Annotated in this window: 79 protein-coding genes, 8 tRNA genes and 2 pseudogenes (1 of these 89 only partly in view); 47 read left to right on the top strand and 42 right to left on the bottom strand. The window is 41.7% G+C overall.

All coding sequences use genetic code 11. The features are described from left to right. Positions 1–75: 75 nt before the first annotated feature. Positions 76–273 (bottom strand): annotated as a pseudogene (locus tag CQ839_RS25615) (ISKra4 family transposase); the annotation flags it as partial. A gap of 233 nt (positions 274–506) precedes the next feature. Between CQ839_RS25615 and CQ839_RS25940 the strand changes: the two are divergent. From CQ839_RS25940 to CQ839_RS03880, 4 genes are all read left to right on the top strand, one after another. After that, complete coding sequence (locus CQ839_RS25940) at positions 507–887, top strand: transposase (protein WP_103666955.1); 381 nt, start codon at positions 507–509, stop codon at positions 885–887. Between the two features lie 228 nt (positions 888–1,115). Next, positions 1,116–1,691: a LexA family transcriptional regulator gene (locus tag CQ839_RS03890; protein ID WP_103666954.1), complete on the top strand. Its 576-nt coding sequence runs from the start codon at positions 1,116–1,118 to the stop codon at positions 1,689–1,691. A 147-nt stretch (positions 1,692–1,838) separates the two neighbouring features. Beyond that, positions 1,839–2,366: a hypothetical protein gene (locus CQ839_RS03885; protein ID WP_146048691.1), complete on the top strand. Its 528-nt coding sequence runs from the start codon at positions 1,839–1,841 to the stop codon at positions 2,364–2,366. A gap of 293 nt (positions 2,367–2,659) precedes the next feature. Further along, positions 2,660–4,405, top strand: a complete 1,746-nt coding sequence (locus CQ839_RS03880) for a ShlB/FhaC/HecB family hemolysin secretion/activation protein (RefSeq protein ID WP_103666952.1) — start codon at positions 2,660–2,662, stop codon at positions 4,403–4,405. 294 nt (positions 4,406–4,699) lie between these two features. Here the strand turns inward: CQ839_RS03880 and CQ839_RS03875 are convergent, their stop codons facing one another. Both CQ839_RS03875 and CQ839_RS03870 read right to left on the bottom strand, forming a co-directional pair. Further along, positions 4,700–6,958: an ABC transporter substrate-binding protein gene (locus tag CQ839_RS03875; RefSeq protein WP_103666951.1), complete on the bottom strand. Its 2,259-nt coding sequence runs from the start codon at positions 6,956–6,958 to the stop codon at positions 4,700–4,702. A gap of 145 nt (positions 6,959–7,103) precedes the next feature. Beyond that, a tRNA-His gene (locus tag CQ839_RS03870) sits at positions 7,104–7,176 on the bottom strand. A gap of 364 nt (positions 7,177–7,540) precedes the next feature. Between CQ839_RS03870 and CQ839_RS03865 the strand changes: the two genes are divergently transcribed. The 6 genes from CQ839_RS03865 (at position 7,541) to CQ839_RS03840 (ending at position 13,827) form a co-directional block, all read left to right on the top strand. After that, positions 7,541–8,851 carry a formylglycine-generating enzyme family protein gene (locus CQ839_RS03865; protein ID WP_103666950.1) on the top strand — a complete coding sequence of 437 codons (1,311 nt, stop codon included), beginning with the start codon at positions 7,541–7,543 and terminating at the stop codon, positions 8,849–8,851. Between the two features lie 79 nt (positions 8,852–8,930). Continuing rightward, positions 8,931–9,716: an ABC transporter ATP-binding protein gene (locus CQ839_RS03860; protein WP_103666949.1), complete on the top strand. Its 786-nt coding sequence runs from the start codon at positions 8,931–8,933 to the stop codon at positions 9,714–9,716. A 136-nt stretch (positions 9,717–9,852) separates the two neighbouring features. Continuing rightward, on the top strand, positions 9,853–11,367 hold the full coding sequence (locus CQ839_RS03855) for a peptidoglycan-binding protein (RefSeq protein ID WP_103666948.1): 1,515 nt from the start codon (positions 9,853–9,855) through the stop codon (positions 11,365–11,367). Between the two features lie 60 nt (positions 11,368–11,427). Continuing rightward, entirely contained in the window at positions 11,428–12,240 is an 813-nt protein-coding gene (locus CQ839_RS03850; RefSeq protein ID WP_103666947.1) for a hypothetical protein, read from the top strand. Then, positions 12,230–13,162 (top strand): alpha/beta fold hydrolase, encoded by a 933-nt coding sequence (locus CQ839_RS03845; protein WP_258040618.1) that lies wholly within the window; start codon positions 12,230–12,232, stop codon positions 13,160–13,162. Before CQ839_RS03850 ends, CQ839_RS03845 begins: the two co-directional genes overlap by 11 nt. Positions 13,163–13,164: 2 nt before the next feature. Then, a complete protein-coding gene (locus CQ839_RS03840) occupies positions 13,165–13,827 on the top strand; it encodes a molybdenum cofactor guanylyltransferase (RefSeq protein ID WP_103666946.1) in 663 nt (220 codons plus the stop codon). Between the two features lie 28 nt (positions 13,828–13,855). Here CQ839_RS03840 and CQ839_RS03835 read toward each other — a convergent pair whose 3' ends face one another. The 3 genes from CQ839_RS03835 to CQ839_RS03825 all read right to left on the bottom strand — a co-directional run bounded on the left by CQ839_RS03835 (position 13,856) and on the right by CQ839_RS03825 (position 16,860). Continuing rightward, entirely contained in the window at positions 13,856–15,490 is a 1,635-nt protein-coding gene (locus tag CQ839_RS03835; RefSeq protein WP_103666945.1) for an alpha-D-glucose phosphate-specific phosphoglucomutase, read from the bottom strand. Positions 15,491–15,686: 196 nt separating this feature from the next. Then, a complete protein-coding gene (locus tag CQ839_RS03830; protein WP_103666944.1) occupies positions 15,687–16,181 on the bottom strand; it encodes an anti-sigma factor in 495 nt (164 codons plus the stop codon). 19 nt (positions 16,182–16,200) lie between these two features. Beyond that, positions 16,201–16,860 carry a sigma-70 family RNA polymerase sigma factor gene (locus CQ839_RS03825; RefSeq protein ID WP_103666943.1) on the bottom strand — a complete coding sequence of 220 codons (660 nt, stop codon included), beginning with the start codon at positions 16,858–16,860 and terminating at the stop codon, positions 16,201–16,203. A gap of 379 nt (positions 16,861–17,239) precedes the next feature. Here CQ839_RS03825 and CQ839_RS25020 point away from each other — a divergent pair, with 379 nt between their 5' ends. Both CQ839_RS25020 and CQ839_RS03820 read left to right on the top strand, forming a co-directional pair. Next, positions 17,240–17,401, top strand: a complete 162-nt coding sequence (locus CQ839_RS25020) for a hypothetical protein (protein ID WP_181016088.1) — start codon at positions 17,240–17,242, stop codon at positions 17,399–17,401. A 57-nt stretch (positions 17,402–17,458) separates the two neighbouring features. After that, a complete protein-coding gene (locus tag CQ839_RS03820) occupies positions 17,459–17,902 on the top strand; it encodes an Rrf2 family transcriptional regulator (protein WP_103666942.1) in 444 nt (147 codons plus the stop codon). Positions 17,903–17,916: 14 nt separating this feature from the next. On the opposite strand, the gene ribH is transcribed toward CQ839_RS03820, so the two are convergent. The 3 genes from ribH to CQ839_RS03805 form a co-directional block, all read right to left on the bottom strand. Then, positions 17,917–18,405, bottom strand: a complete 489-nt coding sequence (gene ribH, locus CQ839_RS03815; RefSeq protein ID WP_103666941.1) for a 6,7-dimethyl-8-ribityllumazine synthase — start codon at positions 18,403–18,405, stop codon at positions 17,917–17,919. A 105-nt stretch (positions 18,406–18,510) separates the two neighbouring features. Further along, positions 18,511–18,699, bottom strand: a complete 189-nt coding sequence (gene psbZ / locus CQ839_RS03810) for a photosystem II reaction center protein PsbZ (RefSeq protein WP_072143510.1) — start codon at positions 18,697–18,699, stop codon at positions 18,511–18,513. Between the two features lie 189 nt (positions 18,700–18,888). After that, entirely contained in the window at positions 18,889–20,235 is a 1,347-nt protein-coding gene (locus CQ839_RS03805; protein ID WP_103666975.1) for a histidine phosphatase family protein, read from the bottom strand. A 737-nt stretch (positions 20,236–20,972) separates the two neighbouring features. Here CQ839_RS03805 and CQ839_RS03800 point away from each other — a divergent pair. Then, positions 20,973–23,243, top strand: coding sequence for an Rne/Rng family ribonuclease (locus CQ839_RS03800; RefSeq protein WP_103666940.1), 2,271 nt, complete (start codon positions 20,973–20,975; stop codon positions 23,241–23,243). Positions 23,244–23,276: 33 nt separating this feature from the next. Here CQ839_RS03800 and CQ839_RS03795 read toward each other — a convergent pair whose 3' ends face one another. Beyond that, entirely contained in the window at positions 23,277–25,016 is a 1,740-nt protein-coding gene (locus CQ839_RS03795) for a serine/threonine-protein kinase (protein WP_103666939.1), read from the bottom strand. A 243-nt stretch (positions 25,017–25,259) separates the two neighbouring features. On the opposite strand from CQ839_RS03795, the gene petC reads away from it, so the two are divergent. Then, complete coding sequence (gene petC / locus CQ839_RS03790) at positions 25,260–25,799, top strand: cytochrome b6-f complex iron-sulfur subunit (protein ID WP_103666974.1); 540 nt, start codon at positions 25,260–25,262, stop codon at positions 25,797–25,799. Positions 25,800–25,886: 87 nt separating this feature from the next. Then, the gene (locus CQ839_RS03785) at positions 25,887–26,870 is read left to right on the top strand and encodes an apocytochrome f (protein WP_103666938.1); all 984 of its coding nucleotides are present in this window, start codon (positions 25,887–25,889) and stop codon (positions 26,868–26,870) included. Between the two features lie 56 nt (positions 26,871–26,926). Here CQ839_RS03785 and frr read toward each other — a convergent pair whose 3' ends face one another. From frr to CQ839_RS03765, 4 genes are all read right to left on the bottom strand, one after another. Further along, complete coding sequence (frr, locus tag CQ839_RS03780; RefSeq protein ID WP_181016087.1) at positions 26,927–27,475, bottom strand: ribosome recycling factor; 549 nt, start codon at positions 27,473–27,475, stop codon at positions 26,927–26,929. Then, complete coding sequence (pyrH, locus tag CQ839_RS03775; RefSeq protein WP_103666936.1) at positions 27,462–28,244, bottom strand: UMP kinase; 783 nt, start codon at positions 28,242–28,244, stop codon at positions 27,462–27,464. Before pyrH ends, frr begins: the two co-directional genes overlap by 14 nt. A gap of 323 nt (positions 28,245–28,567) precedes the next feature. Further along, positions 28,568–29,464, bottom strand: coding sequence for a pentapeptide repeat-containing protein (locus tag CQ839_RS03770; protein WP_103666935.1), 897 nt, complete (start codon positions 29,462–29,464; stop codon positions 28,568–28,570). A 64-nt stretch (positions 29,465–29,528) separates the two neighbouring features. Further along, positions 29,529–30,731 carry a pentapeptide repeat-containing protein gene (locus CQ839_RS03765; RefSeq protein ID WP_103666934.1) on the bottom strand — a complete coding sequence of 401 codons (1,203 nt, stop codon included), beginning with the start codon at positions 30,729–30,731 and terminating at the stop codon, positions 29,529–29,531. A gap of 327 nt (positions 30,732–31,058) precedes the next feature. Between CQ839_RS03765 and cobA the strand changes: the two genes are divergently transcribed. Together cobA and CQ839_RS03755 are read left to right on the top strand one after the other, a co-directional pair. Beyond that, positions 31,059–31,835, top strand: coding sequence for a uroporphyrinogen-III C-methyltransferase (cobA, locus tag CQ839_RS03760; RefSeq protein WP_103666933.1), 777 nt, complete (start codon positions 31,059–31,061; stop codon positions 31,833–31,835). A 53-nt stretch (positions 31,836–31,888) separates the two neighbouring features. Continuing rightward, a complete protein-coding gene (locus tag CQ839_RS03755) occupies positions 31,889–32,275 on the top strand; it encodes a DUF86 domain-containing protein (RefSeq protein WP_103666932.1) in 387 nt (128 codons plus the stop codon). 156 nt (positions 32,276–32,431) lie between these two features. On the opposite strand, the gene CQ839_RS03750 is transcribed toward CQ839_RS03755, so the two are convergent. Next, a complete protein-coding gene (locus CQ839_RS03750) occupies positions 32,432–33,067 on the bottom strand; it encodes a hypothetical protein (RefSeq protein ID WP_103666931.1) in 636 nt (211 codons plus the stop codon). Between the two features lie 189 nt (positions 33,068–33,256). On the opposite strand from CQ839_RS03750, the gene CQ839_RS03745 reads away from it, so the two are divergent. The 4 genes from CQ839_RS03745 (at position 33,257) to CQ839_RS03730 (ending at position 39,574) form a co-directional block, all read left to right on the top strand. After that, positions 33,257–35,347 carry a M3 family metallopeptidase gene (locus CQ839_RS03745; protein ID WP_103666930.1) on the top strand — a complete coding sequence of 697 codons (2,091 nt, stop codon included), beginning with the start codon at positions 33,257–33,259 and terminating at the stop codon, positions 35,345–35,347. Positions 35,348–35,596: 249 nt separating this feature from the next. Next, complete coding sequence (locus CQ839_RS03740) at positions 35,597–35,968, top strand: DUF4259 domain-containing protein (protein WP_258040616.1); 372 nt, start codon at positions 35,597–35,599, stop codon at positions 35,966–35,968. Positions 35,969–36,868: 900 nt separating this feature from the next. Further along, positions 36,869–38,128, top strand: a complete 1,260-nt coding sequence (locus tag CQ839_RS03735) for an ABC exporter membrane fusion protein (RefSeq protein WP_103666929.1) — start codon at positions 36,869–36,871, stop codon at positions 38,126–38,128. Between the two features lie 60 nt (positions 38,129–38,188). Next, entirely contained in the window at positions 38,189–39,574 is a 1,386-nt protein-coding gene (locus CQ839_RS03730) for an FtsX-like permease family protein (RefSeq protein ID WP_103666928.1), read from the top strand. 249 nt (positions 39,575–39,823) lie between these two features. Here the strand turns inward: CQ839_RS03730 and CQ839_RS25015 are convergent, their stop codons facing one another. Next, on the bottom strand, positions 39,824–40,105 hold the full coding sequence (locus CQ839_RS25015; RefSeq protein ID WP_181016086.1) for a hypothetical protein: 282 nt from the start codon (positions 40,103–40,105) through the stop codon (positions 39,824–39,826). 52 nt (positions 40,106–40,157) lie between these two features. Here CQ839_RS25015 and CQ839_RS25010 point away from each other — a divergent pair, with 52 nt between their 5' ends. Beyond that, complete coding sequence (locus CQ839_RS25010; protein ID WP_181016085.1) at positions 40,158–40,370, top strand: hypothetical protein; 213 nt, start codon at positions 40,158–40,160, stop codon at positions 40,368–40,370. Positions 40,371–40,588: 218 nt separating this feature from the next. Here CQ839_RS25010 and CQ839_RS03720 read toward each other — a convergent pair whose 3' ends face one another. The 12 genes from CQ839_RS03720 to CQ839_RS03660 all read right to left on the bottom strand — a co-directional run bounded on the left by CQ839_RS03720 (position 40,589) and on the right by CQ839_RS03660 (position 45,338). Beyond that, positions 40,589–41,809, bottom strand: coding sequence for a DUF4336 domain-containing protein (locus CQ839_RS03720; RefSeq protein WP_103666926.1), 1,221 nt, complete (start codon positions 41,807–41,809; stop codon positions 40,589–40,591). Between the two features lie 194 nt (positions 41,810–42,003). After that, positions 42,004–42,075 (bottom strand) — tRNA-Arg (locus CQ839_RS03715). Positions 42,076–42,114: 39 nt separating this feature from the next. Further along, a complete protein-coding gene (locus tag CQ839_RS03710; protein WP_103666925.1) occupies positions 42,115–42,585 on the bottom strand; it encodes a hypothetical protein in 471 nt (156 codons plus the stop codon). A gap of 149 nt (positions 42,586–42,734) precedes the next feature. Further along, positions 42,735–42,807 (bottom strand) — tRNA-Thr (locus CQ839_RS03705). A 51-nt stretch (positions 42,808–42,858) separates the two neighbouring features. Continuing rightward, positions 42,859–42,935 (bottom strand) — tRNA-Met (locus tag CQ839_RS03700). A gap of 70 nt (positions 42,936–43,005) precedes the next feature. Continuing rightward, positions 43,006–43,077: transfer RNA gene (locus tag CQ839_RS03695), tRNA-Pro, on the bottom strand. A gap of 141 nt (positions 43,078–43,218) precedes the next feature. Then, positions 43,219–43,291 (bottom strand) — tRNA-Leu (locus CQ839_RS03690). 8 nt (positions 43,292–43,299) lie between these two features. Next, positions 43,300–43,372: transfer RNA gene (locus CQ839_RS03685), tRNA-Asn, on the bottom strand. Between the two features lie 74 nt (positions 43,373–43,446). Then, positions 43,447–43,520: transfer RNA gene (locus CQ839_RS03680), tRNA-Phe, on the bottom strand. 331 nt (positions 43,521–43,851) lie between these two features. Beyond that, positions 43,852–44,238 (bottom strand): alr0857 family protein, encoded by a 387-nt coding sequence (locus CQ839_RS03670; protein WP_103666923.1) that lies wholly within the window; start codon positions 44,236–44,238, stop codon positions 43,852–43,854. 81 nt (positions 44,239–44,319) lie between these two features. Continuing rightward, a complete protein-coding gene (locus CQ839_RS03665; protein WP_103666972.1) occupies positions 44,320–44,853 on the bottom strand; it encodes an HNH endonuclease in 534 nt (177 codons plus the stop codon). A 185-nt stretch (positions 44,854–45,038) separates the two neighbouring features. Next, positions 45,039–45,338, bottom strand: coding sequence for a hypothetical protein (locus tag CQ839_RS03660; protein WP_103666922.1), 300 nt, complete (start codon positions 45,336–45,338; stop codon positions 45,039–45,041). A gap of 92 nt (positions 45,339–45,430) precedes the next feature. Between CQ839_RS03660 and CQ839_RS03655 the strand changes: the two genes are divergently transcribed. Next, positions 45,431–45,766 carry a hypothetical protein gene (locus CQ839_RS03655; RefSeq protein ID WP_103666921.1) on the top strand — a complete coding sequence of 112 codons (336 nt, stop codon included), beginning with the start codon at positions 45,431–45,433 and terminating at the stop codon, positions 45,764–45,766. Positions 45,767–46,126: 360 nt separating this feature from the next. On the opposite strand, the gene CQ839_RS03650 is transcribed toward CQ839_RS03655, so the two are convergent. Beyond that, a complete protein-coding gene (locus CQ839_RS03650) occupies positions 46,127–46,330 on the bottom strand; it encodes a hypothetical protein (protein WP_103666920.1) in 204 nt (67 codons plus the stop codon). Positions 46,331–46,727: 397 nt separating this feature from the next. Between CQ839_RS03650 and CQ839_RS03645 the strand changes: the two genes are divergently transcribed. Genes CQ839_RS03645 through CQ839_RS03630 form a run of 4 tightly spaced genes read left to right on the top strand, consistent with a single transcriptional unit; the run spans position 46,728 to position 53,055 of the window. After that, positions 46,728–48,248 carry a sigma-70 family RNA polymerase sigma factor gene (locus CQ839_RS03645; protein ID WP_146048688.1) on the top strand — a complete coding sequence of 507 codons (1,521 nt, stop codon included), beginning with the start codon at positions 46,728–46,730 and terminating at the stop codon, positions 48,246–48,248. 47 nt (positions 48,249–48,295) lie between these two features. After that, complete coding sequence (locus CQ839_RS03640; protein WP_181016084.1) at positions 48,296–49,777, top strand: DUF1822 family protein; 1,482 nt, start codon at positions 48,296–48,298, stop codon at positions 49,775–49,777. Positions 49,778–49,813: 36 nt separating this feature from the next. Then, positions 49,814–52,267, top strand: a complete 2,454-nt coding sequence (locus CQ839_RS03635; RefSeq protein ID WP_181016083.1) for a CHASE2 domain-containing protein — start codon at positions 49,814–49,816, stop codon at positions 52,265–52,267. Positions 52,268–52,314: 47 nt separating this feature from the next. Beyond that, a complete protein-coding gene (locus CQ839_RS03630) occupies positions 52,315–53,055 on the top strand; it encodes a DUF928 domain-containing protein (protein WP_103666916.1) in 741 nt (246 codons plus the stop codon). Position 53,056: 1 nt separating this feature from the next. Here CQ839_RS03630 and CQ839_RS03625 read toward each other — a convergent pair whose 3' ends face one another. After that, positions 53,057–58,954, bottom strand: a complete 5,898-nt coding sequence (locus CQ839_RS03625) for a CHAT domain-containing protein (RefSeq protein ID WP_181016082.1) — start codon at positions 58,952–58,954, stop codon at positions 53,057–53,059. 294 nt (positions 58,955–59,248) lie between these two features. Here CQ839_RS03625 and CQ839_RS03620 point away from each other — a divergent pair, with 294 nt between their 5' ends. Then, positions 59,249–60,862, top strand: a complete 1,614-nt coding sequence (locus tag CQ839_RS03620) for a ShlB/FhaC/HecB family hemolysin secretion/activation protein (RefSeq protein WP_181016081.1) — start codon at positions 59,249–59,251, stop codon at positions 60,860–60,862. A 39-nt stretch (positions 60,863–60,901) separates the two neighbouring features. Here the strand turns inward: CQ839_RS03620 and CQ839_RS03615 are convergent, their stop codons facing one another. The 4 genes from CQ839_RS03615 to apcB all read right to left on the bottom strand — a co-directional run bounded on the left by CQ839_RS03615 (position 60,902) and on the right by apcB (position 64,075). After that, positions 60,902–61,348, bottom strand: coding sequence for an HD domain-containing protein (locus CQ839_RS03615; protein ID WP_103666913.1), 447 nt, complete (start codon positions 61,346–61,348; stop codon positions 60,902–60,904). After that, positions 61,335–62,264: a response regulator gene (locus CQ839_RS03610; protein ID WP_103666912.1), complete on the bottom strand. Its 930-nt coding sequence runs from the start codon at positions 62,262–62,264 to the stop codon at positions 61,335–61,337. The genes CQ839_RS03615 and CQ839_RS03610 overlap by 14 nt, the downstream gene beginning before the upstream one ends. Before the next feature lie 123 nt (positions 62,265–62,387). Further along, entirely contained in the window at positions 62,388–63,467 is a 1,080-nt protein-coding gene (fba, locus tag CQ839_RS03605; RefSeq protein WP_103666911.1) for a class II fructose-bisphosphate aldolase, read from the bottom strand. 110 nt (positions 63,468–63,577) lie between these two features. Continuing rightward, complete coding sequence (apcB, locus tag CQ839_RS03600) at positions 63,578–64,075, bottom strand: allophycocyanin subunit beta (protein ID WP_103666910.1); 498 nt, start codon at positions 64,073–64,075, stop codon at positions 63,578–63,580. Between the two features lie 659 nt (positions 64,076–64,734). Here apcB and CQ839_RS03595 point away from each other — a divergent pair. Beyond that, positions 64,735–65,946 (top strand): FIST N-terminal domain-containing protein, encoded by a 1,212-nt coding sequence (locus CQ839_RS03595; protein ID WP_103666909.1) that lies wholly within the window; start codon positions 64,735–64,737, stop codon positions 65,944–65,946. A 98-nt stretch (positions 65,947–66,044) separates the two neighbouring features. Here the strand turns inward: CQ839_RS03595 and dxs are convergent, their stop codons facing one another. Then, the gene (gene dxs / locus CQ839_RS03590; protein ID WP_103666908.1) at positions 66,045–67,964 is read right to left on the bottom strand and encodes a 1-deoxy-D-xylulose-5-phosphate synthase; all 1,920 of its coding nucleotides are present in this window, start codon (positions 67,962–67,964) and stop codon (positions 66,045–66,047) included. 164 nt (positions 67,965–68,128) lie between these two features. Then, positions 68,129–68,425 carry a hypothetical protein gene (locus CQ839_RS03585; protein WP_103666907.1) on the bottom strand — a complete coding sequence of 99 codons (297 nt, stop codon included), beginning with the start codon at positions 68,423–68,425 and terminating at the stop codon, positions 68,129–68,131. 201 nt (positions 68,426–68,626) lie between these two features. Here CQ839_RS03585 and CQ839_RS03580 point away from each other — a divergent pair, with 201 nt between their 5' ends. Further along, positions 68,627–69,754, top strand: coding sequence for a cell wall metabolism sensor histidine kinase WalK (locus CQ839_RS03580; protein WP_103666906.1), 1,128 nt, complete (start codon positions 68,627–68,629; stop codon positions 69,752–69,754). 38 nt (positions 69,755–69,792) lie between these two features. On the opposite strand, the gene CQ839_RS03575 is transcribed toward CQ839_RS03580, so the two are convergent. Next, positions 69,793–70,344 (bottom strand): hypothetical protein, encoded by a 552-nt coding sequence (locus CQ839_RS03575; RefSeq protein WP_146048687.1) that lies wholly within the window; start codon positions 70,342–70,344, stop codon positions 69,793–69,795. A 278-nt stretch (positions 70,345–70,622) separates the two neighbouring features. Between CQ839_RS03575 and CQ839_RS03570 the strand changes: the two genes are divergently transcribed. Both CQ839_RS03570 and CQ839_RS03565 read left to right on the top strand, forming a co-directional pair. Beyond that, complete coding sequence (locus CQ839_RS03570) at positions 70,623–72,908, top strand: FdhF/YdeP family oxidoreductase (protein WP_103666904.1); 2,286 nt, start codon at positions 70,623–70,625, stop codon at positions 72,906–72,908. 102 nt (positions 72,909–73,010) lie between these two features. Further along, positions 73,011–73,934, top strand: coding sequence for an energy-coupling factor transporter transmembrane protein EcfT (locus CQ839_RS03565; protein WP_103666903.1), 924 nt, complete (start codon positions 73,011–73,013; stop codon positions 73,932–73,934). 31 nt (positions 73,935–73,965) lie between these two features. Here the strand turns inward: CQ839_RS03565 and era are convergent, their stop codons facing one another. Then, positions 73,966–74,874 (bottom strand): GTPase Era, encoded by a 909-nt coding sequence (gene era, locus CQ839_RS03560; protein ID WP_181016080.1) that lies wholly within the window; start codon positions 74,872–74,874, stop codon positions 73,966–73,968. A 410-nt stretch (positions 74,875–75,284) separates the two neighbouring features. Here era and CQ839_RS03555 point away from each other — a divergent pair, with 410 nt between their 5' ends. The 9 genes from CQ839_RS03555 (at position 75,285) to CQ839_RS03520 (ending at position 84,633) form a co-directional block, all read left to right on the top strand. After that, the gene (locus tag CQ839_RS03555) at positions 75,285–76,313 is read left to right on the top strand and encodes an ABC transporter permease (protein WP_103666901.1); all 1,029 of its coding nucleotides are present in this window, start codon (positions 75,285–75,287) and stop codon (positions 76,311–76,313) included. Positions 76,314–77,075: 762 nt separating this feature from the next. After that, on the top strand, positions 77,076–78,461 hold the full coding sequence (locus CQ839_RS03550; protein ID WP_103666971.1) for a DNA phosphorothioation system restriction enzyme: 1,386 nt from the start codon (positions 77,076–77,078) through the stop codon (positions 78,459–78,461). Positions 78,462–78,527: 66 nt separating this feature from the next. Continuing rightward, complete coding sequence (locus CQ839_RS25005) at positions 78,528–78,701, top strand: hypothetical protein (protein ID WP_181016079.1); 174 nt, start codon at positions 78,528–78,530, stop codon at positions 78,699–78,701. Continuing rightward, entirely contained in the window at positions 78,698–80,773 is a 2,076-nt protein-coding gene (locus CQ839_RS03545; RefSeq protein WP_103666900.1) for an AAA family ATPase, read from the top strand. Before CQ839_RS25005 ends, CQ839_RS03545 begins: the two co-directional genes overlap by 4 nt. After that, complete coding sequence (locus CQ839_RS03540) at positions 80,766–81,422, top strand: Uma2 family endonuclease (RefSeq protein ID WP_103666899.1); 657 nt, start codon at positions 80,766–80,768, stop codon at positions 81,420–81,422. The genes CQ839_RS03545 and CQ839_RS03540 overlap by 8 nt, the downstream gene beginning before the upstream one ends. Before the next feature lie 160 nt (positions 81,423–81,582). After that, complete coding sequence (locus CQ839_RS03535; RefSeq protein WP_146048686.1) at positions 81,583–81,954, top strand: nucleotidyltransferase family protein; 372 nt, start codon at positions 81,583–81,585, stop codon at positions 81,952–81,954. 175 nt (positions 81,955–82,129) lie between these two features. Further along, positions 82,130–82,600 (top strand): DNA phosphorothioation-associated protein 4, encoded by a 471-nt coding sequence (locus CQ839_RS03530; RefSeq protein WP_103666897.1) that lies wholly within the window; start codon positions 82,130–82,132, stop codon positions 82,598–82,600. Positions 82,601–82,659: 59 nt separating this feature from the next. Further along, a complete protein-coding gene (locus CQ839_RS03525; protein WP_103666896.1) occupies positions 82,660–83,637 on the top strand; it encodes a DGQHR domain-containing protein in 978 nt (325 codons plus the stop codon). A 21-nt stretch (positions 83,638–83,658) separates the two neighbouring features. Further along, positions 83,659–84,633 (top strand): hypothetical protein, encoded by a 975-nt coding sequence (locus tag CQ839_RS03520; RefSeq protein WP_103666895.1) that lies wholly within the window; start codon positions 83,659–83,661, stop codon positions 84,631–84,633. Positions 84,634–84,669: 36 nt separating this feature from the next. On the opposite strand, the pseudogene CQ839_RS03515 reads toward CQ839_RS03520, so the two are convergent. After that, a pseudogene (locus tag CQ839_RS03515) lies at positions 84,670–85,006 on the bottom strand (XisI protein). A gap of 102 nt (positions 85,007–85,108) precedes the next feature. Between CQ839_RS03515 and CQ839_RS03510 the strand changes: the two are divergent. From CQ839_RS03510 to dndE, 5 genes are all read left to right on the top strand, one after another. Further along, on the top strand, positions 85,109–85,369 hold the full coding sequence (locus CQ839_RS03510; protein WP_094531294.1) for a CopG family transcriptional regulator: 261 nt from the start codon (positions 85,109–85,111) through the stop codon (positions 85,367–85,369). Then, positions 85,356–85,775 (top strand): type II toxin-antitoxin system VapC family toxin, encoded by a 420-nt coding sequence (locus CQ839_RS03505; protein WP_103666894.1) that lies wholly within the window; start codon positions 85,356–85,358, stop codon positions 85,773–85,775. The genes CQ839_RS03510 and CQ839_RS03505 overlap by 14 nt, the downstream gene beginning before the upstream one ends. Positions 85,776–85,883: 108 nt before the next feature. Beyond that, entirely contained in the window at positions 85,884–87,500 is a 1,617-nt protein-coding gene (gene dndC / locus CQ839_RS03500; RefSeq protein ID WP_103666893.1) for a DNA phosphorothioation system sulfurtransferase DndC, read from the top strand. Beyond that, positions 87,497–89,488, top strand: coding sequence for a DNA sulfur modification protein DndD (gene dndD / locus CQ839_RS03495; RefSeq protein ID WP_181016078.1), 1,992 nt, complete (start codon positions 87,497–87,499; stop codon positions 89,486–89,488). Before dndC ends, dndD begins: the two co-directional genes overlap by 4 nt. A gap of 43 nt (positions 89,489–89,531) precedes the next feature. Further along, positions 89,532–89,924 carry a DNA sulfur modification protein DndE gene (gene dndE, locus CQ839_RS03490; protein WP_103666891.1) on the top strand — a complete coding sequence of 131 codons (393 nt, stop codon included), beginning with the start codon at positions 89,532–89,534 and terminating at the stop codon, positions 89,922–89,924. On the opposite strand, the gene CQ839_RS03485 is transcribed toward dndE, so the two are convergent. The 3 genes from CQ839_RS03485 to CQ839_RS03475 all read right to left on the bottom strand — a co-directional run bounded on the left by CQ839_RS03485 (position 89,921) and on the right by CQ839_RS03475 (position 92,089). Continuing rightward, positions 89,921–90,742 carry a restriction endonuclease gene (locus tag CQ839_RS03485; protein ID WP_103666890.1) on the bottom strand — a complete coding sequence of 274 codons (822 nt, stop codon included), beginning with the start codon at positions 90,740–90,742 and terminating at the stop codon, positions 89,921–89,923. The two genes, dndE and CQ839_RS03485, sit on opposite strands and share 4 nt — an antisense overlap. A gap of 49 nt (positions 90,743–90,791) precedes the next feature. Further along, on the bottom strand, positions 90,792–91,439 hold the full coding sequence (locus CQ839_RS03480; protein ID WP_103666889.1) for a hypothetical protein: 648 nt from the start codon (positions 91,437–91,439) through the stop codon (positions 90,792–90,794). A gap of 77 nt (positions 91,440–91,516) precedes the next feature. Next, positions 91,517–92,089 (bottom strand): Uma2 family endonuclease, encoded by a 573-nt coding sequence (locus tag CQ839_RS03475; RefSeq protein ID WP_103666888.1) that lies wholly within the window; start codon positions 92,087–92,089, stop codon positions 91,517–91,519. A gap of 76 nt (positions 92,090–92,165) precedes the next feature. Between CQ839_RS03475 and CQ839_RS03470 the strand changes: the two genes are divergently transcribed. After that, a protein-coding gene (locus tag CQ839_RS03470) for a DNA phosphorothioation-associated putative methyltransferase (RefSeq protein WP_103666887.1) crosses the window boundary here: on the top strand, positions 92,166–93,368 show its 5' portion. 864 nt of this gene lie beyond the right edge of the window; the window shows 1,203 of its 2,067 coding nt (coding positions 1–1,203); it begins with the start codon at positions 92,166–92,168; its stop codon lies off the right edge, out of view.

Raw genomic sequence — 93,368 nt, 5'->3', positions numbered from 1 at the left:
AATGTCCCTCAGGTGCTTGCCCATCGTTGTGCTTATCTCAATGGTTTATTGGCTTTCTAGACTATCCCAAAAAAGTGACATGCTCCCCTCAACATCACCATTCCAGAGAAATTGCTCAGCATTTTCTAGTCGGCGTATAGAGCCACCAACGCCATGTAAATGCTCAATCAGATGATACCAATACCAATCAAGAATTTCAAAGCGTTGCTCTACGGGAGCAATTTGTGAGAATAAATTCTAAATACCGTCATGTCCATCCCCCAGACAAGGGAGACCGCAAGATCGACTTTTTGACCGCAGACCGCGAATTTGTGGGGGAAGAGTGGTTTGATTACTTGCTGTGTAACCATGTACCCGTTTTCGTATCCGCATTCGCAAAAACCTTACTTGACAATGGACAGAAGCAACTTCGGGCTGACGTGTGTTTCCAAGACATCCAAATTGGCCAATCAAAGGTGCTATCTAAACCGAGGCTAGTTTGAGGGCATTGGCTTTATATTGCGTCTATGCGTCTAGATGATGGCGATTTATTAATTGTCGCTACCGCTCATAACCCGCATAGTGCCATTGCTGACTATACCAAGCGTTGGGCGATTGAAACTTTATTTGGTTGTTTTAAATCTCGTGGCTTTTGTTTGGAGTCTACTCATCTTCAAGACCCTCAACGCCTTTCTAAACTTTTTGCTTTACTTACTCTCGCTTTATGCTGGTGCTTTTCCTCTGGCTTATGGCAATCTCTACTCAAGACTCTCAAGCCTAAAAAACATGGGCGCTTACCTAAAAGCATTTTTCGTCTTGGGTTTGATTTCCTGCGTGATATCATTTTTGACCTTCATCTCAATTCTCTAGCCTTTTTCAACTCCATTAAATTTTTGTCCTGTACTTAGACTTCAAAGACAAAAGACAAGGATAAGTCATTATCGACCTTTCAATTATAGGACTTACGCAAATAAACCGAGAACTTGAGTACTTGGTTTATTTGCGTAAGTCCTAAATTATCGATCGCAAATTAATTTACCTATGACATATAGGCGATTAAATCATATGATTAGCGTACAATATTCGTGCAACTGTAGCGATCGCAGTACACATATAAATAACCTTTGGAGAATACTATGCCGCGTGGTGGGAAACGTCAGGGAGCAGGTCGTCCTGTGGGTACTGGCAAATACAACGAAACAACAAAGGCTGTGCGGTTACCAATTAGCCTGGCTGATGAAATCTTAGAAGCACTCGCGAGAGATCCGCAACAGGTAGAACCAGCAACCATTGTCTCATCTATTTTTAAAACAGACAACTTTACAAAATGTCGAGTGCCACTCTATCTCAATCCCGTTGCCGCAGGACTGCCCGCCCCAACCGAGGATTATATAGAAGGCAAGATTGACCTCAATCGCCATCTTGTCAAACATCCTGACTCCACCTTTTTAGTTCGCGTAGTCGGAGAGTCCATGCAAGATGCGGGTATACATCCTCGTGACCTACTTGTAGTCGATCGCTCCCTTGAAGCCATCAGTGGCAAGGTAGTCATCGCCGTAGTCGATGGAGAGTTAACCGTGAAACGTCTGCGTAAACATCGGAACAAATTATGGCTCATGCCTGAAAATCCGAATTTTCAGCCCATTGAAATAGGCGAAAATGTGGAGCTACATATTTGGGGAGTAGTCACAAACGTAATTCATGCCCTTTAGTGAAAATACAAGCTATAGAGATGTAGAGCTAGCAAAAACTAGTAAAAATATTGTTTAAGTAGTTTAAACCAATATTTTGCCTATAAATGGGGGATGACATTTAGCTTTAATTATCGTACATTAATCAAAGAGTTTTTGGTCTTGTCTATGAATCGCCTTCCTGACGCTTCTGCACCGATCCTATCCTTATCTGCCTCCAAGGCTCGTTCATTTGGTATATCTGAAAATATTGTTGGCAATAACTCTTCTTCTGAGTTCTTCGCTGTTTGGCAAATGCTCTGTTCGCGCCTAGATGCGTTCAAAGGAAATTGGCAGGTTAGCTTTTCTTCACCTGTAGCAGTATCGGACTACATCACCATGCGTTGTTTCCTAACTATTGGTGATATTACTCGTGAGGCAACAGGCAGTGATAAAGGCTGTTTAATTCAAGTAGGATCTTCCTCGATTGGCGTTCATGCACCTGAGCGAGCCATGCTCAATGCTTTTTGCAATGCTGCCGTCCATTTTGGAGTCATTCTCCCCTTCAAACAGCTCCGCAACAAGAAACCTCCAGACGATAAGCATGACTTAGAGGCTGTAGTCAGTATTCTTCGCAAGATTCAGCGTAAGCAAAAAATGAACCGTGGTTTCAAAGCTTTAGCTAGTCTTACTAATTTGATGACTCGCCAAACATAGACCCAAAAATGAGAGGCGGCGCTTTGCGCCGCCTCTCGTCTTTATATAGCTGTCGCCATTCTTGTTAGGACATAAAACCCAAATAGTGAGAGGCTGCGCTTCGCGCAGCCTCTCACTATTTGGGTTTTGATTTGTCTTAATAAAAGTGGCTAAGGCTATAAAACCCAAGATAGAGAATAGCGGCGCAAAGCGCCGCTATTCTCTATCTTGGGTTTATACTTGCTCAAATGACATAATCCGAGTAAATTACATCCCAGCAAATCAATGTTGCAGTTATGTAGGTACTTTTAGTTATGTCGGAGTGCTATAGACGATTAAAAATCTCAAGGCTAACTGTTAATCTAGGCTTTGGCTTGACTAGCTATATTGCTTTTATTTTGCCAATTTTGGCGCAAACAGGCAATAACTCTATAACACCACAAATTATTACACCGTCGCTGCGATCGCCTTCGATACAACCTCCAGTCCAAACGCCAAAACCTCTCCCCTCACTTGACGATTTATTAAATCCATCACGCGAGCCTAGCGCTCCTCAAAAAGATATACCCGTAACTGGAACTCTTACAGTTAAACGATTTGAGGTTTTAGGCAGTACAGCATTTTCTCAAGTAGAACTTGATCAAGTTCTACTTCCATTTACTAAACGTCTAATTACTTTTGCGGAACTATTAAAAGCTAGATCGCAGATTACAGATTTGTATATAAGTAGAGGATACATTACCTCAGGCGCATTCATCCCTACCCAAGATTTGCAGAATGGCGTAGTACGGATACAAGTAATTGAAGGAGGGCTGGAAGAAATAAAAATTACTGGAGTTGAGCGTTTAAGCCCAGACTATGTGCGATCGCGGATGAATATTGCTACAGGCGCACCACTTAACCGCGATCGCTTGATTCAAGCCTTAAGAGTTCTCCAAATCAATCCTTTAATTGCTAGTGTATCCGCTGAGCTATCCGCAGGAACACGAGCTGGGCAAAATATTCTCGAAGTGCGGGTTAGAGAAGCAAAGTCTTTGAACGTGCAGATATCTCTAGATAATAACCGTGCTCCTAGTGTTGGTTCATTGCGCCGCAAAGTCCAAGTTAGCGAAGCAAATTTAACGGGATTGGGCGACACCCTAAATGTGGGATATAGCAACACCGATGGAAGCAATTCCTATGATCTTAGTTATACATTGCCGATCAATCCCTACAATGGCACGATCGCATTTGCATTTAATAATGGTAATAGCAACGTACTAGAGAAGCCCTTTAATATATTGGATATCTATGCGAATTCCACATCCTATGACTTTATTTTTCGGCAGCCAATTGAGCAAACTCCAAGTCAAGAATTGGCGCTAGGCTTCACGGCTTCCTATCGCGAAAGTCTAACTAGTTTGTTAAAAATCCCCTTTCCATTGTCCGCAGGAGCCGATGATAATGGAGTGACAAAGATTGCGGTTTTACGTGCATTTCAAGAATTCACACAGCGCTCTAGTCAATCGGTGCTCTCCTTGCGATCGCAGTTTAGTCTAGGACTAGGAGGTGTATTAGGCTCCAATGTGAATGCCAGTTTTCCTGATAGTCGCTTTGTTTCATGGCGTGGACAGTCGCAGTATGTGAGCTTACTTGCACCTGATACCTTTTTATTACTGCGTGGTGATCTGCAATTTGGCGATCGCGCAATTTTGCCATCGGAGCAAATTGGGTTTGGAGGACAGGACACTCTACGAGGTTATCGTCAGGATGTCTTGCTAGGAGATAATGGATTGAATCTATCCGCAGAGTTAAGGTTACCAATATTACGGATACCTGAATGGGAAGGTCTATTGCAAATAGTCCCATTCGTTGATGCTGCTGCCGTATGGACAAGCTCAGGAGAAGCAAACTCTAGTTCCAATACTTTATTAGGCACTGGCTTGGGCTTGCGTTGGCGAGTTGGCAATACTTTAGATGTTCGGCTTGACTATGGCATTCCTCTGATTTCTGTGCCAAATAGTCGGAATACTGCACAAGAAAATGGGCTTTACTTCAATCTAAATTTCACAGGGTTTTAAACCCAAATTAATAAAGGCGGCGCTTCGCTCCGCCTTTATTAATTTGGGTTTTGATTTGTCCTAGCTATCTCTTACATTGCTATACCAAATAAATCATTTACATTTTAGGAGTACCCGATTCCTAGATGTTCTACTCCCTTCCCAGTGAAAGATTACACGTTGGGGCGCTTCGCGCCCCAACGTGTAATCTTGGTTTTTAATGTCTATTTCTTGACTGGGAAAGGAGTAGGTTAGAAAGGTTCTAAATCAACAGGAAAATAGCGACGCTTAGTGTCGCCATTTTCCTGTTGGTCTTCAAACTAAGCGATCGCTATAGCTAATCGCAAAAATCGAAATTGTGATGATCAAAATCAATGGATAGACAATCCACGAAGCAATATTTAAGTATTTAAAAGCTTTTTTATGCCCATCTTTTTCTAGTTTCGTGCCGACTACTGTGACCAGAATCGGTAGTAAACACAAACAGAAATAGACATAAAATACATATTCCATCGCTACGGTGTAGCCAACTTCAGGAAGTTGATTGTTAAAAGAGAGTAACAACACAATTCCTGATAGTAGTGCCGAGGCAGGAGCCATCGTACGGGGCACAAACATCGTATAGGGGAAGAATAGGCAGCAATAGGTTAGAAGCGATAGCAAGATCAGAGGCAAGACATTCTTAGAGAGAAATACTAAGGTTTTACGCTGGAAAGTCATGCGAATGCTTAATCCAGGGTATTCCACTTGAGCATTGGACTGAAACAAATCAGGATCGCCTTGAGTGGAAGTACTGCGTGATGAATCTTGGAAATAGGTGATATTTTTAAAAGTCCAAAGCTGGAGTCCTTGAAATGGTTTACGTTCTTCGACTTCAGGTCTTGGCAATTTTAAGCCAACCTTATCGATCGCATAAATTAACCGATCAGTAGATAGATTAGGATTATCAAAACGCAAGTTTAATCTTTGCGAATCAAAGGGATAATCGCGAAAATCAAAGGCATTCCGAAATTCACCACGCACCCGATAGAGACGATAGTTCAAGCCATTGACAACCTGCGCCTTGATTGGTGCTTTGCCATCAAATACTGGAGCTGTGGGGTTGACGCTATTGGTGACCGCATCAGGAAACTGAATCTCCGTAGGTTCATCATTGCCGTTATAGCGAAACCACACATAAAAATCGGCGGTAAAGGTTGCCTTATCAATGCGATTCAGCTTATTGATATCCATCCCTGCATAAACCACCCGCTGCCGCCAAAAATACTGCTCGCCCGATTGAACGATGCTTCCTGCTTGGATTTCTTTCGGTAGATTGAGTCTTTCAGGATTAGCGATTGGTGTAAATTGCTGAGAAGCAGAAATCAGTTTTTGGTTTTGGAATTGGGCAAGGCGCACAGGCTGATCGCTATTGCGATCGCTATTGAAATACAACAAGCCAGTTAAGCCTCTAATCCCTACTTTGCGATTATTTAGTGCCGCCAAAGCCTCACGCACCTGTTCGCGATCGCCTTCTACGTTTGTACCTTTAAGATTGACTTTACGGATTGCATCCACTGCGACGATCGCTGCCTCATAAAACTTTGCCCCTAAGTACGAAGGAGTCTTGTTATAGGTTTTTTGATAGGATGTCAGAAAGTCTTGAGCATCAGCTCCAGCACTATCAAACAAGATGGGCAATGGCACATACATCCCATCAGTAAAGAATCCTGCATTTTGCTTTTCTTCGTCATATTTTTCAAAACGCTTAGCAAATGATTCTCGTCCAAGAGCCTGTTCTCCCAAAATCGAATTCTTTAAACCCTTTTGTTTGAGAGCTACCAAGAAATCTTCAGCAACCTCCTCTTTAGATAAAGTTAAAAACAAAATTCCCGCGTCAGGCTCAGCAGCTATTTCATTGACAATTTGCTGCACCGAAGCTTTGCGATTATTGGGGTCAGAATCGATCGCCCAAATTTTTTGAATTTTGCCAGTACCATTAGCTTCAAAGGCAGACTTAATTAATTCTGACTGTGCTTGTTCATTTTTACTAGCCTTGTCATAAATCACACTCGCAGTTTTTAATTGCAATACCTGCTGCGCATAGATCGATAGGGTTTTAGCAAGGGCAGGATTGGTATAAATCATCCGAAAATAGTAAGGGCGATCGCTCGTCACCTTTGGATTATTGGCTGTACCTGTAATCGCTGGTAATTTCTTATCTTGGTAAATGCTCCCCGCAGCGATCGAGGCATCTGAAGAGCGATGCCCTAACACAACCAATGCGTCACTTTTGGCGATTTCATTAGCAACTTGTGTTGCCCCATCCGCATTACCCTTATCGTCAAAAATATTTAACTTAAGCTGACGACCATTAATGCCCCCGTCACGATTGGTCGCATCAATATATAACTTGATACTATCGACTATTTCCTGACCACCACTAGCGCCATCACCACTTAGAGGCGCTGCGACGGCGATCGAGATCGCATTACCATCGGCTCGCAAACTTTGCGGATATAGTCCCCCAAACGATACTGCGATCAGTAGCGTGATCAAAGCGATCGCGCAAAATCTTACAACTGTCTTACCCATGAAACTTACAGCCGTCCTATTTAAAAATTGCTAACGCATGAATTGAACTGTCTCGCAATTTTAATGCTTTGAGCTACCGTCAAAACACCCAAAAAAGAAAAGAGGTCACTTTGTGACCTCTTTTCTTTGTGGGTTTTAATTTGAGGGCGAATGATGGGAATTGAACCCACGAATGGTGGTACCACAAACCACTGCCTTAACCACTTGGCTACACTCGCCATTTAACCGTTATTGATAATACTACTGATATGCACAATTACACAAGATCTTTTTGAAATTTCTACTAAAACCCAAAAGAGGGTTGCGGTGCAAAGCACTGCAACCCTCTTTCTATCTAAAGCAAAAGGCGTTGCTTCGCGCCGACTTTTGCTTTTTGGGATTTAATATTTAAGTAGCGATCGCTATATTAACGACCCTAGCAGCCTGTTGGAGAATCAGATTTCTGCCAAATAAGATTTACTGTAGGATGCGTTAGCCATAGCGTAACGCATCACTATCTAACTTTGACAGTGCGTTACGCTTCGCTAACGCACCCTACTACAATAAAGATTCTGGGTTTCCCCGACAGACTGCAAGACATAAATGGATGTAGACAATATCCTCAACAAGCGCTATCACATAAGTCAAACCATTGGTATTAAACAAGTTGGTGAGATCGACTTGTCGGTTTATCTAGCAGAAAATTTAGAGATGCCGATTACACCTAAACCCTTGTGTGTGATTTATTTTTGGCAAATTTCAAAAAAAGATGCTCTAGATCATGGGGTGATCGCCGCAAAACTATATGAAATTGGACAAAACTATACGCTATCTCCAAAAGTGCAAGCTTTTTTTACGGAAGAAGATAATTGTTATCTGGTGCGCGAATATTTTGAAGGTTATGAATATCTAGAAGAATTTAGTCGAATTATTAATGATTTTACGGTTCCAGAAGCAAACAAGACTTCAGAAGTTTCTACGGTTAAAGCTTTGCCAATCGCGAGATCATGGGTAAAATCTCTTGCAAAAGCACCAATAAAGATTAATCGTCGTCAGTTACTTATTAGCACTAGTTCCGCGATCGCAGGTTTTACCCTAGCGATATTTCTCGAAAACCTCAAACCTCAGCCAGCACCAATCATCATTGCGGAATCGCCACCAGTTCCTGAACCACCTCGCGATCCGATCAAAAGAGGTGACAAAGCCTTTCGTGATGATTTGGGTAATGGAGTCCACATAGAAATGGTGCGGATTCCCTCAGGCAGATTTTCTCTTGGTTCGCCAACCAATGAAATTGGCAGACGAGACAATGAATCACCTATATCGGAAGTAAATATTCCTGCTTTTTACATGGCAAAATTTGTAGTCACGCAAGAGCAATGGGTCGCCATTATGGGCAGTAATCCCGCCTTATTTCGTGAAAATCTGCAAGCGCCTGTGGAAAATATTTCTTGGTTAGAGGCTCAAGATTTTTGTCGTAAATTAGCTGCGCGATCGCAACACCTTTATCGCTTACCTAGTGAATCAGAATGGGAATATGCTTGCCGTGCTGGTACAAATACGGCTTACCATTTTGGCGATAGTCCTACTGAACTCGTTGATTATGCATGGTTTGCTGACAATGCCAACAAGCGATCGCATCCTGTCGGACAGAAAGTGCCAAATCCTTGGGGACTATACGAAATGCAAGGCGGTGTTTGGGAATGGTGTGAGGATGTGTGGCACGATAATTTTAATGGTGCACCTGCCGATGGATCGGCGTGGGTACTTGATGGCTACACCAGTCGGCGCGTGCGTAAGGGCGGCTCATGGAGCAATGAAGCGAAGCTATGTCGCGCCGCAAGTCGTGAATGGCATTGGCAAGGCGATCGCTATAAAGACATCGGCTTTCGCGTGGTTATTTCCGCAATGTAGAGCTGCGAAGCTTCTTGACCATTGCTATAAACCCCTCGCACTGTATATGCTTATTTCAAGTAAGGCTATAAACCCAAATATGAATGCTAATCAATCTACCGATCTAACTGATCGCCCCGATCGCCAAATTTCCACTCAACTTATTCTCAAAGCCAGTAAAATCGTTGCGGGATATGTTGATGGGGTAGATATTTTACAAGGTGCGAATTTATCAGTATATGAAGGCGAACTTGTCACCGTGATTGGCTCTAATGGTGCTGGCAAATCGACCTTAGCAAAAGCAATATTTGGTCTTGTACCAGTGAGATCGGGGGAAATATTATTTGGCGATCGCAATCTGATCGGACTTAAGCCAGAACAAATCGTGCGACAGGGAATTAGCTATGTACCCCAAATTGCTAATGTATTCCCATCCCTAAGCGTGTCTGACAATCTTGATATGGGAGCCTATACCCGCGAAGGAAATCTCGCAGTACTTAAAGACAAAATATATACAACTTTTCCTGTGCTTGCCAAACGACGCAATCAAAGGGCAGGGACACTATCTGGTGGTGAGCGGCAAATGCTCGCGATGGGAAGGGCGCTGATGCTAGAGCCGAAATTATTGATTTTAGATGAGCCTTCAGCAGCGCTGTCACCGATTTTGGTTCAGGATATTTTTAATTTGATTCAACAAATTAATCAAACAGGGACTTCGATTATTTTGGTCGAGCAGAATGCGCGTAAGGCTTTAGCGATCGCTGATCGTGGTTATGTGATGCATTTGGGCAAAGATGAATTTACGGGTAAAGGTGCTGATTTATTGAATGACCCCGAAGTTGCCGATCTGTATTTGGGTATGGGCAATTTTGGCAAAACAGCATAGGAAACCCAAAATTATTGTGGCGAGCTAAGCCACCGCAATAATTTTGGGTTTTATGGCTAGTGAGATGTGGAATACATCGCGATCGCTTAGCTTGTCGATAGAATATTAGACTAAGGCTTTTTTATAGAGGAATTTCATGGCAGTCGTAGAGGTAAAGCTTTCGTTTGAGGAACTAACCAAAGCACAGACCTATTTGCAGCAGTTAGGACTATATGACGGTGAAGTGGATGGCATCTATGGCAGATTATCGGAAGCTGCTTTTGTGCAGTTTGCTAATGCCCTCAGTATTGATACGATTTTGGATCCTAACTCCCAAGCTCTTACAAACAAACTGTTACAAATGCCTACGGTAGTTAGACATTTGCTCAAAATTATCGGTGAAGGCGATCGCTTATTCCCAAAATTTACTAATGCTCAGCGCATTTTCGTGAATATGGGGCAAGCCGACTCAAATTATCTTGGCTTCCTTGATCGCGGAGTCAATGGCAGTATTGCAGGCTCTAAGAAAGGTTTGCCAAATCGCAATTTTGCGCCATCTCCATTGTTGAACCATATTCCCGCCTATGCCGATCGCCTTTCAAGTTTGCCAGATGGGGTAAATGTAGTGTCCTATGGCGAGGTTGCTATGCTTAATGGTAGTCAAGTGCGAGTGCGATTTCGTCCATATCCTGCGATCGGAGCAATTCCCAATATTGAAAACGTCGGCTTAGAATTTCTCCATAGCAGCATTCAACAAGCTTGCATCTGCGTTGGCAGTGTCGTTAATGGACAAATGTTAGCCCGTTGGATTGGGCGCGATCCTTTAAGCAATGTCCAGTTTTGGAGTTCTACCAAAATATTGCCTTTGCTCTATACCATTTGCCAAGCCAATCAAGTGCAACCAAATCAAGCGATCGCTAATTGTGCGATCGCTGATACACAGGGAAATAAAATACCGCGCACATTTGCGGAAATGGCTCAGCGTATTTGTGCTTATGATGAATCTAATGGCATGACCTCAAATGGATTGTCGGCAATGTTTAAGCAATTTACTACGCCCTTAGCATTACAGAATTGGCTAATAAAAATTACAGGCAATCAAAAGCTAACTTTTCAAGGACGCTATGGTGAGGCTCCTTACATTGAACAGCCGATTTTGCGCGATCCCACAGGAACAAATATAATTAATGGAGTCAAAGATCTACATCGAGGTGACAATTTAATTTCTGCCTATGACTTAACAAGAAGTGTTTCTCAAATCGCATGGCATCGTCATCTAACTCCTGCCAATCGCTTACCTGCCCAGTGGCATAGTCTAAGCACTTTGATTAATGCGATGGGGCGAGATACGGCAAGGTACGTGGATGCAGCGATTGTGGCTCTCGGATTGTCATATTTTATTGACAATCCTGTGGTGATATCCAAGATGGGTTTTGGATACAGCGATCAACGTAAACAAACTGAGCTTACCTATACTGCTTGTATCCAGTTTGTCGATCGCCTTGCCCAATCCCATGATTTGCCTTTACCAAAGATGCGATCAGTTAATATGACTTTACGTGCTGTCCTTAATCTTAGAGATCCTGTGCGCGAAGCTTTAGAAATTGATGCGAGAATGGCTGCTACAGTCGCTGAGATTTTGCGTAGGATTGTCACAGAAGAACTAATCTAGAAATTTAATGCTGCGATCGAAATATTCGAGTTCGCTTGCCATGCAGGATTGAAATACACAATGCAAAAACAACGCACTTTATCTGCTGTCGGTCTATGGTGGCGATGGGTACTAGCTACGCTAGTTGGTGCTGTGATCGGCACTATATTTGGGATTGCTGCTTGTTTAGCGGGAGTTCATTACCTTAGCGATCGCCTGATTGATCTCCGCATTTGCGATACAGGTTTTGGGAGCCTTAACTGTCCTGTATCAACTGGCATTGTCAGTGGAGCGATTGTAGTAGGCGCATTTGTGGGCTTAATGCAATATCTAGTTTTGCGGCGATTCTTTAAATCTTCAGGCTGGTGGATTTTAGCTAGTACATTTGGCTGGACTTGGATTGGATTTGCAGCCACAAGCTTAGCCTATACAGCCCAATTTGGCTTTGTGCTTAATCCAGATGGTTCTTTTGCCGAGAGCAATATCGTTGATCGCATTCCACTATTGGCAGTTAATTCTCTATGGCTAGTTTTGGCGGGAATCCTATTGGGCGTTTTACAATGTCTAGTCTTGTGGAATAGTCAGCATCCAAAATTCTCTAATCCTCAGTTCTTGAAAGGGAGAGCTATTTTATGGCTGATAGTTAATATTGTTCTAGTAACAATAATGGCGATCGCCATTATTGCTATTTTTCGAGGTCGGGGCAGTTTATATGGGATTCTATTATTCTTTTTAGGATTTACTCCTTTTTATGCCACGATTACAGGGGCAACTCTTGTAAAAATGCGCCTACACCAGTTAAAGCGGAAAAATACAGAGTTAGAGGCAAATTCCCTATTACCTGCAAGTGATGGAATAGATGGAATCAATAAGATGAGTAGTGATGAAACCTGAACACGATCTAATGTCGAACTTACCGCCTGAAGTTACCCAACTGCGATCGCAGCTCACAGAACCAACATCGATCGAGCTGGTTGATAATATTCAATTTTGTCTTGTATCCACGAACTTCACTAGTGAAGTGATTTTGACGAGCTATGTCTGCGATGGTCAATCTAAAAGTAATCAAGATACACCGATTTTGCTACTGCATGGGTTTGATAGCTCTCTATTAGAGTTTCGACGACTGCTCCCTAAACTGGCGACTTCGCATCAAACTTTTGCTATGGATTTATTTGGCTTCGGGTTAACCGAACGTCTGGCTGATAGCCAAGTTAGTCCTGAAGCGATCAAAGAGCATCTTTACTATTTCTGGAAAACAGCGATCGCTAAACCAATTATTTTAGTTGGAGCATCAATGGGCGGTGCAACTGCGATCGACTTTGCGCTTACCTATCCTGATGTAGTGAAAAAATTGATTCTCATTGGCAGTGCAGGAATGCGAAAGGGAACTGCTGCTGGTAAATTTCTTGTGCCACCTCTAGATCGAATGGCAACAGATTTTTTGCGAAGCCCAAAAGTCCGCCGTGAAGTCAGTCTCAAGGCTTATGCTGATTCTAGATTTGTCACGCCCGATGCCGAAGTTTGCGCATCTTTACATTTAGCTATGCCTCGTTGGAGTGATTCCCTGATTGCATTTACTAAAAGCGGTGGCTATGGTTCCTTTGCAAAGCAATTAGCATATTTGCCACAAGAAACGTTAATTCTCTGGGGCGATCGCGATCGCATTCTTGGAACAAAAGATGCAGCCAAGTTCCAATCAATTATTCCCAACAATAAGCTCGTTTGGATTGACAATAGCGGACATGTTCCTCATTTAGAACGCCCCGAAATTACTGCCCAAGAGATTCTCAAATTCATCTATAGCGGTAGCTAATTATGTTAGGGAAAACCCAAAAACCAAAAGAGAGTTGCGGCGCACCGCACCGCAACTCTCTTTTGGTTAAAGTCACTGCGATCGCGCTTTCGGGTGGAAAAAGCTCAAGGATGGGAAGGGATAAAGCTTTATTAGAAATTAATGGGGAAACTCTATTATCTAGAACCTGTCGAACTGCTCTAGAAGTAGCCAATTCAGTTTATGTCGTGGCGCGAAGTCAGGAACAATACCAAGAAGCGATCGCCCAAAATTTACCGCATTCCTATCTAGTTTTAGATCAACAATTTGATGGAGCATTAGTTGGCTTTTGGCAAGGAATTCAGGAGATCGCGAGTCCTGTTGATTGGATCTTATTGCTTGCCTGTGATTTGCCAAATCTGCAAGGTGATATTCTCCAGATTTGGGCTAGCCAGTTAGCGAATTTACCTGAAACTGCGATCGCTTATTTACCTCGGTATGTAGATGAGAATTCGCAAAAGCAATGGGAACCTCTATGCGGTTTCTATCGTTGGCAATGTCAAGATTCTCTCAGAGAGTTTATCAATATTGGAGGGCGATCGTTTCAAAAATGGTTAAGTAATCAAGAAGTTATTGAGATAGAAAATGCACCTTTTGCGATGCTGTTTAATTGCAATACTCCAGAAGATTTTCACTCGATAAAATAAAGGCGCACCCTAAGGGTGCGCCTTTATTTTATGTAATCACAGTAGGGCGATCGCGTCCTGTTAAAGTCTTGATCTGCGCGATTTGATCGGCAATCTTAATCAGCTCCTTTAGCGCTTCCTGAGTGTCGAGGGAATGCTTTGCAATATTTGGCTCATAGCTTTCTACATAGAGTCGCAGAGTTGCGCCTTCTGTTCCAGTGCCAGACAGACGGAATACTATGCGCGAGTCATCGGTAAAGCCGATCCGCACACCTTGCTTGCTGCTAATGCTGCCATCCACAGGATCGGTGTAGCTAAAGTCATCGCAAAATGCGACTTCATAATTGCCAAACTTCTGACTTGGTAAATCTGTAAATTTGTTACGTAGATTAGCGATTAGGGTGTTGGCGCGATCGCTATCAACACCTTCATAATCATGACGCGAATAGAAATTGCGTCCATAAAGTTGCCAATGCTCCTTAACGATCGCCTCTACCGATTGCTGACGAGCCGCTAAAACATTCAGCCAGAAAAGTACCGCCCAGAGTCCATCCTTTTCACGGACATGATTGGAACCTGTACCAAAGCTTTCTTCGCCGCAAAGAGTTGCCTTGCCTGCATCTAGCAAATTCCCGAAGAACTTCCAACCTGTCGGAGTTTCGTAGCATTCAATGCCTAAACGTGCCGCTACGCGATCGGGAGCTTGGCTGGTGGGCATGGATCGGGCAATACCAGCCAATCCCCCTTTGTAAGCAGGGACTAGATGAGCATTAGCCGCGAGGATGGCTAAGCTGTCGCTGGGGGTGACAAAAAATTTGCATCCTAAAATCATGTTGCGATCGCCATCGCCATCGGACGCTGCACCAAAATCAGGAGCATCTTCACCATAGAGAACTTCGACCAGATCATGGGCGTAAACAAGATTCGGATCTGGATGTCCACCACCGAAGTCTTCGAGAGGTACGCAACATTGCAAAGCACTAGCGGGTGCGCCGAGGCGATTAACAAGAATTTCTTGAGCATAGGGGCCAGTTACCGCGTGCATTCCATCGAAGCACATCCGAAAGTTAGGGGAGGCTAACAATAATTTGATGCGATCGAAATCAAATAACTCGCCCATTAGTTCGGCATAGTCAGCAACGGAGTCGATCACTGCGATCGTGGTATCACCTAATTGAGATTCACCAATCTGGTCAAGATCAAGATCATCAGCTTCCAGAATCTTATATTCAGTGATGCTCTTAGTGATGTTGTAGATCGCATCAGTAATTTTCTCAGGTGCGGGACCACCGTTGCCCGTGTTGTATTTAATCCCAAAGTCGCCATCTTTACCTGCGGGGTTATGACTCGCCGAGAGGATAATGCCCCCAAAGGCATTGTATTTACGAATAATACAAGAGGCGGCAGGTGTCGATAAAATCCCTCCACGTCCAACTAGGATTTTGCCAAAGCCATTGGCTGCTGCCATTTTCAGAATTATTTGGATCGCGTGGCGATTGTAGTATCGTCCGTCGCCACCGACGACGAGAGTTTGTCCTTGAAATCCTTCGAGGCTATCAAATATTGATTGAACGAAATTTTCGAGATAGTTAGGCGTTTGAAAAACGGTAACTTTTTTTCTAAGTCCAGAAGTACCGGGCTTCTGGTCAGAAAAAGGGACTGTAGGAACGACTTTGATGCTCATTAAAATTGCTAGCTAAAAATGCTCTGAGTAAATGCTCTAAATACTGAAATGCCCATACCTTTAGGCTAGCTTTCATTTTACGAGTCATTGGTCAGTCAAGCAAAAAAAGAGGCGGCACAAATAAGTCACCTCACAATAATAAAACCCAAAAAAATGGTTGCGGCGGGCATAGCCCGCCGCAACCATTTTTTTCGTTTTATTTAGAACTCATCGACTTGGGTAAAGGAACCAATGGCTCTTCCATAGCAATTAAGATTGGTTCTGGTTTTACTTGGGTAGGAGCAGGAGACTTGATACTGTTTGCCACTGGGCTGAATTGATGACCCGAGTTGAATGTGAACATCGAGCCAAATACTCCAACTACAGCGGCAACGGATATGCCAATACCCGCCAATTTCCATTTACGACGCTGCGATCGCTTGTCAATCTCGGCAAAGACACGATTAATCATCACATCAGTCTCTGTTTTGACCGATGAATGTGCGGCTACAGGCACTGGTAGATCAATTAATGATTGGCGCAGTTTTAATTGTTGTTGATAGAGGCGACGAAAATCAGCATCATCGGACAACCACTGTTCGACAAGTTGCTCTTCAGCTTCAGTTACTTCGCCATCTATGTACGCACTTAGTAACTCAAAGCGCTCCTCTGGAATAATCATAGAACTATTAAAAATTTGGTTAGCACTCATAACTTAAATACACCCCTCGTTACATATTTGACAAATAGGGTTGTAGTTGCGCTTGTAGTTTCAATCTTGCTCTAGCTATACGTGATTTTACTGTACCAAGCGATACACCTGTTAATTCAGAAATCTCTTCATAGGACAAACCTTGGATTTCCCTTAACACGATGGTTTCACGGAAGCTAGAAGGTAAATCTTGAATAGCCTTACGAAGTTGTTCATAAAACTCTTGCGTAGACATATTGTCTATTGGACTAGGGGCAGCGCTAGGCAAATCCCAAGTCATTTCATCACCATCACCAGACATAAATGGTGCGTCGAGGGAAACTGAGCTACCAACTCGCTTCCGTTTGCGCAACTCGTCATAAAACAAGTTGGTAGCAATCCGACTCAGCCAACCACGAAACTTTTCAGGTTCTTGTAAGCGCTTGATATTACGATATACGCGCAACCAGACTTCTTGAGCAAGATCAGCGCGATCTTGCCAGTCAGGAGCAAGTTTATACAAAACTTGATCGACATAGGATTGATTACGTCGCATGAGTTCTGCAAACGCAGACCTGCTGGTTTGCGCTTCAGTTTGGCACAGTTGCACCAATTCAACGATGGGGAGCTTATCAACGGACACGGAGTTGGAGGGCGCGTACCCTCCGATGCTGGTTGACCAAGATAGGCTATAACTCATCAATTACTTGCTCCTACTGGACTTGAATCTGCACATGACTTAAAAAAGTCTGTGTCTTTATGTTCAAGTGTTAGGACGAAGGATTGAAAAAGTTTGTTCCTATCAAAATAGAGCTTTAATTGATATATAGCAGTTTGCAGATTCACTAATCTCACAGATTTCCTGAGAAAGTTCTGCAATGGAGAGCTTTCTCAGGAAATCTGTCATTAATCAATGCAAATTACTGTAAGTTTTACCTAAATCAGGTTCTACTTAAATATCAGTGATTAAAGATATTTCAAGAGGGATAATAGCAGTTAGTCAGGATGTTTTTGCTAATTCATAGATTTCCTTAGATTTTTGATCTGATTTTTTTACTTAAATATATTTAGATTTACTTATGCTGCGATCGCAATGGATATCAGTTTTGACAGGCGTTGTCGCCGTAATTTTGGGTGTGGGCTATTTGATTTTGGTACAAGTACTAGATTGGCGCGGCGGTGAAATGTTGCCTGCTCCTGTCGATTTGTCTTCGATTATTCAAGAATTTTTGCAAACTTAAAAAAGCCAGAAAAAATCAGAACATGCTGCGAAGCAGCATGTTCTGATAAGCAAGCCGATGAAACTAACCAGAAAAGGTCATTACAGTGTGAAGGCGATGCTCGATCTGGTGGTTTGGGCAAAACGTAAACCTGTATCAGTTCGCGAAATTAGCGATCGCCAATCGATTCCTGCCCCATATTTAGAAAAAATTTTAATGGCACTGCGCCAAGCGGATTTAGTTGAGTCAGTTCGTGGGGTGCAAGGTGGATATAAGCTAAAGCGATCGCCTAAAGATATCTCTCTAGGCGAAATTTTGTCAGCGGTGGGCGAAGATACTTATCCCTTGCCCAGACTAAAGCCACAGGAAAAACTCGCCTCTGATTGGGTAACATTTGCGCTTTGGCAAAGACTTGATCGAAAGCTTAAGGATGCTCTTTATAGTATTTGTTTAGAAGACTTATATTACGATGCCCGCAGTTGGCAAGCATCACAAGGACAAAGTGCTGGATTTATAGTTTAAATAAGTGAAATTATTTAAACAGACTTAGACCGAATTTGACGCATGAGGTTAGCCATTTCGATCGCACCCATGCCAAACTCCCAACCCTTATTCCCTTTAATACCCGCACGCTCAAGAGCCTGCTGCATCGTGTCTGTGGTTAGCACCCCAAAAATAATCGGTACACCAGTCTGAAAAGAGGTTGCGGCTACACCTTTAGAAACCTCATTCGCCACATAGTCAAAATGTGGGGTATCCCCACGAATGACTGCTCCTAGGCAAATGATCGCGTCATAACGACCCGAAGTTGCTAATTCTTTTGCGACCATCGAGATTTCTAGGCTCCCAGGAACCCAAGCATAATCAACTTGGCTGCCCGTCTCCGAGACATCAACACCATGTCTCAGGAGTGAATCTTGACATCCTTGCAGAAGCTTACCGACGATCAGGTCATTAAACCGCGCTACGACGATCGCAAAGCGCAAACTGTCTGTATTAGTAAAGCTACCTTCAAAAACGGTCATAGAGTTAATTTATAGCGATTTTCAAATAATTAATCAAAGGAGAAACTTCCAAAAATCTTGCTGAGCTGGATTTTTGGAAGTTTGTTCTGGGGTTATTGGCTATATCTAAGCTACAAAAGCGTTCAAAATGCCTATGACAATTACGAATGCTAACCAAATTAGAGAGCCAAGAAATAAAAGAGGTTTTGTTTGGTTCCAAGAGCTAGGGGATGCGTAAGCTACAGGTACACCAATCACCAAAACGAAGGAAAACAAGACGAAAGCTGCCAATAAAAGTTGGAATAGAATAGTCACTTTATTTAAACTCCGAATACTAAAACAAGATACTAAGAAAAATCCTTTACACCAAATTAGCAGAAAATGCGTCTCTCTTAAGGTTTGAAGTAAATGGTGCAGCAATTCTCATTAAGAAACTAATTCTGGTTTTTGCTGCAACTTAGGCGCAGCAAAAACCAGAATTAGTTTTATTGGCTTCAATTATATTTAAAGAGCGCCTGCGGCGGTGCGATCGAGCACACCCTCAGATAAGTGAGTGGTAATATTCCCAGACTGTAGAACTGGAGAACCCTTTGCACCTTGAGGATAATCGATTACACTTACTCCACCATTTCCTTGTTTAAAGACCCAAAATTGTTCAGGTGTAAAGTCAAATAATAGACAAAGAATCGCTTTGTTTACAGCATCATGGGCGACAACTAGAGCAGTTTCACCAGCAGGAACCGAATCGACAATTTTTTGCCAAACGATCGCTACCCGATCCCATACTTCTTGCAAATTCTCGCCCTCAGGCATTTGTACGGTTTCGGGCTGAGCTTGCCAGAGAGCCAGTTGCCCCGCAAACTCAGCCTCGATTTCATGCTCAAATTTGCCCTCCCATAAGCCATGGGAAATTTCTTTGAGTTCATCAAAAAGCTCAAGCTTGATCTGGGGATGCTTGTTTAAAATTTCTAAAGCAGTATCTTTAGGTCGCAGCATGGGGCTGCTAAAGGCTTTATCGATTTTAACCTTTGCTAGAAATTCACTGGCGCGTCTAGCTTGAGCATGACCATTATTATTAAGTGGCACATCGATTTGTCCTTGAAAACGTTTTTGGCGATTCCACTCAGTTTCACCGTGACGGACTAGCAATAAACGTGGCCCGTTGTGATTTTTCTTAACAGGAGGTAATGGTGAGCCTGAAATATCCTCAAGATGGCTGGCGAGATTGAGGGATTCAAGTTGTACCCCGTCAGCGATGCTTGCACCTTGAAAATTAAGGATACTAATAGCGCAGTTGACTTGCTGAATATTGTGATAAAGGCTAACTGGAATACCGATCGCCGAACAAATCAAAGCGCGATTAATACCACTGTGCCCCACTAGTAAAATCGTTTTACCTTGGTGTTTAGGTAAAATTTCTGACCATAGAGTTTTGGCCTGTTCAAATAAGTCGAGAATTGGGTAGCGATCGCCTAACTGAAATTTCTCTGGCTCATTTTGCCAGAGATGATATTTTTCAGGAAACTGCTCTTTAACGTCACGAGAAATCATCGATTCCCACTCGCTAAGATCAATCTCCAATAGACCTTCAGTAGCAACTAACTCAGGTGGATTAAAATTCTCGGCCAAAATGAGTCTGGCGGTATGCTGAGCGCGGACTAAAGGACTCGCGTAGGCAGCATCGATACTTAGGTTAGCCAGAGCTTTTCCCGCGAGCTTAGCTTGCTGTTTGCCCTTGTCGGTCAAGACAGACTGCAATTCTGGGCGATCATAATTACCCCTTCCTTGGATTTTGCTTAAGATGTTGAAATTACTCTCACCGTGACGGACGATAACTACTCGCGTACTCAGAACCTTACCCTCATTTTCTTTATTTTCAAGTCGGGAATACAGCGCAGCCGTATCCACAACATAACTATCAATATTAAAACACTATTAAGAAATAGTTACGCTCAAAGCTGCGCTATAATACTACGATAGGCTTAAGCTGGCTGCTAGCTAAAACGCATCTAGCTGCTAGTTAAGCGATCGAGCTTACAAACCATAATCATAAACTTGAATCATCAAGTACGCTGTTTTACCTACAGGCTGAATGCTTTAGGCAAATGGTGTAAGCACCTTTTAGATAGTCTAATAAAAGCCAGTCTAAGAAATAACTTAATTCTTTTAACGAAACCCCACCAATTTTCCATACAAAGCAATATGTCTCGTTATCGTGATGTCAGAGCAGGCACAGCGACTAATTACTAGCTTCGGTACATAGCTAAGTAGTTGGTTGACGATAGAGGCAGGTTGCAATCGAAATTTTTTTCTTGTTTTCGTTATTGGTATGTTCTGTTGTGAAGCCCCTATAAAGACTCTTTGAGTCTGTTTAAGTAGGCGCAATTAAATATAAAAAGCCAAAACCTGTGCCGTTCGCGCAGCGGGCATCATAGGTTTTGATTCTGAGTTTTAATTATGCCGATTTACTTAAATAAAGGGTTTGAAAGATGTTTTTTTTAATATTTTTATATGAAGTTTAGAAAAAATTTTTTCAGTTAAGTTCTTAGGCTGGCTCTCTTGAATCGAAGAAATTCTGAGGAAATTGAATGCCAAAGCAAATAATTATTGCCGAGCAGTATCGAATTGCTGCTGTATTTAGCGAAGATCAAATTGAAGAAATTGTTGTTGCCGCAGGAACTCACCAAGTTGGGGATGTTTACTTGGGCGTTGTCGAAAATGTTTTAACTAGTATTGATGCGGCGTTTGTAAATATTGGTGACGGCGATCGCAATGGGTTTATTCACATAACTGACCTTGGGCCTTTGAAAATGCGACGATCGTCTGGTTCGATCAGCGATCTAGTCGTACCGCAACAGCGTGTGCTTGTGCAGGTAATGAAAGAGCCAACGGGTAACAAAGGTCCCCGCTTAACTGGAAATATCTCCTTACCAGGTCGCTATGTGGTGCTATTGCCCTTTGGGCGTGGCGTAAACCTATCCCGCCGCATTCGCAGTGAGGCGGAGCGTAATCGTCTGCGCGCCCTTGCCATTTTGGTTAAACCAGCGGGTATGGGTATTTTGGTACGCACTGAGGCAGACGGAATGCCTGAGGAGCAGATTATTGAAGATCTCGATAATTTGCAACGCCAGTGGGAAGGCATTCAGCAAGATGTCGCCACTACGCGCCAGCCGACTTTGCTCGATCGCGAACGAGATTTTGTCCAACGGGTTTTACGAGACCTGTATAGCACTGAAGTTAATCGGATCGTTACCGATACTAGTGATGGTCTACGCCGCATTAAACAACATTTGCTGGGCTGGGGTGATGGCAAAATTCCTAGCGGTTTGATGTTGGATCATCATCGTGAACGTACACCAATTTTAGAATACTTTCGGGTTAATGCTGGCATTCGTGAGGCACTCAAGCCTAGAGTTGATCTGCCCAGTGGTGGCTACATTATTATTGAGCCAACTGAAGCCTTAACCGTAATTGATGTTAACTCTGGCTCATTTACCAAATCCCAAACCTCCCGCGAAACGGTGCTGTGGACAAACTGTGAAGCTGCTGTAGAGATTGCTCGTCAAGTGCGCCTACGAAATATTGCTGGCGTAATTGTGGTGGACTTCATTGATATGGACACTCGCCGCGATCAATTACAGCTCCTTGAACATTTTAATAAATCTTTGAAATCGGACAAATCTCGTCCTCAAATTGCTCAGCTTACGGAGTTGGGGCTAGTGGAGCTGACACGTAAGCGTCAAGGTCAAAGCATCTATGAATTGTTTGGTCGTCCTTGCTCTACCTGTGGTGGCTTAGGACATTTAATGCATTTACCTGGGGAAGCAGCAGGACAACCTGTTGATGCGACATCACGGACTTGGGAATCGAAGCAATCTAATCAGCTTGATTTTACCTCTGAGTATGAAGATGGAGATTCTGATTTGGGTGGTGGGCTGGAACCTAATTTAGTAAACCATCCGAGCTATCAAGAGCGTGGGAATTTGCGTAGACGCGGTAAGCGGGCGATGCTTAACAAGGATTCACGCGAGTCTCGTGAGCCAGAAAAAGTTGCTCCTGTTGTAGATGTGCGATCGCGCTTTGAGCCGCGCATTGAACCATTAATTGAGCCACGTTTTGAGCCCCGCGTTGAACGTGAAATTGTCGTTGATCGATCTGTTCCAGCGAAATTGTCTTTGCCCAATATTGCTAGCAACATTCCTGCAACTAAAGCGATCGCAGAACCAAGCGAAGAATTGGTTGAAGTAACTGATGCTGCACCTGTAGTTATTGCTGAAAATTTACCTGAGCGTCCTAATAAGCGCGAAATTCGCACCAAAGTCATTGAGCCACCAGAGTTAATTGTGGTGGAGATGACCGAAGAAGAGCAAGATGTCTATTCCCTAATTGGCGTTTCTCCCTTGGTATTGCTTGATCGCGAAGTTAAAGATCCGCGCAATGTAATTGTGACAGTTGCTTTGCCAGGTCAAGCTCCTAAGATTGCTAATAATATGGGCAACCTACGATCTAGTGCAGAATCAAATAATGAATCAAGCTCAGAATCAGGATTTGATTCAACCGCTGAAACAAATAATTCGGCAGATCGAGAAGATGACTTTGAGGAAAGATTTGTAGAATCAGAAATTACCGAGTTACCATCTGAAGTGTTAAACAGCAGTCCAGTCAGCAGCCCTGTAAAGACTAATGGCACTTCTAACGGAGTAATTTTGAGGGTGAATAGGGCGCAATCCCTTGATTCAGCAGATACAGATGAAAATTCTGATCTAAGAGGTGAGCCGTCAGAAGCCTCCAAGGAATTTGTGCCAATTCAATCTCCTGAAGCTTCACGACGTAAGCGATCCTCCGCTTCACAAATCTAAAAAAAAGCGGCGCATAGCGCCGCCTTTTTTGTTTTAAAAGACAAGATCAACTTCTAGCTTTTTAAGATTGATCACATAAAGCTTATAACCAGATATTTCTGAAGTGGCGATCGCTAATAAATTAATGTCAACTGGCGCGATCGCCGTTACTTCGCCATCAATAATCAAGTTGTTAATATTATTACCGCGCAAATCCAACAACATCAAAATAGTCTGATTATCATTGTAATTAGCCGTAATCGCATATCCCCAAGGCGTTGCTACCATGATTAAGGCTGCGTACTCTAGGGGAATCCGTATAAGCCGATAAGGGGTGAGATCGAGCAAAAAGATATTTTTATGATTACCCGCTTCTAGCAGTAGTACGCGATTGTGTGTAAATGTCGCAATTCCAGAAGCGATCTCTATGGGCAAAGCCAATCGATACATGACATTACAGCGGCGAGAAATGACGATCGCCCGACTTTCATTAGTCTCTGGCTTATTGGCGATCGCTAACAAATGATGTTGATCGAAGGCAATAATGCAACTTAAGTCTCTAGTGGCAAACTCCAAGCGCATAGCTCGGTTATAGACTAAATTTCGGATTTCTAATTGCTTACCCGTAGATATGGCAAACCAGTCGCCATGAGGAGAAATTGCCCATTTAAAAGGTTGCGCTGAGTGATGCAAAGATTTGGGCTTGCCCTGACCAAACTGATAGATTACTCGATTGGTGATTGCAAATAAAGTCTTACGAGCAAATGCGATCGCCTCAATGTCATATTCGGATTTAGCGATTTGTTCAGATTGATCAAGGCTCAAACTATGCCAATGCAAAAGAAAACTAGAAGTGCTATAAAAACGAGATTTTTCTGCGCCAACTAGCCCAATAATTTTTGAATCTGTTTTTTTCTGAGCGAAATGTTGAGACTTTTGAGAAAACAAAGCTATCGTACAACTCTCGGCATCAAGCCCCGTTTGAATCTGGCTAAAATCTTCAGAACGAATTGCCTCTAAATCCTGCCGCATCTCTTGAGCTGAAGTGTATCGGCGCTTTGGTAGTTTTTCGAGGGATTTCGTAATAATCTTGGCAAGCGATTGGGGTAATCGATCAGGAATACTGATTCGTTGATTTAAATGAGCATTCATTAGCTCATTGGGCATTCCCGAAAAAGGACGCTTACCAACTAAAAGCTCATACAAAATAATCCCAACTGCATAAATATCTGAACCTGCTGAAAACTGACCATAAAACCGTTCAGGAGCCATATATCCTGGTGAACCAGTATTGTTGCTATCAGTTCCTATTTCTTGACTGAGCCGAGCAATACCAAAATCGGAAATTTTTGCTTGCCATCCCTTAGATGTAATTTTTAGCAATACATTTTCAGGCTTGATATCGCAATGAATAATATTTTCCCCGTGGGCATGTTCTAAGCCCAGCAGAATCTCATTAATTAAATCTAAACATTGCTGCACTGATAATGTCTTGCTATGGTTCATTAGATCCCTTAATGTCCCGCCCTCGCAGTAGTCCATCACCAAATAGCGATAATTTTGATGATGCATAAGTGCAGTACAAGTAACAATATTTTCATGCTGTAAAGTCAACAGAAACCGTAGTTCGCGTAAGAGCTTACTAGTGGGAAATCGCTTGTGCTCTAGTTCCTTAAGCGCGACCAATTTACCTGTATCTCGCATCCGTGCACACAAAACCTTGCCAAATTGCCCCCTGCCAACTAAACCCAAGATCCGATATTTAGAGAACTGTGAAGTGGATTTTTCATTCATACGGGCAAATCATGTCTCTGGAAATTTATAACTAGTTTTGAGAGAGGTTACGCTAAGCGTAACCTCTCTCAACCCAAAACGCTTAAACAGAAATGACGTTAAGCTTAACAATATTCTCTAAAATTACAATGCTTAACATTTCGTTGCAAAACAACTAGAGAGATGTCCAAAGATTGTCGATATCATGGTAGAAAGCGATATATAAAACGTAATATTTCTCAATCAAATCCATTAGTCAAATTTATGAGTCAAGCTTCTACATCCGCCGATGTCCCTAGCATGGGTCGTCGCCAGTTTATGAACTTAATTTTGGGGGGCGCTGCGGCAGTAACCACCCTTGGTGCGGCTGTTCCTTTCCTCGCCTATTTTGTACCACCTTCTCGTGGCGGTACTGGCGGGGGTGTTGCAGCTAAAGATGCACTTGGTAATGATGTGGTTGCTTCGGCTTTCTTAGCTAGTCATCAAGCAGGCGATCGCGTACTTGCCCAAGGACTCAAAGGCGACCCCACTTATATTGTCGTTACCGACAACAAAGAAATTGCTTCTTATGGACTAAATGCAGTTTGTACTCACCTTGGTTGCGTTGTACCTTGGAACGTTGCCGAAAACAAATTTATGTGTCCTTGCCATGGATCTCAGTACAACGCTGAAGGTAAAGTTGTACGTGGTCCTGCGCCACTATCTCTCGCTCTTGCCCATGCCACAGTCTCCGATGATGTTGTGCAATTTAGCACTTGGACAGAAACTGACTTCCGCACCAACGAAGCGCCTTGGTGGTCTTAAAATAAAGGGTTTAGGATAGATGGCGCGGAGCGCCGTCTATCCTAAACCATATCCAAATTGGTCTTTGAATTACATTTGAACTTATACATGAAAAAAGCTTTGTTCCGTGCCAACCGTTTGATTGTGGGAGTCAGTCTTTGTATCCTCACAAGTTTAACTTTACTATTTGGGCTGAATACCGAATCTGCTCTTGCCTATCCTTATTTTGCCCAAGAAGCTTATAAAAATCCTCGCGAAGCCACTGGTCGTATTGTTTGCGCTAACTGTCACCTAGCTCAAAAAGGGATTGAATTAGAACTACCTCAAGCTGTTCTTCCCGACACTGTATTTGAAGCTGTTGTCAAACTGCCTTACGACCACACCAAACAACAAGTAAGTGCTGATGGTAGCAAAACAGGTTTGAATGTTGGTGCAGTTTTAGTATTGCCTGAAGGTTTCAAAATTGCTCCTGAAGATCGCTTGTCTGAAGAGCTTAAGGAAAAAGTCAAGGACACATATTACCAACCTTACAGCGATACCCAAGAAAATATCGTCCTAGTTGGGCCAGTCTCTGGTGATGATTATTCAGAAATTGTTTTCCCCGTTCTTGCTCCTGATCCTGCTAAAGATAAGAACATTCACTTCTTGAAATATTCAGTAAGCGCTGGTGGAAACCGTGGTCGTGGACAGGTTTATCCTACTGGCGAAAAGAGCAATAACAACGAATATAACTCTTCGGTTTCTGGTCTAGTTACTCAAATTAGCCCGATCGCACCAAATGAAGATGAAGGTGTCTACGGTGGTTATGAAATTTCGATCCAAACTACTGATGGCAGCATTGCTGTTGAGAAGGTTCCTGCTGGTGCTGAACTAGTTGTGGAACCTGGTAGTGATGTTAGGGTTGGTTCTCCTCTAACCACAAACCCCAATGTTGGTGGCTTTGGTCAGCATGATGGCGAAATCGTCCTGCAAGATCCTCGCCGCATTCAGTGGTTGCTAGCATTCTTTGCTTCTGTCATCGTTACCCAAATTTTGTTGGTACTGAAGAAGAAGCAAGTCGAAAAAGTCCAAGCAGCAGAAATGAATTTCTAAAAGCTCCTTGTTGCATCAAACAAAAAGAAGCACCCTTTGGGTGCTTCTTTTTGTTTTTAGATTGTGGAAATTTCTTTTTCTTTTTCGGCTGTAACCTTATCGATATTTTTAACGAACTTATCCGTTAACTTATCTACTTGTTCTTGTTGGCTTTTAGAATCATCTTCAGAAATTTCTTTTGCCTTTTCTAGCTTCCGCAATGAGTCGATCGCATCACGACGCACATTACGCACTGCGACCTTGCCCTCTTCTGCAAGTTTAGAAACCATTTTTACCAACTCCTTACGGCGATCGGTAGTTAATGGCGGAATATTTAGACGAATACTGCTGCCATCGTTGTTTGGGGTTAGCCCAATATCCGACTCAGAGATTGCCTTCTCAATTGCTCGCATACTACTGCGATCAAAAGGCTGAATCATTAATGTCGTAGCATCAGGGGAGGAAATATTTGCCAAAGCCTTGAGGTGAGTCTCTGCCCCATAATATTCCACCGTAATCCGATCCAATAGCGAAGCATTAGCACGCCCCGTTCGCACACTATTAAAATTGTGCTGGGTCGCTTCTACAGCTTTCTGCATTCGCGCCTCAACATCAGTTAATTTCACAAGAGCCTCCAACATAAGTACCAATCGATTCTCCCATGATGACGCGACGAATGTTACCTGTAACACCGAGATCGAACACAATAATTGGAATACCATTTTCTTTGCATAACGCAAAGGCAGTAGCATCCATTACCCGTAAATCATGGATTAGCGCATGGTCGAAACTAACAGTTTGAAAACGTTTTGCATCAGGATTTTTCTTCGGATCACTGTCATAAATGCCATCAACTTTAGTTGCTTTCAGGATCACTTCAGCATTAATCTCGGCTCCACGCAAAGCCGCAGTCGTATCAGTGGTGAAATAGGGATTACCTGAGCCTGCGCCAAAAATAACCACCCGATTATTTTCAAGGTGGCGAATGGCACGACGGCGGATATATGGTTCAGCGATCTCTTGCATAGCGATCGCTGACATAACTCTTGTCTGAATCGGTTCATCCAGATGCTCAAAAGCATCTTGTAAAGTCAGTGCGTTCATCACGGTAGCAATCATGCCAATATAATCAGCCGTGGCTCGATCCATACCTTTGTCAGCACCGTTAATACCGCGAAAAATATTACCACCACCAACGACGATCGCTACCTCAGTCCCATCTTTAACAATTTCGGCAACTTGTAAGGCAATATCTTGGACGACTTCAGGATCAATCCCAAAGCTGCGATCGCCCATGAGTGCTTCGCCACTGAGCTTTAGTAAAATGCGTTTATATTTCGGGATTTTAGATTCACTTTTTGTTTCTTTTGCAATTTCTTTTGTAGTTACGTTCATGTTTCATTCCTAACTGATTATTTTCAAGCGCGATCGCTTTTTATTGTTTTCTCTCTCTAGACAAGACGTACCTACATACCATTACAGTTTCTACGGCAAATGGCGTAACTTACAGCAACAGTTTACCTACAGCAAACTGAAACCTCAAAAACCTCAATGAGTATGATTAAAGAAGCTAATCATACTCAAAACCCAAAACCAGATCATATCCTGCCAGCTACGCTGGCGGGATATGATTCTCGATTTTAAGGTTACTTATGTCTAGCTACTTAGCAATTTTCACATGAGCATATGCTCATGTGAAAATTGCTATACTAACGGTTCTAATCAGTCACGCACTCTGGATTGCGATCCGCCTCTTGATCGACTGGTTGCAGAGAAGCATTGGAGAAATCTGTGCAATTCAAATTTGCCCCATTTAGATTTGTTCTTAGTAAAAATGCACCTTTAAAATTAGCTTTGTAGCAATTGGATTTACTAAGATTTGCACCATCTAGACATGCCCGACCTAGCTGAGCATCAACTAGAAATGTGCCATTAAGATCGGCTTCTTTTAGATTGGCATCATTAAGATTGGCATTACTTAGGTTTGCCCCACTTAGATCAGCTTTTGATAATAAGGCATCGCTAAGATTGGCTGCATATAAATTTGCATGAGAAAGATCAGATGCAGTGAGATTTGCATAACTAAGATTCGCTTCACTAAAACTCGCCCCACTTAAGTTAGCACCTTCAAGATTAGCTCCATTTAGTTTTGCGCCATCTAAGTTTGCTCCTTTCAAAAATGCTTCTGCGAGATTTGCTCCCTCTAGGTTGGCTCCGACTAGAGACACACAACTTAAATTGGCTCCCGTCAAGTCAGAGTTGGCAAGACTCACCGCATTAAGATTTGCGCCAGTTAAGTCAGCATCTCTTAGATTTGCTCGTTCTAACCTAGCACCATGCAAATCAGCCTTAACCAGACTAGCACCATTTAGATCTGCATCACAGAGATTTGCATCACTGAGACTAGCGCGGTATAGGATGGTCGTATTTAGCTTTGCACCATATAAATTTGCTTCATTTAAAGTGGAGCAAGATAGGTTTGCTTCGCTCAGATTGGCATTAGCCAGATTGATCGCGGTCAAGCCCATACCAGTGAGATTTTCACGACTAAGATCTGTATCACTAAAATCTCGAAAGCCTTGGTTAAAGCGATCGACTAGTTCTCTAGCTTTCATTACTCTTTCACACCATATTTTTGCTATCTAATCGGAACTTGCAAAGCGGGTTCCTATAGAGTTTTTATTTGTCTGTAGGCAAAATTGCGCCTGTCATATTTGCGCCATCCAAATTTGTCCACAACATAAAAGCCCCTCTTAAGTTTGTCCACAACATAAAAGCTCCTTTCAAGTTTGCACCTGTTAAACTTGCTCTAGTAAGATTGGCCCGATTGAGATTGGCACGATTTAAACTAGCTCCGTTTAATACTGCTTCATCTAGATTTGCACCAGTCAAATTAGCTTCGTTTAAAATTGCATTATGTAAATTGGTGCGGATCAAATAAGCTCCTCGTAGGTCAACATTACTTAAATCAGCTCCACTTAAATTCGCGCCCATCAAATTTGCACCACTCAAATTTGCACCGCTAAGATTGGCATTAGATAGATTCACCCCGTTCAGGTTCGCGCCATTGAGATCGGATTTCATCAAAAATGCACCCGTCAGATTTGTCCAACTCAAATCTGCTTCGGCTAGGTTGGATTCGTTCAAATTTGCCCAACTCAGATCAGATCCAACTAAATTAGCTTTTTCTAAGTTTGCCCCAAGTAAATTTGCCCAGCCCAAGTTAGCGCGACTAAGTGAACCACCGCTCAAATTGGCATAGACAAGATCAACGGCATTGAGATTTGCTGCATTTAAGATTGCGCCACTAAGATCAACTCCGTGCAATTCTGCCCCTGTGAGATTGGCTTCTGTCAAATCAACGTTCATCAAGCAAGCTTGACTAAGATTTGCCCCACTGAGATTCGCCTTGATCATCAGTGCCCCAGTAAAATCGGCATCACTGAGATCGGCTCCCAGTAAATTCGACTCAATAAAAAATGTGCCATTTAGCTTGGCTCGACTGAGATTTGCACCATTGAGACAGGCTCCTGTGAGGGTGGCAAGACTAAGATCGGCGTTAATCAAAGATGCGCTAGTTAAATTTGCTGAATTGAGATTGGCAGCAACTAGATAAGCTTCATTGAGACAGGCTCTTTGTAGATCCGCCTTGATTAAGAAGGCGGATGTAAGATTTGCTTCAGTTAAATTTGCTTCGACTAGATTGGCTCGGTTGAGATCAGCTCGATGAAGAAATGCGCCAGTGAGATTTGCTTTGGAAAGCATCGAGTCTGCAAGCTTGGCGTTACTAAGATTAACGCGCTTGAGATCTGCTCCCTTGAGGTTGATTCCTTCTAGGCTTGATTTGGTAAGATTTGCTTTGGTAAAGTCGGTAAGATTCACGCCTGCCTCATTTTGATTCGTTGTACTCGTTACAGCTCAAGAAGATTGTTAGACATACCCTTTGAATTAAATTCATCAATTAATTCTGTGAGTGTTCTTTTGTTCTCCTTGATTTGGCTTGACAAGATGGCTGCGTCTCAACATTTTTAACAATCAGGATTTGCGACAAAAAGCTTTGCTAATCCCGAGCTCTCCTATTTGTCTGAGACAAATTGAAAATCTCAATAAATTGCTATAACAAATAGAATACATGAGGAAAATGAAGATGCGATCGCCTTGCAATATTTGGCTTAGATACTCAAGTTTTGATTAAAGTTTTGATAACGAATGACAAATACAGATTTACAAGAAGTTATTCAACCTGCCTTAGAGCGGTTTTTAGGTAAGGTTTATTTAGTTGGTGCTGGGCCTGGTGATGCAGGATTGATGACACTTAAGGGCAAATCCTTGTTGGAAACTTGTGATGTAGTGCTTTACGATGCTTTGGTTAGTGATGAAATCATTGCCATGATTAACCCGATCGCAGAAAAAATCCATGCAGGTAAGCGGCGCGGAAATCATTCGCTATTGCAAGAGGAGACTACGCAGTTATTGATCGAGAAGGCGCAAAAACATGCGATCGTGGTGCGCTTAAAAGGTGGCGATCCGTTTATCTTTGGGCGTGGTGGTGAAGAGCTTGCCGATTTGCGATCGGCTGGGATTGCGGTTGAGGTTGTTCCAGGGATTACGTCAGGGATTGCCGCACCTGCCTATGCAGGAATTCCGCTTACCCATCGCGATTTTAGTTCGTCGGTAATTTTTGTGACTGGGCATGAGTCAGCTGGAAAATATCGACCACAGATCAATTGGACGGCGATCGCCCAAGCTGCCGAAACAATTGTGGTTTACATGGGATTGCATAATTTAGGCGAAATTGTCCCTAAAGTCATCGCAGCTGGCTTGCCTGAATCCACACCTGTAGCTTTAATTCGCCAAGGAACACGCGCTGATCAGTCAGAATTAATTGGCTGTTTGGGTAATATTGTTAAGCTTGTGCAAGAAAGTAACTTCGCCCCTCCTGCGATCGCAGTTATTGGTAACATTGTAAACTTTCGAGATGTATAGTACAAGCGGCGTTTAACAAGGCTCCCTAGTTCTCAATATATGGAAAAAAGCTAATGAATACAAGTAAAGTGAGTATTCCTGTGGAAATCGAGAATAATAATCATCGACTGGAAGTTCAAATACATGACATTTTAGAAGCGATCGCTGCTACGGAGTTATTTGTATCCGAGATAGATTTTATGCAGTTTAGTTGCGATCAAAAAACAATTTTTGCTGTAGAAAGGGCGATCGGTCTGATCGGTGCAACTGCGAAGCGGTTGCCAATTAGTTTTATGGATCAGTATCCCCAAATTAATTGGCGACGTTTGACTAGTGTTGGGGATAGCTTGATGTTTGGATATTTAGAAGTAGATCTCAATACTTTATGGGAGTTGATCCAGCAAGATGTGCCGTTTATTAAAGAGCTAATGCAAAAGGCGATCGCCAGTTTACAGCAGTAGCCCTGCACTCAAGTGCAGGCTAAAAGCTCAAACCCTTTGAAACGGGTTGCTTGAAAGTATTATTTAGTCCACTTCAGTGGACTTGAGCTTTTAGCCAAGAACTTGAGTTCTTGGCTTATTTGCGTAAGCCATAATTTTGACAGCTTCCACAAGACTTCAAATTCTCATCACAATTTTATCGTCTACAATTTCAACAAGTGTGATTTTTTTAGCAAACTGCTCTATTTTCTTGCGATCGCCATTACAGCCATTACATAGGATCGCAAAAGGGCTAAATCGATCTAATCGAGAAATACTTGGGAAACTATCATCATCCTTTGGCATTAATTCGATGCAACACATATTCCCTGCAAATTCAATAATACTTGTGCTAATTTGATAACCTCCACAACCCGAATAAGGATACGATAATCTCCTCTCAATTAGCTTGTGATTGTCAATTTCATAATAGACAGGACCCGGACGAGTTCCACCAGATCCTTTGACAGGAGTAATTCCGCCGCAAATAATACAGCTAAGCTGTTTGACCGTAAAGCTTATCTCGCTCCTTCCATTTTCTATTCCATCTCGAAAAAATTCGTCAAACTTTTGTCTTAGAGAATTAAATTCTTCTGGTGTAGTCTCATAGATTGGAAAATCTACGACTGCCTGAGGCATCTTACCGTTAAGGATAAACCGCGATCTGATATAGCCAAAAGAAAGCACAATAGAAACATACAGAATTACGATCACACTGTAGTTAAACCACGGATTTGGAAACGTGGTTTGAAGTTGGACTAGAAATTCACTCATATTAGGCGAATTTTATGCGAATGATTTTTTTGTTTGGCAACACAAGCATTCTAGACTACGTTTTATATAAATCAGCAAAAAATCTTAAAAATATGCTTTGTCGCTACCACCGATTAAGCGCAAATTCTTCCTTGATATATAATCGTTATAGCCATTTACAAATCTTAAAGATTACCTGAAAGAAAATTTATGAGTGAAGTTAATAATCCTCTCCTGATCGGCAAAGGATTACCGCCATTTCCAGATATCAAGCCCGAACAGGTCATTCCTGCAATTACTCAATTACTCGAAGAAACAAGCAAGGGATTGACCGAACTGGAAGCCAATCTTCAGCCTACATGGGCAGGGCTAGTAGAGCCATTAGAGCGTTTGACTGAGCGCATTGGTTGGAGCTGGGGTGCGATCGAGCATTTACTCAGTGTCAAAAATAGTGCCGAATTGCGCGAAGCTCATAAGGTAGTGCAACCTAAGGTAATTGAATTTTTTAATCGCTTTAGCCAGAGCCAGCCAGTTTATAAAGCCTATAAAGCAATTTATGGATCATCGGAGTGGGATAACCTTGACCCCGCCCAAAAACGGATCGTCGAAGCCGCGATGCGGGATGCAGAATTGTCGGGTGTGGGTTTAGAAGGGGAATTAAAAGAAAAGTTCAACGCGATTCAAATGGAACTTGCCGAACTTTCCACTAATTTCTCAAATCATGTACTTGATGCCACCAAAGCATTTAGCATGACTTTGACTTTACCCGAAGAAATCGAAGGTTTACCTCCGAGCCTCCTTGCCCAAGCTGCCCAAGCTGCTCGTCTGGACGGTGATGATAAAGCCACGCCTGAAAATGGACCTTGGTGCATTACGCTTGACTATCCTAGTTATGTTCCATTCATGCAGCATAGCTGCCGTCGAGATCTACGCGAGAAACTCTATCGCGCCTTTGTCAGACGTGCCGCCAGTGGTGAGTTTGACAACTCTCCATTAATCGATCGCATTCTAGAATTGCGTAAGCAAAAGGCAGAACTGCTCGGATATCCGACATATGCAGAACTCAGTCTTGCTCGGAAAATGGCTCCCAATGTTGAGGCAGTTGAGAAATTACTAGAAGAATTGCGTCAGTCTAGTTATACTGCCGCAGTAGCCGAGTATGCAGAACTAAAGGAATTTGCAAAGTCTCAAGGCTCATCGACCTTGGGTGATCTTAAGCATTGGGATACCTCCTATTGGGCGGAACGTCAGCGGGAAACTAAGTTCAATTTCACTGTAGAAGAATTGCGTCCTTATTTCCCACTTCCGCAAGTTTTGGAAGGTTTATTTGCCCTTGTAAAGCGCTTGTTTGGCGTGACAGTAGTTGCGGCGGATGGCAAAGCTCCAATCTGGCATGAGAGTGTCCGTTTCTTTGAAATTCAAAACGAACAAAATCAAGCGATCGCCTATTTTTATCTCGATCCCTATAGTCGTCCTGCGGAAAAGCGTGGCGGTGCATGGATGAATGATTGCATCGGACGAGCTAAAGTGATCGAAGATGGTCAGCCCATTACTCGTTTACCCGTTGCCTATCTAATTTGCAACCAGTCACCTCCCGTTGATGGTAAACCTAGCCTGATGACCTTTGGCGAAGTAGAAACTCTTTTCCATGAATTCGGACATGGCTTGCAGCATATGCTGACTAAGGTTGATTATTCAGGCGCTTCAGGCATTAATAATGTTGAATGGGATGCGGTGGAACTTCCTAGTCAGTTTATGGAAAACTGGTGCTACGATCGCGCTACTTTGTTTGGCATGGCGAAACACTATGAAACTGGCGACACACTGCCCGAATCCTATTACCAAAAACTAATCGATTCCAAAAACTACATGAGTGGTTCAGGCATGTTGCGTCAGTTACATTTCAGCCTTGTGGATATCGAACTGCATCATCGCTATCAAAGCGGTGGCTCAGAGACTCCAATGCAATTGCGATCGCGTCTTGCAGAAACGACGATGGTAATCCCACCCTTGCCAGAAGATAACTTCCTCTGTTCTTTTGGTCATATTTTCTCAGGTGGATATGCCGCAGGTTACTACAGCTACAAGTGGGCAGAAGTCCTCAGCGCGGATGCCTTTGCAGCCTTTGAGGAAGTAGGACTCGAAAATGATGAGGCGATCGCATCAACTGGCAGGCTCTACCGCGATACGGTACTTGCCCTCGGTGGTAGTAAGCATCCAATGGAAGTCTTTAAAACCTTCCGAGGACGTGAGCCAAGTACCGCACCTTTGTTGCGTCATAGTGGTTTAGCCAAGGTCTAATCTCTTACTTGAGCGAGTTGCGGCGCGAAGCGCCGCAACTCGCTTTTGGGTTTTATGTCCTGAGCAACTTTGCGACGGATATAATACCAATCCACAAAAATGTGACGACACTTTTGTGGATAAAAAGCCAAACACAGCAAGGGTTACAAAAGCATAAAATGGCTACGCCATTTTATGCTTTTGTATAATGAGATCGCGATTGACTTGAAGTGCAAATCTGCGGTAATTTGCTCTTGCTCAGAAAAATGCATGATTTACTTTAGGCAAGAGAGATTTATGGGAACTTGGGCTGTGGATTCCTTTGGAAATGATGATGCTTGTGACTGGACATATGAACTTGAGAAAGTTAATGACCTTTCCCCAGTTGAGGAAGCTCTGAATGCAGTACTTAATTCTGGGGAAGAAGGTGTTGAAGCCTCTGAAGCAACTGAAGCGATCGCGGCGATCGAAGTCATTGCTCGTTTGCAAGGCAACTGGGGTAAACGCAGTGCTTATTCCGAGAGTCTTGACAATTGGGTTGAAGCAAACAAAATTCAGCCATCAACTGCTTTAGTCCAGAAAGCTCATTTAGCGATCGATCTCATTCTTGCTGAAAATTCTGAATTGAAAGAATTATGGTAGGATAGCGAAGAATATACAGATTGGTTAGCCGCAGTTACTGAATTAAAGAATCGTATCAATTTATAATCGAACCACAATAAATTTAGGACTTACGCATCTGCCCTGCAATAAATTGCGGGCTAAAAGCTTAAACCTGTTGAAACAGGTTGGTTTGAGGCTTTCTTTAGTCAGTTTTAACTGACTTGAGCTTTGAGCCAAGAACTTTAGTTCTTGGTTGATTTGCGTAAGCCCTAAAATTTTTAAAGCTGCTGCTTTACAACACCGTCAAAAAGTTCATTGGTTCGGAAAGTAGAGCGTTGAAAAGAAACATGGATGTGTTAGCGAAGTTTCTCAGATTGTTCGTTCAGAGGCTGTGGCTGAAGAGATTCTAGGGATCATTCTTTTACTTCTTTTATTGGAAACAATTCCAGCAATGTCATAAGTTAAAAAGGAACTTCAAAAGAGTATTAATAAATTTTATATCTTCCTTGTTTTACTTTGATTGACTCTAGCTGGTTTGGACTTAGGCTATAGCAAACCAAGGTTTGAAAAGCAGAAGATAAGTGGCGGCGCTTCGCGCCGCCACTTATCTTCTGCTTTTGGTTTGTACTAGCTAACTCTTTTTTTGCTATATTTTTTGGAACTTAGGATATCAATATTTTAGTTGTGAGCGCGATCTGACGAGTCAAATAATCGCTAAGGTAATACCTACCGATCGCGGGTTACTTTTAGGGAATTTAGGCTTTTGGCGATCGCAAACATAAAAACTAAGAAGTAAGCCCTATTATGAAAAATTGTTAGATTGATTTTACTAAGTTAGCGCTAATGTAGGATGTCTGAGACATAGACAAACAGTTATAGCTTGTTAAACTGTTGGCTAGTTTTTTAATTTGGTTTGAATTACACAGAGGCAAGGAGCATATGCAGGTAGATAAACAGGCGGATAAACAGGTAGAAACGGCTACGGACATCAGTAACATATCGAGAGATACACCAAGCACCTCTGCCAGAAATAAAACTAGTACTATGAAAAATGCTCTGACCCCAAAACGCTCCAACAAATTTTTGATCCCTGCGATCGTACTTGCCCTAGCTGCAATGGGCGTGAGTATTTGGTTTGTAATCGGTCGTTTTAGCAGTAACCCCGCGTCTACACCTGCAACTAGTGCCAGCACCAAAGATCAACCAAAAGCCATCAGTGCATTAGGGCGCTTAGAGCCACAAGGCGAAGTCATCAAAGTTGCCTCACCTTCAGCACTGGGAACATCACGCATTGTGAAATTGATGGTCAAAGAAGGTGATACCGTCAAACAAGGTCAAGTGATTGCCATTCTCGATAGTTACGATCGCTCAGTAGCAGCATTACTACAAGCCCAAAGCCAAGCTCAAGAAAGCGATCGCAATCTTGCTAGAGTTCGCGCAGGCGCAAAAAGTGGTGATATTGTTGCCCAAGAAGGTAACGTCATGTCTGCCGCCGCCAATATCAAATCTTTAGAAGCCAATGCCTCCAGAATTAAAGCAGAATTGGAAATTGCAGGTAGAGATTACAATCGCTTTCTTGAAGTTTTCAAAGAAGGCGCAATTTCCCAGACCGTTCTTGATACTTATCGCCTCAAGGTTGAGACTTTGCAAGGTCAGTTTGTGCAAGCTCAGCAGCAAATTCAGCAAGCACAATTCCAGTTGCGTCAGTCTCAGGGATTACTCAGTAGCGTTAGAGAAGTCCGTCCCACTGACGTTCAGTTTGCCGAAGCTCAACTGCAAACTGCGATCGTCAATGTAAAAAAAGCAGAAGTTGATCTCGATCTAGCTCAAGTTCGTGCTCCGATTGATGGACAAGTTCTCAAAATCAACTCTAAAACTGGTGAAGTTGTCAGCCAGACAAATGGAGTCATGGATCTTGGCAATACCAGTCAGATGTACGTAGTTGCGGAAATCTATGAGACTGATATCGGCAAAATCAAGGTTGGGCAGACTGCCACGATTGAGAGTGAAGCTTTTGAGGGAAACATCACTGGTAAAGTCGATCGCATTGGTTTGCGGATTGCCAAAAATGATGTTCTCGGAACTGACCCAGCCGCCAAGACTGATGTGCGGATTATCGAAGTCAAGATTAAGTTAGATGACAGTAAAAAAGTCTCAGGGCTTACTAATTTACAAGTCAGAGTCAAGATTGAAAGTTAATGAGAGCGCTTTGCTCTCTTATTAACTTTCAACTATTTTTTTTAATCGCTAGATGAATTTATGATTTTTGCCGTACCTCTTGCTTGGCTACAACTTACTTACGAAAAAAGCCGACTACTAGTTGCGATCGCAGGGATTACTTTTGCGGTGGTCTTAATGTTTTTGCAATTAGGATTCCGTGATGCTCTATTTAACAGCGCGATTCGACTACAAAGTAATTTGGTGGGCGACTTAGTGCTTATTAGCCCTCAATCCACTAACCTAGTGGGGATGCGAAACTTCTCTCAGCGTCGCTTATATCAAGCTTTAGGCATGAAAGAAGTCGCTTCAGTAAACCCTCTTTACATTGGTATTGGTGCTTGGAAAATCAAAGAAGACCCTGCGGGACAGACTCGCAACATTCTAGTGTTAGGGGCAAATCCTGATGCTAAGGTCTTTAAGATGCCTGGTTCCATATCAAACATTGATCGCGTTAAAACTCAAGATGTAGTTCTATTTGATCGTGCCTCTCGTGCCGAGTTCGGTCCAATTGTTAGTGAATGTGGCACTTTAGCCTTAAAAGCCCAATTTAATGATGAAGCTTTTGTTTGCAATAAATTGGTCAGTCGTGAAGTTGCTAATCGAAAACTAACTGTTGGTGGATTATTTGAGCTAGGAGCATCTTTTGCCGCAGATGGTTCGATGATTACTAGTGATACAAATTTCCTAAGAATTTTTGATAATCGACGTGCGGGATTAATTAATGTTGGATTGATTAACCTAAAGCCTGATGCATCTCCCTATGAAGCGATGCGAAACTTTATTCTTAGCCAGACAAGCGATAAGGTAATTTTGCCGCGTGAAAAATTACAACCCGACGGCAAACGAATTCGGAGTTTATATCAAGAAAAGATTGGTGCAGATGGAAAAATCACTCTTGAAGAAGATAAGAATAAAGTAGTGATATCCAAGTCTGATTTGACGGTTGAAGATCTCAAAAAAACTGAGGATGCGGCGATCGATGATACAAGAATCTTGACGATACAAGGCTATATTGACTTTGAGAAAGGCTATTGGCAAAAAAGCACTGCGATCGGCTTTATTTTTACTCTTGGAACCGTGATGGGTTTCATCGTAGGAATTGTGATTGTCTATCAGATTCTTTATACTGATGTTTCCGATCACCTTGCGGAATATGCCACTCTCAAAGCTATGGGTTATGGGAATCTATACTTGGCTCAAATTGTAATTCAAGAAGCTTTTGCATTATCGATTTTAGGCTTTATTCCAGGATTAGGAATTTCTTTCTTTCTGTATAACCTCACCAAAAATGCGACTTTGTTACCATTATATATTTGGGACAAAGCAATCCCAGTCATGATCTTAACGATAGTGATGTGTGTAATCTCTGGAGCAATATCCCTACGCAAAGTCCAATCGGCTGATCCTGCGGAAATCTTCGGATAGATCGATATGGATTTTAAATGGAATGGATTCACAATCAACGATCCTGTCAGTTGAGAATAATGATGAGCTTGTAGCTATTGCTCAAGATCTCTTAGGCCTAAACTAATTAGGGCTTACACAAACCCCAATTAGTTTAGATAATTGTGATGCGAGATTCGCTTACGCCACAATTGCCTGACGAGTATGTCCTAATAAATAGCTAATAGCAAAAAGCTAACTTTAATCTATAATTTCGATTATTAATATAAGTTAGTCATCTAAGGAAAACTTCATGAAAAAATATTTTTTGTGTAATCTTGCGATCGCAGCCAGTTTTTCGGTTGCTGCCGTTTCCTGTACTCCCAGCACCCCAGCACCAAACGACAAACCAGCAGCTACAGCTACTACTAGCCCAACTGCCGCAGCATCACCTACTGCGTCACCTACTGTTGCCTCAACTCCTTCTCCTTCGCCTACAGCAACAGCAACAGCAACAGCAACTGCTAAACCTACTGCTACAGAGGCTCCAAGTGCCGAAAAACCTTCTGACACTGTAAGAATTTCCGTTGTGAACAACAGTGGAAAAGTCTTGAAAGCTATCTATATGTCTGCACCTAAAAAAGCAGATTGGGGTGAGAACGAGCTAGATGACCCGATTAAAGATCGCGAAAAAGCTGATTTTGAGTGGAAGCGCTCTGATTATAAAGGTGATGATGCTGGATGTATTTTCGATATTAGAGCTGAATATGATGACGGAAAATTTGCCGAGCTAGATCCGATTGATGTTTGTAAAACACCTGCGATTAACTTGAAATAAAAAATTTCACTTTACAACAAACTTCTTAAAATAGTTGCTTTGCAATAATTTTAAGAAGTTTGTTGGTTTTGGATTGATATAAAAACACTGTAAGCCCACCCCTAACAACAATTCACAAAAGTGTGATCACACTTTTGTGAATTAAAAACCAAACCCAGTAAAGGTTTTAAAATCACAAAATGGCTAAGCCATTTTGTGATTTGACATCACTGATGCTATTAGATTTTATCCTTTGCTGCTCTTATAATACGATTACCTTGCAAAATGTTATTGATTTGATTGAGAACTTCAAAATCTTCTTCAGGAAGGTTGGCCGTTGATAGAGGATGAGGATTCTTTTCTAAAAAGCTAAATGCGTGACGAAATTCTTTGGCTGTAGCTGTGATCGCATTGTCAAAGTGGCAAGGAACAATCCGCACAAAATTCCAGCTAGCAACCTTATCTGCCCATGCAATTACCGTTTGCGGATCGCGATTGAGAATGAGAGTCTGCAAGATTGGCGCGACGAAAATACGTCCATTGCCGCGTAGAGATTCAAAGGATTGATCCCAGTTATATTTCCAGCGAAAAGGGTATAGACCGAACAAGGCTTTGCGAGATCGCTCTGGCGCTTTAGTAATATCTAGTAAAGCTTGAAAAAAGGAAGCGGTTTCCAAAACTTGGGGACGGAAATAGAATAGAAATAAAGCCGTTCTTTGCCAACCACGAACTCGATTTACTTCTGTATCGACAATGGGTTCATCCGCACCATCTCTAGCATGAAAGAGCAATGGATAGGGATCGATTTGCAAAATTTCTGGTGGCTTTTCGGGAACAGAAACAATCGTGTCCGTAACTAAAAGAGTCTGCGATCGCTTATCAAATAGTGCTACCTCCGCAAATTTCCCTAATCCCAATTCAATCGAACCCAGAATCGCATAGTCAAACTGATCGGCAAAGGGAACCTTCGAGCTATCCTCAGGTAACAGCGATGTGCGTCCCCAAGGCATTCCTAACCAACTGAGCGGCAAATTGAATGGGAAACTCCATTGGTGCGGCGAGACATAAACGTGAGCCTTGGGAAATTGCCGTGCAAAAGGCCCTACAAATACCTTATGCTCAATTCCTGACACTGTAGGCAAAATAATATATTTGACATCTCCATGCTCAGCAACCAGTTCATTAACGAGGCGAATACATTCGAGAGTCGGGGCAACAGGTGCATATACTAGCAATCCCCCAGCCGCTAGTTTTACTACCGTCATTCTGATCGGTACGACTACATAAAAAATTCCCTGAATCTGCTCGAAAGTCCAGATCGCATCCTTGACAATTTCTTTGCGAATAGTGCGTCGCTGACCATAGGGATAAAGCGGCACGACCTGCCAAAATTTCCACGACCAGTCCTTTGGGCTACTTGGCTCATGCTCAGACTTGTGATGTGTTGCTTGGGCAGTCATTAACCTGATTCTCAGTACGCATACTATTTACAGTGCAAATATCATAATGCGATCGCTATCACCAATCAAACTTTCATTAAATAATCGCATATTTTATGTGAGCTGTAAGTACATCAGTTTAATAAAACCAAAAGAAGCCTGATTTGCCCGCGAAGCGGGCAAATCAGGCTTCTTTTGGTTTTTAGCTGTCAAAACAGGAATGGTAGGACTCGAACCTACACAGATCGATTTAGAAGATCGATGCCCTTCCATTAGGCGACATTCCCAAATAAAAATAGAGAGTGGGCTTTGCCCACTCTCTATTTTTAAAGCAATCGCTTTGCTTCACATAGCAGTCCTGTTTCAGGATGAACATAAAATTCGTCATACCTTCTACCAAAACAGCCATCACCAAGGTGGCGAGGTTGATATGGTTTACGGCAAGGTTTGCCATCAACGATTTCGACATATCGTTCCACATACTGCCAGAGATGCGTAACCACATGCTGTCCAGTCACAGTTCTTTGGTCTAGGCGATCGCATAATTTGCTATAAACCAGATCCCAAGGTTGACCAACATGCGATCGCAAAAATCGCCGTAATGGAGCCAGATGATCTGAGAAATATTTGGTTTTCTGTCTCACTTTAATTAAGTAGGGACTGAGTAAACCATCTTCGCTAGCTTCAAGGGTTAAGCGATCGAGTTTCTTTCGCACACCTTTTAATCTGCGAGAACTTTGTCTCATGCCACCACGCGGACGTTCGATCACAATTTCTTCTAAGCGATGTTCACTCATAATCTCAAATATTTAATAACGGAATTCTGAAAGCTGATGATGTAGTAAAGAAATTTCAGTGAATGGGATAAGTAAAAATGCAACATGATCGTTCTCCTGAATTAGTAGGCAATAGATTTCTCCGTAGGAGAAATCTATTGCGGGTTTTAAGCTGATGACAGGAATTGAACCTGTAACATTCTGTTTACAAGACAGATGCTCTGCCAGTTGAGCTACACCAGCAAAAGTATTTTTAGATTCATCGTGCAAAGCACGATAAATTTAAGTGATATTTGGTTGCAGAGGCAGGAGTTGAACCTGCCGATTTTGAGGTTATGAGTCTCAAGAGCCTCCCTTGCTCCATCCCTGCATGATTTTCCAATTCAAAAAAAACTTACTTCGCAAATTTTTCTTGAATTGTTCTCAGCGCTTAGCGCTGTATCCAAGTGATAGGGATTGAACCTATGACCTTCTGCTCCCAAAGCAGCCGCGCTACCTCTGCGCCACACCTGGTAATACTAGTTTTGAAAATGGCAAAGCCATTTTCAAAACTCACAAATTTTACTGGATATGATTTCCAATTGCTTGATGTAGTTAAATCAAGCAATTGTTATAAAGAGAATAGAAGTATTGATTTGCAATACTTCTATTCAATACTCCTGAGAGGATTTGAACCTCCAACGCTTCGGATCTAAGCCGAACGCCTCTTCCATTGGGCTACAGGAGCAAAAACAACTGCCTTGGTAGGGATTGAACCTACGACCTCTCGCTTAACAGGCGATCGCTACTACCACTGAGCTACAAGGCAATAATCCCAGTTTTAAAAATGGCAAAGCCATTTTTAAAACTTCAAAATCTTACTGGGTAATGATTTGGGATAAGCCCCTTAGGTCAGAATTGAACTGACGACCTCCTGTTCTTCAGACAGGCGCTACTACCAACTGAGCTACTAAGAGTAATGTTTTTACAGTTTTGAACTTGTGATGATTATTTAGTTGTCAAGTTTCGGAGGCTTGTGTAATTGCCTTGTAGTATATTTGTAGTATATGTACTACAAAGTTGTCAAGCGGTTTCTCAAAATAAATCTGATTCTCTTTGAAAAGTTCTTACAGAAATTCTTGATCGAACGAACTACAAGAAAATTTTGAAAAGCGTTGCTTCGCAACGCTTTTCAAAATTTTCTTGGTTTGGGTTTGAGCGCAAAGCGCTGTCAGCGCAGAGAATTCAATATCTTTTCAAGAAAGATGACATGTATTACCAGTGCTATACATGTCATCTTTCTGTATGTCAATTTGCGAATGTCAAAGTGGACTCGCTGATCTTCCAGAGCTTGTGCAAATAGCACTCAACGCGATCGCCTAATGCAGTTACAAGAGTTCCTTCTTCGGCGCGAAGATCGCTAGAAATCCAAGTGCCACTAAAGCAAACCTCAACATAGCAATCGTCAACTCTATCTACACTAAGCTTATTAGAGAGACAATCAGACATTACGGACTTTAATAACAACAAATCAACAACATCCGCAGTTAGTAGAAATGCTGCTCGACTGGATTCGACATGGATTGACAAGCCAGAGCGCAAACTGAGTAAAACTCGATTTGAGACAAACTCCTCTAAAGAGATATCTAATCTCTCTAAATACAGCCCTGCATCAGTGTAAGTGAGTTTCAACATTGTGATTGATTCTCCAGAATCTTAAAATAGGGGGCGAGTTTCAAGCTGTCTAAGGCAACTTAAAACTCGCTATATGGATCGCTATCCACTGTTTATTTCTTGTTGCGATCGCCAGAATTGTTCGGCAAAGGCAACGGTAGGATGCATCGGGGCTTTGGGCTTAGTCCGCAAAGTCATATTGGCTTCGTGAGGCGTGCGATTTCCCTTACGGTTATTGCAAGGTTCACAAGCAATGACGACATTTTCCCAAGTGTTCAATCCACCCTTAGCGCGGGGAATGACGTGATCGAGCGTCAGCTTTTTGGTACTGCCACAATATTGGCAAGTGTGATTGTCACGACGCAAAATTTCTCTACGGGCAACGGGTGGAACTCTCCAAAACCGTTCTGATTTAGTCAGAGTCAGACGGATATGTTCTGGCACTTGCAGGACGAGTTTAGGAGAAACAACTTGCCAAGTTTGTTGGCTCATTAGTTCCAAAGGTTCGGCACGACCTGTGACTAGCAAAGCGATCGCCCGTTTGATATTGATACGGCTCACTGGTAGATAGTTTTGCGAAAACACGACTACCGATTGCCTCAATACTTCTGGTTCATATTGGTTGATAGATTGCACTGGATTCTCCTCACGATATAGCTGGTTTCTTTTTTCATACAAAAAAAAAGAAACCTCAAAACCCTTACTAGGATTGATTTTGGGTTTTCTAATGAGTATGTACTCATTGGAAAACCGTTATAAAAAAATGCCCCCGCTTTCTCAGGTGTGAAAGCGGGGGCGAAAGACTTGATATTGTCTAATCGTTATGTGGGTATGGCGATATGCCGATACCTCCCGCTTGGGTATGTCTCTGGATTAATTGCACTAATAAATCTGCCGATGCTGGTTAGAGCATCTCTCCGCGAGCCTTGTTTTGTTGAATGTTCGGGAGATTCTAAGTTCCCACGATCGCCAGAAATATCACCAGAAATATCGCCACAAATCCCAATCGCATCTTGGCTCCCAATGGTCATCGCAAAACCAGATATTGCCAAGGAATTGGCTCGCTGCCAAACTTGGGGATATCCGATCTGATGCTGACCGATGGGCAAATAGGATTTCATGGGAATGTACTTGGAATTTTTGAGATATTCATACTACACTTGTAGTATAAACATAGATATCTAAGTTTGTAAACTAACTAGGAGAAATATTTATGCAGACACTACATCAAAGCCCTGCGACCACCGAGATGGAAGTTACCAGTATTCGTCTAGAGCGCGAATTGAAGGAAAAGCTCAAGGAATTAGCTGGAGGGCAAGGCTATCAGGCTCTTATCCGAGGTGTTTTGTGGGATTACATTGATACTAGGCAACCGTCACCGACACAAAAGCGGATCTCCCCAGAACAAATTCGCGCCAGTGTCACAGCTACAGCTCAGAGAAATGAGTCTTGCGCCCTCACTGGTATATCGATCCGATCGCAAGAGTCCATGTTTTTAGGCTTGACCACCAATGGTGATTGGGTTCCTCTCAGTGTGGGTAGTTTCTAGTTGTCTAGTTTGAACTAATAGCAAGCGATTACTTCTAGCAATTTAAACCCACAAGAGAATGGCGGCGCTTTGCGCCGCCATTCTCTTGTGAGAGCGGAATGTGGGTAATAAGAAAGTTCCTTTAAACATGAGGAAGACCTTGATTGTTCCTATTCTGTAAAGCTTAGGAAGCAGATTCACTGAACGAGAATATTTTTCGTTCAGTGAATCTGCTCCGTTTACATACACCTATTTCTTCTGAAGAAGTCTTTTTTTATGCAGCGATCGCGAAAAATTGGAATTATTTTTTACATACCCTGTGGATTAATACCAAAAAGGAAAGACTGCAATGCTTACAGCCTATCCTCTGGTTTTACTAATTTAGCGAAAGCCCTCAATAATTACGAGGACTAAAACTAGGCAAATCACGACAAACATAGTTCGCCATAAACTAATCAAAAATGTGGGTAGAATCGCTAACACGATCGCATAGCCACCAAAAATCGTCGGTAAGATCAGTGCTATCGCTAGTCCTGCGATCGCAAACATCAGAAACTTAAGTAAATGAGGGATAAAACGCAACATAGACATAACGACTCCACAGATTGTCTGTTTCGATCCTTACAAGGTATATATTCTGGGAGGTTAAGACTTTATTGCATTTTGGCTAAGATTGAGCTCCCCGACTTTTTCTGTGCTTAGCAAAACTAATCCACAAGTGCACAGAAAAAGTCTGGGATTTGGGCATTTACACTAGAGACAATTTATTGTGGTTATCCTGCATAAAAGTTGATCGCTGATCAGAATATATAAATATGTATAAGAAACCATTTAAGAATTACTTTCTGCGGTCAAAAGCTCTAAGAGATCCCCCTCAATCCCCCTTAAAAAGGGGGAAGAATTTAATTCTCCCCCCTTTTTAAGGGGGGCTGGGGGGGATCTAGACAATTCTTAAATGGTTTCTAAGATCTAGTGGGATCGCATGGCAGCTAAAATATTAGTGATATGCTGCAATCGTTACAGTCAGCCATTTTTGAGTAGGGAAAGCAACATGAGCTTAAAGCGGCAAAAATTACGGGACAAATTTTCAACTTTTCTTCGTATCCAAGCTGCACAAGCACATGATTATGTTTGGATAGTAGATGTAAAGCTTCGCCGCAGTATTGATGCAGTGCTTACTTTGGAGAAATACTCTGATGCTATTGAAGAAGAGATAGTTCGCTCCTTTCTAACAAGCCTACGCAATCCAGACCAGCGCATTGTTCAAATAAGTCGATCACATCTAGTTGCTTATTTGCAAGAAACTTGTTTTTTCGTCAGCCAAAAACTATGTATTAACATGGGAAAAAAGGATGCTCTGAGAGATGCGTTTGGTTTTGCTAACGAAACGATTTGCAGATTAGGATTTTTGGAAAACTATACGCCCACAAAAAAAGCTAAGCTTAGCACCTATGCAGGTAGAGCTATCAGGAATAAATTACTCGACTTGTTAACTAGTTCAGACGGAAGGAGTGATTGGGGGGAATTTTATCATTTATCTACAAAAGAGTTAAAAGAGAATCTACTTTTAATAAACTTTCCATCTCGCAGGAATGAGGAAGACTATGTTTACATTCATAAATTTTATAAACAGATTTGCCTACCATCAGGTACCAATGAGACAAGAACAGAGCCAACTAGCGAGCATCTACAGTCAATCTGTGACCTATATAACAGTACTGTCTCTAAAACCAAAGAAAATTTTGTAGCAATCGTTCCTAAAGTTGTGTTAGCGATTATGGAACAATGTATAAAATCTATTCGCAATACAGAACAAAACCTAGGCAATCTAGCTAGTTTAGATCAACCAGTTAAAGGTGGTAATTATGATGATGAAAGCAGTATATTGATGGATAAAATTTCAGAGCATTCAGATTCAAGTGATGATGGGGAATCTGAGCTATCGGAACTGGAGCGATTACAATCAGAACTAGTAAATATCGTTGACCAAGAAATTACATCTTTAAATACAGAGCAAGAATTAATTTTTATCCTACTCTATGGCTTTGGTTGCAAGACAATCAAAACTGGCAAAATTCTCGGTGTCAATCAAGGAACAATTTCAAGGCATCATCGGGAGAAATTCTACAACCCGATTTTTGATAAATGCGCAAACTTCTGTAAGCAACAAGTAAATAGTTTATGTATAAGTGATCCTGAGTGGGGCGAAACGCTGAAAGAGTGGCTAAAAAAATCCCTTAATTCATCCTGTAGATTTAGGCTTTTTGGTCTATTAGATGCACTGGTTAAATCTCATTTGCAGAACGAAGAGCAATTATTGCATCAATTCCAAAATTCAACAGAATGGATAATAGCAATGGGAGAAACGCCAATCAGCATAACTGTAGGTTTAGTGGTTAATTATATTCGGCGAGAGTTTAAAGTTAATCAATCTTGTGAACCTATAATTCCTGAAATCACTGAATTCATTATAGCTTGGTTACATGATCGCCCTACCAACTAACCCCTAATTTTCTATTTAATCCTATCTAAACAAACATGAGGTATACAATGTTAATTCTAAAAATTGAGACTGAACTTGAATCTATTCTCGAAGACCAGATATGTTTGCAAATTCCTAAAGAATCGCAAACAGAAATTCGGAAAAAATTACAAGGTTATTCTTATCCTGCGGCAGAATGGATGGCTTATCTCAATCGCTTGAGTTTAGAGCATATAATTCCATACTTTAAACAAATCTATGGCTGTGATATAGAGTTAGCTGCAATTCCGAAAAAGCCCGATAGCGTCTGGGAATATGTGACAGGTTTTGCTCTGACTATCGACAAGAAACGAGTAATTGTGATTCCTGATGAAACTGATAGTGATGAGTTTTCGATACCTTATGAATGGGTTGATATTCCTGAATGGGCTGGGGAATATTATCTAGCGGTGCAGATTCGTCCTGATAGTGGTTGGTTGCGAGTATTTGGATTTACTACACATCAGCAGATTAAACAAAAGGCTGAGTACGATCGCATTATGCGTACTTACATTTTGCCACAAGAGCAAATTATTGATGATATTGAGTTTTTATTAACATCTTTAGCGATCGCCTCTAACCAAAAAGTAGATGTCCCTGCTCTCACTGCGATCGGTCAAACTCAACAAAATCAATATCTGACTGCACTCAAACAGCCTAAGCTATATTCTCCTCGTCTTGATCTATCAGCAGAGCATTGGACAACATTCCTGAGCGATGATGATTTGCGAGAAACCCTATGGCAGTCAAGAATGCCAATGCCAGTAAAATCGTCATTGCAGGAAGTAATCCGACGAGGAGTAATTTCACTCAGTAATTTGCTTGAAAAATCGAAGATATATGGTTGTGATTTTATTGACGAATTGATGAAAACGCCTGAAGAAATAGAAGCTTTTTTTGAATCTTTGCAACAAAATCAATATGCAACAGGCTTTAGGAGTCCAGCTACACTGACTAGAAAAAAAGAGCCATCTGTATTCAGAACGCGCACAGTACCATACTTAATTTCATTAATCCAGACTGATAATGAAACTGCAACGCGAATTGAGTCCTTGAAACTTCTAGGCAAAATCGGTCAACAGGATCAAGATGCGATCGCATATTTGAGTTCTCTGCAAAGTGACTTAAGCGAGGAGCTCCAAATTCAACGTGAAGCTGCAATTTGTCTTGGCAAGATTGATCCATGCCATCCGCAAGCTGGGATTCGGCGAGTGCAACTAATCGATCTTACATATCGAATTGGGACGATTAAGCTATCTTTAGAAGTAACAATCATGCCAGTGCAGAAAGATAAAGCTCATGTGCATTTTTACCTAACTGCACCACAAGAGAAAGTTTTGCCAGCTAATCTCAAATTTGAAGCGATCGATAGTGATGGGGATATTATATTTAGCATTCAAGAGCAAAATAAGGACTTTTATCAAGGGAGTTTTATCGAAGAATATGGTGGTTATTTTCAGACTAAAATCAGTCTAGATGATGCGATCGCAAAGTCAGAATTTACAGTCTAGAGGAAAGCCATGCAAACGACAAAACGAGACGCACTTTTGCAAGCAATCAAAACTTGGCTTTTCCCACCTCAGCCAAAGCCACAAGTATTTTTAAATTTGTTAACCACTGACAATCTGCGATCTCCCCAAGCGATAAAAGCTTCATTGCAAGTTAATCGCGCTGAAATAGCTGCATCAAGTGCGAAGATCACTAAGGAATTGACCAATGATTTTGCTGCATGGAGAGAAAACTATCCTGTTTATGCAGTGAAGTTACAGAATGATGCTGTGAACGAAGAGGTAGATATAGAAAATGAGAAGAATTTTAGAAAGCCACAACCGACTATTGATGAAGAAACTAGTGGTTTAAAAGGAGAATTTTCAATTGAAGATGCTGCTGAGAGAGTTGAGCGCAGCATAAATGCTTTGTTTAATAGCGAAGAGTTTAGAGAAATTCGCGATCAAATTATTAAACTACTACCTCCAAAAGGTCAGCATCAGCCTGATGTCTATATTCGATATGATGATCCGCATTTAGCTGAATTACCTTTGCACCTATGGAATGAATTTCAAGATCGAGATATTGAACCAGTATTTAGTAGTAAAGAAACTAAGCCCCAAAAATTTTCTGACAAGAAAAAACATAAGCCTAGAATCTTGCTAATTTTAGGGGATTTCATTGATATTAAGAATGACAATGAAAAACTAAATTGGCAAAAAGAATATTCTAACGCTGATATTAAGGTGTTAGAGCTATTGAATGAGAAGGGGATTAATAATGCTCTGTTAAAGGAAAAATGGGATGTTTTATACTTTGGTGGGCATAGCACTACAGAATATGGTAAGGGGATTCTCTATCTCAAAGATGGTAAGCGCATTGTTTTAGATGACTTTCAAAGGAGTTTGACAACAGCGGCTCAAAATGGCTTACAGTTGGTAATCCTCAACTCATGCAATAGTCTTGGGGCGGCTCATGCTTTGCAATCTGCTGGTGTGCCGATGGTAGTTGCCACAAGACATTTAATTCACAACAGTATTGCGCCAGAATTCCTAGAGTATTTTTTAGATTCCTATCTCAATATTGGTCAATCGCTTAAGGATGCAGTTGGACATGCCAGATATCTGCTGAAATCACAACATCCTGAGTTTCCCTGTGCGAGTTGGTTGCCTGTTGTCTTTCAGTCTCCCAGTTTTGCTATGCAGCCTAAACCATCACCATTAATTGCGATCGTTGCTGCTAGTCTTACAACTATTCTAGTAGCAGTAATTCATATTTCAGGAGGATTTCAAGGAGCAGAATTAAGTCTATATGACACAATGATGGGTTTTCGCAATCCCCAAGAACTTGATCGACGAATTGTGGTAGTTAGAGTTACTCCATCTGATCAAGAAATGCAGATTAATGAAGGTCGGCAACTAGATCATGAATCTATTAGTGATAAAGATTTGGTGCGACTATTAGAACGTCTAGATCAAGAAATGCCTAAAGTTATCGGTATGACGTTTAAAAGACCAAATCTTAGGGGAGATACCACTGAAAATAGAAAACTTGTAGAAAGAATACTAAGTGATAAAAATCCTACTTTAGTTTTACATTGTTCTACAGGAGATGACCTTGAGAGAGGCTATTTCCCTGAACCTATGAAACCTAGAAGTATTAGTATTACTAGCAAACTAGGAGATCCTCGGATTGGCTTTTCAAACTCTTTGCCTGACTTAGAATATTCAAGTAAGGACAGAAGATTAATGCTCATACAAAAAACTCCAAAGGATGATTGTGGCAGCCTAGCGAGGTTATCATTTTCTCTGAGAGTTGTTATGCAGTTTTTAGGTGAAGCTAATGAAGCGCAAGTTAAATTTATTCAGGATAAAGAGCAAATAATTTTAAAATACAAAAACTTTGAAGTTGCTGGTATTGTTGAAAAACAAGGGGGATATCAAATTGATCCCTCACTTGATCCAGATCCTGAAGCTCAATCATTTCCCAAAAAATTATCAATACTTTTTAACCATAAAAACTATAAGTCAGGGAAGATAAAAGTATTGAATTTTGCCCTAGATGATGTTTTATCTGGAAGAAACTCATCATTGAAAGACAGGATAGTATTGATAGGAGGGTTTGGAGAAGATAGCATCAGCATAAATAACCTTGATTATCAAGCCCTAGCCGTCGATTACTTACTAAGAATATTTGAGGGGGAGGCTATATTAACAGGAGTAATCAACAATATTTCTTTCTGTCTCTACTTTGTAAGTATACTAACTATTTCCTTGATATTCGTACAAATACATGTAAATAGTAATTCAAAACAATTTATAATGATATTTACAACTTTTGCTCTGTATTCGTTTATAGTTTTACTCATATACATGCTTTTCTTATTGAAAATGTCATTGTGGATACCTATAATTCCTATTTTAATTGGCTCAACAGCTTCTTGCTTAGTTTTATCTTTTGTTTGTTTTACATTTTTCACGAAAACAGAAAATAGTTTGACTAAAATATATTGATAAACAGAGAATCCAAACTATTTTTTTATTAAAGTCACTCCATTAATATGATTAGTTCTAGATTACTGGCATTAATTTCGATTTCCCCCATTTTCATCTTAGGTTTGATTTCTCCTGTTCAAGCGAATGACATCCCAGAATCAAAACCTCCAAAGAGATCTCCGTCAAGGGCTACAAGAGGTGACTGCCTAGTAGTTCCATTATTGCCTAGTGGTTCTAACGCCTCGGAGACGCGCTCAGAAAATCCTATAATTTGGTTGTATGTAAGACCTTCAACAAAAGCAAGTACAAATCAGTTAACGGTTCATTCAATTAGAGAACCGTTAGATCAAGCAAAGATAATTTCGCTTGATGACAAAGGAAATCCTAGAATGAATCCAATGTTCATTTCAATTTCTTTGCCAGTTGGGCAACAAAAATTGATTGAGAATCAGAATTATACATTTACCTTGAAATGTAATGGTGATGGAAACGCAATCGCTGTAAATATCAAACTGGTATCGAGAAATAATCTAAGAATGGCTGATTTAGATCTTGGGAAACAAGTTTCAAATCTTACTAAGTCAGGATTATGGTCTGAGGCAACTAATTTATTTATGGCTACGCCAAGCAAATTAGTATGTGGCAAAATTGACTCCAGCAATAGGTTGTTTGAAGAAAATATGACTAACCTATTTAATAAAGTTATGCGTCCCCAAAATCCTAAGACGTTTGAGCCGTTGGAGTTGGATATCCAAAGAAATATATTCTTGACTTATCGTAATAGAATTAAACAGACGTGTAAGTAAACTACCAAGGATTACCAACAATTGTGAGTGCAGACCAAAACTTGGGGTGGCTTAAGTTACTCTGTGTTATGGAAACTTGAGCACGTCTAAATGCTTCAGCTTTAATAGTTACCGATTCATTTTTTAGCTCTTGATAAAATGTCTCCATAAATTGAGGAGCAACAGCATCAGTTAATTTCCATAAAGTGCCGACTACTGATTTCACATTAGAACGAACAGCCGCTCCTGCAAATCCTAACTCAGAACTGCTGTTTCCTTCTGATGTTTGACAAGCACTCAAAACCAAAAGTTCAACGTTTTTCCAATTAAAGTCTCGAATCTGATTAAGAGTAACTGAAGTATTAGGTAAATCAATCCTACCCACTCCAGTATTTTCTTCAAATTCTGCATGAGTTGCTAAGTGAACAATTCCAAACTCACCTGAATCAGCTAAATTATCCTTTGTGAAGTCATTGTTCAAAAGAGGAGATACTTTCCATATATTACTTACTACTTTTGCTTCGTCTTCTACTCCGTCTAAATCTGCTTGTCCATTATTAAATTTAGAAGCACCTAGGAATCGTAAACTATATTGATTAACTCTAGATCGTCGAGTATCAGTTAGAGATAAACTAGGCATTAAGCCAACGCTGTAATCTTTGATTATATATTGCGCTTGATGGTCTTGAAGAGCAGCAAATGGTAGTTTTTGTAAGGTATTAGGTAAGACAAATGTTAAGTTTTTGATTTTTTGATCTTGTAAACTATCCTTTATTGGTCTTACAATCCAATTGTAGAGTTGTTGGGAAGATTTTTCAAATAAATTCACAGGGAGACCTTCTGCAAAATTGGCAACAGTATTTCTAAGTTCCGATGCCACAGGTACAATATCTCTTCTTCTAATAAACTGAGAACCTACTTTAACTGGTATGTAGATGGGTTTGCCTTTGGCGGTTACTAGAGTAAGTTCGAGGATGTCGCATGAGTCGGGTAGTTTGGTGATTTCTAGATTAGGGATTGTAGGGGATTGGGCATTGGGATCAACTTTTGGGTTATAGCAAGGATCTTTAGAGCCTCGTTGTCTGTTTCTTTCGCCCATTCGATCTGGCAAAAAAGTCACATAGAGCAAAGCAGGGTTAACTCCAGTTTCTCGCTGGACTCGGCGCAAGGTTTCTTGAATCTCGGCAAGCGTCATGATCTTAACTGGTTTGAGATCAGGAATAGATGCTCTAAAAAAGTTTTCAAACTCTCTTGTGTAGAACTCTTCAGGAGGGAAAGGAGAGCGATCGCCTTCATCTACCCACTGCACTCTAGGAGGCTCTTTTAGTGGTTGCGTTGCTAGGAAAACCGTGAAATTTGGGGCGGTAATAATCTGGATATTGCCCTGTGTATAAGGTCCTGGAAAAGCTCTCGGCGTAAAGATCGTGTTTCCTGCACCAGTTGTCAGCACGCCATCAGTACCATTAATCAAGGAGCTAAAGACATTAAAAGGCTCAAACCTTGTGCCACCATCGTGACGAATGATGATGATTCCGTCCCCTGCTGTCCCTGCGGTACTGACACTGGCTACCAATCCATTTTGGTCGATGAAAGTACCACTAATCCTTACAAACCGATTCGATGTCAGATCGACAGTTCCGCCAACACCGCCAAACCCTTGAGCATTGATCGCACCAGTGAATATATCTAAGAGAGGATCAAGAAAGATATTACCGCCATTGCCCGATAATCCTACAGCGCTGAGAGTTCCAGTCGTGATGGAAGTAAGTGCTTGAATGGTGATGTTGCCGCCCGATATACCATTTACATTGAGATTGCCTGTAGTTACGATGCCCTGTGGGGATAAGAGCGTCAGGCTATTGCCAGCACCTACCGCAGAGGCGAGGTTGATATCTTGAGTGGTGACATTACCTGTTGGTGAATTGATGGTGAGGTTGGCGGCTGTTCCTGATTGAATGCTGATTGGCGCACCAATATTAATATCGCCATTAAGGGTGCTGAGGGTGGAAGTACCTGTAATTGTCGTTGGATTGGAAATCTGCAAGCCATTAACTGTATTTATGCCGCCTGATATGGAGATATTGCTAGCATTAAGGCTAATGGTACTTAGGCGATCGCTTGCTCCAAGTGCGCCATTGAGATTGATGTTGCCAGTACCTGCGTTGAGAGTTAAGCCAAAGTTATTGCCTGTTAGGCTGTTGATAGTTCCATTAGTGCTAATGTCGCCATTACTGCTATTGATAGCGATGTTTGTGCCAAGTCTTGTATTGCCAGTGAGAGTTAGTGTTTGACCAGTAGTGGTGATATCAGCATTGAGATTAATCAATACTGGAGATATTAAAGTAGCTGAGGTGTTGAATGTGATTGGAGCAGTAACTGAGATGCTACCAACGCTACTATCACCGATCGCAAGCTTCACACCAGTAATTGCTGCGATCGCAGTTGATGTCAGGCTAAATGAGTTTGAATCTGTATCACCTAAAACAATATTTCGATTCACTGAACTAGGTTTTAAGATAAGATTACTAGTTCCAGTAATCGGTGCGGTTAAATTGATCTGATCGGCGATCACTGATACAGCATTACTTCCTGTATTAAATCCTCCATTGAGTGAGATAGTTCCAGTTCCTGCATTCAGGGTTGACGATGCAGTAGGAGTTAGCAATGAATTAATCGTAATGTTGCTATCAGCGGTTGTGACATCGCCTTTAAGAGTTGTATTTTGGGCAGTTATTGTCAGTCCTGTTAGGGGAGTTATACTTCCAATTGCTCCTTGGAAGTCAACAGTTGCTGTATTGGAGATTATATTGAGAATGTTTGCGCCATCAATAGTACTGGTAAAGACAACATTTCCACTAGAGACAGTTCCTGCACTAATATTGGTATTTTCTAGTAGCTCAACTTTGCCGTTAAATGTAATATTACCTCCACTAGAACCAGATCTAGAGTCACCTGTGATAACGCTATTTACACTAATTCCATTAGGAGCACTGAATACAACATCACCCCCTCTTCCATCAAAAGAATTTGTAGTTATGTTGTAAGCTCTAATTTTACCCTGAGAGCTATTAATACTAATATTACTAGCTGGTTCTCCATTAAGAAAACTAGCATCAGATGTAATTCCACCTAGACCAGTTGTAATATCTCCTTGAGCGGATATTGTCACAGTACCTGAAGCCCGTTTATCAGTCCCAGTCCCAGAAATACTTGCACTATCAGCCCCTGCATCTAATATTGCAGTGTTAAGTAGGGTTATAGAACCATTAGTGCTAACTATACTTATATTCCCAGCACTACGCACAGTGGAAGGAGTTACAGCCGATGCACTTCCTTCAGGATAGGACTCTACACCACATTTCCCTCCTAATGCAATTGCACAACTAAACAAAATATTGCCATTATTTGCTTTTACAGATACATTCGCTCCATTACCAGATTGAGAAAATGCTCTGAGTAAACCATCAATAGTTGCACTACCTCCAGCATCAATACTAATACTTCCAGCATTTCCACCTAGCAACCCAAGAGAAGTTGTGTCAATTGATGTTGTTGTAATATTCCCTGTTATAGCTCTCAGGTTGACAGAACCAGAAGTAATAACACCACCTGTTGATATATTTTTGGTACTTATTCCATTAGGAGCGGTAAAATTTATTGTTCCTCCGATACCATTCGCAAAAGCATTAATATCTCCCGCCAAAGTGTCAATCTTGCCAGTTTGACTCGTTAAAGTTAAGGAGTTTGCATTACCATTTGAAGCTGCTTGTATAAAGTTAGTTGTTATGTCTCCAAAAGCGTTAACAACTAATTTCCCAGCCCCACCTAGCTGACCTCCAACATATAATCCTACACCGTTTCTCGCTCCAGTAAGTGGTTCGTATCCATTATTAGTACTGATGTCAACAGAACCAGTTTGACTTATAATTGAAATATCTCCACCTCTATTGTTAGTCCCAAAAAATACAGGATCTGTCAACAGAGCAGCAGTTTTAATATTACCTCTAGCTGTTAATGTAATATTCCCTCCGTTACCCTCAGCCGCTCTAGCAGACAAAATCCCAGTACTTGTGTCAATACTTCCGTTGTCACTAATTATTGTGATATTACCACCGTTATATGGATTCGTAACAGGGCTTGAGTCTGCATAAGTCTCTGCGGCACCTATAATAATATCTCCATTAGCATTGACAAACAAAGAGCCCCCAGGAGCAGGAATACCACCTCTAGTATTGATAATACCTAGTGTGACAGAAGCACCATAAATAGATAGAGTTCTGCCTATTGGTTGATTTAAAGGTGATGGGGCAAATATAGTAGCACCATTCTGTGGGTTGACTGCATCAAAAGGCATAGAGAATGTGCCTACACCATCTTTATCAGAATCAGCGGTAAAAGTAATATTGCCTGATCCTCGTGGGAAGATGAGTTGATTGTTAATGAGCGAACTGATTGTAATATTATTGGTTGCCTCAAGAATAATGTTTGAATTTTTATATATAGGACTTGCAAGCGTTGCTTGGCTAATAGTGATATCTTGACCAAGAAAATTACTAGCAAAAATCTCAAGAGGATCTGGTACAAGTATTGAATCTGATACAACACCGTCAATATAAATATTTGTTGGATCAAGCAATAATGTACCTCCTTTTCCGATCGCAGCATTAAGATCGACTTTTCCATCAAAAACTAGATTCTGTTTACCTGAAACTTCAACAAAACCACCATCACCAGAAATTGCCCCCCCACGAGCACTAATACTTCCAAAAAATCTTGTCGCATTATCTGCCCATACTATTACCCTGCCGCCATTCCCAGACTGCAACGCATCCGCCTTAATCGTCGAATCCGCACTCACAAAAGTCATCAACGCATTTGGGATAACTCCCTTGCCCTGAAAATCCCCACCAATAAATACCGAACCACCACCATTCACACCTGAAGCATCGATATTTGCACCCACTAAACCTACGCGATCGCCTAATATTTGAATCTTAGGCGGAACTTGAGAAGGATTAGCCACAGGCGACGCAACAGACACAGTTCCACTAATGATCGCAGTTCCCGCAGTATTCGGAATTACTGTCTGTGAAGCAGTTAACTGCGCTTGTCCCTGACTATTCAGCGATATACCCGTGCTGCTATCCAGCTTGCCAGTAGTTAACAAACTTGGTAAATCCAAAGCCTTAACTGGTAAAGCATTGCCTTGAGCATCCTTTGGTTGAGGAAACTCAAAACTTAACCCCTCCACCCCGACATTTAGCCGCAACCGACCATCAGGTATAGCGACAATCCCCACCGAACCATTAGGCGCAGAGACAGTTCCCGTATTTACCACAGTTGACGCGGCAAGATTTACCGACTTTCCCTCACCAACACTGAGATTGCCTGAGTTAACGATCGCAGCGGGATTATTAGGATCGAACTCTAAAGCAGTCAGATTGCCTGTCAGGTTGGTGTAATTAGGATTATAAATATCTAGATTGCGATCGCCAAACCAAGCAGTTCTCGCCGTCGAAGCCGTGAAACTACCATTAACATTTAGTTGAGCATTATTCCCAAAGATGAATCCCGCAGGATTTAACAGATATAAATTCGCATTCGAGCCTGTGACTTGAATAGTGCCATTAATCAGCGAAGGATTGCCACCAGTTACACCACCAAGGACATTTTGAGTCTGTGGCAAGACTACAAAGTTAGCCGTCTGACCTGTCTGGACATTAAAACCTTGGAAACTATGAAATACATTTGCTCCATTTCCTGAAGTAGTTCCGCCCGTAATATCAATCCGATTGCCATTAGGTAAAACTATTGTTCCCGTTCCGTTATTTGCAGGCACGATCTGAACTTGCGCGATCGCAGGCAAAGCTTGAAAGATTTGTAAAGAAAATGCAACAAAAAAAACTTGAAGCCCATTCATAGCTAAGCGCATAAACCGTATCCCTGATTCACTTAAGCCCTAAGTTACTCAAACCTCATATAAATCTAGCTTTTGAGCTTAAATCTATATTTTTCTGATTAATTGGCTAGCAATATATAGCAAAAAGGTGTATAAATCACGCACTTACTGACAATTTTTTTGGGATTGTCAGTTTAAGTCAGTAAAAAGCATTTATTTAGGGGCTAAGGTCTGTCTATGTTATTCACAAAGCTTATATCTAAGTCTATATCTAAGCTTCATGTATTCGTGATCATGATTTTTTGCTGTGGGAGTGTGAATATTGCGATCTCCGTAGATGCGATCGCGCAATCAGCGACAAACAGCCCACCAAAAGAAGAAGAAACTTTTACAATTACTGATGTCATATTCGGAGAAAGTCGTATCTATACAGATCAAGATTGGGAACCTTATAGAAGAGCAATCCGATGGAAGGATGACATGACCGAACAAAAAATTCGAGATATCCTTCAACAGCTAACTGCTGATCTTTACATTAGCAAAGGATATATAACTTCTAGAGCCGTGCTTGATCGAGATCAGGTTAATATTCAAAATAGAACCGTGAAGATATCCATCTGGGAAAGTGGTTTATGTAATATTTCTCGTCATCCATCGCAACCAGATCTCAGGTTAAATTTCAGATATATTCTCGATCGCATTCAAATTCCGAATACCATTCCCCTTAGTGTCAATCGTCTTGAAGATCAATTGCGGTTATTAAAAAACGATCCTCAATTTGAGAATATCGAATTTACACTTGAAGAGCAAAAATCAGGAGAGAAATGTGAACTCAAGTCGAGTTTCCCAAGAAATTCCAACATGTTCGTATTTGCAAAGGAAACCAATCCATTAAGCGTTAATACTTCCATCAATAACTACTCACCACCCAGTGTTGGCGGTGAGCAGATAGGCGTTAACGCTAGTCATCAGAATCTTACAGGAATTGGCGATCGCCTTAGTTTTAGCTACAATCGCTCCTTTACAGGCGGCTCCAATATCTACGATTTTAGCTATTCAACACCGCTAAACCCGATGAATGGCTCTCTAAATTTACGAGCAGCAATTACTCGCAGTACAATTACAGAAGCGCCATTTGATCGTTTTGGAATCGCTGCCAAATCACAACTCTACGAAGTTCAGTATCGTCAGCCCTTCATTCGTTCATTTGTTGAAGAATTTGCACTTTCCTTCGGATTTACAGCCAAAGATGGACAGACATTTTTGTTTAACAATCTCGCCACTCCCTTTGGCTTTGGCGCTGATGCTAATGGCATTACCCGCACCAGTGTATTCTCCTTTGGACAGGACTATCTCAAACGAGATGAGCAAGGCGCGTGGTTCTTTCAGTCAGTCTTTAAATTAGGAACAGGGCTGGGAAATTCTACAATCAATCAGGCTCCAATCCCTGATAGCCGTTTTTTAAATTGGAATTTCCAAGGGCAACGTTGGCAAAGAATAAATGACGATAATCTCTTGATTTTGCAAGCTGACCTACAGGTCACACCAGATAGCCTCTTACCTTCAGAGCAATTTATCGTTGGTGGTGGACAAACATTAAGAGGCTACCGCCAAAGTGCGAGATCTGGCGACAATGGATTTCGATTTTCAGCAGAAAATCGGATTACTTTGCAACGTAACGGCGCTGGTCAATCAATTTTTCAGATTGCGCCATTCTTTAATATGGGTTCAGTCTGGAATCGAGACGAAAACCCTAATTTTCTGGCAGGAAAGAACTTCTTAATGAGCTTTGGTACTGGGATTATTTGGGAGCCTCTCAAAAATTTAAATATGAGGCTAGATTATGCGATTCCCATCACAGCTATTGAAGATCGAGACAATAATCTCCAAGACAAGGGCATCAATTTTAGTTTTAACTATAAATTTTAGAAAATAGGCATAGAAAAAAGGGGTACAAAGCACTCCTTTTTAGTTAGTGGTTAATTCTTGGAGCACTTTTTTATATTTCTCTAAACGCTTAAAATCTTTTTCAGTAGGTTTAGCAATTCGACTAATATCCATATTGTGGGTAACGTCGGCAATCTTGACTTTGCGGGCGATCGCATTAGACTTCACCCGCACAATATAATCTTCGTAAAGTTCCCCATCTAGTTTGGTAATCGCCGCGATCGCCTCAGTAATAAATTCAGGAAACCCTTGACGAACCAAATCTGCGATCGTCAAATCAGAATCCTCGATCGCATCATGCAAAACCGCCACAATTTTACTTTCAAGCGTGTCCATCTGCGCCATTACAGTTAAAGGATGCGCAATATAAGGCTTACCCGCTTTATCAATCTGACCAGCATGAGCTTGATTGGCAAGCGTGATTGCCAATGCTAAAAGTATTTCAAAATTTGACTCAAAGTTTTGCATAGTAACGAATACAAGTTAGGGCAATCGCCATCTCATCAGCACATTGCTGAATCACGTCAATACCACTAGAAACTAGGGCATTAGATATCTGCCAACGCATCGACAATATTCCTAAAATCTCTTCACGAAAAGTAATTGCGATCGCCAAATTAGTTTTGCAGGGTTGATCTGGATCTGCTTCCTGACTAGGAGACAGAGAAATTTGAGACTTTTTCGATGAGAGCGCTGCTTGCACTAACGGATCTGTCGCCAAATCCCAAATATAATCACCACATATAGCTTGAGTATCAGTCAAAGAGCCGTTCTCAACCAACTGCAAGATCACTCCATCGGCACCAAAATTTTGCCAAAAGGCACTTGCTAAAGGCATTACACAATCAGATAGTTGGTTGGATGTCTGTGCGATCCTCACAATTACTGACAACAGAGCATTCTGAGCTTGCGATCTGACTAACTCCTCAGAACGTTGCTTAAGCAGATCATAGGTATGGGTCGCCTCTTTCACAACCGACTTAAGCTGATCGGGCTCCCAAGGCTTCGTAATATATTTATGAACCTGACCTGAGTTGATTGCATCGATCAGATCGGCAATATCTGTATATCCAGTCAAGACAATGCGCATCGTATCAGGAAAATCCGAAACAGTACGGCTGAGGAACTCAGTTCCATTCATCTCAGGCATTCGCTGATCGGAAATAATCGCTGCCATTTCCCCTTCTTGTTCCAAAATCTCTAAAGCTTTAATGCCCCCATCAGATCTAAACACCGTAAATTCTTTGCGAAAGGTACGATATAGCAAATCAAGATTATCTTGCTCGTCATCAACTACCAAAAGTTTGGGCTTTTTGGCTACGTTAACTTTATTTAGTTCGTCAACAGAATTTGGCTGATCAACAGAAAACGACGAAGAAGTCATAAGCTAGTTAGTTTGATACTGATTACAGCAATGCTACCAAAAAATAAGGGGTGCAATGCACCCCTTATCTTTATATTTTTATATTTTGTGTAAAATAGCTTAGCTTGCGAGACTCTTTAATGTTTAAGCCTTAACAACTTCGCGGCTAACTTGCTTAAGTTCGCCCTTGGCATACTTAGGAACAAAGTCATAAATACTAACTTGCTTGATTTTGCCAGCTTGTCCAGCAGCTTCAAACTGAGTATAGCGATCAGCACATACTTTTTGCATGTACTTGATCGATGGCTTGAGGAAGTGGCGAGGATCAAACTCTTTAGGATTCTTGAACAAAGCTTCACGAACCGCCGCTGTAATAGCAAGACGACAATCAGTATCGATATTGACCTTACGCACACCACACTTGATTCCCTTTTGAATTTCTTCAACAGGTACACCGTAGGTTTCAGGAATAGCGCCACCAAATTCATTAATCATTGCAAGTAGATCTTCGGGAACTGAAGAAGAGCCATGCATAACAAGGTGGGTATTAGGCAAGCGATTATGAATTTCTTCGATACGGCTGATTGCCAAGATTTCGCCAGTAGGTTTGCGAGTAAACTTATAAGCACCGTGGCTAGTACCAATAGCTACCGCGAGAGCATCAACTTGTGTACGCTCAACAAAGTCAGCAGCTTCATCAGGATCAGTTAAAAGTTGTGAGTGATCTAAAGCGCCCTCAAAGCCATGTCCATCTTCAGCTTCACCCTTACCAGTTTCGAGAGAGCCTAAGCAGCCTAGTTCACCTTCAACGCTTGCACCGAAAGCATGAGCAACTTTGACAACTTCAGAGGTAACAGCAACGTTGTATTCATAGCTAGCTGGAGTTTTAGCATCAGCCTCCAAAGAGCCATCCATCATTACGCTGGTAAAGCCATTTTGGATTGCTGAGTAGCAAGTTGCTGGTGCATTACCGTGATCTTGGTGCATCACGATTGGCAGATGAGGATAAGTTTCGGCGGCAGCCAAAATTAAGTGACGCAAGAAATTTTCGCCAGCATAATTACGTGCACCACGAGAAGCTTGTAGGATCACAGGGCTGTTGGTCTCATTAGCAGCCTGCATGATCGACTGGATTTGCTCCATGTTGTTTACGTTAAATGCAGGGATGCCATATCCGTTTTCAGCTGCATGATCGAGCAGCAGGCGCATTGGTACTAAAGCCATATTTAAATTCTCTCCTAGACTAAATCGAGCTTGTTTCGATTATTAACAATCTTAAATCATTTTGAAGAATTATATCTAACTAAAAAAGGGCGCTTCGCGCCCTTTTTTAGTTAGATATTCTTTTCACTAAGTTCGCGACTCATATAGTCAAAGGGTGATGCTAACCAGTCAGCATTTTCACCAACTAAGTCCATAACAGCCTGTTTCATGATTTGAATCCCTTGCACGGTTGGGCCAATTGGCACTCCTAGAGAGCTATAAGTATCACGTAAGCCCTGCAATACTCTTTCGTCGAGGACATCATTGTTGCCTGCAACTAGAGCATAGGAGGCATAACGCAAATAGTAGTCCATGTCACGCAAGCAAGCTGCAAAACGACGAGTTGTGTAGGCGTTACCACCTGGACGAATCAAATCTGGGACTTCTTCAAATAATTGTGAGCCAGACTTCCGCACAATCGATGCTGCATTAGCAGTGATTGCCGTAGAAGCGGCTAAGCGGGCGTTGCCAGTCGCAAAGAAGGATTTGAGTGTGTCCATGGCATCGCGATCAAAATATTTACCAGTTGCATCATAAGCACCGATCAGGCTGGTAATTGCATCCTGCATGTTGTTTTCTCCGTTAATTTGTCTTTTATAAATGTATCGGTAACGTATTTGTAAAGTTTGTAAACTATATATAACTTAAACTTGGTAACTAGTACTTTTTACAGTTACCGAAATTATTTTACTGTGATTTCAGCGCCTTACCAAGTCTTGCTCTATATAAACAGCAATTCTCATTGTGAAAATGGGGTTTCTAGCGTCGTAGCGCTAAAAGCCCAAAGATTTGACAATTCAACTCAACGGCAAAATTAAATAAACAACGATTTGGCAAGCCCTCCAAATGCATATATGAACTTACCAGTGAATAATTAGGCGATCGCGGCTTTGCCGCGATCGCCTAATTATTCACTTTAAACAACGCCTATTTTTTTGTAGGAAGGTAGTAGGCATTGTTTTGCTACGCCTTTAGGCATTTGGAGATTTATGGCTTAACTTGTATGGCGCGAGCGAATACATAAATTAGCTTCAGAATGAGAATTGCTGACATAGATTTAGAAAATGTCGGAATTATGTCGCTGCGAGGTAAGCTTAGATACTATGCTTAAATGTTAATCGCAAAAAAAGCTCAGATATAAAGATTAAATATTTGGGTTTCACCTAAAAACCTTGCGAGCAATTTACAAAGAAATGTCTGGAAGTAAAGTTGGGGTACGGCTAGGTCTATGAAGTGGGTTACTAGTCTTTCGACAAAAATATCTTTGGAAGCTGCGGTGCAAGATCTGTCACAGCAAATATTTGCTTTGATGGGTGATCGATCGCTTGATTTAGGATTTTTATTTGTTTCTACGGCTTTTGCAAGCGACTATCCGCGTCTACTACCATTGCTAGCGGACAAATTGCCAATCCAAAAATTAATTGGTTGCTCTGGTGGAGGGATTGTTGGTAATGGTCAGGAGTTTGAAGATAAACCCGCGATCGCATTATTAGTTGGTCACTTACCCAATGCAACAGCAAAAGTATTCCACCTTGATGATAATCAGTTACCAGATCTCGATAGCCCTCCCGATCGCTGGGAAAAAATAACGGATGTTGACCCCGCAGTTTCACCTAGTTTTGTATTGGTTGGCGATCCATTCTCATTTCCGATTAATGACTTAATTCAAGGTCTGGATTTTGCCTATCCCAATGCAGTCAAAGTTGGTGGATTAGCTAGCAGTGGAGGCATGGGGGCAAATGCACTGTTTTGTTTCCATGAAGAAGACAAATATAAGCTATATCGCACGGGTTTGTTAGGTGTGGCACTATGGGGAGATGTGACCATTGATCCTGTGGTCGCACAGGGTTGCCGACCAATTGGCAAGATTTTGCAGGTTTCTGAATGTGAACGCAATCTAATTTTGGGACTTGAGGGTAAGCCGCCTCTGAGTCTATTACAAGATACTGTAGGCGATTTAAACCCAAGCGATCGCGAACTTGCCCAGCATTCACTATTTATAGGTGTAGTGATGAATGAGTTTAAGGCAGATCCATCACAGGGCGATTTCTTGATTCGCAATATTATTGGTGTCGATCCTAGATCGGGGGCGATCGCTGTTGGAGATCGGATGCGCCCTGGGCAGAGAATTCAACTACATTTACGTGATGGGAAAGCCTCGGCGGCGGACTTAGAAGAAGCTTTAATCAATTACTCCAATCAATTGAACTTAGAGGCTCCCAATGTATCCGCTACGGCGGCTTTGATGTTTTCTTGTATGGGACGTGGCGAGAGGCTATATGGCAAGCCAAACTTTGATACTGAGATCCTGCAAAAACATCTTGGCTTAATTCCGTTGGGTGGCTTTTTCTGCTCAGGTGAAATTGGGCCTGTTGGTGGTACAACATTTCTCCACGGTTATACATCAGTATTTGGCATTGTTAGACCCAAAAATCCATAAAAAACCAAAAGAGAATGTGGTACTTTGCACCACATTCTCTTTTAGTTTATGTTTGTTTTAAAATCCTAAAAAGGCGGCTCATTGTGCCATTTTTTTAGTTAATTACTAATAGCAGTTTGCTTATTAAAAGCAAATTGGTTGAGAATGCGATCGCAGATTTGACCACTGGATAGGCCTAGAGAATTAAATGACTGTTCTGGTGAAGCATGTTCTACCAGAATATCAGGAACCCCAATCCGATAGACAGGAACGAGGATATTTTCATCATTCAAGGCTTCGAGAACAGCACTACCAAATCCTCCCATCAGACAACCTTCTTCTACTGTAACCACTTTGCCAATTTTTTTAGCAAGCGGTACGATTAGTTCTGTATCCAAAGGCTTTGCAAATCGAGCATTAACCACTGTGGCACTAATCCCATGCTCATTTAGCAGTTCGGCAACTTGAAGCGAAGGATAAACCATTGAGCCATAGGCAAGTAGCAACACGTCTTTGCCTTCGCGCAAGACTTCCGCTTTACCAATTGGTAATGGTTCGATATCTTCATCTTGCAATGGTACGCCCATCCCATTGCCGCGAGGATAGCGCATCGCGATCGCCCCGTTGTGGGTAATACCAGTAACGATCATGTTCTGCATTTCTGCTTCATCCTTAGGAGCCATCAGCACCATATTAGGAATGCAGCGTAGATAGGCGATGTCATACATACCTTGATGCGTGGGGCCATCCGCGCCAACGATACCTGCGCGATCTAAGCAAAGGAAAACTGGCAGGTCTTGGATGCAGATGTCATGGATAATTTGGTCAAACCCTCGTTGGAGGAAAGTGGAATAAATTGCGGCAACAGGACGCATTCCTTCACAAGCCATACCTGCGGCGACAGTGAGTGCGTGCTGTTCGGCAATACCGACATCGATAAATTGATTGGGTAAGGCGGCTTGAAATTTGTCTAAACCTGTCCCAGTAGACATTGCGGCAGTAATCGCGACAATGCGCTTGTCATGCTCAGCAAGTTTAATGAGTGTATCGGCAAAAACCTTAGAGTAGCTAGGAGGCTTCGGTTTACTGGAAATAGAAGGTTTGGCTTTGCCTGTGGCGAGGTCAAAGGAGTTTTGAGCATGATAGCCAACGCGATCAGCTTCGGCGTAACTATAGCCCTTGCCCTTGGTGGTGCTAACGTGAACCATGACGGGACCTGTAAGAGTATGCGCCATCTTAAAGGTATCGATTAATTCTTTGAGATTATGTCCATCGACGGGACCAATGTAAGTAAAACCGAGTTCTTCAAATACGGCTCCTACTTTGTTTTGGACCATTGTCACAATCTTGAGATTGTCCTTGATGCGCTCAATCTCAGGGCTGATTTGTTCGCCTACAAATGGAATATTGCGAATTTGTCCTTCGAGATTGTTGGTGATGAATTTCATCGGTGGGCTGAGGCGCAGTTTATTCAGATACTTAGGAATTGCGCCGACATTTGCCGAAATTGACATTTCATTGTCATTGAGGACAACTAATAAATTCGTTTTGGGCAGATGTCCTGCATGGTTAATTGCTTCAAGAGCCATGCCACCTGTCAAGGAGCCATCACCGATAATCGCCACGGTTTTATAATTATCGCCCTGCAAGTCGCGGGCGATCGCCATACCAAGTGCTGCGGAAATACTGGTCGAAGCGTGCCCTGCGCCAAAATGGTCAAATTCACTTTCGCGACGATTTAGATAACCTGCAATACCGTCTTTTTGACGCAAGGTGTGAAAGCGGTTGTAGCGCCCTGTGATCAGCTTATGTGGATATGCTTGATGCCCCACGTCCCAAACCACTTTATCGCGATCTAAATCTAGGGTTTGATATAAAGCGAGAGTTAGCTCGACTACGCCTAGCCCAGGTCCTAGATGTCCACCTGTGGCGGCGATCGTTTCTAAATGTTTTTGCCGAATTTCCTTAGCAATGGATTCCAACTGCGAAATTGTCAGACCATGCAATTGGTTGGGATGAGTAACATCACTTAGCCGCATATATAGTTTTTTATGATTTTTTATAAATTTGCTTCTTCTAGTGTAACTGAAGCACACCCTCCAAACGTTCAATCCGATCGCAGTTCTTAAAACCCAAAAAGCAGAAATAGTAATTCATGCCATTTCTGCTTTTTGCTGAGCTAAAGGGACGTAAAACGCACATTTTATTCTAAGAGAAGATCTACAACGGCTCGACGACATCCCATACAGTCACAACCTCGCTGACTAATTGCGAGATCTCCAATGCGATCGCTGGTTAGAATATTGGTGCGATCGTCTTGAGATTGCCTGTTTGAATCAGGAGTTGGGGCTGGCCTTGTAATTACAGCCGATGACATATAAAGATCGCTGTCTTTCACCTCAAGGCTTTGGTTGGTATTGGCTTGTGCAGGATAGACTGATAGCAAAAAAGATGCCAATAATGCAGGGCTGCTCAGAAGGGCTAATGATGATTTTTTCATAGGACACCAGAATGTCTGTTCACATTCATTAATTGCTGAAGATAGTAGCATTTCTAGAAATGAAAGTTTGTCCTGAATTTGTCCTCATTTCTGCAATACCTCAAGCTCTTACCAGTTCTCTAATAAACCTTGGCAACTGGTGAGAGTTATACTGTAATTTACGCAATGTAAATCAATGTGTAAATCCCATCTATTTCTCCCATGCTCTCCGCCAGTCCCGACTTAGTAGCCCTAGCCCGATCGCAAATTATATTACTGACCCAAAGTTTGGGTGCAGTCGCTAGCGCTATCTATATCACCGAAAGTGTTGCTGACGGGATGCCTCCAAATCTAATTGAGGTGGCTGTGTTTCCTGAAGATGGGGTGATGGCTTTGCCAGAAGCTTTTTCTGAAACTTTGCCTTTAATGATGGGGAGTGGTGGTCTAGTAAGACAACGCCGCATTGTTCTGCCCTTAATGTATGAAGAGGCTATTTTAGGATTTCTGATGGCGGGACGGGATGATCGCGACTGGCAGGAATATGAACAATTGCAAATTCAACAAATCGCTAATACTTTAGCGATCGCCTGCGCTCTCGATCGCCGCAATCAATGGTTAGTTGCCAACCAACAGCGCAACTATGAGGAGCAGAGCAATTTTTTTGCTTCACTATTACATCAACTACGCAACCCGCTCACCGCAATTCGTACCTTTGCTCAACTTCTGTCACGACGAATTGTTGAGTCAGATCCTAATCAAAAATTTGTAACAGGAATTTTGAGGGAAACTCAGCATATTCAAGATCTCCTGAGTGAAGCTGATCGTCCTGCGCCACTTCTACTGCCCCAAGCCGAACATGAAAAAGCTTTATTACCAGCGGCAACTTTGGATCTAGCACCTGTAGATCTCAGCGGAATTTTGGAGGCGATCGCTAATTTTGCCAGTGCGATCGCGCAAGATCGCAATATTCAGTTTTTATCCAATATTCCTTCACGGTTACCCACAGTTTTGGGTAATGAATCAGCACTAAGAGAAGCGATCGGTAATTTGGTAGAGAATGCACTCAAGTACACACCTGAAGGTGGATATGTTCTATTAGGTGCAGATGTTAAGCCTGACACGGTTTACATTTATGTTCAAGATACTGGTGTGGGAATTCCTGATGCTGATCTACCTCGTCTATTTGAACGCAATTTTCGTGGTAGACAGGCAGATGGCAATATTTTAGGTACGGGACTAGGACTTGCGATCGCGAATGAATTGGTACAGAAGATGGAAGGTAGCATTCACGTAATTAGTCAAGTCGGCAAGGGAAGTACTTTTGCAGTGACGCTCAAACGTGCAGGATAAGTTTTGTTCCCATACAAATTTGGCAGAGGGTTAAAGTTCTATGTATCAGCACATGAACCACCCATAATACGAAATTCATCAACCTGAGCCCATGTGTCTTGGTTAAGTGCCCAAAGCCCTGTAAATACATAATAGGTTCCAGTTTCTTGAGGGCGAAATACTACTTTCAACTCTCGATAGTTCGTCATAGCACCAAATTGAGTTTGAGCTACAGGCTTTTGCTGTGAATTACGAAATCCAAAATATCCATCAGTTAGATTCCCTGATGTCCTCACTCTTGCGGTTAGAGTGTAGGTACTGCCTGCTCTCAGCTTTACAGTTTGCCGAATTCCATTCCAACCCTGATCATGCCGAATCCACGCATTATTTCGTCCACTAAAACTCAGACCTTTATTAATGTCTATTCCAGCCCGACCTTCTCGCATCCAAGGTCTAACAATCGATGCTACAGTCTGTTGCTCAAATCCACCATCATCTAGGGGAGAGGCGCAGGAAGCATAAACTGGAGATGGGATAAACCCTGTATTTGCGATCGCACCTAAGCCCATGAATAACGGAATGATTGCCTTGCTGATGGTTATAGTTTTCATGATTTTGCTGTTAATGAATAGAACTTACTTGGTTTTCGGCAAAGGCGATCGCGCTTGAAAAGATTGATATAAAGAAAATGGCTAGTATTCTTAATTTCATGCAAAATAATTCCTAAAACTGATCAATTGTGTTACTCAGACAATGCAAATTCATGAAAATATAGCCAAATCTACATCTAGATCAACCTTATGGTAATTAACTTTATATACCAAATTGCTTGCTGAGTGTAAGATTTTTGTCAAGATATTTGTCTGAGCTAAACTTTTTTACAAAAAATATGGCTGACTCAACTCCTTCGGAAACGACGATCGCATCTGCAAATGGGAACCAACCAGAAATGGGTGGTGGCTTGCCTGTGATCGGTTATTGGACGGAAAAGACGCTGGATCTTAAGGGTGGATTACTTTGGAAAACGCTATTGCATAAGAGTGCTTGTCTATCCTGTGCATGGGGAACGGGTGGACAAAAAGGTGGATTTCAGAATGAGGATGAAGAGAATTTGCAGCGCTGTGCCAAAAGTGTGGAAGCGATCGCATCGGAGTTAATGGAACCAATTCCTAAGCATTTCTTTGAGCGTTACCCAATTTCGGAATTGCAAAAATTAAGTTCGATGGAATCTGATCGCTTAGGGCGTTTGAGTTTCCCAGTGATTAAACGGGCTAATAGCGATCGCTACGAACGCATCACATGGTCAGAAGTCTACGAAATTGTCACTAAAGCCTTTCAGAAAGCTCCTGAACGTCTTGCCTCCTATAGCTCAGGACGCTCATCGAATGAAGCCGCCTATCTGTTGCAATTGCTGATGCGATCGCTTGGATCTAATAACCTTGCTGACTGCTCCGATCTCTGCCATGCGCCTTCGACCGTTGGATTAAAGCAAATGTTTGGATCGGGTACATCAATGGTCAGCCTCGCTGATCTCAAACAGAGCGATTGTGTGGTGTTGATTGGCTCCAATGCGCCTGCAAATCATCCGCGATTGATGAATGAATTGATTCAACTGCGCGATCGCGGTGGCAAAGTGATTGTTATCAATCCTCTGATCGAAGTTGGCTTAGTTAAATTCGCTTCTCCTGCTTATCCGATTAAATCTTTTCTCAAAGGCTCAGATATCTCCTCGCATTATATTCAGCCAATTTCAGGTAGTGATACTGCGGTTTTTCTGGGAATTCAAAAGGCTCTAATTGAGAATAATCTCGTTAATTATGACTTTCTCAAACAATATACTGAGGACTGGGAAGCAGTAATCGAACAGGTGCGATCGCTAGATTGGTGCGAGATTCTGAATACTTGTGGAGTCTCACACGAGGAAATCGAGATCGCCGCCAAGATGATTGGCACTTCGCAACGGGTGACCTTCGCATGGGCGATGGGCATTACACAGCATTCAAATGCTGTGGATAATGTGTTTAGTATTGCCAATACTGCACTCTTAACTGGCAATGCTGGGAAAGAAGGTGCGGGAACAATGCCAATTCGTGGACATTCTAATGTGCAAGGATTTGGTTCGATGGGGGTGACAATTCTTCTCAAAGAAGAGATTATGCAAGCTTTAGAGAAACTATTGCAACGACCTCTCAGTCGAGTTCAAGGCTATGATACTCGCGCCCTGCTCGAAGCAAGCGATCGCCATCAGATCGATACGCTACTCTGTCTCGGCGGCAATATCTACGCCGCAAATCCTGATTTAACTCAAGCTAAACGCGCTCTTGGTAATATCGAAACCGTTATTTATATTTCTACAAAGCCGAATATCGGACATTTTCATGGACTGGCTAAAGAGAATACCTTAATTCTGCCTGTCTTCGCGCGTTTTGAAAATCCCCACAAGACCACAACTGAATCTGGTAATAATTTTGTTCGCCTAAATGATGAGGGAACATCCCATCTCAGTCAGAGGGAAGGCACAGATTTAATCTCAGAAGTTGAATTTCTAACAGAACTTGCCGATCGCTTGCATGGTGATGATGTTGTAGATTGGCGATCGCTCCAAGACACAAAATATATCCGTCAACTGATCGCCAAGACCATACCAAATTACGAGAAAATTGGTGAAATTGATCATAGCAATCAAGAATTTACGATCGCCAACCGCATCTTCCATACGCCCAAATTTCCGACCATATCTGGTAAAGCACATATGTTTGTCACACCCTTGCCAAAACTAGATTTACCAACGCTCTCCAGTTTTGATATACCTGAGCAGACCAAGGCGATCGTGCTTGTACTTGGCACTGGCCGCAGCTATTCACAACATAACACCGTTGTTTATAAGGATGGTGACTATTATCGTGGAATGCCTCACCGCAACTGCATTCTGATGAATCGTACCGATGGCGATCGCGCAGGTTTCCGAGAGCATCAAACTGTTACAGTCAAAGGAAATGCTGGCAAAATGAAAGAGGTGGAAATCATCTATGGACAAATTCGTGAAGGCTCAGCACTGATGTTTTATCCTGAAGTCAACGCTATTTTCAGTGCTCCCATTGATGAGCGTTGTGGCACACCCGCATTTAAGCGCGTTCCCGTTGCTGTTTATTCTGCTGACAGCACTCCGATCTAAAGAAAAGAGAGGCGGCGCTTCGCGCCACCTCTCTTTTCTGGGTTTAATCTTTGCTATATTGTAAATTGCCAGAATGAAATTCCCGAAAAATATCAGAACATAGTGGATATACTGCGATCGCTTCCCATCGGACTTTACCTCGAACAGCCGATTACATGGCTCCATCGACTCGATCCACGCATCAAACTGTTTGGACTACTCACATTTTTACTGTCACCGATTCAAGCTAATGAGCCTTGGCGCGTTGCGATCGCGGTTTTACTAATCATCCTGACCCTCGCATCACAAATTCCGATGCGTGTTTGGAAGCAACAAATGGGGATTTTGCTATTGCTCGCCTTTATGACTTTTGCGATCGCCACTTTTTCCCCAGATGGGTTTAATGCCAATGTCCAGCCGCGTCGCCCGATCCCTGAAGTAAATGTCACGGCTGAAAAAGCTCTGAGCGCATCACCGCTAACGATCAAACTACCTCAACCAACTCCCTATAGTTATGTAGTTTGGAAAGCTGGTAGCATCACCATAACTCGCAGATCTCTGGATTTGGGTGTGCGCGTTTGTACATTGATCTTCACCTATCTCTATGCACCAACTCTATTTTTGTTAGTTACGGCTCCCGAAGAAATTACCGCCGCCTTAGCCTCAATTTTGGCTCCATTAAAATCACTCAAAGTTCCTGTTGTCGAAATTGTCCTTACTCTAACCCTTGCACTGCGTTTTGTCCCTTTAGTTTTAGAAGAAGTACAGAATCTTGGCAGGGCAATGCGAACACGTTCGATTAATTGGAAAAGACTAGGTTTTAAACGCACCACCCAAATTTGGCTAATCCTTGCAGAGAGATTAATTGACAATCTGTTTATCAGAGCCGAACAGACTGCCAGTGCCATGCAAGTACGCGGCTTTACTACTCCTAATACTCACATTGTAGTTTGGAATCCTCTCAAATTTTTACCTCGCGATATTATCTTGCTAATTCTCTTAGTTACAATGTGGGGATTAAGAATTTGGTACGGAAATGAATTATAAAGAGTTGGAAGTACGTTGCACTTTCAACTCTTTATTCTACGCGATAACCAAGATCAGATAATTGAAACCGAGACGATCTCCATTTGGGTTGGACTTTTACAAACATTTCCAAATGAACAGAACCCATAATCATCTTCTGCATTTGTAATCTTGCCTGCGTGCCAATCTCCTTCAGCATTTGTCCTTTCTTACCAATCAAAATCCCCTTTTGCGAATCTCGTTCCACATGAATTGTCGCCATTACCCTAGTAATTTTAGGCTGCTCATCTACCTGATCGATACTAATTGCAACGGAATGCGGAATTTCTTCGCGCGTAAGCAAGAGAATTTGTTCGCGAATTAGCTCGCCCATAATGAAGCGCTCAGGCTGATCGGTGACTAGGTCTGGCGGATAGTAATAGGGGCCAAGAGGCAAGCGATCGCACATCATCGCTTGCAAAGCTTCTAATCCTTCACCCGTAATTGATGAAAACTTAGCGACTTGCCAACCATGCTCTAAGGCGAAGCTCTCATAACCAGTAAAAGTATCCCCCGAATCGTCACCAAGAATATCAATTTTATTGATTCCCAAAATCGTAGGAACCTTGCTCTGTAAGATAGTCTCAGCAACAAAGCGATCGCCCGTTCCCATGCGATCGCTACCATCAACTAGCAAAACAGTCATATCGACTGAAGAGATTGCCCCGATCGCATTTCTGACAATCGTTTGTCCGAGTAAATGGTGTGGTTTATGAATCCCAGGGGTATCCACAAGGACGATTTGGGCTTCAGGCAATGTCAAGATTCCCCGTAAACGATTGCGCGTAGTTTGGGCAACGGGCGAAGTTATCGCAATTTTTTGACCAATGAGGGCATTGAGCAAGGTGGACTTACCAACATTTGGCCGTCCAACTAATGCTACAAAACCCGATTTAAAACCTTCGCCCGACTCTGGAATCATGATTATTTGCGATCGTTGTATTAAAACATTTTAAGTGATGATGGTAGCTATAGGTTTTTGCCAATGAGTATGCCAGTAATTCTCATTATGAAACCGATTTTAGTGTTTCCAGCGCCTTCACGCTGGAAACACCAAAATCGGTTTTTTGAAAGCCCACCTACAGCGGGCTTTCAAAAAACCGATTTTTATAATGAGAATTACTGTGAGTATGCACTCATTACTTGAATTAGTTTGGATAAATCGAGACAAAAATAATGGCGGCACTTTGCTCCGCCATTATTTTTGTCTCGATTTTGAATAAGTGAGCTCTAGTTCCCCTAAACATTTAAAGCAGCTAAGCGCTTTCACACAAATTTAGATTACTATTACTGAATAGTAAGTGACCCCAATTGACTAAGCAACTTTGAGCTATGACAACTGCAAACCAAGGAAATCGCTCTTTCTGGCGTTTTATCATAAATGACACGACAGGTTTTGTGGTAAAGCGACTCGGACAAGCAGTTATTGTCGTTTTGGGCGTGTCAATTTTAAGTTTTTTTGCCATTACTAAGTCCCCTGGTAATTGCTTCTCAGCTCTACGGGACAACCCCAATACACCTAAAAAGACGATTGAACAGTTGGAAAAACAACTGAACTACGATAAGCCTGAAGCAATCCAGTATCTTTTGTGGTTACAGAATACGTTAGGTGGTGATTTAGGAGTGCGTTGTCAAGGTTTAGCGCCTGTTACGCCGCTAATTGTTGAACGGGCAGGAAATACTCTACTAATGTCTATTGTATCCCTGCTAACAACTTGGCTGCTAGCAATTCCTCTCGGCATTTACAGCGCCGTTAAACAAAATACTTGGAGCGATCGCCTGATCCAAATAGTAAGCTATGCAACGCAAGGGTTTCCTAGCTTTGTATTAGCAATCCTCTTACTGATGTTGGCGCAAAATACAGGCTGGTTTCCAGTGGGAGGGATGACTAGTATTGATTTTGCGGAACTATCACCTTTTGGGAAGTTCCTCGATATTTCCCACCATATGATCTTGCCAATCTTGACTTTGACGGTGGTTAGCTTTGCAGGCTTGCAAAGAATTATGCGCGGTAGTTTGCTGGATGTGTTGCGTCAAGACTACATCAAAACTGCCCGTGCCAAAGGATTGCCTGAGAATAAAGTGATCTATGTCCATGCACTGCGTAATGCGATCAATCCTTTGCTTACTTTATTAGGATTTGAATTTGGGGGACTACTAGGTGGTGCATTTATTACTGAATTCTTTTTTAGCTGGCCAGGATTAGGAAAGCTTTTACTAGATGCAACTAAAGAAAAAGATACTAATCTGGTAATGGCTGGGCTGATGTTAGGGACTTTGATGCTAGTCGTTGGCAATCTTATTGGAGACTTATTACTAAAAGCCGTCGATCCACGCATCAAGCTTGATGACATGGAGTAAGCTAACCCGTCACTTAAGACTTAAAAATTTGTGCTAAATGATCTAAATCTTCAAAGTGATTACCGTAGCGATCGCTGCGATTTGGTGCAGGATTTTTACATTCCTTGTTTAAAAAATTCTATGCTCTATAGTCGAGCCGTAGGATTTTTTTCAAGTACATCCATGGCATCAGTTGCTAAGGGACTAATTTCACTAATTCAATCGGGTGGCAGAATGCGTCTAATTGCTTCGCCATGTTTATCTGTCGAAGATGCGGAAGCGATCGCTTTAGGGCTTAAACAAAGAGAAGATGTCATCACGCAAAGCCTGCTCAGAGAGATAGATCAAGAATTTGAAGAGGTAATCCAAGATCGTCTTGCCTGTCTAGCTTGGTTATTGAGTCATAATCTATTAGAAATAAAGTTGGCAGTGCGAAAAGATATTCGTAATAGAGGTATCTATCATGAAAAGTTAGGAATATTTGAGGACGATGCAGGAAATATTGTTGCTTTTACAGGTTCGGCTAATGAGAGTGCTAGCGCATTGCTTGATAACTTTGAATGTATTGATGTGTTCTGTTCTTGGGATAAGGGAGTTAGAGAGCGCACATTGAGCAAAGCAGAGAACTTTCGGCGATTATGGGAAAATGAAACACCAATGTTAGAAATCTTCGATTTCCCTGAAGCTGCTAAGCGATCGCTGTTACGTTTACGTCATGACAAATTCCCTATTGATGAAATCGCCAAAAAAATTTCTGTTGTGTCAGAGCAGGGAAAAGACTATATGCCGATTGGAATTAAACCTGATCATGGTGTGCCAATACTGCCCACTAATTTAGAACTGCGAGATTATCAAGAACTGGCGATCGCTAATTGGTTTAAAAATAATGGGCGCGGCACGTTGAAAATGGCAACGGGAAGCGGGAAGACGATTACGGCGCTAGCGATCTCGACGGAACTTTATCAAAAGATTGGGTTGCAGGTTTTACTGATTGTTTGTCCTTATCGACATCTGGTAATTCAATGGTCAAGGGAATGTCAAAAGTTTGGGCTGGAGCCAATCCTAGCTTTTGAAGATGTTCATAACTGGCAAGATCGTTTATCCAACCAACTTTATAACGTGCGATCGGGCAATCAGAAATTTTTGACCATAATCACTACAAATGCGACATTGATTGGTCAGGGATTACAGTCACAGTTGCGATATTTTCCTGGGAAAACTTTAATTGTTGGTGATGAGGCTCATAACTTAGGTGCAAAACGTTTAGTGGAGAGTTTGCCGCGTAATGTGGGACTAAGGTTAGCTTTATCGGCAACTCCAGAACGCTATTTTGATGAGGATGGAACAGAAGCCATATTTGCGTATTTTGGTGCCGTCATTCAGCCAGAATTTACGCTGGCGGATGCCATCAAAGCAGGAGCGCTCGTGCATTATCTCTACTATCCGATTTTGGTAGAACTGACGGAATCGGAGACTGAGAAATATGCTGATTTAACCAAGAAGATTGGCAGGGCGATCGCTTTTGATGGCGATCGTGATGATAACGAGATGGTAGCTGCTTTATTGATGCAAAGGGCTAGGCTATTGGGTTCGGCGGCGAATAAGTTGGTGGCTTTACGAGAATTGATGCAGCAACGTCTAGATACATCACATACATTGATTTATTGTGGTGATGGCTCGGTTGAGGGTCAAGTTACTGAAGAAAGTACGAGGCAGTTGGATGCGGTGGCACAGTTGATGGGATCTGAATTGGGATATCGGGTTAATACATATACTGCTGAGACATCTTTAGAAGACCGCGAGAATTTACGACTTTTATTTGAATCTGGTGAATTACAGGGACTGGTGGCAATTCGTTGCTTAGATGAAGGTGTGGATATTCCCGCAATTCAAACGGCGATTATGTTGGCAAGTAGTAGCAATCCGCGTCAATTTATTCAGCGTCGAGGGAGGATTTTGCGGGCACACCCTCATAAAAAACGCGCAACTTTGTTTGACATGATTGTGTTACCGCCTGATTTAGGGAGAGAGACAATCGACGTTGAACGTAATCTACTCAAAAAGGAATTGCAACGCTTTGTCGAGTTTGCGAATTTAGCAGATAACGGCGGCGAAGCTAGACTAAAGTTATTGGATTTACAACAACGCTATGGGTTGATGGATTTATAAGCAAGAAAAAGTCGGGGATCTGAGAGATTTTTGAGATAAAATCGATAAACGTATGAGTATTTGGAAATGAGTAAAGTTCAAAGCCTAAGTAGTCTTCATGAGCCAATTGAAAAAGCTCCACCAGAAGTTCAACAAATTATTCGTAATGTCCTAAAGATCGAAAAGGATCGGCTCGACAAAAATGAATTGGGGCGGATTAATGAAGATATTCTCAAAATTGTTAAGGAAGCTGTGCAATGAAGCTAATCTCAATCAAGCTTTTTAATTTTCGTTGTTTTTATCAGCAAACGCCTGAAATCGTTTTAGCCAGACTGGACGATCGCAATATTACGATCATGCATGGCAATAATGGCACTGGCAAGACATCTCTGCTAAATGCTTTTACATGGGTGCTATACGAAAAATTTACCTCGGCTTTTGGTGACTCTGAGCAGCTCGTCAATCGTCAGGCGATCGCTGAATCCCAATTAAATCAGCCTGTGGAATGCTGGGCAGAAGTTTTATTTGAGCATGATGCTAAGCGCTATCGGGTGCGGCGGTTAACCCGCGCCTATCAGCTTGCTAATAATGGCGAGAAAAACATTCAATACAACAAAAGTGAGTTGTTTTTGCAAGTGGCGGGGGATGATGGACGTTGGGTGACTCAAAATCATCCTGAAGCTGTAATTAATGGCATTTTACCTAAGAGCTTGCATCAGTACTTCTTTTTTGATGGTGAGCGAATTGAGCAGATTGTGCGATCGGACAATCGCTATGAGATTGCTGAAGCAACAAAAAAGCTTTTGGGTGTGCAGGTTTTGGACAATGCGATTAAACATCTTAAAGAAGCTAGAAAGTCCCTTGAGGATGAACTCAAAAGTATTGGCGATGCTCAAACTAAAACCCTGATTTCGCAAAAGCAGAATCTAGAGAGTAATAGCACTGAATTTGAAGTAAGAATCAAGGAAATCGAACAGGAACTAGAAGCACAAAACCAACTAAAGATATCTTGCAATCAACGATTGACAGAATTGGGTGGTATTGATGAAATCCAAAAGCGACGTGAGGCTCTTGAACAACAAGAACGGGAAAATCGCAGTAATTTGCGAGGTTTAAAGAACCAACTAAAGACAGATATTTCTACCAAGGGCTATAGTGTATTTCTGACGGGTGCGATCGCTGATTTTCGAGAAATGGTTAGTGGTTTGCATGAACGCGGCGAACTACCTGCGGATATTAAACAGACGTTTGTGTTAGACCTATTAGAACGGCGTAAATGCATCTGTGGAGCAGACTTACATGATGGTTCTCCTAACTATGAGCAGGTCAGTGCTTGGCTAGAGAAAGCAGGTTTAGCAGATGTGGAAACTGCAACCTTGAAACTGGAAGGTTTTGTCGATGAGGTAGAGAAACAGGCTACGGATTTTTGGCAAGGTATTGATACCAAACAATTGAGTATCAATCAACTCAAAACAGCAATCTCTCGTCTTGAGTTAGAGTTGGAAACAATCAGCGAACAGTTACGCAAGAGTCCCATTGAGGATATTCGGCTAATGCAAACCCGCCTTGATGAGATCGATCACAAGGTTGAGGACTTAACTTTAGAGAAGGGTAAGAAGCTCCAAAAATGGACTGATTATCAAGGGCAAATTGAAAATCTTCAGAAGCAAATTAAGAGCAGTAAGCAAAATGAAGGTAAGCAAAAGCTTGCCCAAAAGCGTATTGATGCGGCGCAACAGGCGATCGATCTTCTGAGTGAGTTAAAGACTAATCGCAATGAGCTATTCCGCAAGCAATTGGAAACTCGGATCTGTGAAATCTTTAGCCAGATCTCGTTCAAAGCGCAAACGCCAAGACTAAGTGAAAAGTATGAATTGAGCTTAGTAGAAACTGTAGCTGGTCAAGAAGTTCAGTCGGGTGCATCGACAGGAGAGAATCAGATCCTCAGTTTGTCTTTTATCGGTAGCATCATCGATCGCGTGAGGGAATGGAGCAAGTCTGGTTTGGTGATGGGGCCAGATAGCAGTACTTTCCCGATGGTAATGGATTCGCCCTTTGGGAGTCTGGATGAAATTTACCGTCGGCAGGTGGCAAGATTGATTCCCCAGTTAGCAAATCAGCTTGTGGTGATGGTTTCTAAAACCCAATGGCGGGTGGAGGTTGCCGAGGAAATGACTCCTCGAGTGGGTAAAGAATATGTGTTTGTATTCAACTCTAATAAGCCTGACACCCAAACCGATGACATCGTTCTCTATGGCAAGAGCTATCCATTAGTGCGAAAGAGTGCCTATGATTATGAATATACCGAAGTCTTGGAGGTGAATCATGGTTAATACAGTTACTACGGCTTCTAAACCAGAGATTGTCAGCGATCGCTGGGTTAAGGCAACGTGGGACGAGTTTATTGCGCTTGCTGACGATCCTAGTTTAGAAAAAGGCAGGTTTTATTATGATAATCACAAGATGAGGATTGAGATGTCACCAGTTGGACCAATACATGCCCATGAAAATGCAATTGTTTCTAAGGTAATTGGAATATTTGCAGCACTTAAGAATATTTGTATATACGAGTATATAAATTGTAGCTTTAGAAAAAAGGGTGAGAGTGAATGTCAGCCAGACATTGCATTTTATATAGGAAATGAATTGAGGCTGCCGCCTCGCAATAACGCTCCTGTGGATCTTAATAAGTTTGACCTGCCAACTCTGATTGTGGAAATCTCTTCGACTACGCTGCAAGATGATTTGGGATATAAGCGCTTATTGTATGAGCGTTTAGGGATTCTGGAATATTGGGTGGTGAATGCTCAAACTTCTGAGGTGTTTGCTTTTACGATCGCTGATGGACGTAGTGGCATAGTTGAGCGATCGCAAGTTCTCGAAGGATTGGAAATTGCCACGGTAAAAGAAGCGCTTAAACGCAGTCAAACTGAAGATGATGGCGCGATCGCGAGATGGTTATTACAGACTTTTAATGGGTAGGCGGACGATTCTGTAAGACGTGATCGCTTTGGGCTTTACATACTGGTCATCAGTGCGATCGCTTGTTACTGAAAAATGAAATTTGCTGTAAAATGGTATGCAAGTTAGCTGTCTAGTCATGGATACAGTATCAGCTCCAAATTTTTTGAAATTATCAACTATGACAAAAACTGCTCTTGAACTAACACTCCATGAACGCGAAGCATATTGCCCATCCAGAAATCTGGATAGCTTACAGGATGAGGCTAGATGGACTGAGGCTTGGAAAATTGTTCACAAGATATCAAGCTTATTGCGCGATCGCTACAGGACAAAGCAAATAGTTGTTTTTGGCTCATTAACAAATAAAGAGCGTTTTACAAGGTACTCAGATATTGATTTGGCAATTAGTGGATTAACTTTTAAACAGTTTTATCAAGCTGTGGATGATATAGAACTTATTGCTCGTGATTTTAAGGTTGATCTAGTGAATCTTGATCGCTGTCGTCAATCTATCGCAGAACGCATTAATAGAGAGGGTTTAGCAATTTGAAAAGTTCTCTAATAGATATCGCTGAGCGAATTAGGAATGATTTGGTTGAAATAGAAATGCTTGTGGAAAGAGCGATCGCTTGTTGATGATGGCTGGTTTGATGGTGACTGAAGTTAATGAATCGATCGCTTGTGTGTAAGATGTTTTTAGATTGGGTATCAAGGAATAAGTAAGAATGGCTGATGCAAGGGTAAAGATCGCAAAGGATAAAGCGGAGTTGGTAAAGTCTTTGAGGGCTGAGGGGGCAGATGATACGACTAAGCCATTTCAGACTTATGCGGAGGTTTTGGTATTTGCGGCGGCTTTGGGGGCTAAGCGTGATCGCCGTGAGCCTTTTGGTGAGTTCTCAAAAAAAGATCCAGATCCAATCCCGTATGAAGTTTTTAGAAAATATGATAAAGTAGTGAAACTTTTGGCTGTAGTTGCAACTAAAAACCCTAGGGTTCTTGCTGACAATGATGAGGCTGAGGAGTCACGGATCAAGATTTTTGAGGAGTATGCTAATGCAGGGCTAGAAATAATCGACAATGAAATTAAAGGATCAGTTGATCATTTAGAACGTATTTTGCTGTTTCTAAGTTCTGAAAGGGATGAAATGGCTAATAAAAATGGTGATTTTGATTTGAGTAATTTACTAACGATATAGGAGTAATAAGTATTTAATTTATAGTTTTGATTCACTTTTTATTTCTAAAAAGGTTGCATATGAATATTGCTCAATATAAAGAAGAAACAAAATCTCGTTTTACTCATAACTTAGTTACTCAGGGAATTAATAGATTTTATACTTTGACCCTTCCTAGTGATATTTTAGCCAAAATATGCTTTGTAACTACTAGGGAAGAAGATCCTGAAAAGGGATTTCAAAGAGTTCTAGATAAAAAAAGAGCCCAAGAAATCGCAGATTATATAGATAGTGGCGCATCTATACCAAATTCTATTGTTTTATCTGCCCAGCCAGATGCTGAACTCGAAGAAATACAAAAAGGAAAAATAATCACGTTTTTTGAACGCCCAAAATCATTTCTAGTGTTAGATGGTCAACACCGAGTTTATGGATTTTCTTTGGCTAAAATGAAACTTAGAGTACCTGTTGTAATTTATAATAACTTAAGTCGGCAGGAAGAATCTAGGCTATTTATTGACATTAATACTAAGCAGCGACCTGTTCCAAATGAACTTCTTCTGGACATCAAAAAACTTGCAGAGAGAGAAACAGATTCTGAACAATTGTTGAGAGAAATATTTGATTTATTCTATAATTCGCCTGACAGCCCTCTTGTTGGATTACTAAGCCCAAGTGAAAAAACAAAAGAAAAACTGACAAGAGTTACTTTTAATCAAGCCTTTAAACCTTTAATCGATATTTCTCAAGACAAAGAAGTAAATGAAATTTATGAAATAACACGGGATTATATTCAAGCATTTATATCTGGAATGAACACACTAGACACAGAAAGAACTATTGTAAAGCCAATTGTTTTTCGTGCAGTAATGTTGTTGTTCTCTCAAGTAGGACAACGTGTCAAAGATAGGTATGGTACACATTACTCAGTAAGCAACTTTTATGAAGTATTAAAGCCAATATTCATTAAAACTAAAGCTACTTCATTTACACAGGCTAAGAGTATAAACTCATTACATAAAAAAATGAGCGATTTATTGTTTGACTTTACATTTTAGAAAAAATTAAAAATTAATTAAATGTCATTAGTAAATGATGCTATTAGACCGTTTTGGATAAATGGTCTTAATGAGATTACTGGAAGACAATCTGGCAGCCTTCTCAAATGGATAATTGATGGAAATTATCAAATCTATACAAATATTAAATCTGACTCCTTTACACTTGAGATAGCAAGTACAAGCAAAAGTTCACTTCTTAGGGCTTTTGCTTTTGATTGTAATCGTATGGCATCTGCTTCTTTTGAGAGTATGCAACTGATCCGTAAAAATGAATCACTTCCTAAGTCCACAGCTTGGTTAGTTATACAATCATATTACTCTGCTTTCTTTGCTGCACAATCTGTTTTAAGAATGATTGGAATAAGCTGTTCACAGCTTGATAATGCACCTATTAAAAAAATTCAAGATATAGCGGACATATTTAGTTGTAAACCAACAGGAGTGACTATAAAATCTGGATATTACAAATGTCGATATGACTACAACAGTCATAAATTATATTGTGAACAGCTAAATGCATCTGGAGGATCTCATGAGAGTTTCTGGAAAGCTTTTTATGATGAATTAAAAGATATTAGCAATAAAATATTGTCTACTCCTTCAATCCCTATTGCTGATGCTCAAAGAGTATCGGTACAGATTGATGTAATGTGTTTTAATCTATGCCGTCATGGAAAGAATGGAGGCAAGTGGCTTTCATATATACGAAATAAAGTCAATTACCAACATGAATTTAACTGTTGGTTTCCATACCAAAATATAAGAAAGACATCTGTATCAGAATTATATGAAACTTCGCAGACATGGTTGATAGATCCAATGCAGATAAACTTAACTGCAAGGGATGATATTCTTTTATTCCATCGTACATGTAACTTTATCGTTAGTTTATGTAGAACCCTCGTCGAATACATGTCCGATAGATGCCCAGAAGGTCGAAAAAAGTCATACCTTGCTGACGGCTCAATAAATTTACTTAATAAACTTACTTAAATTAAGCCATTTTTGAATAGTAATCTTTGGCTGATTTTAAGCAACACCATAATCTGTATATGGACGCTTATATGGCGGTTGCAAACCCAACACAATATCCTGCCTTTCCACACCCATAGCAATTAACTCCTCCGCAGGATTTTGATCAGTCAAATTCTGTTGCAGCCAAATCTTGCCATCCTTAATATCAAAATGCATAACGCATCGATACACACGATTTAACTCTTGCCAGCCAATATTGAGCCACTGAATAATGATCCCTTTCCACATCAAAAATCAGTTGCACCTCAACCTCATCATCAGACACATCACCACTCACATATTGAGACAACAAACTTTGAACATACTCCTGATATTTACTTACTTTCTTTATCCATTTCACAATCTCCTCATTTACAGGATTATAGACAACTAGCAAAAGCTGATATCCAAGGAATAAGCTATACTGTCATACAGCGTTATGACAAATAAAAATATGAGAGTTAACGCCCGTCTTGACAGCGATCGCACCAATAAATTTCAGTATATCCGCCAGCATACTAACCAAGGCACATCGGAAATCATGAAAGCAGCGATCGACCTTTACTATGAAAAACTTCGCCAAGAATCCCCCAAACCACTGCAACTTCTCCAACAAGCAGGGCTGATCGGTTGTGCTGAAGGAGATCCTGACTTATCCGTGAATTACAAGCAATATCTTACCGAAAGCCTAAACGAAAAATATGGTCATCGTTGACTCAGGCTTTTGGATTGCATTGATCAATCGCCGCGATGACTATCATGTTCTCGCTCAAAATGTTTTAGCAACCATAGATGAGCCACTCATTACCACATGGTGCGTCATCACCGAAGCTTGCCATATTCTCCTAAAACGGACAGGAACCAACGCCCAACAAACATTTATACATAGCTTAGAAATAGAAGCATTTGAAGTTTTCGATTTGCAAGTTCAAGATGGCAAACGAATTGGTGAACTGATGAATCAATATAGTTCTCTGCCAATGGATCTCGCGGACGCTTCACTGATTATTCTTGCCGAACACTTGGGACATGGGCGCATTCTCTCCGTTGATTTTCGCGATTTTTATACCTATCGCTGGAAAAATCGGCATCCTTTCGAGAACTTGATGCAAATGAACTAGCGAATATAGCAAAATTACTCGCCTGCGATTTATTTTTGATCATTTGTAGTCTATTTGGACTACAACAGTAATAGGGATATCCCGAAAACCAAGGCAAATTTACTAACCATGACCGAACCACAACGCACTGCACCCCAATTAATCGAAGATATCAAAGCGCTGATAATTGAGATCCAGCAGTTGTATTGCCATGACGAAATCCCTTGGATTATTGGCTATTCAGGCGGCAAAGACTCCACCGCCACCCTTCAACTCGTTTGGCAAGCCCTCCAACAACTACCAAGCGATCGCCGAACCAAACAGATTTACGTCATCACCACCGACACCCGTGTCGAAAACCCCATCGTCGCCGCATGGGTCAAGCAATCGATCGCCAATATGCAAGCCTCCGCAACTGAGCAAGGCTTACCCATCACCGCAAAACTACTAGTCCCTGATGTCAAAGACACCTTCTGGGTCAACCTCATCGGCAAAGGCTACCCTGCCCCCCGCAACGGCTTTAGATGGTGTACCGAACGCCTCAAAATCAAACCATCCAACCAATTTATTCAAAACGTCGTCAGGGCAAAAGGTGAAGTAATCATCGTCCTTGGCACTCGCAAAGCCGAAAGCTCTAGGCGATCGCGATCGATGAACGATCATGAAATGGGCAGTATTGGCGATCGCATTGGCGACAGCAATCTCACATCCCTGCTCTATAGCGGCAGCCTACCTAACTCCTTAATCTATAGCCCCATTGCCGACTGGAGCAACAGTGAAGTATGGCTATACCTCATGCAATATGCCAACCCTTGGGGCAATAGCAATCAAGATCTCTTCACCATGTATCGCGGTGCAACTGCCGATAATGAATGTCCTCTGGTGATCGATAGCAATACACCTAGCTGTGGAGACTCCCGCTTTGGTTGCTGGGTATGCACCCTCGTCAACAAAGACAAATCTATGGAAGCGATGATCCTCAATGACGACGAAAAAGAATGGATGCAGCCAATGCTAGATCTAAGAAACGCCCTCGATATTCCTGATGACTGGGACAAACGTGACTTTCGCCGCATGAGTGGCAACGTACAGCTATTTACCCACAACAGCGATGGGAAACAAGAAGTAAAGCCGATCCCAGGACCTTATACCAAAACATGGCGTGAAAATTGGCTTAGAGAATTACTTAAAGCACAAACCGAAGCACGTAAAAATGCACCACTTGAGATGCAAGAGATTGAGCTAATTACTCAAGCCGAACTCAGCGAAATTCGACGGATCTGGCGTGAAGACAAACATGAATTTGATGACGCACTACCCCATATTTATCTCGATATAACAAGCGAAAAATTCCAAGATATCAACAATCCTAACAATCAAAGCCTGTTAGGAGCCGATGAATGGGAGATCCTCGCTCGACTCTGCGGTGATAACGCCATGCACCTCGAACTCACCACCAAACTGCTCAGCGTTGAAAAGCAACATTATGGCAAAATGCGCCGCGTCGGTATCTATGAAGCTCTCGAAAAATGCTTTGAGACCAGTTCGCGATCGCCAGAAGAAGCAATTCAAAATGCCCATAGGGTCAAAAATATAAAAGATGCCGCCGAGGAAGGAGATGCCAATAAAGTCCGCCAGCTTGCCCTAGGACAGCCAGCCAAACCTAACGAATCAGAGGCTCCCCCCCAAGTCAATAGTTGGGCATCGATGAAATTTGGCTCCCCAGTTGCAGAGGTACAGTCTTGATTTTTCGTGAATTAACTCTGCAAAATTTCGGTGCTTACCAAGGAAAGCACACGATTAATCTTTCTGTCGATGTCAATCAAGACCATCCACCAATTGTCCTGTTAGGTGGCTTAAATGGTGGTGGTAAAACGACCTTTATCGATGCCCTCCGCCTTGTTCTATACGGCGCAAAAGCTCAATGCTCCACAAGAGGAAACTTAAGCTATGGCGAATTTTTATCTCAAAGCGTCAATCGCGAAGCCAAAATCGGCGAAGAAGCTGCGATCGAATTAGTCTTTGAACAAGCTAGTTTCAATAAATCTGAACTACGCCAAGTTCCCATCTCGATCTCCCGTCGCTGGACACAGCAACCAAAAAATGGGCGCGATATTTTAGAAGTCCGAGTTGATGGTTGGAATAACGAAACTCTGACTAGCACATGGGATGAATTTATTGAAGAGATCATGCCCATCGGTATTTCAGGCTTATTTCTATTTGATGGCGAACAAGTGCGAGAACTTGCACTGCAAGACACTCCCACACAGGGTATTGTCGATGCTATTCGCACAATTCTCGGATTAGAACTAGTCGATCGCTTAGAAATTGATTTAGAAGTCTTAGCTAGCAAAAAACGACGTGAATCATCTGACACAGAAGCTTTTAATAAACTTACAGAGATTGAAACTCTAATCGCTCAACAATCCACCGAGATTGAATTAGAAGAAACACATAAAACTCAACTGGAAGCCGACCTCGAACAAGCTAAAGCTACTTTTGCAGAAGCTGAACGTGAATTTATGCGTAAAGGAGGGAAAGCCGCAGGAGATAAGCAAGAGCTAGAACAAAGCTATCAAAGACTCAAAGAAGAAGCCGATCAGCAAAGAAAAGAATTGCTAGATTTAGCAGAGACTTGTTTACCTCTGATGCTAATTCAATCACCTCTCTTAGAACAAGCGCTTTCCCAAAGTCAAAAAGAGCTCCATCTGCAAAAAGCTAAAGCTGCTCTAGATCTAATTAAAGAGCGCGATCGCAAGTTGACAGAATTTATAGACCAGAACTTCCCTAAAAAATACAATCGCCTAGTCCAAGAGTTTTTAGAAAATGAACTCGCTCAACTCGAAGATGAATCGCAGCATGGAGAAATATGGCTTGGAAGCGATATAGATCTAGTGAAATCACTCTCAAATCTTTTAGAGCATGATTTACCTAAAACCGTCACTTTAGCTAGTACCGCAGCGCAAAAATTAGAATCTTGCGATCGCGAAAGTACCCAAATCCAAAATGTGATTGCCTCTGCGGCAAGTCCAGAAATCTATCAACAACTCTTACAGAAAAAAGAAGAAGCTGCATCAGTTTGTGAGTCCTTAGCAAATGAGCTAGACGACTCTCAGCGCAACTTAGCACTACTCGAACGCAAGTTAATTTCTAGTAAAAAAGAACTAGAAAACTATGGAACAACCATAGTCGCAAGAGGCAATCTAGAATTTTTCTTTCAGTCTGTTGTTAAAGTGCAATCAACAATGGATTCATTTAGAAAAGAACTCACCGCCCATAAAATCGCTCAACTAGAAAACAGCGTCACCGAATGCTTTCTCCATCTTTTACATAAATCCCGACTTGTTCATCGTATCACGATTGCTCCCGATACATTTCGCCTAGAGCTATACAATGCTGAGGGTAAATCTATCCCCAAACATCGTCTCTCCGCAGGTGAAAAACAAATGTTAGCGATCGCCTTTTTATGGGGATTGGCCCGTGTCTCAGGTTGTCAGTTACCTGTCGTGATCGATACTCCTCTCGGTCGTTTGGACTCATCCCACCGCCTCAACCTTCTAGATCGCTATTTCCCCAACGCCAGTCAGCAAGTCATCCTACTCTCAACTGATACCGAAATTGGCAAAGAAGAAGTAACTCGCCTCCGCCAAAATCAACTACTCGCACACGAATATCTCTTAGACTACGACGAATCAACCAACCGCACCTCCGTGCGATCAGGATACTTCTGGTAAACAATCACCAATCACCAATTACCAATTACCAATCATCTAACCTATGGAACCACCTATTGATCGCATTCGCCTCTCTCAAAATGCCAGAGAGCAACTACTCAAACTCAAACGTGCTACTCGTATTGAATATTGGAACGTCCTCTGTCGTTGGGCGTTATGTAAATCTCTGGCTGAACCAACTCCTCCATCAATTATTAATATTGTCACAGATAGCAATGTGGAGATGACTTGGCAAGTTTTTGCTGGTAATCTGTCAGATATTCTAATTGTTGCCCTCAAACAACGCTGTTATAACGATGGACTAGCCACCGACAAAGAAACCCTAGCTACCCAATTTCGCTTACATCTCCATCGTGGCATCGGTTACTTAGCAGGCGATACAAATATTAGGAAGGTAGAGAATCTAATTGAAATAGTGAAATCAACAACTAACTAAATATCTAGATCCAAATTATCATTTTCGCTTATGACATTATCCAATGCACTAATGTAAATGGGCATACTTTGAACTTCAACTCCAAATCTTTTCTCAACCATTAGATCTACAATCAAAGAACCATCAATTAAAATTACTGGTACTGCTCCTACTTGAAACGAAACCTTTTCTGCATCTCTAGTAAAAGTAGATGTCGTGAAGAAAATAGCCTGTTCGCATTTACCTTGAACAGCACCTCTAAATTGATCGATTTCCTTCCGACCAACAGAGGTTTTGTTCCATCTCTTGCATTGAAAAGAAACTTTCAAATCTGCAAGACCAATTTTTAGCTTGCCATAGCCATCAATCCCCCCATCTTTACCTTTCTTGGTCACGTTAACATCATGGAATCCATATGCTTCTAATAGTCTTTTACTAAATATTTCAAAAGTCCTTGGATCGAGAGATTTTAGCGATTCCAAAACTCTTTGCCGAAAATCTTCGACGTACTTTTTATGTAATACCCCCAACTCCTCAAAAGAAACTTCATTGGGTATATCTGGTTTTGCTTCTTGAATTACTTCCTCTAGAGGTAAATTTTTTAACCAGTAAGATTGATTTGAAAGAATAACAAAGTACTTCGTTGGTGATGCTGAACCAAAATTAAGACTTTCACAGTGTCTTCTCAGTTGTCCTCTAACGATTTGAATAGGTTCATCAGACTTAAATGTGTAGAAATTATTCTCAATAATTGAATTATAGATTTCGGTAACTGTCATGGGTTGACCAACCATTTTCATGACTTCGATAATGGCTTGAATTATTGTTCTAGACTTCATCTTTAGGTCTTATACTTTTCCTTGTATCTGCTGAGTTTTTGTAAACTTCTTACACAATACTTATCTTGTTTTGTAGATCGTTTGTGCCAAGATTGCACTTTTGCATATATCCTAGCCATGCAGCAAAAGCCCACTGGTAAACAACATCATAATTGGTCTTTAAATATTCTATCCATTCAGGATGTAATGAAATTGTTTCATCTTGATCGTTAATGAAGTATAAAGGCTTTTTGTCTTGAAAGCGATCGCGGGATAATGCGGCAATATTTTGATTTGTCTCACCACTTTTAACTCCCTTGAGTTCCATTTCAAAAAATGGTCTAATCAGACGATAAGGAGCAAATTTTTTCAACTCTTTAGTAGTACTTAACATTTTAGAAGCGATCGCCTTTCGTAATTCCTCTCCTGACAGATTGCTCCCAACCTCAGCAAAAACTTCAAATCTGCCTGCGATCATATCTTTATTTCCAAATGACAATCGATGTGGATGGTATACCTGCCAAGCAACGACTAACATTTCAACCATAAGATCCTGTAGTGCAATAGGAGCATGATCAAAGTTTCTTTGCTTCAGAATATTCAACAACGCCAAGAAAAATAAATATTTGTAAGAGTTTGCTGTATGCGTAAATAGTTTTGAAAATGCTTCAATATTTAGCTGCTCGGACTTTGGTAATGCATTAGCCCCTTGACTCATTAACGATCTCCACTCAGTTTGTTGTTAAAACACGTTGCAACAAGAATACATCGCACAGGTCAACAGCGATCATCATATCATTTATATTTTTCCTGAAAAGCCAACATCGCTTCTAACTGTGACTCCATCAGCAAACATTGTTCCAAATGAGCAATATCCAAATCAGGCAAACATCCACTTGCTTCAGCCTGTGCATATTCTCCATCTTGTAAGCAATAAATCTTGATCTTGCCGTCTTGCCAAAACCAAACTTCAGGAATATTTCTTAACTGGTACTTTCTTAACTTTTTGACGCTGCCACTAGTCACCACAATCTCAATACATAAATCTGTAAGTTCAGGATTGTCACCAAATGCAAAAGATAAATCTGCTTGAAACTCTAACTTAGGCTCAATGGTTTGGGTATAAGCACCTGTACCAGTAAATCGAATCCGTTTAACTAAAAAATAGTAATTAAGCAACGCACCCAACAAGGTAGATACCATTTCATGCAGCAAACCAATGCCCACAATTTCTACTACTCCTTCACAATAATTTAATCTTACTCCGCCAATTTCTGCAAACGCAGATTGCAGAGCCTTGAATTGCTCCCATGTCACAGCCTGCTTGACGAGGTATTGATCAGCCGTTTTAGTTAAAGTTAGAGTCATGGCTTAACCTTGGCAATTACTTGGGTAATGAGGTGTTACTAGTATAATCTAAACATTCAATAAAGCTCTTGTCGCAATGATCACAGAGTATACCCACAACCAACTCCTTGCCCTCTGTCAACAAAGCAAAGTTGGCAAAAAGCTACCCACTGCTCTCTATGTTCATAGATCAGCGATCGCCTCTTTATCTCCACAATTACAAGAATGCGATCGCCAAGCCAGATTACTACTTCCAGAAGAAAGTGAATTTACTCTGATCAAATTTAATTACGAACAACCCAAGATTTCTTATTTGTTTTATCCAAACTTTGACACAGATCCACATCCTGCATTACATCACAGTATTCAAGTTGACCTAAAAGCCCAAATAGTTCAGCAGCGAGACTATCAAAACTCACCTAATCCTCCAATACTGCATCGCAAAGAAACCTTTGTAAGCCCAGATTACCCCAACTATCAACTATTTGCCCAATTAACCAAACAAGAAGAAGCGATCGGCTTATTTCATGAGACGCGCACCATCGGCACTCGTAAAGGATGGGAGCAACGTCTACAAGAATACAATGTCGAACTTCAAGACCATCAAGTCATCTTACTCCCATCGCCCTCTGGGAAAGGGGCTGAGGGTGAAGGCAACATCAAAATTGAGCGCCATAAAGCTGCCATTCATCGCCCCGATCTATCCAAGCCTGTTCGACTTGCCCTAGAAGCGGAACTCTTTACAGAAAGCTCAACCTTCTTTGACTATGGCTGTGGGCATGGCGAAGATATCAAAAGAATTAGCGATCGCGGCTTTACCAGTAATGGTTGGGACCCATACTATCGACCACAATGCGATCGCACAAGCGCCGAAATCGTCAACCTCGGCTATATCATCAACGTCATCGAATCGCAGATCGAAAGAAGAGAAGCCCTCATCCAAGCATGGGAATTAACGCAAAAAGTTTTAATTGTCTCGGCACAAGTTTTAATTGGAGACGTGGGCAGAGGGCAAATCGCCTACAGTGATGGTGTGGTGAGTAGTCGTAACACATTTCAGAAATACTACGAACAAGAAGAACTCAAACTCTATATCGATCAAGTATTAGGCGTAGATTCTGTGCCTGTCGCTCTCGGTATTTATTTTGTATTTCGCGATGAGATGCAAGCACAAAGCTTTAGAGCATCACGTTTTCGTTCGAGAGCGACAACACCCAGAATCCGACTTGTCTCCAAACGATTTGAAGACTATCGTGAATTACTTACTCCCCTAATGGATTTCTTTACTGAACGGGGACGA

The organism is Pseudanabaena sp. BC1403 (assembly GCF_002914585.1).
Taxonomy (GTDB): domain Bacteria; phylum Cyanobacteriota; class Cyanobacteriia; order Pseudanabaenales; family Pseudanabaenaceae; genus Pseudanabaena.
Note: the sequence above shows the minus strand (reverse complement) of the source record. Positions and strands in the feature narration are given on the sequence as shown.

What these genes read in the sequence shown, in the direction of transcription:
- CQ839_RS25940 (WP_103666955.1), top strand. Translation starts at nt 507, where the DNA reads ATGCGTCTAGATGATGGCGATTTATTAATTGTCGCTACCGCTCATAAC.
- CQ839_RS03890 (WP_103666954.1), top strand. Translation starts at nt 1,116, where the DNA reads ATGCCGCGTGGTGGGAAACGTCAGGGAGCAGGTCGTCCTGTGGGTACT.
- CQ839_RS03885 (WP_146048691.1), top strand. Translation starts at nt 1,839, where the DNA reads ATGAATCGCCTTCCTGACGCTTCTGCACCGATCCTATCCTTATCTGCC.
- CQ839_RS03880 (WP_103666952.1), top strand. Translation starts at nt 2,660, where the DNA reads ATGTCGGAGTGCTATAGACGATTAAAAATCTCAAGGCTAACTGTTAAT.
- CQ839_RS03875 (WP_103666951.1), bottom strand. Translation starts at nt 6,958, where the DNA reads ATGGGTAAGACAGTTGTAAGATTTTGCGCGATCGCTTTGATCACGCTA.
- CQ839_RS03865 (WP_103666950.1), top strand. Translation starts at nt 7,541, where the DNA reads ATGGATGTAGACAATATCCTCAACAAGCGCTATCACATAAGTCAAACC.
- CQ839_RS03860 (WP_103666949.1), top strand. Translation starts at nt 8,931, where the DNA reads ATGAATGCTAATCAATCTACCGATCTAACTGATCGCCCCGATCGCCAA.
- CQ839_RS03855 (WP_103666948.1), top strand. Translation starts at nt 9,853, where the DNA reads ATGGCAGTCGTAGAGGTAAAGCTTTCGTTTGAGGAACTAACCAAAGCA.
- CQ839_RS03850 (WP_103666947.1), top strand. Translation starts at nt 11,428, where the DNA reads ATGCAAAAACAACGCACTTTATCTGCTGTCGGTCTATGGTGGCGATGG.
- CQ839_RS03845 (WP_258040618.1), top strand. Translation starts at nt 12,230, where the DNA reads ATGAAACCTGAACACGATCTAATGTCGAACTTACCGCCTGAAGTTACC.
- CQ839_RS03840 (WP_103666946.1), top strand. Translation starts at nt 13,165, where the DNA reads ATGTTAGGGAAAACCCAAAAACCAAAAGAGAGTTGCGGCGCACCGCAC.
- CQ839_RS03835 (WP_103666945.1), bottom strand. Translation starts at nt 15,490, where the DNA reads ATGAGCATCAAAGTCGTTCCTACAGTCCCTTTTTCTGACCAGAAGCCC.
- CQ839_RS03830 (WP_103666944.1), bottom strand. Translation starts at nt 16,181, where the DNA reads ATGAGTGCTAACCAAATTTTTAATAGTTCTATGATTATTCCAGAGGAG.
- CQ839_RS03825 (WP_103666943.1), bottom strand. Translation starts at nt 16,860, where the DNA reads ATGAGTTATAGCCTATCTTGGTCAACCAGCATCGGAGGGTACGCGCCC.
- CQ839_RS25020 (WP_181016088.1), top strand. Translation starts at nt 17,240, where the DNA reads ATGCTGCGATCGCAATGGATATCAGTTTTGACAGGCGTTGTCGCCGTA.
- CQ839_RS03820 (WP_103666942.1), top strand. Translation starts at nt 17,459, where the DNA reads ATGAAACTAACCAGAAAAGGTCATTACAGTGTGAAGGCGATGCTCGAT.
- ribH (WP_103666941.1), bottom strand. Translation starts at nt 18,405, where the DNA reads ATGACCGTTTTTGAAGGTAGCTTTACTAATACAGACAGTTTGCGCTTT.
- CQ839_RS03800 (WP_103666940.1), top strand. Translation starts at nt 20,973, where the DNA reads ATGCCAAAGCAAATAATTATTGCCGAGCAGTATCGAATTGCTGCTGTA.
- CQ839_RS03795 (WP_103666939.1), bottom strand. Translation starts at nt 25,016, where the DNA reads ATGAATGAAAAATCCACTTCACAGTTCTCTAAATATCGGATCTTGGGT.
- petC (WP_103666974.1), top strand. Translation starts at nt 25,260, where the DNA reads ATGAGTCAAGCTTCTACATCCGCCGATGTCCCTAGCATGGGTCGTCGC.
- CQ839_RS03785 (WP_103666938.1), top strand. Translation starts at nt 25,887, where the DNA reads ATGAAAAAAGCTTTGTTCCGTGCCAACCGTTTGATTGTGGGAGTCAGT.
- pyrH (WP_103666936.1), bottom strand. Translation starts at nt 28,244, where the DNA reads ATGAACGTAACTACAAAAGAAATTGCAAAAGAAACAAAAAGTGAATCT.
- CQ839_RS03770 (WP_103666935.1), bottom strand. Translation starts at nt 29,464, where the DNA reads ATGAAAGCTAGAGAACTAGTCGATCGCTTTAACCAAGGCTTTCGAGAT.
- cobA (WP_103666933.1), top strand. Translation starts at nt 31,059, where the DNA reads ATGACAAATACAGATTTACAAGAAGTTATTCAACCTGCCTTAGAGCGG.
- CQ839_RS03755 (WP_103666932.1), top strand. Translation starts at nt 31,889, where the DNA reads ATGAATACAAGTAAAGTGAGTATTCCTGTGGAAATCGAGAATAATAAT.
- CQ839_RS03750 (WP_103666931.1), bottom strand. Translation starts at nt 33,067, where the DNA reads ATGAGTGAATTTCTAGTCCAACTTCAAACCACGTTTCCAAATCCGTGG.
- CQ839_RS03745 (WP_103666930.1), top strand. Translation starts at nt 33,257, where the DNA reads ATGAGTGAAGTTAATAATCCTCTCCTGATCGGCAAAGGATTACCGCCA.
- CQ839_RS03740 (WP_258040616.1), top strand. Translation starts at nt 35,597, where the DNA reads ATGATTTACTTTAGGCAAGAGAGATTTATGGGAACTTGGGCTGTGGAT.
- CQ839_RS03735 (WP_103666929.1), top strand. Translation starts at nt 36,869, where the DNA reads ATGCAGGTAGATAAACAGGCGGATAAACAGGTAGAAACGGCTACGGAC.
- CQ839_RS03730 (WP_103666928.1), top strand. Translation starts at nt 38,189, where the DNA reads ATGATTTTTGCCGTACCTCTTGCTTGGCTACAACTTACTTACGAAAAA.
- CQ839_RS25010 (WP_181016085.1), top strand. Translation starts at nt 40,158, where the DNA reads ATGTCTGCACCTAAAAAAGCAGATTGGGGTGAGAACGAGCTAGATGAC.
- CQ839_RS03720 (WP_103666926.1), bottom strand. Translation starts at nt 41,809, where the DNA reads ATGACTGCCCAAGCAACACATCACAAGTCTGAGCATGAGCCAAGTAGC.
- CQ839_RS03710 (WP_103666925.1), bottom strand. Translation starts at nt 42,585, where the DNA reads ATGAGTGAACATCGCTTAGAAGAAATTGTGATCGAACGTCCGCGTGGT.
- CQ839_RS03670 (WP_103666923.1), bottom strand. Translation starts at nt 44,238, where the DNA reads ATGTTGAAACTCACTTACACTGATGCAGGGCTGTATTTAGAGAGATTA.
- CQ839_RS03660 (WP_103666922.1), bottom strand. Translation starts at nt 45,338, where the DNA reads ATGAAATCCTATTTGCCCATCGGTCAGCATCAGATCGGATATCCCCAA.
- CQ839_RS03655 (WP_103666921.1), top strand. Translation starts at nt 45,431, where the DNA reads ATGCAGACACTACATCAAAGCCCTGCGACCACCGAGATGGAAGTTACC.
- CQ839_RS03650 (WP_103666920.1), bottom strand. Translation starts at nt 46,330, where the DNA reads ATGTTGCGTTTTATCCCTCATTTACTTAAGTTTCTGATGTTTGCGATC.
- CQ839_RS03645 (WP_146048688.1), top strand. Translation starts at nt 46,728, where the DNA reads ATGGCAGCTAAAATATTAGTGATATGCTGCAATCGTTACAGTCAGCCA.
- CQ839_RS03640 (WP_181016084.1), top strand. Translation starts at nt 48,296, where the DNA reads ATGTTAATTCTAAAAATTGAGACTGAACTTGAATCTATTCTCGAAGAC.
- CQ839_RS03630 (WP_103666916.1), top strand. Translation starts at nt 52,315, where the DNA reads ATGATTAGTTCTAGATTACTGGCATTAATTTCGATTTCCCCCATTTTC.
- CQ839_RS03625 (WP_181016082.1), bottom strand. Translation starts at nt 58,954, where the DNA reads ATGAATGGGCTTCAAGTTTTTTTTGTTGCATTTTCTTTACAAATCTTT.
- CQ839_RS03615 (WP_103666913.1), bottom strand. Translation starts at nt 61,348, where the DNA reads ATGCAAAACTTTGAGTCAAATTTTGAAATACTTTTAGCATTGGCAATC.
- CQ839_RS03610 (WP_103666912.1), bottom strand. Translation starts at nt 62,264, where the DNA reads ATGACTTCTTCGTCGTTTTCTGTTGATCAGCCAAATTCTGTTGACGAA.
- fba (WP_103666911.1), bottom strand. Translation starts at nt 63,467, where the DNA reads ATGGCTTTAGTACCAATGCGCCTGCTGCTCGATCATGCAGCTGAAAAC.
- apcB (WP_103666910.1), bottom strand. Translation starts at nt 64,075, where the DNA reads ATGCAGGATGCAATTACCAGCCTGATCGGTGCTTATGATGCAACTGGT.
- CQ839_RS03595 (WP_103666909.1), top strand. Translation starts at nt 64,735, where the DNA reads ATGAAGTGGGTTACTAGTCTTTCGACAAAAATATCTTTGGAAGCTGCG.
- dxs (WP_103666908.1), bottom strand. Translation starts at nt 67,964, where the DNA reads ATGCGGCTAAGTGATGTTACTCATCCCAACCAATTGCATGGTCTGACA.
- CQ839_RS03585 (WP_103666907.1), bottom strand. Translation starts at nt 68,425, where the DNA reads ATGAAAAAATCATCATTAGCCCTTCTGAGCAGCCCTGCATTATTGGCA.
- CQ839_RS03580 (WP_103666906.1), top strand. Translation starts at nt 68,627, where the DNA reads ATGCTCTCCGCCAGTCCCGACTTAGTAGCCCTAGCCCGATCGCAAATT.
- CQ839_RS03575 (WP_146048687.1), bottom strand. Translation starts at nt 70,344, where the DNA reads ATGAAAACTATAACCATCAGCAAGGCAATCATTCCGTTATTCATGGGC.
- CQ839_RS03570 (WP_103666904.1), top strand. Translation starts at nt 70,623, where the DNA reads ATGGCTGACTCAACTCCTTCGGAAACGACGATCGCATCTGCAAATGGG.
- era (WP_181016080.1), bottom strand. Translation starts at nt 74,874, where the DNA reads ATGATTCCAGAGTCGGGCGAAGGTTTTAAATCGGGTTTTGTAGCATTA.
- CQ839_RS03555 (WP_103666901.1), top strand. Translation starts at nt 75,285, where the DNA reads ATGACAACTGCAAACCAAGGAAATCGCTCTTTCTGGCGTTTTATCATA.
- CQ839_RS03550 (WP_103666971.1), top strand. Translation starts at nt 77,076, where the DNA reads ATGCCGATTGGAATTAAACCTGATCATGGTGTGCCAATACTGCCCACT.
- CQ839_RS25005 (WP_181016079.1), top strand. Translation starts at nt 78,528, where the DNA reads ATGAGTAAAGTTCAAAGCCTAAGTAGTCTTCATGAGCCAATTGAAAAA.
- CQ839_RS03545 (WP_103666900.1), top strand. Translation starts at nt 78,698, where the DNA reads ATGAAGCTAATCTCAATCAAGCTTTTTAATTTTCGTTGTTTTTATCAG.
- CQ839_RS03540 (WP_103666899.1), top strand. Translation starts at nt 80,766, where the DNA reads ATGGTTAATACAGTTACTACGGCTTCTAAACCAGAGATTGTCAGCGAT.
- CQ839_RS03535 (WP_146048686.1), top strand. Translation starts at nt 81,583, where the DNA reads ATGACAAAAACTGCTCTTGAACTAACACTCCATGAACGCGAAGCATAT.
- CQ839_RS03530 (WP_103666897.1), top strand. Translation starts at nt 82,130, where the DNA reads ATGGCTGATGCAAGGGTAAAGATCGCAAAGGATAAAGCGGAGTTGGTA.
- CQ839_RS03525 (WP_103666896.1), top strand. Translation starts at nt 82,660, where the DNA reads ATGAATATTGCTCAATATAAAGAAGAAACAAAATCTCGTTTTACTCAT.
- CQ839_RS03520 (WP_103666895.1), top strand. Translation starts at nt 83,659, where the DNA reads ATGTCATTAGTAAATGATGCTATTAGACCGTTTTGGATAAATGGTCTT.
- CQ839_RS03510 (WP_094531294.1), top strand. Translation starts at nt 85,109, where the DNA reads ATGAGAGTTAACGCCCGTCTTGACAGCGATCGCACCAATAAATTTCAG.
- CQ839_RS03505 (WP_103666894.1), top strand. Translation starts at nt 85,356, where the DNA reads ATGGTCATCGTTGACTCAGGCTTTTGGATTGCATTGATCAATCGCCGC.
- dndC (WP_103666893.1), top strand. Translation starts at nt 85,884, where the DNA reads ATGACCGAACCACAACGCACTGCACCCCAATTAATCGAAGATATCAAA.
- dndE (WP_103666891.1), top strand. Translation starts at nt 89,532, where the DNA reads ATGGAACCACCTATTGATCGCATTCGCCTCTCTCAAAATGCCAGAGAG.
- CQ839_RS03485 (WP_103666890.1), bottom strand. Translation starts at nt 90,742, where the DNA reads ATGAAGTCTAGAACAATAATTCAAGCCATTATCGAAGTCATGAAAATG.
- CQ839_RS03480 (WP_103666889.1), bottom strand. Translation starts at nt 91,439, where the DNA reads ATGAGTCAAGGGGCTAATGCATTACCAAAGTCCGAGCAGCTAAATATT.
- CQ839_RS03475 (WP_103666888.1), bottom strand. Translation starts at nt 92,089, where the DNA reads ATGACTCTAACTTTAACTAAAACGGCTGATCAATACCTCGTCAAGCAG.